Source organism: Buchnera aphidicola (Mollitrichosiphum nigrofasciatum) (assembly GCF_039388045.1).
Taxonomy (GTDB): domain Bacteria; phylum Pseudomonadota; class Gammaproteobacteria; order Enterobacterales; family Enterobacteriaceae; genus Buchnera_K; species Buchnera_K aphidicola_B.
The window spans coordinates 1-115343 of record NZ_CP135015.1 but is presented as its reverse complement, the minus strand read 5'-3'; the positions used below and the strand labels follow the sequence as shown (position 1 = coordinate 115343).

Annotated in this window: 99 protein-coding genes, 8 tRNA genes, 1 other RNA gene and 3 pseudogenes (1 of these 111 running past the window's edge); 46 read left to right on the top strand and 65 right to left on the bottom strand. The window is 22.1% G+C overall.

From position 1 onward, the window contains the following. The 9 genes from RJT30_RS00555 to ndhC all read right to left on the bottom strand — a co-directional run. Window positions 1-77 carry the 5' end (the start) of an NADH-quinone oxidoreductase subunit J family protein gene (locus RJT30_RS00555; protein WP_343190407.1) on the bottom strand. The gene continues 418 nt to the left of window position 1, outside the view, so 77 of the gene's 495 nt are visible here — the first part of the coding sequence; it begins with the start codon at window positions 75-77; its stop codon lies off the left edge, out of view. An 8-nt stretch (window positions 78-85) separates the two neighbouring features. Continuing rightward, window positions 86-634 carry an NADH-quinone oxidoreductase subunit NuoI gene (gene nuoI / locus RJT30_RS00550; protein ID WP_343190406.1) on the bottom strand — a complete coding sequence of 183 codons (549 nt, stop codon included), beginning with the start codon at window positions 632-634 and terminating at the stop codon, window positions 86-88. 7 nt (window positions 635-641) lie between these two features. Next, window positions 642-1625: an NADH-quinone oxidoreductase subunit NuoH gene (gene nuoH / locus RJT30_RS00545; protein ID WP_343190405.1), complete on the bottom strand. Its 984-nt coding sequence runs from the start codon at window positions 1623-1625 to the stop codon at window positions 642-644. After that, on the bottom strand, window positions 1622-4354 hold the full coding sequence (nuoG, locus tag RJT30_RS00540; RefSeq protein ID WP_343190404.1) for an NADH-quinone oxidoreductase subunit NuoG: 2733 nt from the start codon (window positions 4352-4354) through the stop codon (window positions 1622-1624). The genes nuoH and nuoG overlap by 4 nt, the downstream gene beginning before the upstream one ends. Before the next feature lie 141 nt (window positions 4355-4495). After that, on the bottom strand, window positions 4496-5782 hold the full coding sequence (gene nuoF / locus RJT30_RS00535; protein WP_343190403.1) for an NADH-quinone oxidoreductase subunit NuoF: 1287 nt from the start codon (window positions 5780-5782) through the stop codon (window positions 4496-4498). Then, window positions 5763-6290, bottom strand: coding sequence for an NADH-quinone oxidoreductase subunit NuoE (gene nuoE, locus RJT30_RS00530; RefSeq protein ID WP_428994213.1), 528 nt, complete (start codon window positions 6288-6290; stop codon window positions 5763-5765). Before nuoE ends, nuoF begins: the two co-directional genes overlap by 20 nt. 3 nt (window positions 6291-6293) lie before the next feature. After that, window positions 6294-8084, bottom strand: a complete 1791-nt coding sequence (gene nuoC / locus RJT30_RS00525; protein ID WP_343190484.1) for an NADH-quinone oxidoreductase subunit C/D — start codon at window positions 8082-8084, stop codon at window positions 6294-6296. Between the two features lie 59 nt (window positions 8085-8143). Then, window positions 8144-8794: an NADH-quinone oxidoreductase subunit B gene (locus tag RJT30_RS00520; RefSeq protein WP_343190402.1), complete on the bottom strand. Its 651-nt coding sequence runs from the start codon at window positions 8792-8794 to the stop codon at window positions 8144-8146. Window positions 8795-8834: 40 nt separating this feature from the next. Next, window positions 8835-9212 (bottom strand): NADH-quinone oxidoreductase subunit A, encoded by a 378-nt coding sequence (ndhC, locus tag RJT30_RS00515; RefSeq protein WP_343190401.1) that lies wholly within the window; start codon window positions 9210-9212, stop codon window positions 8835-8837. Window positions 9213-9458: 246 nt separating this feature from the next. Here ndhC and dnaK point away from each other — a divergent pair, with 246 nt between their 5' ends. Beyond that, window positions 9459-11384, top strand: a complete 1926-nt coding sequence (gene dnaK / locus RJT30_RS00510) for a molecular chaperone DnaK (RefSeq protein ID WP_343190400.1) — start codon at window positions 9459-9461, stop codon at window positions 11382-11384. Window positions 11385-11461: 77 nt separating this feature from the next. Continuing rightward, window positions 11462-12613, top strand: a complete 1152-nt coding sequence (dnaJ, locus tag RJT30_RS00505; protein ID WP_343190399.1) for a molecular chaperone DnaJ — start codon at window positions 11462-11464, stop codon at window positions 12611-12613. A 58-nt stretch (window positions 12614-12671) separates the two neighbouring features. Here dnaJ and rpsT read toward each other — a convergent pair whose 3' ends face one another. After that, entirely contained in the window at window positions 12672-12938 is a 267-nt protein-coding gene (rpsT, locus tag RJT30_RS00500; protein ID WP_343190398.1) for a 30S ribosomal protein S20, read from the bottom strand. Between the two features lie 301 nt (window positions 12939-13239). Here rpsT and RJT30_RS00495 point away from each other — a divergent pair, with 301 nt between their 5' ends. From RJT30_RS00495 to dapB, 3 genes and pseudogenes are all read left to right on the top strand, one after another. Further along, a complete protein-coding gene (locus RJT30_RS00495; protein ID WP_343190397.1) occupies window positions 13240-13659 on the top strand; it encodes a riboflavin kinase in 420 nt (139 codons plus the stop codon). Between the two features lie 9 nt (window positions 13660-13668). Next, window positions 13669-16477, top strand: a pseudogene (gene ileS, locus RJT30_RS00490) (isoleucine--tRNA ligase). A gap of 179 nt (window positions 16478-16656) precedes the next feature. Beyond that, window positions 16657-17466: a 4-hydroxy-tetrahydrodipicolinate reductase gene (dapB, locus tag RJT30_RS00485; RefSeq protein ID WP_343190396.1), complete on the top strand. Its 810-nt coding sequence runs from the start codon at window positions 16657-16659 to the stop codon at window positions 17464-17466. A 217-nt stretch (window positions 17467-17683) separates the two neighbouring features. On the opposite strand, the gene RJT30_RS00480 is transcribed toward dapB, so the two are convergent. Together RJT30_RS00480 and rsmA are read right to left on the bottom strand one after the other, a co-directional pair. Then, window positions 17684-18499: a symmetrical bis(5'-nucleosyl)-tetraphosphatase gene (locus RJT30_RS00480; RefSeq protein WP_343190395.1), complete on the bottom strand. Its 816-nt coding sequence runs from the start codon at window positions 18497-18499 to the stop codon at window positions 17684-17686. Between the two features lie 48 nt (window positions 18500-18547). After that, window positions 18548-19327: a 16S rRNA (adenine(1518)-N(6)/adenine(1519)-N(6))-dimethyltransferase RsmA gene (rsmA, locus tag RJT30_RS00475; protein ID WP_343190394.1), complete on the bottom strand. Its 780-nt coding sequence runs from the start codon at window positions 19325-19327 to the stop codon at window positions 18548-18550. A gap of 230 nt (window positions 19328-19557) precedes the next feature. Between rsmA and RJT30_RS00470 the strand changes: the two genes are divergently transcribed. Then, window positions 19558-20277: a DedA family protein gene (locus RJT30_RS00470; protein ID WP_343190393.1), complete on the top strand. Its 720-nt coding sequence runs from the start codon at window positions 19558-19560 to the stop codon at window positions 20275-20277. Window positions 20278-20389: 112 nt separating this feature from the next. On the opposite strand, the gene rplY is transcribed toward RJT30_RS00470, so the two are convergent. Continuing rightward, a complete protein-coding gene (gene rplY / locus RJT30_RS00465; RefSeq protein WP_343190392.1) occupies window positions 20390-20677 on the bottom strand; it encodes a 50S ribosomal protein L25 in 288 nt (95 codons plus the stop codon). 270 nt (window positions 20678-20947) lie between these two features. Between rplY and RJT30_RS00460 the strand changes: the two genes are divergently transcribed. Together RJT30_RS00460 and glyS are read left to right on the top strand one after the other, a co-directional pair. After that, window positions 20948-21820 (top strand): glycine--tRNA ligase subunit alpha, encoded by an 873-nt coding sequence (locus tag RJT30_RS00460; RefSeq protein WP_343190391.1) that lies wholly within the window; start codon window positions 20948-20950, stop codon window positions 21818-21820. Continuing rightward, a complete protein-coding gene (gene glyS / locus RJT30_RS00455; RefSeq protein WP_343190390.1) occupies window positions 21817-23877 on the top strand; it encodes a glycine--tRNA ligase subunit beta in 2061 nt (686 codons plus the stop codon). The genes RJT30_RS00460 and glyS overlap by 4 nt, the downstream gene beginning before the upstream one ends. A 93-nt stretch (window positions 23878-23970) precedes the next feature. Here glyS and pheT read toward each other — a convergent pair whose 3' ends face one another. The 7 genes from pheT to RJT30_RS00420 all read right to left on the bottom strand — a co-directional run bounded on the left by pheT (window position 23971) and on the right by RJT30_RS00420 (window position 31723). Further along, a complete protein-coding gene (gene pheT, locus RJT30_RS00450) occupies window positions 23971-26337 on the bottom strand; it encodes a phenylalanine--tRNA ligase subunit beta (protein WP_343190389.1) in 2367 nt (788 codons plus the stop codon). Window positions 26338-26351: 14 nt separating this feature from the next. Next, window positions 26352-27335, bottom strand: coding sequence for a phenylalanine--tRNA ligase subunit alpha (pheS, locus tag RJT30_RS00445; RefSeq protein ID WP_343190388.1), 984 nt, complete (start codon window positions 27333-27335; stop codon window positions 26352-26354). A gap of 119 nt (window positions 27336-27454) precedes the next feature. Continuing rightward, on the bottom strand, window positions 27455-27808 hold the full coding sequence (rplT, locus tag RJT30_RS00440; RefSeq protein WP_343190387.1) for a 50S ribosomal protein L20: 354 nt from the start codon (window positions 27806-27808) through the stop codon (window positions 27455-27457). A gap of 16 nt (window positions 27809-27824) precedes the next feature. Continuing rightward, on the bottom strand, window positions 27825-28022 hold the full coding sequence (gene rpmI, locus RJT30_RS00435) for a 50S ribosomal protein L35 (protein WP_343190386.1): 198 nt from the start codon (window positions 28020-28022) through the stop codon (window positions 27825-27827). A 44-nt stretch (window positions 28023-28066) separates the two neighbouring features. Next, the gene (infC, locus tag RJT30_RS00430; protein WP_343190483.1) at window positions 28067-28606 is read right to left on the bottom strand and encodes a translation initiation factor IF-3; all 540 of its coding nucleotides are present in this window, start codon (window positions 28604-28606) and stop codon (window positions 28067-28069) included. 3 nt (window positions 28607-28609) lie between these two features. Then, window positions 28610-30538, bottom strand: coding sequence for a threonine--tRNA ligase (gene thrS / locus RJT30_RS00425; RefSeq protein WP_343190385.1), 1929 nt, complete (start codon window positions 30536-30538; stop codon window positions 28610-28612). A gap of 138 nt (window positions 30539-30676) precedes the next feature. After that, the gene (locus RJT30_RS00420; protein ID WP_343190384.1) at window positions 30677-31723 is read right to left on the bottom strand and encodes a 3-deoxy-7-phosphoheptulonate synthase; all 1047 of its coding nucleotides are present in this window, start codon (window positions 31721-31723) and stop codon (window positions 30677-30679) included. 678 nt (window positions 31724-32401) lie between these two features. On the opposite strand from RJT30_RS00420, the gene RJT30_RS00415 reads away from it, so the two are divergent. Beyond that, a complete protein-coding gene (locus RJT30_RS00415) occupies window positions 32402-32749 on the top strand; it encodes an iron-sulfur cluster assembly accessory protein (RefSeq protein ID WP_343190383.1) in 348 nt (115 codons plus the stop codon). Window positions 32750-32757: 8 nt separating this feature from the next. Here RJT30_RS00415 and tyrS read toward each other — a convergent pair whose 3' ends face one another. Then, window positions 32758-34035 carry a tyrosine--tRNA ligase gene (tyrS, locus tag RJT30_RS00410; protein WP_343190382.1) on the bottom strand — a complete coding sequence of 426 codons (1278 nt, stop codon included), beginning with the start codon at window positions 34033-34035 and terminating at the stop codon, window positions 32758-32760. A 90-nt stretch (window positions 34036-34125) separates the two neighbouring features. Further along, window positions 34126-34737 carry a riboflavin synthase subunit alpha gene (locus RJT30_RS00405; protein ID WP_343190381.1) on the bottom strand — a complete coding sequence of 204 codons (612 nt, stop codon included), beginning with the start codon at window positions 34735-34737 and terminating at the stop codon, window positions 34126-34128. A 117-nt stretch (window positions 34738-34854) separates the two neighbouring features. Here RJT30_RS00405 and RJT30_RS00400 point away from each other — a divergent pair. Both RJT30_RS00400 and tilS read left to right on the top strand, forming a co-directional pair. Further along, window positions 34855-34927: transfer RNA gene (locus RJT30_RS00400), tRNA-Ser, on the top strand. A 26-nt stretch (window positions 34928-34953) separates the two neighbouring features. Next, window positions 34954-36225 (top strand): tRNA lysidine(34) synthetase TilS, encoded by a 1272-nt coding sequence (tilS, locus tag RJT30_RS00395; protein WP_343190380.1) that lies wholly within the window; start codon window positions 34954-34956, stop codon window positions 36223-36225. A gap of 1 nt (window position 36226) precedes the next feature. Here the strand turns inward: tilS and metG are convergent, their stop codons facing one another. The 11 genes from metG to smrB all read right to left on the bottom strand — a co-directional run bounded on the left by metG (window position 36227) and on the right by smrB (window position 47532). Next, on the bottom strand, window positions 36227-37858 hold the full coding sequence (gene metG, locus RJT30_RS00390; RefSeq protein ID WP_343190379.1) for a methionine--tRNA ligase: 1632 nt from the start codon (window positions 37856-37858) through the stop codon (window positions 36227-36229). 454 nt (window positions 37859-38312) lie between these two features. After that, on the bottom strand, window positions 38313-39719 hold the full coding sequence (gndA, locus tag RJT30_RS00385) for an NADP-dependent phosphogluconate dehydrogenase (RefSeq protein ID WP_343190378.1): 1407 nt from the start codon (window positions 39717-39719) through the stop codon (window positions 38313-38315). A 110-nt stretch (window positions 39720-39829) separates the two neighbouring features. Continuing rightward, entirely contained in the window at window positions 39830-40441 is a 612-nt protein-coding gene (gene hisIE, locus RJT30_RS00380) for a bifunctional phosphoribosyl-AMP cyclohydrolase/phosphoribosyl-ATP diphosphatase HisIE (RefSeq protein ID WP_343190377.1), read from the bottom strand. Beyond that, window positions 40435-41211 (bottom strand): imidazole glycerol phosphate synthase subunit HisF, encoded by a 777-nt coding sequence (hisF, locus tag RJT30_RS00375; protein ID WP_343190376.1) that lies wholly within the window; start codon window positions 41209-41211, stop codon window positions 40435-40437. The genes hisIE and hisF overlap by 7 nt, the downstream gene beginning before the upstream one ends. Beyond that, a complete protein-coding gene (gene hisA, locus RJT30_RS00370; RefSeq protein ID WP_343190375.1) occupies window positions 41205-41930 on the bottom strand; it encodes a 1-(5-phosphoribosyl)-5-[(5-phosphoribosylamino)methylideneamino]imidazole-4-carboxamide isomerase in 726 nt (241 codons plus the stop codon). Before hisA ends, hisF begins: the two co-directional genes overlap by 7 nt. 2 nt (window positions 41931-41932) lie before the next feature. Next, window positions 41933-42523 (bottom strand): imidazole glycerol phosphate synthase subunit HisH, encoded by a 591-nt coding sequence (gene hisH / locus RJT30_RS00365; protein ID WP_343190374.1) that lies wholly within the window; start codon window positions 42521-42523, stop codon window positions 41933-41935. After that, on the bottom strand, window positions 42523-43590 hold the full coding sequence (hisB, locus tag RJT30_RS00360) for a bifunctional histidinol-phosphatase/imidazoleglycerol-phosphate dehydratase HisB (protein ID WP_343190373.1): 1068 nt from the start codon (window positions 43588-43590) through the stop codon (window positions 42523-42525). Before hisB ends, hisH begins: the two co-directional genes overlap by 1 nt. A 12-nt stretch (window positions 43591-43602) precedes the next feature. After that, complete coding sequence (gene hisC / locus RJT30_RS00355; RefSeq protein WP_343190372.1) at window positions 43603-44667, bottom strand: histidinol-phosphate transaminase; 1065 nt, start codon at window positions 44665-44667, stop codon at window positions 43603-43605. Window positions 44668-44670: 3 nt separating this feature from the next. Beyond that, window positions 44671-45975 carry a histidinol dehydrogenase gene (gene hisD, locus RJT30_RS00350; RefSeq protein WP_343190371.1) on the bottom strand — a complete coding sequence of 435 codons (1305 nt, stop codon included), beginning with the start codon at window positions 45973-45975 and terminating at the stop codon, window positions 44671-44673. Between the two features lie 4 nt (window positions 45976-45979). Next, a complete protein-coding gene (hisG, locus tag RJT30_RS00345) occupies window positions 45980-46885 on the bottom strand; it encodes an ATP phosphoribosyltransferase (RefSeq protein ID WP_343190370.1) in 906 nt (301 codons plus the stop codon). A gap of 134 nt (window positions 46886-47019) precedes the next feature. Further along, on the bottom strand, window positions 47020-47532 hold the full coding sequence (gene smrB / locus RJT30_RS00340; RefSeq protein WP_343190369.1) for an endonuclease SmrB: 513 nt from the start codon (window positions 47530-47532) through the stop codon (window positions 47020-47022). A gap of 193 nt (window positions 47533-47725) precedes the next feature. On the opposite strand from smrB, the gene aroC reads away from it, so the two are divergent. Both aroC and dapA read left to right on the top strand, forming a co-directional pair. Continuing rightward, entirely contained in the window at window positions 47726-48784 is a 1059-nt protein-coding gene (gene aroC, locus RJT30_RS00335; RefSeq protein ID WP_343190368.1) for a chorismate synthase, read from the top strand. Between the two features lie 216 nt (window positions 48785-49000). Beyond that, complete coding sequence (dapA, locus tag RJT30_RS00330) at window positions 49001-49870, top strand: 4-hydroxy-tetrahydrodipicolinate synthase (protein WP_343190367.1); 870 nt, start codon at window positions 49001-49003, stop codon at window positions 49868-49870. A gap of 119 nt (window positions 49871-49989) precedes the next feature. Here the strand turns inward: dapA and dapE are convergent, their stop codons facing one another. From dapE to RJT30_RS00310, 4 genes are all read right to left on the bottom strand, one after another. Then, window positions 49990-51120 (bottom strand): succinyl-diaminopimelate desuccinylase, encoded by a 1131-nt coding sequence (dapE, locus tag RJT30_RS00325; protein WP_343190366.1) that lies wholly within the window; start codon window positions 51118-51120, stop codon window positions 49990-49992. Between the two features lie 85 nt (window positions 51121-51205). Then, window positions 51206-53209 (bottom strand): transketolase, encoded by a 2004-nt coding sequence (gene tkt / locus RJT30_RS00320; RefSeq protein WP_343190365.1) that lies wholly within the window; start codon window positions 53207-53209, stop codon window positions 51206-51208. Window positions 53210-53264: 55 nt separating this feature from the next. Next, window positions 53265-54221: a transaldolase gene (gene tal / locus RJT30_RS00315; protein WP_343190364.1), complete on the bottom strand. Its 957-nt coding sequence runs from the start codon at window positions 54219-54221 to the stop codon at window positions 53265-53267. Window positions 54222-54313: 92 nt separating this feature from the next. Continuing rightward, complete coding sequence (locus RJT30_RS00310; RefSeq protein WP_343190363.1) at window positions 54314-55531, bottom strand: beta-ketoacyl synthase N-terminal-like domain-containing protein; 1218 nt, start codon at window positions 55529-55531, stop codon at window positions 54314-54316. An 85-nt stretch (window positions 55532-55616) separates the two neighbouring features. Between RJT30_RS00310 and RJT30_RS00305 the strand changes: the two genes are divergently transcribed. The 6 genes from RJT30_RS00305 to rpmG all read left to right on the top strand — a co-directional run bounded on the left by RJT30_RS00305 (window position 55617) and on the right by rpmG (window position 58567). After that, the gene (locus tag RJT30_RS00305) at window positions 55617-55832 is read left to right on the top strand and encodes an SAM-dependent methyltransferase (protein WP_343190362.1); all 216 of its coding nucleotides are present in this window, start codon (window positions 55617-55619) and stop codon (window positions 55830-55832) included. A gap of 5 nt (window positions 55833-55837) precedes the next feature. Continuing rightward, the gene (gene rsmI / locus RJT30_RS00300) at window positions 55838-56461 is read left to right on the top strand and encodes a 16S rRNA (cytidine(1402)-2'-O)-methyltransferase (RefSeq protein WP_343190482.1); all 624 of its coding nucleotides are present in this window, start codon (window positions 55838-55840) and stop codon (window positions 56459-56461) included. 33 nt (window positions 56462-56494) lie between these two features. Further along, an RNA gene (gene rnpB, locus RJT30_RS00295) (RNase P RNA component class A) lies at window positions 56495-56829 on the top strand. A 789-nt stretch (window positions 56830-57618) separates the two neighbouring features. Next, window positions 57619-58149 carry an inorganic diphosphatase gene (ppa, locus tag RJT30_RS00290; protein ID WP_343190361.1) on the top strand — a complete coding sequence of 177 codons (531 nt, stop codon included), beginning with the start codon at window positions 57619-57621 and terminating at the stop codon, window positions 58147-58149. 22 nt (window positions 58150-58171) lie between these two features. Then, on the top strand, window positions 58172-58399 hold the full coding sequence (rpmB, locus tag RJT30_RS00285; RefSeq protein ID WP_343190360.1) for a 50S ribosomal protein L28: 228 nt from the start codon (window positions 58172-58174) through the stop codon (window positions 58397-58399). Next, a complete protein-coding gene (gene rpmG / locus RJT30_RS00280; protein WP_343190359.1) occupies window positions 58400-58567 on the top strand; it encodes a 50S ribosomal protein L33 in 168 nt (55 codons plus the stop codon). 28 nt (window positions 58568-58595) lie between these two features. Here the strand turns inward: rpmG and RJT30_RS00275 are convergent, their stop codons facing one another. From RJT30_RS00275 to fliP, 3 genes are read right to left on the bottom strand one after another with little or no spacing between them, the layout of a single operon-like run. Further along, entirely contained in the window at window positions 58596-59366 is a 771-nt protein-coding gene (locus RJT30_RS00275; protein WP_343190358.1) for a flagellar biosynthetic protein FliR, read from the bottom strand. Between the two features lie 8 nt (window positions 59367-59374). Continuing rightward, complete coding sequence (locus RJT30_RS00270; RefSeq protein ID WP_343190357.1) at window positions 59375-59647, bottom strand: flagellar biosynthetic protein FliQ; 273 nt, start codon at window positions 59645-59647, stop codon at window positions 59375-59377. A 39-nt stretch (window positions 59648-59686) separates the two neighbouring features. Beyond that, complete coding sequence (gene fliP / locus RJT30_RS00265; protein ID WP_343190356.1) at window positions 59687-60412, bottom strand: flagellar type III secretion system pore protein FliP; 726 nt, start codon at window positions 60410-60412, stop codon at window positions 59687-59689. Window positions 60413-60941: 529 nt separating this feature from the next. Between fliP and RJT30_RS00260 the strand changes: the two genes are divergently transcribed. Further along, entirely contained in the window at window positions 60942-61235 is a 294-nt protein-coding gene (locus RJT30_RS00260; protein WP_343190355.1) for a flagellar hook-basal body complex protein FliE, read from the top strand. A gap of 58 nt (window positions 61236-61293) precedes the next feature. Here the strand turns inward: RJT30_RS00260 and gltX are convergent, their stop codons facing one another. Further along, a complete protein-coding gene (gene gltX / locus RJT30_RS00255) occupies window positions 61294-62709 on the bottom strand; it encodes a glutamate--tRNA ligase (protein WP_343190354.1) in 1416 nt (471 codons plus the stop codon). 180 nt (window positions 62710-62889) lie between these two features. On the opposite strand from gltX, the gene RJT30_RS00250 reads away from it, so the two are divergent. Both RJT30_RS00250 and RJT30_RS00245 read left to right on the top strand, forming a co-directional pair. Continuing rightward, window positions 62890-62962: transfer RNA gene (locus RJT30_RS00250), tRNA-Val, on the top strand. Between the two features lie 8 nt (window positions 62963-62970). Further along, a tRNA-Lys gene (locus tag RJT30_RS00245) sits at window positions 62971-63043 on the top strand. An 86-nt stretch (window positions 63044-63129) separates the two neighbouring features. Here RJT30_RS00245 and ligA read toward each other — a convergent pair. Next, entirely contained in the window at window positions 63130-64863 is a 1734-nt protein-coding gene (gene ligA, locus RJT30_RS00240) for an NAD-dependent DNA ligase LigA (RefSeq protein WP_343190353.1), read from the bottom strand. A 177-nt stretch (window positions 64864-65040) separates the two neighbouring features. On the opposite strand from ligA, the pseudogene cysK reads away from it, so the two are divergent. After that, window positions 65041-65996 (top strand): annotated as a pseudogene (cysK, locus tag RJT30_RS00235) (cysteine synthase A). 351 nt (window positions 65997-66347) lie between these two features. Beyond that, the gene (gene ribB, locus RJT30_RS00230; protein WP_343190352.1) at window positions 66348-66989 is read left to right on the top strand and encodes a 3,4-dihydroxy-2-butanone-4-phosphate synthase; all 642 of its coding nucleotides are present in this window, start codon (window positions 66348-66350) and stop codon (window positions 66987-66989) included. A gap of 30 nt (window positions 66990-67019) precedes the next feature. On the opposite strand, the gene tsaD is transcribed toward ribB, so the two are convergent. Continuing rightward, window positions 67020-68036 (bottom strand): tRNA (adenosine(37)-N6)-threonylcarbamoyltransferase complex transferase subunit TsaD, encoded by a 1017-nt coding sequence (gene tsaD / locus RJT30_RS00225; protein WP_343190351.1) that lies wholly within the window; start codon window positions 68034-68036, stop codon window positions 67020-67022. A 109-nt stretch (window positions 68037-68145) separates the two neighbouring features. On the opposite strand from tsaD, the gene rpsU reads away from it, so the two are divergent. The 3 genes from rpsU to rpoD all read left to right on the top strand — a co-directional run bounded on the left by rpsU (window position 68146) and on the right by rpoD (window position 72095). After that, window positions 68146-68400 (top strand): 30S ribosomal protein S21, encoded by a 255-nt coding sequence (gene rpsU / locus RJT30_RS00220; protein WP_343190350.1) that lies wholly within the window; start codon window positions 68146-68148, stop codon window positions 68398-68400. Continuing rightward, window positions 68397-70121 carry a DNA primase gene (gene dnaG, locus RJT30_RS00215; RefSeq protein WP_343190349.1) on the top strand — a complete coding sequence of 575 codons (1725 nt, stop codon included), beginning with the start codon at window positions 68397-68399 and terminating at the stop codon, window positions 70119-70121. The genes rpsU and dnaG overlap by 4 nt, the downstream gene beginning before the upstream one ends. 126 nt (window positions 70122-70247) lie before the next feature. Then, window positions 70248-72095: an RNA polymerase sigma factor RpoD gene (gene rpoD / locus RJT30_RS00210; RefSeq protein ID WP_343190348.1), complete on the top strand. Its 1848-nt coding sequence runs from the start codon at window positions 70248-70250 to the stop codon at window positions 72093-72095. Between the two features lie 99 nt (window positions 72096-72194). Here the strand turns inward: rpoD and cysE are convergent, their stop codons facing one another. Both cysE and metF read right to left on the bottom strand, forming a co-directional pair. Then, entirely contained in the window at window positions 72195-72932 is a 738-nt protein-coding gene (cysE, locus tag RJT30_RS00205) for a serine O-acetyltransferase (protein ID WP_343190347.1), read from the bottom strand. A 323-nt stretch (window positions 72933-73255) separates the two neighbouring features. Further along, window positions 73256-74146 (bottom strand): methylenetetrahydrofolate reductase, encoded by an 891-nt coding sequence (metF, locus tag RJT30_RS00200; RefSeq protein WP_343190346.1) that lies wholly within the window; start codon window positions 74144-74146, stop codon window positions 73256-73258. Window positions 74147-74686: 540 nt separating this feature from the next. Here metF and RJT30_RS00195 point away from each other — a divergent pair. The 13 genes from RJT30_RS00195 to purH all read left to right on the top strand — a co-directional run bounded on the left by RJT30_RS00195 (window position 74687) and on the right by purH (window position 88739). After that, a tRNA-Thr gene (locus RJT30_RS00195) sits at window positions 74687-74759 on the top strand. 4 nt (window positions 74760-74763) lie between these two features. Further along, window positions 74764-74845, top strand: a tRNA-Tyr gene (locus RJT30_RS00190). A gap of 6 nt (window positions 74846-74851) precedes the next feature. Continuing rightward, window positions 74852-74923: transfer RNA gene (locus tag RJT30_RS00185), tRNA-Gly, on the top strand. Window positions 74924-74929: 6 nt separating this feature from the next. Further along, window positions 74930-75002: transfer RNA gene (locus RJT30_RS00180), tRNA-Thr, on the top strand. 142 nt (window positions 75003-75144) lie between these two features. After that, complete coding sequence (gene secE, locus RJT30_RS00175) at window positions 75145-75339, top strand: preprotein translocase subunit SecE (RefSeq protein ID WP_343190345.1); 195 nt, start codon at window positions 75145-75147, stop codon at window positions 75337-75339. Between the two features lie 6 nt (window positions 75340-75345). Then, on the top strand, window positions 75346-75885 hold the full coding sequence (nusG, locus tag RJT30_RS00170; RefSeq protein WP_343190344.1) for a transcription termination/antitermination protein NusG: 540 nt from the start codon (window positions 75346-75348) through the stop codon (window positions 75883-75885). Between the two features lie 36 nt (window positions 75886-75921). Then, complete coding sequence (rplK, locus tag RJT30_RS00165) at window positions 75922-76371, top strand: 50S ribosomal protein L11 (protein ID WP_343190343.1); 450 nt, start codon at window positions 75922-75924, stop codon at window positions 76369-76371. Continuing rightward, on the top strand, window positions 76355-77047 hold the full coding sequence (rplA, locus tag RJT30_RS00160; RefSeq protein WP_343190342.1) for a 50S ribosomal protein L1: 693 nt from the start codon (window positions 76355-76357) through the stop codon (window positions 77045-77047). Before rplK ends, rplA begins: the two co-directional genes overlap by 17 nt. Before the next feature lie 158 nt (window positions 77048-77205). Further along, window positions 77206-77709, top strand: a complete 504-nt coding sequence (gene rplJ, locus RJT30_RS00155; RefSeq protein ID WP_343190341.1) for a 50S ribosomal protein L10 — start codon at window positions 77206-77208, stop codon at window positions 77707-77709. A 55-nt stretch (window positions 77710-77764) separates the two neighbouring features. Then, entirely contained in the window at window positions 77765-78133 is a 369-nt protein-coding gene (gene rplL / locus RJT30_RS00150; protein ID WP_343190340.1) for a 50S ribosomal protein L7/L12, read from the top strand. A 202-nt stretch (window positions 78134-78335) separates the two neighbouring features. After that, on the top strand, window positions 78336-82370 hold the full coding sequence (rpoB, locus tag RJT30_RS00145) for a DNA-directed RNA polymerase subunit beta (protein WP_343190339.1): 4035 nt from the start codon (window positions 78336-78338) through the stop codon (window positions 82368-82370). Window positions 82371-82446: 76 nt separating this feature from the next. Continuing rightward, the gene (gene rpoC, locus RJT30_RS00140; RefSeq protein WP_343190501.1) at window positions 82447-86625 is read left to right on the top strand and encodes a DNA-directed RNA polymerase subunit beta'; all 4179 of its coding nucleotides are present in this window, start codon (window positions 82447-82449) and stop codon (window positions 86623-86625) included. 548 nt (window positions 86626-87173) lie between these two features. Further along, entirely contained in the window at window positions 87174-88739 is a 1566-nt protein-coding gene (gene purH, locus RJT30_RS00135) for a bifunctional phosphoribosylaminoimidazolecarboxamide formyltransferase/IMP cyclohydrolase (RefSeq protein ID WP_343190338.1), read from the top strand. Between the two features lie 213 nt (window positions 88740-88952). On the opposite strand, the pseudogene metE reads toward purH, so the two are convergent. Further along, window positions 88953-91222: pseudogene (gene metE / locus RJT30_RS00130) on the bottom strand (5-methyltetrahydropteroyltriglutamate--homocysteine S-methyltransferase). Between the two features lie 141 nt (window positions 91223-91363). On the opposite strand from metE, the gene RJT30_RS00125 reads away from it, so the two are divergent. Then, entirely contained in the window at window positions 91364-92290 is a 927-nt protein-coding gene (locus RJT30_RS00125) for a LysR substrate-binding domain-containing protein (RefSeq protein WP_343190337.1), read from the top strand. Here RJT30_RS00125 and rpoH read toward each other — a convergent pair. Then, a complete protein-coding gene (rpoH, locus tag RJT30_RS00120; protein ID WP_343190336.1) occupies window positions 92277-93143 on the bottom strand; it encodes an RNA polymerase sigma factor RpoH in 867 nt (288 codons plus the stop codon). The two genes, RJT30_RS00125 and rpoH, sit on opposite strands and share 14 nt — an antisense overlap. Window positions 93144-93272: 129 nt before the next feature. Beyond that, window positions 93273-94265 carry a signal recognition particle-docking protein FtsY gene (gene ftsY / locus RJT30_RS00115; RefSeq protein ID WP_343190335.1) on the bottom strand — a complete coding sequence of 331 codons (993 nt, stop codon included), beginning with the start codon at window positions 94263-94265 and terminating at the stop codon, window positions 93273-93275. A 188-nt stretch (window positions 94266-94453) separates the two neighbouring features. Between ftsY and rsmD the strand changes: the two genes are divergently transcribed. Together rsmD and dnaC are read left to right on the top strand one after the other, a co-directional pair. Continuing rightward, window positions 94454-94963, top strand: coding sequence for a 16S rRNA (guanine(966)-N(2))-methyltransferase RsmD (gene rsmD / locus RJT30_RS00110; RefSeq protein WP_343190334.1), 510 nt, complete (start codon window positions 94454-94456; stop codon window positions 94961-94963). Window positions 94964-95138: 175 nt separating this feature from the next. Then, complete coding sequence (gene dnaC, locus RJT30_RS00105; RefSeq protein ID WP_428994212.1) at window positions 95139-95867, top strand: DNA replication protein DnaC; 729 nt, start codon at window positions 95139-95141, stop codon at window positions 95865-95867. A 25-nt stretch (window positions 95868-95892) separates the two neighbouring features. On the opposite strand, the gene RJT30_RS00100 is transcribed toward dnaC, so the two are convergent. From RJT30_RS00100 to RJT30_RS00090, 3 genes are all read right to left on the bottom strand, one after another. Then, entirely contained in the window at window positions 95893-96459 is a 567-nt protein-coding gene (locus tag RJT30_RS00100; protein WP_343190333.1) for an elongation factor P, read from the bottom strand. A gap of 107 nt (window positions 96460-96566) precedes the next feature. Next, window positions 96567-98216, bottom strand: a complete 1650-nt coding sequence (gene groL, locus RJT30_RS00095) for a chaperonin GroEL (protein ID WP_343190332.1) — start codon at window positions 98214-98216, stop codon at window positions 96567-96569. A gap of 51 nt (window positions 98217-98267) precedes the next feature. Then, window positions 98268-98561, bottom strand: coding sequence for a co-chaperone GroES (locus RJT30_RS00090; RefSeq protein WP_343190331.1), 294 nt, complete (start codon window positions 98559-98561; stop codon window positions 98268-98270). A gap of 191 nt (window positions 98562-98752) precedes the next feature. Here RJT30_RS00090 and RJT30_RS00085 point away from each other — a divergent pair. After that, window positions 98753-98825, top strand: a tRNA-Phe gene (locus tag RJT30_RS00085). A 34-nt stretch (window positions 98826-98859) separates the two neighbouring features. On the opposite strand, the gene mnmE is transcribed toward RJT30_RS00085, so the two are convergent. The 4 genes from mnmE to rpmH all read right to left on the bottom strand — a co-directional run bounded on the left by mnmE (window position 98860) and on the right by rpmH (window position 102577). Then, complete coding sequence (gene mnmE, locus RJT30_RS00080; protein WP_343190330.1) at window positions 98860-100224, bottom strand: tRNA uridine-5-carboxymethylaminomethyl(34) synthesis GTPase MnmE; 1365 nt, start codon at window positions 100222-100224, stop codon at window positions 98860-98862. Between the two features lie 31 nt (window positions 100225-100255). Continuing rightward, the gene (gene yidC / locus RJT30_RS00075) at window positions 100256-101869 is read right to left on the bottom strand and encodes a membrane protein insertase YidC (RefSeq protein WP_343190329.1); all 1614 of its coding nucleotides are present in this window, start codon (window positions 101867-101869) and stop codon (window positions 100256-100258) included. Between the two features lie 184 nt (window positions 101870-102053). Beyond that, the gene (rnpA, locus tag RJT30_RS00070) at window positions 102054-102437 is read right to left on the bottom strand and encodes a ribonuclease P protein component (protein WP_343190328.1); all 384 of its coding nucleotides are present in this window, start codon (window positions 102435-102437) and stop codon (window positions 102054-102056) included. Then, window positions 102437-102577: a 50S ribosomal protein L34 gene (rpmH, locus tag RJT30_RS00065; RefSeq protein WP_343190327.1), complete on the bottom strand. Its 141-nt coding sequence runs from the start codon at window positions 102575-102577 to the stop codon at window positions 102437-102439. The genes rnpA and rpmH overlap by 1 nt, the downstream gene beginning before the upstream one ends. Before the next feature lie 319 nt (window positions 102578-102896). On the opposite strand from rpmH, the gene dnaN reads away from it, so the two are divergent. Further along, window positions 102897-103997 carry a DNA polymerase III subunit beta gene (gene dnaN / locus RJT30_RS00060; protein ID WP_343190326.1) on the top strand — a complete coding sequence of 367 codons (1101 nt, stop codon included), beginning with the start codon at window positions 102897-102899 and terminating at the stop codon, window positions 103995-103997. Between the two features lie 77 nt (window positions 103998-104074). Continuing rightward, window positions 104075-106489 carry a DNA topoisomerase (ATP-hydrolyzing) subunit B gene (gyrB, locus tag RJT30_RS00055; RefSeq protein ID WP_343190325.1) on the top strand — a complete coding sequence of 805 codons (2415 nt, stop codon included), beginning with the start codon at window positions 104075-104077 and terminating at the stop codon, window positions 106487-106489. Between the two features lie 69 nt (window positions 106490-106558). Here gyrB and atpC read toward each other — a convergent pair whose 3' ends face one another. The 10 genes from atpC to mnmG all read right to left on the bottom strand — a co-directional run bounded on the left by atpC (window position 106559) and on the right by mnmG (window position 115108). Next, complete coding sequence (gene atpC / locus RJT30_RS00050) at window positions 106559-106933, bottom strand: ATP synthase F1 subunit epsilon (protein ID WP_343190324.1); 375 nt, start codon at window positions 106931-106933, stop codon at window positions 106559-106561. A 31-nt stretch (window positions 106934-106964) separates the two neighbouring features. Continuing rightward, the gene (atpD, locus tag RJT30_RS00045; RefSeq protein ID WP_343190323.1) at window positions 106965-108374 is read right to left on the bottom strand and encodes a F0F1 ATP synthase subunit beta; all 1410 of its coding nucleotides are present in this window, start codon (window positions 108372-108374) and stop codon (window positions 106965-106967) included. Window positions 108375-108397: 23 nt separating this feature from the next. Continuing rightward, the gene (locus tag RJT30_RS00040; RefSeq protein ID WP_343190322.1) at window positions 108398-108988 is read right to left on the bottom strand and encodes a F0F1 ATP synthase subunit gamma; all 591 of its coding nucleotides are present in this window, start codon (window positions 108986-108988) and stop codon (window positions 108398-108400) included. Beyond that, window positions 108969-109262: a F0F1 ATP synthase subunit gamma gene (locus RJT30_RS00035; RefSeq protein WP_343190321.1), complete on the bottom strand. Its 294-nt coding sequence runs from the start codon at window positions 109260-109262 to the stop codon at window positions 108969-108971. The genes RJT30_RS00040 and RJT30_RS00035 overlap by 20 nt, the downstream gene beginning before the upstream one ends. 28 nt (window positions 109263-109290) lie before the next feature. Further along, the gene (gene atpA, locus RJT30_RS00030; RefSeq protein ID WP_343190320.1) at window positions 109291-110841 is read right to left on the bottom strand and encodes a F0F1 ATP synthase subunit alpha; all 1551 of its coding nucleotides are present in this window, start codon (window positions 110839-110841) and stop codon (window positions 109291-109293) included. Window positions 110842-110879: 38 nt separating this feature from the next. After that, window positions 110880-111395, bottom strand: coding sequence for a F0F1 ATP synthase subunit delta (locus tag RJT30_RS00025; RefSeq protein WP_343190319.1), 516 nt, complete (start codon window positions 111393-111395; stop codon window positions 110880-110882). Between the two features lie 4 nt (window positions 111396-111399). Beyond that, entirely contained in the window at window positions 111400-111876 is a 477-nt protein-coding gene (atpF, locus tag RJT30_RS00020) for a F0F1 ATP synthase subunit B (RefSeq protein ID WP_343190318.1), read from the bottom strand. 106 nt (window positions 111877-111982) lie between these two features. Next, entirely contained in the window at window positions 111983-112222 is a 240-nt protein-coding gene (atpE, locus tag RJT30_RS00015) for a F0F1 ATP synthase subunit C (RefSeq protein ID WP_343190317.1), read from the bottom strand. A 42-nt stretch (window positions 112223-112264) separates the two neighbouring features. Further along, window positions 112265-113083 (bottom strand): F0F1 ATP synthase subunit A, encoded by an 819-nt coding sequence (gene atpB, locus RJT30_RS00010; RefSeq protein ID WP_343190316.1) that lies wholly within the window; start codon window positions 113081-113083, stop codon window positions 112265-112267. Between the two features lie 138 nt (window positions 113084-113221). Next, the gene (mnmG, locus tag RJT30_RS00005) at window positions 113222-115108 is read right to left on the bottom strand and encodes a tRNA uridine-5-carboxymethylaminomethyl(34) synthesis enzyme MnmG (protein WP_343190499.1); all 1887 of its coding nucleotides are present in this window, start codon (window positions 115106-115108) and stop codon (window positions 113222-113224) included. Between the last annotated feature and the right edge of the window lie 235 nt (window positions 115109-115343).

The window sequence follows — 115343 nt, the reverse complement described above, 5'->3', positions numbered from 1 at the left end:
ATTGGATTACTATGTAAAATAGCAATTAAAGTCGAAAAAACCGAAAAAAAAGACAACAAATAAAACATGAACTCCATATTTTTCCTTACAATAATAAATCTGTAACATTAATAGGTTTTACTTTATTTTTTTTAAAATCATTATTAGTATCTTTGTAAATTATTTTTGCACCAGAAATTTTATAAAAATTATAATCGGGATACTTACCAACTCCAGAAATTAATAAATCATATTTTTCATATATTAAATCTTTTCTAGAATATTCAGATAATTCAACATCTTGTATTAATTGTATAGCTAAAGTAGGACAGGCTTCTTCACACAAACCACAAAAAATACAACGTGAAAAATTTATCCTAAAAAATATTGGATACCAACGTTTGTTCTTTTTTTCTCCTTTTTGTAAAGAAATACAACTTACTGGACAAACTACAGAACACAAATTACAAGCTACACATCGTTCTTCACCATTTGGATCACGAGTTAAAATAATTCTTCCTCGATAACGCGGAGCCAGTGACAAAGGCTTTTCTGGGTACATCCGTGTTTCACTTTTAGAAAAAAGTTTTAAAAAAATCATCCAAATGCTTCTTAATTGTGTAAAAAAATTTAAAAAGAAATTTTTAAAATTCATAAATTCATTACTTATAAGATAAATTTAATAAAAATAAAGCGGTTATTAAAATATTTAACAATGATAAAGGTAAACAAATTTTCCAACCAAATAATAACATTTGATCGTACCTTGGCCTAGGTAAAGCAGCACGTATTAATATAATTAAACACAAAATAAAAAAAGTTTTTATAAAAAACCAAAAAAAATGTAAAAAATATGGACCATTCCAACCACCAAGAAATAAAATTACTGTTAACATAGAAATGATAATTATCGAAACATATTCCCCAATAAAAAATAAACCAAATTTAATACCAGAATATTCAATATGATAACCATCAGCTAATTCTTGTTCAGATTCTGGTTGATCAAATGGATGCCTGTGACAAACTGCTAAACTAGCAATAAAAAAATTTAAAAAACCAAAAAATTGAGGAATAATATTCCAAATAGTATTTTGACTACATACTATATCTATTAAATTAAAAGATCCTGATCTAGCTACAACCCCTGCAATGGATAATCCTAAAAAAACCTCATAACTTAAAATTTGCGCACAAGATCTTACAGCACCTAATAAAGCATACTTATTATTACTTGACCATCCTGCAAATAATATTGAATAAACTGAAATCCCTGCCATCATTAAAAAAAATAAAACACCTATTTTAAAATTTATAATATAAAAATAAGGTGATATTGGAATTGAGCAAATAACTAATGGTAAAGCAACAAAAGCAATAATTGGAGCTATATTAAAAAAAAACTTATTAGAAAATTTTGGATTCCAATCTTCTTTAAAAAATATTTTAATCATATCAGCAAATAATTGCAAAGAACCATACCAACCAACACGATTTGGACCGTGTCTATTTTGAAAAAAACCTAATAATTTTCTTTCAAAAATTGTCATAAACGCACCAGAAAAAACTAATAATAAAATTATAAAAACAGATTTTAAAAAAAAATGCAAGAAACTAATATTCATTACATTATCATAAAATTTCATAAATTTTTTCCTCTCCTCACATTCGTTACTTCTTTTCCTAACAAAGAATGAGGTAAGCCAAACATACCTAAAGGTAATCCAATGCTACCTCTAGACAAATTTCTTGATATAAAAACCTTTAAACAATATTCCATATTTAAACATGTAAAATATAAAAAATCATGATTTTTTATATTAATATCTAATGCATCTAAAAAATTAATTTTAACAAACACAGTTTTTAATTTTTGTTTAATAAAATGCGATTTTTGACTCATTTCTTCACTACCAAATAATCTATAATATGAAACTACACGCCACTTAAATTTTTTAAATAAATTTTTATAAACATATGTCAAATTATTATAATTATTTTTTTTTTCTTTAAATAATAATAATCCAGAATTTTGATAAATTTTATCATAATTAATATATTTATTAAATTTATTCCAAGATTGAGCAGAATTCCATCCAGGAAACCAATAAAATGGTATATATGAAGAATACTTCCAAGAATGTTGTATTCCTTCCATTGAAAAAGAAAAAATAGTATCTTTATCTTGTGGTTGATGAATTTCATGTTCATTAATATGTGCTCTCATCACTGTTCTTCCGCTATAACGATTCGGAGAACGTGCTATTTTTTGACCAATAAAACGAACATCAGCATTAGGGGAAATATTTTTTAAATCCCTAAATAACGGAAAAAATAGAAAAAATGTTTTAAGTAAATCATCTAAAGATTCCCATTTTAAAAAATTAGGATATAATTTTTTGTGTATATAATACAACCAGCGCCAACTCTCTAATATACCTACATCTTTATTATAATAAGAAGGATCATACACTTGAAAAAATCTTTGAGCCCTTCCTTCATAATTTATTATGGTTCCTGAACTTTCAAAAAAACTAGCTGAAGGGAAAATCAAAGTTCCTTTTTTTACTGTATGAGTATTTTGATGATCTAAAACTATAACATTACGTATTTTATTAAAAACATTATCTAATTTTAATTTTTCAACTAAATAATATAAATCATTTTCTAAAATTATTAAAGAATCAACATTTTTATACTTTATATTATAAAAAACTTCTTCTAAAGATATACCTTGCATTAAAGAAACACCAATTCCATTAGCAAAAGAAGGTAATAATATTAATCCAACATCTTTATTTTTTTTTTTTAATATATTAGCTACATTAACTGCTAATTGCAGAAAAATAATTTCATCATTCTTCATGCCTGATATAATTAATGGTTTTTTAGATCTTAATAATGCTTTAACAATAAAATTAATTTTATGTATGATATGGGAATTGAAATTGTTAATTTTATATTTTTTATTACTAATAATATTTATTATTGATTGTATAAATAAAATTTGATTTGAAAAATTATCAAAATAAGTAATTTCTGCAATATCATCTAAACGAGTTACATCATTAGAAGTTAAAAACAAAAAATTACGCGCATTATTTCTAAAATTATTTATACCATAATTATTCCAAATATGAATATTATTAGCAACCGCCTGATTTATTTTTTTTTTTTTAACCGCTTGTCTTACTGCTAACGCTAATCTTGCAGCAGTTTGTGTTATATCTTCTCCTATAATTAAAATACAATCATAATCTTCTACTTCCGTAATAGTAGGCACATATAATCCACTGTTTTGTAATACATCGATAATAAAATTTATAGAATCGTTTTTAATTTTCGACATACCTGTCGAAAAATTCTTTTTTCCAACTAAATTATATAAAGCAAAATTATTTTCTATACTTGAACGCGCCGAACCAATGCCAATAAATTTAGAAGATTTTTTTAATAAATTGACAGCTAATTGAATTCCATCATTAAAATTTAAAATACGCATATCAATTTTATTAATTTTAGTTATATATTTTGGACGATCTAAAATATTATTGTAATCATAACCAAATCTTCCTAAATCACACAAAAAAAATTTATTAATACTTTCATGGTATCTATTTTCAATACGACGTAACTCACCATACCTTTCAGCTGCGCTAATATTACACCCAATACTACAAAAATGACATACACTAGGAGCATATTGCATATCCCATTTTCTATTAAAATTATGTAAATGTGTTTTATCACTAAAAACCCCAGTAGGACAGACTTCAACTAAATTACCGGAATATTCACTTTCTAAATCACCAGATTTTAATTTTCCAAAATATAATTTATTATTCGCACCATACACTCCAAAATCATCTCCATCCGCATAATCATTATAAAAACGTACACAACGATAACAACTAATACAACGATTCATTTCATGAGTTAAAAAAGGCCCTAAATATTGATTTTTATAAATTTTTTTTGAAAATTTATACCTTCTATTATTATGCCCAGTCATAACTGTCATATCTTGCAAATGACAATTTCCACCTTCTGCACATATTGGACAATCATGAGGATGATTTAACATTAACAATTCTATAATATTTTTCCTAAATTGTATTACTTCAGGATTATTAGTTGAAATAATCATTCGATCAGTAATCTGCGTCATGCAAGACATCACAATACTACTACTTTTTATATTTTTATCGACCATTGTATATTGCTTCACTGCACATTGTCTACAAGAGCCAACACTACCTAAAACAGGATGCCAACAAAAAAAAGGGACATCTAACCCTTTAGATAAACATACTTGTAATAAATTTTCCTTACGTGACACATTATATGATTTTTTATCTATATAAATTACAACCATAATAATAATTTTCCAAAACCATAATTTTAGTTAATAATTTTTATAATATTTTAAAAATTTAATGTTATGTAAATTTTATATAATATTTAATAAAAATTAAACTTAATAAAAAATTAAAAAAATTTAAAATAAATTATATATTTAAAATTTAATACCACATTCAAATTCAGAACGAAAAAATTTAATAGCACTTTGTAAAGGCTCAATCGCTCCAGGAGCTAAAGCACAAAAAGTTTTTCCAGGTCCTAAACTAACACATAATTCTTCTAAAATTTCAATATCACCTACACAACCTTTATTGTCTTTTAAAGAACGCAATATATGTACAATCCAAGGTAATCCTTCTCTACAAGGAGTACACCAACCACAAGACTCTCTAGAAAAAAATTTTTCTATATTATACACTAAAGATACTATATTTATTGTATTATCAACCACCATAGATATAGCTGTTCCTAAACGACTACCTATAGATCTAATACTATTAAAATCCATTGGTGTGTCAAGATGTTTTTCAAGCAAAAAATCTGTACCTGCTCCACCTGGTTGCCACGCTTTTAATTTCAAACCATCACGCATACCACCAGCATAAAACTCTAACAACTCTCTTGCAGTAATACCAAAAGGAACTTCCCATAAACCAGGTTTTTTCACACAACCAGAAAAACCCATTATTTTTGTACCTGAATCTAAACTATTAGATAAATTCTTGTACCAAGAAACACCATTTAATACTATAGCAGGTATATTAGATAAAGTTTCTACATTATTAACACAAGTAGGCTTTCCCCACAATCCCACCATTCCAGGAAACGGTGGTTTAGATCTAGGATTTGCTCTTTTACCTTCTAAAGAATTAATTAAAGCAGTTTCTTCCCCACAAATATAGCGACCTGCACCAGTATGTATAAAAATATTAAAACTAAAATCACTACCTAAAATATTTTTTCCTAAATATCCAGCATTAATTATTTCTTTAATTGATTTGTTTAAAATTTTTTCTGCTGTATGATATTCTCCACGTAAAAATATATAACCACAAGTAGCTTGTAAAGCCAATCCAGATAATAAAATACCTTCAAGTAATTGATGAGGAATTTTTTCCATTAAAAAACGATCTTTATAAGTACCAGGCTCCATTTCATCAGCATTACAAATGATATATCTATTTTTAATATTTAAATCATTAGAAATTAAATTCCATTTTAAACCAGTTAAAAAACCCGCCCCACCTCTACCTTTTAAACCAGAATTAAGAACTAATTGTTTAATATCTTGCGAAGACATAAAACGTAAAGCTTTTTTAAAAGCTAAATACCCATTTTTTTTACTATATTCTTTAAAATAAACAGTATAATCTTGATCTAATTTATCACCCAACCACCAAGTTAAGGGATGTGTTTCTGCATTAATTTTTCTTGATATCATTATACGACTCTATTATTAAAGGAATAATTGAATAATTTAATTTTTTATAAATTTTTTTATTAATTGAAATAACCGGTCCTTGATCACAATAACCTAAACAACATGTAGATAATAAAGTAAACTTTTTGTCTACAGTTGTCTGACCAGGTTTTATATTTAATTTTTTTTCTAAAGATTTTTTTACATTCTTATAACCTGTTGTAAAACATACAACACTATTGCAATATTGAATAATATATCGACCAACAGGTTGTCTAAAAATACCACTATAAAATGTAGCCACTCCTTCTAAATCTGTTGATGAAATATCTAAGAATTTTGCTATAGCAATTATAGCATTTTGAGAAATCCAATTTCTTTTTTTTTGAACAATTTTTAATGCTTCAATTGAAGCAGCTCTTGGATTTTTATAAAATTCTTTTACTTTATTGATATTCATCTGTTCTAATTTAGTTAATTTAAAATTAATAAATATTAAATTATCAAAACTTCTTAAATTTGTATTCATATTTTACCTATCGACATCTGACATAACAAAATCAATACTACCTAAATAGACAATTAAATCAGAAATTAAACCCCCACGAATTACCGAAGGAATTTGTTGCAAATGCGCAAAACTAGGAGTTCTTATACGTGTACGATAACTTGACGTGTTTCCATCACTAATTAAATAATAACTATTCGCACCTTTAGTGCCTTCTATCATTTGTAAACTTTCGTTAGCTGGTATTACGGTACCCCAAGAAACATTAAGAAAATGATTAATCATAGTTTCTATATCATTTAATGTTTTTTTTTTTTTCGGTGGTGTTGTTAATATATGATCTGATTTATATGGTCCTTCAGGCATATTATGTAAACACTGTTTTAAAATAGATAAACTTTGCCATATTTCTTCTAATTTTAACAAAACCCTAGAATAAGAATCACTAATTCCATTTCCAATAGGAATTTCAAAATCAAAGTTTTCATATCCAGAATAAGGTCTATTTTTTCGAACATCAAAATTAACACCAGCAGCCCTTAAACCAGATCCTGTTATACCCCAACGCAATGCTTCAATTTTACTATATGCTGCTACACCTTTAGAACGAGCAATTAAAATACTATTTTCTAAAGCTAATTTAATATAAAATTTTAATCTTTTAGGCATCCATACAAGAAATTTTTTCAAAAGTTTTTGCCAGCCAATAGGTAAATCATTCGCTAAACCACCAATTCTAAACCATGCTGGATGCATTCTCGCACCTGTTATAAATTCAATTATATCATATATCTTTTGTCTGTCAGTAAAAGCGTAAAAAACAGAAGACATAGAACCAACATCTTGTATAAAAGTAGAAATATATAACAAATGACTATTAATCCTAAATAATTCAGATAACATAATACGAATAAAATTCACTCTATCAGAAACAATTATACCTGCTAAATTTTCTACAGCTAAAATATAAGGCATCTCATTTACACAACCACCTAAATATTCTACACGATCAGTATATGGAATATAACTATGCCAAGACTGTCTTTCAGCCATTTTTTCAGCACCTCGATGGTGATAACCTATATCTGGAACGCAATCAAAAATTTTTTCACCATCTAATTGTAAAACAATGCGAAAAACTCCATGTGCAGAAGGATGATTAGGACCTAAATTTAAAAACATAAAATCAGAATTATTTGAATTTTTCTTCATACCCCATACTTTAGGTCTAAATTTTAAACTTTCCATCTCTAATTCTTGTTTTTGTTGTGTTAAAAAAAAATTTGTAAATTCTGTTGCACGAGCTGGATAATCTTTTCTTAAAGGATGTCCTATCCAATTTCTAGGCATTAAAATACGCTGCAAATGAGGATGATTAATAAATTTTATCCCAAACATATCCCACACTTCACGCTCATACCAATTTGCATTAGCATAAATTGAAACAATACTAGGTACGCATAACTCATCCTGTGATAACATTACTTTAAACATTATATCATTATTACTTTTTAAAGAAATAAAATGATAAAATACTGAAAAATCACCTTTAGGTATTAAATCACGATTTATTCTTGACCGTTCATCAACACCATGTAAATCAAATAAAATATAAAACAATTCAGTTAAACTAAAAATATATTTTACTAATTTTAAAATAATTTTTCTTTTAATCCAAATAACAGGACAATTAATTTTAGTATTTTGAATAAATAAATCTTTTTTTGAAAATTTTTTAAAAATTTTTTTAACTACTGGATGCTGCAAATGATTAATATGTACGTGTGTATTTATTTTTTTTTTCCTTAAAATGATTAAATTATAAGATAAATAAATTACAAAATTATCATAAAAAATTTAAAAATTGCATGATTTTAATTCATTGGTAAAGAAGTAGTAGAAATTCTTTTTTTTCTTTTTTTATATTTTTGTGAATAGATTTTACTTTTATTTATTTTATTTTTTCCCATATACCAAGATAAAGTTCTTCTCTCTTTTTGAATACTTTTTTGTAATAACATTAAACCTTCTATATAAGCTTCAGGTCTTGGAGGGCATCCGGGAATATAAACATCTACAGGAATAATTTTATCAACACCTTGCACAACAGAATAAATATCATACATACCACCTGAATTTGCACAAGAACCCATAGAAATAACCCATTTTGGTTCTAACATTTGATCATATAATTGCTTAATTATAGGAGCCATTTTAATAAATGGAGTTCCAGCTATAACCATTAAATCTGCTTGCCTAGGTGATGCCCTTAAAACTTCCGATCCAAATCTAGCTATATCATGAACAGAAGTAAATGCAGTAACCATTTCTACATAACAACAAGACAAACCAAAATTATAAGGCCAAATAGAATTTTTTCTACCCCAATTTACTAAATTATTTAGTATTTCACTTAATTTACCTAAAAAAATATTTTTATTTCTTTTTAAAAAATTAACACTAGTTGTGTATATATTTTCTTTATTTTTTTTAATTTTATCAACATATGTAAGTGAATAATTCATAATGAAATCTCTTTTATATATTAAAAATAATTGATTACTATTAAACACAAAATTTTAATATACCAACACGAATTAAATAAAACAAACTAATTAAAAGTGTAATAATAAAATTAAAAACAAAAAACATACCTAACCAACCATTTGAATTGATATTACAAATCCAAGAATATAAATAAGGAGTTTCAACATCAAATATAACAAAACATACAGCAATTAAATAAAAATTTATAGATAATCGTAAATTAGTATTACCAAAAGCTACAATTCCGGATTCGAAAGGTATGTGTTTGATACTCGACACACTACGATTTCCTAAAAAAAAACCTCCTATTAACATTATACAAACAATAAATAATAAACATATTAAACTACTTAAAAAACCAAAAAATTCTATTATCTCATTAAAATTTTTCAACATATATTTTAAAATATATTATATAATAAATTAATAAATAATTATATTATACTTTACATGTAATTTGAATAAAAAATATAAAATTAAATAAAAAAAAACAATAAAAAATGTTAAAATTTTACAATACAAAAAAAATAAAAAATATTTTACCTAAACCCTTGATGAATTATAAAACAACCCCATTTAATTTATATCTAAAAATAATTTTTTTATTTAGAAAATAAATAAAAATTTATAATGGAGTATAAAATGAGCAAAATTATTGGAATTGATTTGGGTACTACCAATTCATGTATTGCAATAATGGATGGAACTCAAGCAAGAGTGTTAGAAAATGCCGAAGGTGAAAGAACAACTCCATCTGTAATTGCATATACTGCAGAAGGCAGTATATTAGTTGGACAACCAGCTAAAAGACAAGCTATTACAAATCCTAAAAATACATTATTTGCAATTAAAAGATTAATTGGTCGAAAATTCACTGATCAAGAAGTGCAAAAAGATTTAAAAATAATGCCATATAAAATTACACCATCAAAAAATGGTGATGCGTGGTTACATGTACAAAAAAAAGACATAGCACCGCCACAAATCTCTGCAGAAGTACTAAAAAAAATGAAAAAAACAGCAGAAGATTTTTTGGGAGAAAAAATAACCCAAGCTGTTATAACAGTACCAGCATACTTTAATGACGCGCAAAGACAAGCAACCAAAGACGCAGGTACAATTGCTGGATTAGAAGTAAAACGTATCATTAACGAACCAACAGCCGCAGCTCTAGCATATGGTTTAGATAAAGGTAAAGGAAATAGAACTATAGCAGTATATGATTTAGGCGGTGGTACATTTGATATATCGATTATTGAAATAGATGAAGTAGATAAAGAAAAAACTTTTGAAGTATTATCAACAAACGGTGATACTCATTTAGGTGGTGAAGATTTTGATAGTAGGATTATTAATTATTTAGTAAACGAATTTAATAAAGAACAAGGTATAGATTTAAGAAAAGATGCTTTAGCAATGCAACGATTAAAAGAATCAGCAGAAAAAGCAAAAATAGAATTATCTTCAACAAAACAAACTGACATAAACTTACCATATATTACTGCAGATTCTACAGGTCCTAAACATTTTAATATAAAATTAACACGTACTAAATTAGAAACATTAGTAGAAGATTTAATTATACAATCTTTAAAACCATTAAAATTAGCTTTACAAGATGCAAAATTATCTGTAGAACAAATTCACGATGTTATACTAGTAGGTGGGCAAACTAGAATGCCCATGGTTCAAAAAAAAGTAGCTGAATTTTTCGGTAAAGAACCAAGAAAAGATGTTAATCCCGACGAAGCAGTAGCAGTAGGGGCAGCAGTGCAAGGTGGAGTATTATCTGGAACAGTAAAAGACGTATTACTATTAGATGTTACACCATTATCTTTAGGAATTGAAACTATGGGTGGTGTAATGACTTCATTAATTAATAAAAATACTACTATACCTACCAAACACAGCCAAGTGTTTTCAACTGCCGAAGATAATCAATCTGCAGTAACAATACATGTATTGCAAGGTGAAAGAAAGCAGGCATCTGCAAATAAATCACTTGGTCAATTCAACCTAGATGGAATACAACCAGCTCCCAGAGGTATGCCGCAAATTGAAGTTACTTTTGATATTGATGCAGATGGTATTTTACATGTTTCAGCAAAAGATAAAAATAGTGGAAAAGAACAAAAAATAACCATAAAATCTTCTTCAGGATTAAACGATGAAGAAATTAAAAAAATGGTTACTGACGCAGAAGAAAATGCTGAAGCAGATTTAAAATTTGAAGAATTAATAACAATACGTAACCAAGGTGATCAAATATCACATAATACTAAAAAACAACTTGTAGAATGTAAAGATAAAATAAATATAGAAGATGCAAATAAAATTCAAGAAGCAATAAATGAATTAGATCTAGCACTTAAAGGTGAAGATAAAAACACAATTGATCAAAAAATACAAAATCTTTTAAAAGTAGCATCAAAATTAACTGAATATCAAACTAATGAAAAATCAGTCGAACAAAATCAAAATAATGAAAATACAAATAATACAAATAAATCCAATGTAGTTGATGCAGAATTTGAAGAAGTAGATAAAAACGACAAAAATAAAAAATAAAAAACTAAAAAATTTAATAAATAATAACGGGTGTTGCAATTAAAAACACTCGTGTATAAAATTAAGGAAAATAATATATGGCAAAAAAAGATTATTACCAAATCTTAGGCCTAAAAAAAAATGCACAAGATCATGAGATTAAAAGGGCGTACAAAAGATTAGCAATAAAATTTCACCCTGACAGAAACCAAGGTAATAAAAATTCAGAAAATAAATTTAAAGAAATAAAAGAAGCTTACGAAATTTTATCAAATCATGATAAAAGAACTGCATACGACCAGTACGGACATGCAGCATTTGAACAAGGTTCAAATACAGGTAATCATGAATATGATTTTCATAGTAGTACATTTTCGAGTACAGCTGATTTTGGAGATATATTTGGAGATGTATTTGGTGATATATTCGGAAATAATAGAAACAATAAAAATACACGCGGATCAGATTTGTATTATAAAATGGAATTATCTTTAGAAGAAGCAGTAAAAGGAACAACTAAAAAAATAAATATTCCAAAATCACAACAATGCAATGTTTGTTATGGTAGTGGAAGAGATAAAGGAAGTAAAGCACAAATATGTTCTACTTGCAATGGTAAAGGGAAAATACACATAAGAAAAGGATTTTTTACTGTGCAACAATCTTGCGCTATTTGTAATGGTCAAGGTACTGTAATTCATAATCCTTGTTATACATGTAATGGATCTGGAAAAATAGAAAGAACAAAAACACTGTCAGTGAAAATACCAGCAGGTATTAATACTGGTGATAAAATAAGATTAAATCATGAAGGTGAAAAAAATATAAACAATGAATTACCAGGTGATTTATATGTTCAAATAAAAGTTAAAAAACATAATATTTTTAAAAGAAACGAAAATGATTTATATTGCAAAGTACCAATTAATTTTACAATGGCAGCTTTAGGCGGTAATATAGAAGTACCAACTTTAGAAGGATGTATAAAAATTAAAATACCTGCTGAAACACAATCTGGTAAATTATTTCGTATAAGAGGAAAAGGTGTTAAATCTATACAAAATAATCGAAAAGGTGATTTATTATGCAAAGTATTTGTAGAAACACCTGTAAATTTAAATAAAAAACAAAAAGATATATTATTAAAACTTGGAGATATATCTAATAAACATAAAATTTCAAATAACAACCCATTATCTAAAAGATTTTTTGATGGAGTTAAAAAATTTTTTGATGAATTGACTAAATAAATATTTAAAAAATGCTTCCTAAGGAAAATTAGGAAGCGATTTATAATATAATATAAATTTACGAAGCTAAATTAGAAATATGACGATATAAAATTGATTTATGTCTTGCTGCTTTATTTTTATGTATTAAACCCTTAGTTGCGTATCTATCTAAAATTTTTTGCATTTTTTTAAATTCATTCATGGCAATAATTTTATCACCTAAAATAATAGCTTGACGAACTTTTTTTATATATGTTTTTATGGTGGAAAGATTACTTGCATTACGTTTTTTACGTTTCATTGACTGTTTTGCATCTTTTATAGATGATTTAATATTTCCCACAATTTATTCCTTAAAAATATATTTAAAAAATATTTTTTATTTTTAAAAATATAATATCATACCAAGTATATAATACCAAAATTAAATAAATATCTTATATTTGTAAATCTTATAATAAATAATTATAATATATAATCCTTGTAATATATTTATTATATAAATATTAATTGTTTAAAAAAAATTAAACTATATAAGTATTTAATTTAAAATATATTAAATTTTAAAAAATAAATATTATTTAAAATATATATATTTTATTTAATTTAATTTTTTTAAACACTAAATTATATTAATATAAAATATGAAAAATAACAATTTCAATAAAAAAATTCTTTTAAATATCCAAGGAAAAATAATACACGGATGCAAAATAGGTACAAAAATAGGATTTCCAACTGCAAATATAAAAATATGTAAAAAAATACCAATATCTAATGGAGTATATATCGTCACTGTTAAAAAAATATTAAATAAAAAAAATTACGCAATAGCAAATATTGGTATAAAACCTACTTTTTTAAAAAAAAAAAAAATATTAGAATTACATATATTTAATATTAATTGCAATTTATACAATAAAAAAATAAAATTAATAATACATAAAAAAATAAGAAATGAAATAAAATTCTATTCAATATATGAATTAAAAAAACAAATTAACCAAGATATAATAAAAGTATCTAATTATTTTAACATTAAATATTTAAATAAAAAATTTTAAGAGATAAATATGAGTAATATTAGAAAAACTTTAAATTTACCACATACAAATTTTTCTATGAAAGGTAATTTAATTTATAAAGAACCAAATATATTAAAAGAATGGAAAATAAAAAAAATATACAAAATTATTAAAAAAAAAAACGAAAAAAAAAAAAAATTTATATTACATGATGGACCACCATATGCTAATGGTGATATTCATATTGGACATGCATTGAATAAAATATTAAAAGATATAATAATAAAATCAAAAAACATTTCTGGTTTATATACACTATATCAACCATCTTGGGATTGTCATGGTTTACCCATAGAACACCAAATAGAAAAAAAAAACCCAAAAAAAAAAATTAAAAAAAAAACATTTAGAAAAAATTGTAAAAAATACGTAATTAAAAATATTAAAAGTCAAAAAAAAGATTTTATAAGATTAGGAGTAATAGCAAATTGGAATAATTTAAATTTAACCATGGATTATATAAATCAAGCAAATATAATACGCACGTTATCAGAAATATTAAAAAAAGGATATTTATACCAAGAACATAAACCAGTATATTGGTGCACACAATGTAAATCATCTTTAGCTGAAGCAGAAATAGAATATAAAAATAAAACCTCTCCTGGAATGATAGTTATATTTGAAATTAAAAATGTTAAATTAATTAAAAAAAAATTTAAAATCATAGAACAAAATATAAAAAATATAAATATTCTTATATGGACTACAACACCTTGGACACTACCTTCAAATGCCGCTATTGCTGTCAATGCAAATATCACATACCAATTTATAAAAACTAAACTATATACAATAATTATAGCTAAAAAATTAGTTTTAAAAATAATGAATAAATTAAAAATAAAGAAATGGAGGATTTTAAAAACCATTAAAGGTTATAAATTAGAATACACAAAATGTAGACATCCTTTTTTAAAAAAAAATGTACCTATAATTTTATCTCCTTATGTTACAGAAGTAATGGGTACAGGAGCTGTACATATCGCACCAGATCACGGTCAAGAAGACTATATAGTATGTAAAAAATATAAAATAAAAACAAAAAATTTAATTGATAACAAAGGAAATTTTAAAAAAAATATACACCCAATTATAAATAATAAAAATGTTTCAATAGTAAATAAGAAAATTTTAGATATTCTAATCAAAAATAAAAAATTTATATATAACAAAAATATAAAGCATAATTATCCACATTGTTGGCGACATAAATATCCCATAATATTTCGCGCAACATTGCAATGGTTTATAGACATGAACAAAAATAATTTACGAAAAAAATGTATTCAATTGATTAAAAAAGTAAATTGGGTTCCAAATTGGGGTTTTAAAAGAATGAAAAAAATGCTAGAAAATAGACCTGATTGGTGTATTTCTAGACAAAGAACATGGGGTATACCATTAACAATTTTTATAAATAAAAAAACAGGACAAATACATCCACAAATGTATTCTTTAATGCAAAAAATATCAAAATTTGTTGAAATAAATGGGACGGAAGAATGGTGGAATAACAATATTACAAAAAAAATGCAAATCGATAAAAAAAAATATAAAAAAACAAAAGACGTTCTAGATGTTTGGTTTGAGTCTGGTGCTTTACATATATCAAAAATATTTTCAAATAAAAAAAAAGAAAATATTGCAGATATATATATAGAAGGATCCGATCAGTATAGAGGATGGTTTATGTCATCTTTAATTATTTCAACCATAATTCAAAAAAAAGCACCTTATAAAACAATATTAACTCATGGTTTTGCTGTTGATCACAATGGAAATAAAATGTCTAAATCTTTAAATAACACCATTAGTCCAAATTATATAATTAAAAATTTTGGAGCAGATATATTAAGATTATGGGCTTCATCAACTAATTATTGTAATGATATAGTAATTTCTAAAACGATAATTCAACAATCTATTGATAATTATAAAAAAATAAGAAATACAATAAGATTTCTCATAGCTAATTTAAAAAAATTTAAATTAAAAAATATAATAAAATTTAAAAATATGGTAGAAATAGATAAATGGATTATTTTAAAAACAAAAAAAATACAAAAAAAAATAATTTTTTTATATTCTATATATAAATTTCATGAAATTATTCAATGTATTATGAATTTTTGCATAAAAAATTTAAGTTCTTTTTATTTAGATATAATTAAAGATCGACAATATACATTAAATAAACAAAATAAATCTAGATTAAGTAGTCAAACAACAATATTTTATATATTAAAATCATTAATACAATGGATATGTCCAATATTATCTTTTACAGCAAACGAAATATGGAATTATTTACCAAAAGACCAACACGAATATATATTTACTACAACATGGTTTGAAATACAAAAAAAAAAAGAAAAATCAAAATTATTTAATGATAAATTTTGGAAAAAAATGATCATAATAAAAAATGAAGTAAATAAAGCATTAGAATTATCTAGAAATAAAAAAGAAATAAACAGTTCTTTAGAAGCAATAATAATATTGTATATTAATATAAAATTNAAAAAAAAAAATAAATTTATTTAAAAAAGAAAAAAAATTTCTTTTTATTACTTCTGGTATAAAATTAAAAGATTATAACAATGCACCAAGAAATGCGTTTAAATCAACAATAATTAAAAAATTTAAAATAGTTATTAAAAAACATAATGGACATAAATGTCCTAGATGTTGGAATTATGTTAAAAAAATAATAATTTTGAAAAATGAACAAAAAATTTGCAAAAGATGTTTATGTAATTTATTTAGTGCAGGTGAAAAAAGAAAATTTTTGTAAATTATTTTATAAAATATATTATTTTAAAATAAATATTCAAGATAACTAAAATTTAAAAAACACAAATATTAAAATTTTAAATTAATATTAAATAATATATTAAGAAAAAAAGAAANNTTTNTTATTAATAATTTAAAATTAAAAGTGCACAATTTATTATATTAATATTATAAGGTTATATGAAAAATAAAAAAATTAGAATTGGAATTTCAGGCGCTATCGGAAGAATGGGTAAAATATTAATTAAAAATATTCATAAACAAAAAAATTTAATCTTATCAGTTTTATTAGTTAAAAAAAAAAAAGAAAATATTATAAAAAAAATTAAAAATCTATTATCTGAAAAATTACATAAAAATATTTTAATAAGTGATTCTATCAATAATGTAAATCAATATTTTGATGTATTAATTGATTTTAGTACACCAAAGAATACAATAAAAAATTTAAAAAATTGTATTAAAAATAATAAAAAAATAGTTATTGGAACTACAGGTTTTAATAAAATAGAAGAAGAAAAAATAAAAAATAGCAAAAATAAAATAAATATCTTAAAATCTGCCAATTTTAGTATAGGAATAAATGTTATTTTAGATGCTTTAAAAAAAATAACTCAAAAAATAGGGAATTTATCAGATATAGATATTTTAGAAAAACACCATATTAAAAAAAAAGACTTACCTTCTGGAACAGCTTTAAGTATATCAAAAATAATTAAAAAAAATATAAATACAAAAAAAAATATATCAAAAAACAAAAACAAGAAAAAAGAAAAAAAAATATCTTTTGCAACAATAAGAGCAGGGAATATTATTGGAGAACATACAATATTTTATACTATGGAAAGCGAAATATTAAAATTATCACATATAGCAATGAATAGAAATACATTTGCAATTGGAGCATTAATTGCTTCAGAATGGTTATATTATAAAAAAACACCAGGTTTATATAATATGAATGACGTATTAAAAAAAAATCTAAAATAAAAAACCGAACAAAAATACACAATATATTTAATTATATAAAAATATTATATACAAAACTTGGAACCTAATAAATAAATTTATAAACGAAAAACCACTAAAATTTTAAATATTCATAAATATTAAACATAACAATATTAAAAAAATTTAATTTTATAATAGGAATTATAATTTCATTTAAATTAAATTTAAAAAAAATAATAAATTAAATTGCAAAAAATCAAAAAACACATTTTTGAATAAAATAAAGATTATCTTCAAAACGCATTATACTTAAAGCACGTCCCCAACAGCAACCCGTATCCATAGCATATATTTTCTTTGGTGTACCTTTACCGCATAAAGCCGACCAATGTCCAAAAAAAAAAGAGTAATTTACCATATTTAATTTATTTTTAAAATTAAACCAAGGTTTAATACATTTATTAGATAAAATAGGAAAATTAACATACTTAAAATCCATTGTTCTATTATACCAACAATAACGCATACGCGTAAAAGTATTGATTATAAAACGATATAAATCAGTGTTAGTATTACAATATTTATCTGATATAGGATAATTACCTAATATAATTTTCAAAAAATATGCACAATTTTCACTAGATAAATAATGTTCAATTTTTTTAGCATATAAATATGCTGTAGATAAACTCCAATAAGGAAATATACCTGCATGTGTCATAATAATTTTTTTTTTAAGATCTAAATACATAATTTTTTGTTTTCTTAACCAATCTACTAAAATGCATACATCTGGAGCATTTAATAATTCCGTTAAATTATTTTTTGTATTATTTTTTCGTATACCATAAAATATTGATAAAAAATGTAAATCATGATTGCCTAAAACTATTTTAACTTTATTTCCAAGAGATTTTAAATAACGTAAAACTGATAATGAATACAAACCTTTAGATACTAAATCCCCAGTTACTAACAAAAAATCTTTTTTTTTATCAAAATGAATTTTTTTTAATATTGCACGTAATTGATCATAACAACCATGAATATCACCTATAATATAAGTTGCCATATATTCTCTCCTTAATTAAAATGTTTAGTAATATTTTAAAATATTAATCTATTTAGATAAATAATTAGCTAAATCACAATATTGTTGAATACTAATATCTCCAGCACGTAAAAATGGTTGTATATTTAATTTCAATAAATCATCTTTACTTACAATGGCTGATAAAGAATTATATAAACATTTTCTTCTTTGTGTAAAAGCTAATTTAGTAATTAAACTTAAAATATCTACATTTTTTAAAAAATATGGTTTTTTATTAATATAAGGTTTTAAAAAAACAAATATTGATTGCACTTTAGGTTTAGGATAAAAAGAATTAGAAGATATAGTAAAAACATTCTTTATTTTATAATAATACTGCATTATAATACTTAATCTACCATAATTTTTATTACCAGGGCAAGCAGATAAACGATCTGCCACTTCTTTTTGCAACATAATATATATATCTTTTATAATATTATAAAATTTAATTAAATGCATTAATAAAGGAGTAGAAATATTATAAGGTATATTCCCAAAAACACGAATTAAATCACCATCTTTAGAAATTTTATCAAAATTAAAATTCAAAATATCATCTTTAAAAATTATTAATTTATTAAAAAATTTTTTTTTTTTTAAAATTTCAACTATTGTTTTATCAATTTCAACTACATATAATTTTTCAACTAATTTGCAAATTGGTTCAGTTAAAGCAGCTAAACCCGGTCCAATTTCAATACATTTATCTTTAAACTTAAAATTTATAAAATTTATAATATTTTGAATAATATTTCTATCATGTAAAAAATTTTGACTAAATTTTCTTTTAAAAAAAAACCGCATATATTATTTTACATCCTATATTTAAAAAAATTATAATATAATAAGCAAATATTTATTTAAAAACAAATTAACACTAAAAAATATTACAAAATTGTATTTATAAAAATACTTTTAAATATTATATAATATTAAATTCATAACATAATGAAATAAAAATATATTATAATATTTGCAATTACTAATATAATATATAAAATATTCAATTAATAACGTTAGGAAATTTAATATATATGAAATATATTTTTGAATATTTTATTACACAATCCTTAAATCACTTTATAATAATAATATTAATTGCATTTTTAGAATCTTTTGCAATTATTGGTTATTTTATACCTAGTTTTGTATTTATGAGTACTTTAGGTGTACTTATTGGAAGCGGGGAAATATCTATTTATTGTGTATTTTTATACAGTATATTAGGTTGTTTAATAGGTGATTGGTTTTCTTATTATATAGGTTGGAAAATACAATACTATTTATATAAGTTATATTTTATTAAAAAATACATACATATATTTAATAAAATAAAAAAAAAATCATATAATAATAGTTTTAAAATAATATTCATCGGAAAATTTTTTAAAATAACAAGACCATTAACATCTATAACTGCAGGTATATTACAAATACCTTTAAAATCCTTTTTTCTACCAAACACCCTAAGTTGTATATTTTGGCCTATTATATACCTAATTCCTGGAATATACACAGGATCAATGTTAAGAAACACAAAATATAATAATGAAAACCATATTTTTTTTTTATTAATATCCATAATTTTATTTATTTGGTGTAGAATATGGATGTTTTTAAAAATACAAAAAAATACAAATAACTTTTTTATTTTAAATTATAAAATTATAAAAAATTTATCTTATTTATTTTTTTTAATTAGTATAATTGAAACACTAATTATAATATTCCATTCAATTTTATTTTTTATTTAAAATATTATATAATATATTAAATAATTAATATAAATAACATTTAAACATTAGCACGAAAAAATAATTTTTAAATTATTATTTCGCGCAAATATATTACAGAAAATAAAAAAATTTAATCAATTAAAATAAAATCCATATGTAATATTTTTTTCTTAAAAACATGATATTGTATATTTTTCACTTTAACTAAAATTTTTTTTTTATTAAGCGACATTGTAATTGTATCTTGTTTAAAATTTAATTTATTACTTATATTTAAAATATTATTATGATTTAATTCAATAGAAATATTTTTAATATTTTTACCATATAAAATAGCAGGAATTTTATTTAAACGTCTCAAACGCCTACTCGAACCAGTGCCTGTATTTATTCTATTTAAAGCGTTAATTAGTAACATAATATAAACCAAAACTAAATATTTTATTAACAATTTTTAAAAAATAACATGTACAATTATTAATTACAATACTAATATGAATTATTTATAAAATAATACTATAATTTAACATTATTAATATAATATACTACTGCATAAATGAAAATTATTTATATTTAAATATACAAAAGATTTTTAAAAAAAATAAAAAATACAAATATTTATAACAAAGAATTATATTATAATTTTAAAATAAAATATAAAAATTTTAATTAACATGGATTATATATCTTGAAAAAAAAAAGTTTTTATGAAATTATACAAAAATTAAAAGAATTTTGGTTGAAACAACAATGTGTAATTTACAAACCTCTAGATTTACCTATTGGAGCAGGAACTTTTCATAACCAAACATTTTTTAAAGCTATTGATAATAAACCAGCATCTGCAGCTTATATACAAGGATCTAGAAGACCTTGTGATGGTAGATTTGGAAATAATACTAATAGATTACAACATTATTATCAATTTCAAGTAATTCTCAAACCATCACCAAAAAACATACAAAATACATACATCAATTCTCTAAAAAATTTAGGAATAGATACTAATATTAATGATATACGCTTTGTAGAAGATAATTGGTCTAACCCAACATTAGGAGCTTGGGGAGTTGGTTGGGAAGTATGGTTAAACGGAATGGAAATTACACAATTTACATATTTTCAACAAGTAGGAGGAATAAATTGTGATCCTATTATGATAGAAATAACTTACGGTTTAGAACGATTAGCTATGTTCATACAAAATATAAATTCTGTGTACGATATAATATGGCAAAAAAAAAACAAAATAACTTACAAAGATATATTTTTAAAAAACGAAATAGAACAATCATATTATAATTTTTTAAATTCAAATGAAAAATTTTTATTTAATTGTTTCGAATTATTTTTAACGGAATCAATAAGATTAATTAATATAGAACCGGCATTAATATTTCCAGCATATGAGCAAATATTACAAGCGATACATCAATTTAATTTGTTAGATGCGACAAATTTACTTTCCAACACCGAAAGAAATCGTTATATATTAAAAATTAGAAATGTAACAATATTGATAGCAAAAAAATATATACAAAAATATGGGAAATTAAAATGAAATATAATTTTTTATTAGAAATTGGGACTGAAGAATTACCATCTAAAATATTATGTGATATATCAGAAAAATTAACAAATAGAATTATTTTAAAATTTAAAGAAAAAAATATTATTTTTAAAAAAAAAAAAATATTTGCTTCTCCAAGAAGATTAGGTATACAATTAACAGAATTATATTATTTACACAAAAAAAAATTTAACACAGGTCCATCTACAGAATACGCACTTAATAAAAACGGAACCTTAAATTCAATTGCATACGCTTGGATAAAAAAATACAATTTAAAAAAAAAACAAATCATATATATTAAAAACAAAAAAAAAATATTTTTGTCATATAAATTAAAAAAAATAAAAATACAAATATTAATTAAAAAAATAATTAAAAAAATTTTATCAAAATTTTATTTAATTAAATTAATGAAATGGGGTCATTGTAAAGAACGTTTTATCCGTCCAGTTAAAAATATAATTTTATTATTAAATAAAAATATAATAAAATTAAATATATTTCAAATAAATACAAAAAGAGAAATTTATGGCAATCCATATATTTATAACAAAAAAATAACAATTAACAATCCAGCAGAATATACAGAAAAAATATTAAAATTAGGACAAGTGATCAACAATTTTAAAAAAAGAAGAAATAAAATAAAAAATGACATAATTAATATTGTAAATAAAATTGAAGGAAAAGTAAAAATTAAAAAAAATATTTTAAACGAGATAACTTCATTAGTAGAGTGGCCTAAGATATGTTTAGCAAAATTTAAAAAAAAATTCATTAGAATACCTAAGGAATTTGTTATTCATATATTAGAAAACTTTCAAAAATGTATTCCAATATATAATCAATTAAAAAAATTAACAAAATATTTTATATTTATTAGTAATATTCAACCCAAAAACATGCATTTTATTACTGCAGGGAATCAAAAAGTAATAAATGCACGTCTAAATGATGCAAATTTCTTTTACAAAAATGATTTAAAAAAAATTTTTGAAAAAAATTATTTTAAATTAAAAAATATTATTTTTCACAAAAAAATTGGAAATTTATTAGAAAAAACAAAACGTTTACAAATATTAATAATTACAATTTCTAAAAAAAACATGATTAATATAAAATATGCTATAAGATCCGCTTATTTATCTAAATGTGATTTACTAACACAAATAGTAACAGAATTTCCGGAAATGAAAGGAATTGCAGGTATGTATTATGCAAAAAAAAATAAAGAAAAAAAAGAAATATATACAGCTATTAAAGAACATTATAAACCTTGTTTTTCTAACGATAATTTACCAAAAAATAATTTATCTTCTATATTATCTATTGTAGATAAAATTGATAATTTAACAGGTATGTTTATTATAAATAAGCAACCTAAAGGTAAAAACGACTTATTTGGTTTACGACGTATTACTATAGGAATTATTAAAATAATTATACAAAATAAAATAAAAATAAATTTAAATAAAATAGTTAAAACTAACATAAATTTATACACACCTAAAAAAAAAAATAAAAAAAAAAAAATACATGAAAATATTTTAAAATTTATTGAAAATAAAGTATTAGAATATTATATAAAATTAGGATATAAAAAAAACATAGTTTATTTTATTCTATTACAAAATAGTATAAAAAATTTATTATTTATAAATAAAATAATTATTAATACACATGATTTTTTAAATTATAAACATAAAAATTCTATTATTAAAATATATAAAAGAATAAATAACTTTTTAAAAAAAAACGAAAATATTAAAAATAAAAATATTAATATTAAATTAATTCATCATAAAGAAGAAAAAAAAATATTATATTTAACCACTAAAATCAAAAAAAAAATAAAAATATTGTTAAAACAAAAAAAAATAAAAGCAATAAAACAATTATTAATTTTTAAAAAACCAATTAATATTTTTTTTAAGAAAATCACCATAAATAAAAAAAACACCTACAAAAAAAACAATAGAATTTTACTAATATATAACATTAAAAAAATTTTCTTAAAAATAATAAATTTTAATTTATTTATATAAAATAATAATATAAATATTCATTAACAAAATATTATGCTAATATATAATATTAATAATACTTTAAATAATAAGTTTTTTAAAAAATATTTTCTCTTAATCGCGCATTAAAATTTTTTGCAAAGCAAAAATACACTTTTCCACAAAAAAATTAATTTCATATTCTTGCAAAGTATATTTTTTATTTTGAAAAACTAAACCTATAGCTATACTTTTACATCCTTTTATAACATTTGAACCTTTATAAACATCAAAACAACAAACATCAATTATATTTTCTTTCGAAATATTTTTACAAATTTTAATAACATCTATAGATAAAATCTTTTCTGAAATTATCACTACAATATCACGCTTACTACTTGGAAACATAGAAAAAGATGAAAAAAATATTTTTTTTTTATGATTCATTTTCATATCTAGAGAAAATTCAAAAAAATTAACGGTATTATCTAAATTAAAGACATCTTGTAATTTAGGATGCAAAGTTCCCATAAATCCCTTATATGAATTTTGAATTATAATACTGGAACTTTTTACTGGATGTAAAAATAAAAATTTTTCATTTAAAGGTTGAAAATTCACAAAAAAATATTTATTTAAAACTGTAAATATATTTTCCAAATCTCCTTTTAAATCATAAAAGTCTAATTTTTTATTTACATACCCCCAATGTCTTGGATTTTGTGTACCATAAATAATACCTGAAAAGAAAAATTGTTGTTTCATTCCTAAATATTCATTTTTATCTGGAAAAAAGCACAAACCTGATTCAAATAAACGAATATTCTCTTGTTGACGATTTTTATTATATAATAATGTTTTTATTAAACCATTTAATAACGAAGTACGTAATATAGATAAATCCCGAGAAATAGGATTTTTTAAAACAATTGTTTTTTTCTTAGGAAATAATATATTTTGCATTTTAGGATCTACAAAAGAATAATTAACAATTTCATGATAACCTTTATTAACCAAAATAGATTTCATTTCTGCAATAACATTTTTAAAATTATTTTTTCGATATACTTGACAAATACTAGTAAAAGGTTTACTTAAAATATTATTACATCCATAAATACGAATAATATCATTTATAACGTCTTCTTTGATTTTAACATCTAAACGTGAACTAGGAGGTGATACATAAATATTCTTATTATAAATAAATATTTTATAATTCAAATATCTTAATATATTAAATATTTTTTGTTCAGAAATATAAAATCCAATTACAGAATATATATTTTTAATATTTAATTTAATTTTTTTAATAATATTTTTTTTTTTTAAAAAATCACTACATATTAAATTCGATACATTCCCACCGCATATTTTCAAAATTAATTTCGTAGCATAATTAACTATATATTCTTGTAAATTGCAATCAATTGTTTTTCCAAAATACATATTTGAGTATTTTAAGATATTATCAAAATTTTTTAGTTTATAATTAATAATTGTTTTTATATTTACTGAACCTATAAAAATTGCATTTACATCATTATTCACTCTTGCAAATTTAGATAAACCATTAGCACCTAATGAAAAAATTTTTTTATCATCTGCAATAACCCAATATGGTTTATCCAAAGTGTAGATTTTATTATTTAATGAAAAAAAATGTTCTTTGTATTTTGATAAACGTACATAAATATTATTATTTATAGCTTCATAATTAAATATATGTAATAGCTGACCAGTTTCTATAAAAATATAATTTATAATATCTGTTATAATATCTTTAGAAGAAATATCGCAATGAAATAATTTTTCTTGTATCCATAAAGGCGTGTGGGTATGTAAATTCACATTAGTAATAATTCTTCCTAAGTATTTTATATTTTTATTTGAACAAATTAATAATTTTAAAGTTTTAGAAATAGTTGGATTAATATTATTTATTTGTAAAGGTATTTTATAATTAACCTTATTAAAAGCATATAATTCTTGTGCAAGAGTTATAATACCAATGCTATTCATTCTGTTAGAAGGAATATTTACATTAAACAAATTATCTTTATTAATAATATATTTATTAATATTGTAACCAATTTTAGAATCTTTATATAAAGTAATTAAGTTATTATTATTAGATACAAATAAATCTTTATATAAACATATCATACTTTTATAAAAAAAATTTTTAAAAATATTTTTTTTATAATAAATTGAATTTATATATTTTATCTTTTTAACAATAACTTTTATATTTTTAAACAATTTAATACTAGATTTAATTAATAAATATTCATTATTACCAATATCAACAACATTAATAAAATTAACATTATTAGCATAACAAAACATTATTTTACCTACTATAATATTTCTTAAATCTATATAATGTTGTGTAACATTATCCACTTCTATCCCTATCAAAGTTAATTGTTTTTTAATATCTTTAGTTTTAATATTTAAATGTAAAAATTTACGTAACCATAATTCACTAAATTTCATTATTTCACCTTGTATTACTTAAATAAACTTAAAAAACGTAAATCATTTTCAAAAAATGTTCGTATATCTAATATATCATGTCTTAATAATATTATTCTTTCAACTCCAATGCCAAATGCACAACCTTTAAACATTTTAGTATTTACATTCATATTCTGTAAAACCTTTGGATGAACCATACCGCAACCTAATATTTCCAACCAATTACTATTTTTTTTTTTAATATCCACTTCTGCAGAAGGGACAGTAAAAGGAAAATATGAAGTCCTAAATCTTAAATGTACTTTTTTATCGAAAAAAAAATTCAAAAATTCTTCTAAAATCCATTTTAAATTAGAGAAATTAATATTTTTGTCAATAATAAGACCTTCTATTTGATGAAACATTGGTGTATGTGTTGAATCTAAATCTTTACGAAAAACTTTACCTGGAAATAATAAACGTACAGGAGGTTTTAATTGTTGCATAATACGTACTTGCATACTAGAAGTTTGCGTACGTAGTAACGCTTTTTTATCCAACCAAAAAGTATCATGCATATCTCTAGCAGGATGATCTGAAAAAATATTTAAAGAATCAAAATTATGATATACATCTTCTATCTCTGGACCATAAAAAACCTGAAAACCAATATTTTCAAAAAAATTTTCTATTTCACATATTGTTGAGCTTATTGGATGCAAAGATCCAAATTTTAAACAACGACCAGGTAAACTATAATCAAAAATTTCTGAAAGTATTTTTTTATTTTTAAAATATTCATTAATTTTTTTTTTTTTAAATAAAATTTTTTTTATTATATTAAATTTACAATTTTGTAAAAAAAAACCATATTTTTTTTTATAAAAAATATTATATGATAATAATTTATTTATTTTTTTTGTTAAAACACCATTTTTACTAATATATTTATTTCTCAAGTTATTCAATGTATCTATTTTTTTAGCATAATTAACTTGCAACTTAATATCGTTAATTAATTTTAATAAATTAAACATAATTATCTCATTAATAATTTTAAAATTAATATTTTAATATCTATGGAAAACCCCTTACTAAAAACATAAACCTAAAAAAAGAAGGGGAGATTGGCTACTCCCGCTAATATAATAATATATTACAAAAATTTTTTTGCTAATTGTACTAATTTAGTAAATGAAAAAACATCAAATATAGCTATATCAGATAATATTTTACGATCAAGATGAACATTTGCTTTTTTTAAACCATAAATAAAAGTACTATAAGATAAACAATGTTCTCTTACCGCTGCATTAATCCTAGTTATCCATAATTGTCTAAATTTTCTTTTTTTTTGTCTTCTATCTCTGTAAGCATATTGACCAGCTCTTATTACTGCTTGATATGCCACTCTATATACTCTTGAACGCGCTCCATAATAACCTTTAGCTTGTTTCAAAATTTTTTTATGTTTAGCGTGAGCTACTACACCTCGTTTTACACGAGTCATATAATCTCCTTAAAAATTATAAATATGGTAAAAAAGACATAACTTTAGATAAATCTGAACGTGATATAATAACCTTTTTGCGAATATTCCTTTTATAAGATGTTGTTTTTTTTGTTAAAAGATGACGTAAATTTGTTTTTTTTCTTTTAAACATACCCGAAGCATTTTTTCTAAAACGTTTTGATGCACTACGTAAAGTTTTAATTTTAGGCATAATAATTTCCTAAATAAATTCTGTAATTGAAATAATATAAAAAATTATTTTTTTTTAGATGATAAAATCATAATCATTTGGCGGCCTTCTATTTTAGAAGGAAAAAAATCGACAATAGCAATATCTAAAAGATCATTCTGAATCTTTTTTAAAACTTGTATGCCAATATTTTGATGCGCCATTTCTCTACCTCGAAAACGTAAAGTAATTTTCACTTTATTACCATCTATTAAAAATCTTTTTATATTACGTAATTTAATTTGATAATCACCTTTTTCTGTACTTGGTCGGAATTTAATTTCTTTAATTTGAATAATTTTTTGTTTTTTTTTTTGCTCTTTTAATAATTTATTCTTTTTATATAAAAATTTACCATAATCCATAATTTTACATACAGGTGGCTCAGCATTAGGACTAATTTCTACTAAATCTAAACCAGCATAAAAAGATTTATCTAAAGCATCTTGTAAAGTAACAATACCAAGTTTTTCACCTTGAACACCTGTTAAACGTACTGTTTGAGATTGAATTTCATTATTAATACGATTTTTTCTAATAACCTTATTTTTTTTTATACCTTTAATACTTTATTCCTCCAATAAATTAAAACTACAAATCGAAATTAATTTTTTTAAACGAGTTATAAAATTATTTATATCTGTTAAAATAAATTTTTTACCTAATCTATTACGTACACTAATAGAGTTATTTTGAACTTCTTGATCTCCACAAATCATAATATAAGGTATTTTTTGAAGAATAGCTTCTCTAACTTTTAAACTAACTGAATCACACTTTAAATTCATTTGTATTCTTAAACCAACAATATAAAATTTTTTAAAAATTTTTCTAACATAATGATCATGTTTATTATTTACACTTAATATAATTATTTGTATCGGAGCCAACCAAGTTGGTAAATTTCCTACATATTCTTCAATTAATATACCTATAAACCGTTCTATAGAACCTAAAATTGCCCTATGTATTATAATGGGACATTTTTTTTTATTATTTTTATCAATATAAAATATATCTAAACGTGAAGATAAGTAAAAATCTAATTGTATAGTTCCACACTGCCATTTACGATTCAATGAATCTTTCAATATAAATTCTATTTTAGGCCCGTAAAAAGCACCTTCTCCTTTTTTATAATTAAACATTAAGTTATTATCAGCAAGCACTGTTTCTAAATCTTTTTCTGCACAATCCCAAATACTATCGTCACCAATACGATTTTCCGGACGTGTAGAAAAATCAATTTGTATATTTGAAAAACCAAACACATTATAAATTTCATAAATCATTTTAATACAATTATTAATTTCTTTTTTTATATGCCTTTTGGTACAAAAAATATGTGCATCATCTTGTGTAAAACTACGTACACGCAATAAACCATGTAAAGAACCAGAAGATTCGTTTCTATGACAATAACCAAATTCAGCCATACGAATAGGTAAATCTCTATAAGATTTTAAACCTTTTTTAAATATTTCAATATGCCCTGGACAATTCATAGGCTTAATACAATAATTTTTGTTATCTAATTTTAAAGAAAATAAAGAATCCTTGTAATTATCCCAATGACCAGTACGTTCCCAAATGGATCGATTCATTAAAATAGGAGTTTTAACTTCAATATACAAATATTTTTTTAATTTACCGCGAATAAAATTTTCTAAAGATTTATAAATTATTAAACCATTTTCATGCCAAAATATCATACCTGGAGAATCATCTTGTATATGATATAAATTTAATTTTTTTCCTATTTCTCTATGATCTCTTTTTTTTAATTCAGCAACATTTTTTAAATGAGAATTAAAATCTTTTTTATTTAAATATCCTACACCATGAATCCTTTGTGCAATTTTACCAACTTCACCAACTTTACAATGTATACTTGACACCTTATCTAATATAAAATACTTACACATAGAAATATTTCTAACTTGAGGATTTAAAAAAAAATCAAAATGTTCTTCATGAAAATATAAATTATACTTTTTAATATTAGAAAACTTCTTAATAATAGACATTATTTTATATTTATTTTTACAATGAACTAAAATTTTTTTTAAAACTGAATATGATATTGTAATTTTAGAAATATTATATTTTTTTTTAATTAATGCATGCATGCAATTTTGCAAATTTTTAATATCATTTTTATTCACGGAGAAGAAATTATCTATATCATAATAAAATCCACTATTTGTTATTCCGCTATGAAGTAATTTTGCTTGCGGGAAACACAATGTAATTGCATAACCTAAAAGATGTATAAAAGTATTCTTAAAAATATTGAAAGCTTCAAAATCATGTATTGTTAAAATAGACACAATAGAATCATTTTCTACAATAGTATTTGAATCAACTAATAAACCATTGATATAAGCCCCAACACATATTTTTTTAAAACTATATTTAATATCTTGAGCTATATTCAGCACAGTTACATTTTCATGATAAAATTTTTTTTCACCATTTAAAAACGTTATAGTAGGCATAATAAACACCTTAATTACAATTTTAATTCATACTAGTTAAAATATAAATTTGATTTATATAATTTGCAATATAAAATAACAAAATAGTAATAAACAAAAAACATGAATGTCAATCATTGTAGACTGACACCATATAAATTAAAAACGAGATGCAACTGCTTTTGATAAATCATTAATTATTTGCACACTATCTTCCCAACTTAAACATGCATCAGTAATAGATTTTCCATAAATTAAACAATCTTTATTATTAATATCTTGTGAACCTTCCTCAAGAAAACTTTCTATCATAACACCAAAAATATTTTTAGAGCCTTGAATAATTTGTTCAATAATAGATTCAGCTACTTTAAATTGATTTTTATGTTGTTTTAATGAATTACCATGACTAAAATCAACCATTAAATATTCTGGTAATTTAAATGCACTTAATAATTTTATTGCAGAATTTATATCTTTAGCCTTATAATTAGGTTTTTTACCACCACGCATAATAACATGACCAAAAGGGTTGCCACTAGTATGATTTATAGTCATTTGACCATGTTTATCTGGAGCTAAAAATAAATGTCTTGCACGTGTTGCTCTAATAGCATCAATAGCAATATTTATATTACCATCAGTTCCATTTTTAAAACCAACAGGACAAGAAAGAGCAGAAGCCATCTCACGATGAATTTGACTTTCTGTAGTTCTTGCACCTATAGCACCCCAACTTATTAAATCAGCTATGAACTGTCCAATAACCATATCTAAAAATTCTGTAGCAGCAGGTAAACCTAACATATTAATATCTAATAATAATTTACGCGCTATAGATAAACCATGATTTACTCTAAAAGTTCCATCTAGATCTGGATCAGATATCAATCCTTTCCAACCAACTACAGTACGAGGTTTTTCGAAATACGTACGCATAACTATTTCTAATCTTGAATAATGTTTTGTTCTTAATTCAATTAATCTTTTAGCATATTCAATTGCAGCAACAGGATCATGTACTGAACAAGGACCAATTACTACTAATAAACGTTTATCTTGTCCATTCATTATATTAGCAATATTTTTTCTAGTTTGAATAACATTATCCATAATATCAGAAGTAAGTGTGTAACACTTAGCTAAATTTGCTGGTGTAATCAAAGGATCTATCCGTACAGTACGTAACTCATCAGTTTTTTTCATTATATTCTCTAAATAATTTTATAACTGTAAAATAATAAAATAATCGGTATAATATAAAAATTAACAAACTTAAAAATTAATTTCTTTAAAAAAAATATTTTAAGTATATAAATTATTCAATAAAAATTCTAAAAAATTATTAAACTAAAAAAGAAAAAATATTTAATTGAATTAAAAAATTATTAGATTAATTGAAAAATTTAATATATTGTGAATATAAAAATTTAAAAATTAATAAAAAAATAATATTAATTAAAATTAATATAAATATTAAAACAAAAAAAAAATTTCAAATAATAAAATTTAAAAATAACCTGAATATATATTATTTAATTAATAAATAATTGTAATCTAAAAAATAAGATTTAAAAATATTTTAAAATACATAAATTAATTTTTAAAGTAGTGAAATAAATTCAAATTTATATAAAATTATAATTTTATTAAAAATTTAAATCAAAATAATATAAAATATGTAAGTATTATAAATATATTTTATAATTTTAAAATATTAACATCACTAATAAAAATATTATTTCAAAGTAAAATTGTTACAAATAAATGATAATAAAAACTAAAAACATGTTAAATATAAAATATATTTTAAATTAAATTTATATTGATATATAATATAAAAAATAATATTATAATAATAAAATTGTATAAAATTTTTAAAATATGTGTATATTAAAAAAAAATAAAATAAAACTAACAAAAAATGCTTTTAAACAAATTAATAAACTTTTAATAAAAAATAAAAATATTATAGGGATAATAATTAACATTAAAAAAACAGGATGCGCTGGATATAAATATGATTTAAAATTTAAAAAAATAAAAGAAATTAAAAAAAAAGAATATTTAATAAAATCTAAAAATATAAAATTCTTTATTAAAAAGAAACAAAAAAAATATATAGAAGGTTTAAAAATAGATTTTATTAAAAAAGGACTAAATAAAACTTTTATTTTTACACATGAAAGTAAAAAAAATACATGTGGATGTGGTGAAAGTTTTCAAATATAATAATTTTATTAATAAAAATTCCATATTAATAATAAATGATTCTTTTTTCCTTTAGATAATAACGTATATTTTTTATATAATTTATCGGATTTTTTAAATATATACTTAACATCTATTTTTTTTTGATTAATAGAAATAGCATTTGAAGCAATCATTTTACGTGCTTGTGTTTTAGATGGTGCAAAAGAAGATAATACTAAAACAGTCTCTAAATCCAATATATCATATATATTTAAAAATGGTATACCATCTTTTTCTAATTGTTGAAAATCATATAATGTAATTATATCTATATTTCCTCCAAATAAAACAGAGGTAATACGTTTAACAGAATATAATTTATCCAAACCATGAATAAAATGCGTTAATGAACAAGCAATAATATACTTTAAATAAATAGGATGTATTTTTTTACAAAAAAATTTTTCTTCTATTTTCATAATATTAGATAAAGAAAACGTACTAAAAAATTTTAAGAATTGTATAACATCTCTATCGTCAATATTTAACCAAAATTGAAAAAATTTATACGGACTAGTGCGTTTAGAATCTAACCATATAGTATTTTTTTCCGATTTTCCAAATTTTAAACCATTAGATTGTATTAATAAAGGTAAAGTCATTCCACATACATTTGATTTATATAATTTACGTGTTAAATCAATACCAGAAGTTATATTACCCCATTGATCTGAACCACCAATTTGTAATAAAACATTATATTTTTTATATAAATATGCAAAATCATATGATTGTAATAAATTATAAGAAAATTCACTATATAATATTCCTTGCTTTTTACGATAAATTCTTTTTTTTATGGAATCCTTATTAATCATACTACTTATAGAAAAATATATTCCAATTTTTTTAAAAAAATCTATAACATTTATCTTTTTAAACCATTTATAATTATTTAATATAAAATATGAATTTTTAATATTAGAATGTAAGAAAAGATTAATTTGTTTAGTAATTTTTAATACTCTTAATTTAATATCAAATAAAGAGTAATGTTCTCTAAAACTATTTTTAAAACTTGGATCTCCAATTAAGCTAGTTGCTCCACCGACGATAATAAAAGGCGTATGTCCATAAAATTTAAATATTCTTAAACAAAATAATGGTAAAATATGCCCAACATGTAAACTATCAGCAGTAGGATCAAAACCGCAATATAAAGAATTAGATTTATTCGAAAAATATTTTAATATTAATTTTTGATCAGTCATTTGATATATATAACCGCGGAACCTCAATTCATTCATTAATTTACAAATATACATATAATTCCAAATTTATTTTAAAAATATATTAATTAAAAATATATAATAAATATTAAATTTTTAAAGTCATAAATAAATCTTAAAATAAAATTACAATAAGTTTTTAGTATTAATATTAATTTGATCTATTATCATCTTTGTATATATATCTATTTCAATATTTACATAACTACCTATTGTAATTAAACTTAAATTTGTATCAAATAATGTTTGTGGTATTAAATTTACAGAAAATTTATAATTATCAATTTTTGAAACAGTTAAACTTACACCATTTACACATATAAAACTTTTTAAAAATATATATTTCATAAATTTTTTGTTTATTATCTTAAACCATACTTGTGTGAAATTATTATTTTTTTTTATATTACATTTAATAGCAATCGTCATTACATGACCAGAAATTAAATGTCCTCCAACTTCATCACCTAATTTCAATGCACGTTCAAGATTAATAAACTCATTAATTTTAATAAATTTAAAATTAGTACAAAGAAAAGTATTGAAAACAACATCAAAATATACTAAATTATTATAAAAATTTACTACAGTTAAGCAACAACCATTAATTGAAACAGAAGCACCTACATATAATTTATATAAAAGATTTTCAGGAAACTTAATTATATAAGTACGAAAATTTAATTTTCGAACAATAGCTACAACTAAACCCAAACCACTAATAATACCAGTAAACATATTAAATTCTCACATTAAACATTAAAAACATTAAAATTGTATTAATTATTAGAAATTTAAGACATAATATAAATTATATTAAAATATTTTAAATATTTATTTTATAAAATAAATCAAACGTCTGTAGCTTAATGGTTAAAGCATCATTATGACATAATGAAGAACAGTGGTTCAAATCCACTCAGACGTATAATTATATAAATTAAAATATATCAGATGAATAATATTCTTTTAAAAATTAAAAAAAATACTAATATTAAAAAAAAAATACTTGCTTATAGTGGAGGTTTAGATTCCACATTTTTATTATATACTTTAATTAAAAACAAAATTCGTGCAATACATATTGACCATCATCAAAATGAAAAATCATATATATGGACTCAACATTGTAAAAAAATATGTAAAAAATTAAATATTTATTTAATAATAAAAAATATATACATCCAGAATATACAAAAAAAAGGATTTGAATCACAAGCAAGAAATTTACGCTATAAAAAAATAAAAAAACACATACAAAGAAAAGAAATATTATTAACAGGACATCATAAAAATGACCAAGTAGAAACACTAATTTTATCTTTAAAAAGAGGAAGTGGACCTTTAGGTTTATCAGGAATGAGGGAATTTAAAAAATTTCAAAAAATAAAAATATTACGTCCATTAATTTACACAAGTAAAAAAAAAATATATAAATGGGCTATTAAAAATAACGTTCCTTATATTAATGATTACAGTAATAAAAACATAACATATGATAGAAATTTTATAAGATTTAAAATATTACCAATACTTCAAAAAAGATGGAATTATTTTATTAAAAATTCTTTAAAAACTATGCATTTATGTAAAGAACAAAATCTATTAATCAAATATTTTATAAAAAAAAGCATTAAAAATATTTCTTACAAAAAAAACAAAATAAACTTGTTCAAAATAAAATATATTAATAAAATTTTACGCAATAATATTTTAAAATATTGGATAAAAAAAAACACAAAACATTTAATATCTAAAAATAATATAAATCAAATTAACAAAAACTTAATTTTTTTAAAAAAAAAAAACACAAAAATAAAAATAAAAAATTTTATTATAGAAAAATTTAAAAATACATTATTAATTAAAAAATTTCAAAAAAAAACAAATAATTTAATTTTATATTGGAGTCAAATTAAAAAACCATTAATTTTACCTCATAAATTAGGATTTTTAATTTTTGATAATAAAAAAAAAAAAAATATACCAAAACCCAAAAAAAATGAACAAATAAATATAAAATTTAACACCAAAGGAAAATTATTAACACTACACAATAAATATATTACATTAAAAAAAATATGGAAAAAATATAAAATATCTAAAAATAAAAGAATAAATACACCACTTTTATTCTATAATAATAAATTTGTTTCAGTTATTGGAATATATGATCATTCTATAAAGTATTTTAAAAAAAAAAAATCATTATCATGGATTAAATAAATTAAAAATTATATTTTATATTTTCATTAATTTTTTGATATAAATTTTTATAAATAGAAATTTTATGATTTAATAAAGGTTGATTTATATTTTCCCAAAGTAATGAAATTTTTAAAAAAATCTCAGAATTTTGAGCTAAAATAGGTGTAATAGGTTTCAAACAAGTCATAATAATTTTAAAAAAATTTATACCCATAGAAAAAATTCTATGTATTTTATTATCAAAATAAAATTTTTCTTTATATGTCCAAGGTTTTTTATCATTAATATATTTATTAGCTAAGTTCGCTAATTCTATAATCTCACTAATTACAATATTAAAATTAAGTTTATTAAAATTATATATTATATTATTAGAAATTTTTAAAAAATAGTTATATAAATCAATATCTTCTATTTTTGTAGATAAAAAACTATTAAACCGAACATTAATTATCTTAGCGCTACGCGAAGCTAAATTAACAATTTTATTTAAAAGATCAGAATTAATTTTATTTATAAATTGTTTTATATTTATATCTATATCTTCTATTCCATTAGACAATTTTGAAGCATAATAATAACGCAAACTATCAGAATCAAAATATTTTAACCAATTCTTAGCAGTAATATTTACACCTCGAGATTTAGACATTTTGCAACCATTAAATAATACATAACCATGAGCAAAAATTTTTGTAGGTTTTTTAAAATCACAACCATGTAAAACCGCCGGCCAAAATAAACTATGAAAATAAATAATATCTTTACCTATAAAATGATACAATTCATAATTTGAACTTTTTACCCAAAATTTTTTAAAATTTATGTTTTTATTTTTATCACACAAATTTTTAAAAGAACTAATGTAACCAATAGGAGCATCAAACCAAACATAAAAATATTTATTTGTATAAAACGGTATTTTAAAACCAAAATAAGGGGCATCTCGAGATATATCCCACTCTTTCAATCCTTTTAATAACCATTCCTTAATTTTGTTATATACTGTTTTTTGTAAAACATCAGATGCAGTCCAATTTTTTAACATATTAGTAAAATATGGTAAATTAAAAAATAAATGTACTGAATTCTTTAAAATAGGTTTAGTATTTGATAAAACAGAAATAGGTTTAATTAAATCTAAAGCAGAATATACAGAACCACAAGATTCACAATTATCACCATATTGTTTGTTACTTCTACATATAGGACAGGTTCCTAAAACTAAACGATCTGGTAAAAATATATTAAACTTAGAATCGAACCATTGATAAATAGTTTTTTTGTTAATTAACTTTTTTTTTTTTAAAATAAGAAATAATTTATTTACATAATATAAATGTTCTTTAGTATGTGTAGAATAATAATTATCATGTGAAATATTAAATTTTAAAAAAATATCTTTTTGCTCTTTAATAATTTTTTTAACATAAATTTTCGGTTTTATTTTTTCTTTTTTGCACTTTAACATTATTGCTGTACCATGAGTATCACCAGAACATATAAACCAAATTTTATTATTTAACATACGGTGAAAACGAACCCATATATCTGCTTGAATATGTTCCATTATATGTCCTAAATGAATTAAACCATTTGCATAAGGTAAAGCGCAAGTAACTAAAATTTTTCTTTTTTTTATTTTTTTCATAAAAATTATTAAAATTCCTAAAAATTTTAAAAACAAAAATATTTTTTTACATTATCATATTAAATATAAATACATATTAAAAAATTAGTTTAAAAGTTAAAATTTAAAATTTAACGAATATTTTAAAATACAATAAAATAAATTTTAAAAATACAAATATAATAAAAATTTAAAAATAAATAAATACACAACCAAATAATATAAAAATATTTCAAATAAAAAACACAAAATATTATATTAAAATTAAATTTGCAATGTACAGATAAACATTATACAAGAAAAATAATAAAAAAAATAAAGAGTAAAAATTAAAAAAATAAAATATATTTAATTTATAAAAAAGCAATAATACATATAATACAATAAATAGTTAATTTATATTACAATAAAACACTAAAATAATTTTCAATAAATTTATTTATAAATAAAATATAATATTTGAAAAATAAAAAAATTATTCCCAATGAGTATGAAAAACTCCTTTCTTATCAATACGTTTATATGTATGTGCTCCAAAATAATCACGTTGTGCTTGAATTAAATTTGATGATAAAAATGAAGAACGATACGAATCATAATATGATATCGCGGCAGATAAACAAGGAACTGCGTAACCATTAGAAATAGAATATGCTACAATTTCTCTAAGAGAATGTTGATATTTATTAGCTATACTTTTAAAATATGGAGTAATTAATAAATTATTTACTTGATTACCGTATTTAATATAAGTATCAGTAATTTTTTGTAAAAATTGCGCACGTATTATACAACCAGAGCGAAAAATTTTAGCAATCTTTCCGTAATTTAAATTCCATTTATACCTATCAGAAGCATTTTTAAGCTGAGAAAAACCTTGAGCATAAGCAATAATTTTACTTAAATACAAAGCTTTTCGAATATTTTTAATAAATAAATCCTTATTTTTAATAATTGAAATATTTAAAGGACCTTTTAATACTTTTGCAGCAAATAAACGTTGTGATTTGAAAGAAGATATATAACGAGCAAAAACAGATTCAGTAATTAATGAAAGAGGTTCACATAAATCTAAAGCACTTTTACTAACCCAAGAACCAGTTCCTTTTTGTTCTGCAGTATCTAAAATACAATCTAATAAATAATTTCCAGATTTTGTTTTTTTTATAAGAATTTTAGAAGTAATTTCAATTAAATAACTTTGCAATTCACCTTGATTCCAAAAATTGAAAATTTCAGATAATTCTTTATTACTCATTTTGATAATATTTTTTAATAAAAAATAAGACTCAGCAATTAATTGCATATCAGCATACTCAATTCCATTATGAACCATTTTAACATAATGTCCTGATCCATTTGGACCAATATAATTTACACAAGGTTCATTATCAACTTTAGCAGATATTTTTTTAAAAATAGGTTTAACAATATTATATGCTAATTGATCTCCACCAGGCATAATAGAAGGACCATGCAAAGCACCCTTTTCACCTCCAGAAATCCCTGTTCCAATAAAAAATATACCATATTTTGATAATTTTTCATTTCGTTTGATTGTATCTTTATAAAAGGTATTACCTCCATCAATCACAATATCATTTTTAGATAAATATGGTATAATAGAATTAATTGTAGAATCTGTTGCACATCCAGATTTAACCATTAACAAAACACAACGAGGAGATTGTAATGAATTTATAAAATTTTTAATTTCAAAATATGGAAATATATTTTTATTATTATGTGCTCTTAAAAAATCTTCTGTACGATTTTTAGATCTATTATAAATAGAAACAGTATAACCACAATTTGCAATATTTAATGCTAAATTTTGGCCCATAACGGCCATTCCAATAACTCCTATTTGTTGCTTTAACATAAGATATTCTCCTAATATTTAAAAATTATAAGTAAAAATAAAACATTGCATAAAATTTTTTAAAAAATTTAAATATAAAAACAATTGTAAATAGAGATATTTAAATCAAACTAACTGCGATTATAAAGATTATTACAAATAACACTTAAAGGAATTTCTTTAGCAGATAATACAACCATAAGATGATATATTAAATCTGAAACTTCATTTATAATATTTTTTTTATTATCCCTACATACAGATATAATAACCTCCACAGCTTCTTCACCAAATTTTTGTATAATTCTATTTACTCCGCTATTATATAATTTTTTAGTATAAGAATTTCGCTCCATATTATGTTTCCTATTTTCAATACAATTTTCTAATTTATTTAAAAAAATAAAACTAGAATTAGGATATTTAAAGCAACTATCTTGATCTAAATGACAAGTTTTACCAATAGATTTTACTAAAGCTAATAAAGTATCGTTATCACAATCATGTATAAGATGTACTAAAATTAGGAAATTCCCTGAAAATTCCCCTTTCATCCATAATTTTTTTTTTGTACGTGAATAAAAAACCATAAAACCAGTTTTTTGTGTTTTATATAATGCTTTAAAATTCATATATGCATGCATTAATACCATACCATTTAAAACATTTTGAACAATAACTGGAATCAATTTATTTACCTTAATCCAATCAATTTTAACATTATTTTGAAATTTTTCTAACACTCTCTTATTTCCACCCCTTTATTTTTTAAAAATAACTTTAATTCCTTAATATTAATTATTTTTTTATGAAAAACAGAAGCTGCCAAAGCACCATTAACATCAACAGAAGAAAACAAATCATAAAAATGCCTTAATGAACCAGCACCACCTGAAGCAATTAAGGGAACATGACAAATTTGACGAATTATAAATAATTGTTCTAAATCATAGCCTAATCCTACTCCATCTTGATTCATAACATTTAAAACAATTTCACCAGCACCACAATCTTGCACTTTTTTAACCCAATCTAATGTTTTCCAACGAGTTTTATGTATTTTAGATATATCTCCAGTATATTGGTATACTTCATAATGACCAGTGTTTTTATTAAACCAAGAATCAACTCCAACAACTACACATTGCGAACCAAAATATTTAGCTATACTAGTAATTAAATTAGGGTTTAATAATGCAGGGGAATTAATTGAAATTTTATCAGCACCATAAGATAAAATATTTTCTACATCTCGTAAAGATTTAATACCACCCGCAACACAAAATGGTATATCAACAATTTCAGCAATATCATTAATCCATCTACGATCAACAATTTTTGCTTCTGAAGAAGCAGTAATATCATAAAAAACAATTTCATCCGCTCCTTCAGATATGTAACGTTTTATTAAAGGTAAAACTTCACCAACAACTTTATGATTGCAAAATTGTACACCTTTAACTACTAAACCATTTTTAACATCTAAACATGGTATAATACGTTTTGCTAACATAAATTTGCCTCTAACAAAGTAAATTTTTTTTCTAAAATTGCTTTGCCAATAATAATATTATGAACACCAATTTTTTTTAAATTAATGACATCATTTAAAGAACCAATACCTCCAGAAGATTGAATTTTAATCGTAGGAAAGGTGTTAATAATCTCTTTATATAAATTCAAATTAGGACCTGATAAAGTACCATCTTTAGAAATATCAGTACATAATATATACTTTAATCCATATACAAGATAATATTTAATAATATCTTCTAATAAAATTTTTGTATTTAAACCCCAACCATTAATATACAACTCTTTTTTATTATCATATATATTTACATCTAAAGCTAATACAATACGTTCAGGACCATATATTTTAAAAAAATCTACTACAAGATTTTTATCTGTAACCGCTAAAGAACCTATAACAATTCTAGCTGCACCTAATTTAAATAAAACATCAACATCTTGAATATTTCTAATCCCTCCACCAATCTGAACAGTCAAATCTTTTACTGAATGAAATATTTCTTTTAAAAAATCATATTGTTTATTTTCAGAATACTGAGCACCATTTAAATCAACTAAATGTATAAAATGAGCACCCTGAGATTTATATTTTAATAATTGTTTAATGACATTATATTTATAATATTTTATATTATCATAATTACCTTGATACAAGCGTACTATTTTTTTATTAAAGAAATCTAAAGCTGGTATAATCATAATTATATCTCTAAAAAGTTTTTTAATAATTGTGAGCCAAGAGGGCCGGATTTTTCAGGATGAAATTGTATACCAAAAAAATTTTTTTTTTGAAAAGCAGCACTAAAAAAACATCCATAATCAGTTTTTAAAATAGAATATTTATTTATAGGTAACATATACTGATGTAAAAAATAAAATCTAGAACCATCCATTATATTTCTAAATAATACATTTTTTTTACAAGAATATACTTTATTCCAACCTATATGTGGTAATGGTAAATTATTTTTTGGTAAACTTAATATCGGGTATTTAATAATATTCAAATTTTTTATATTTTTCGATTCTTCACTATATGCACAAAATAATTGCATTCCTAAACAAATACCTAAAATTGGTTTCGTGTAATTTAAAATAATATCTATTAATTTATATTTTTTTAAATTACTCATTGCAGCAAATGGAGTTCCAACACCAGGTAAAATTATTTTTTCAGCATGTAAAACCGTTTTATATTCATTAGTAATAATTGGATTATATCCTAACCTTTTTATCGCAAATTTAACAGAAGATAAATTAGCGCAACCAGTATCTAATATTATAATATCCATTAAAGAACACCTTTTGAACTAGGTAATATATCTCCTTGCATCAACATAGCTTGCATTAAAGTTTTACCAAATGCTTTAAATATGGATTCAGCTAAATGATGATCATTAGAACCTTTTGCTTTTAAATATATATTAATTTTCATAGAATTTGAAATTGTTTTAAAAAAATGTTCGATCATTTCAGTACTTAAAGAAGCAATATATTGATGAGTAAATGTCACCTGAAATGATAAATATGAACGTCCTGAAATATCTATCACACATTGAGCTAAACTATCATCCATAGGTAAAATAAAACCAAACCTTTTCAAACCATTTTTTTTTTTTAAAATTTTTAATAATGCTTTACCTAAAACAATACTAACATCTTCTACAATATGATGATCATCAATATTTAAATTAGATATAACTATTAAATGCATGCACAATCCACTATGTATCGCTACTTGTTCTAACATATGATCAAAAAAATCTATTCCAGTGTTAATATTTATATCTTTTTTTTTATTTTTCCATAATTTTAAAAAAATATTTGTTTCAAAAGTATTACGTATAATTTTAATATATTGTTTCTTTTTAGTAATTAAAGAAACTATATTTGGCCAATTACAATTATTTTTATTATATAAAATACCTTTAATTCCCATATTTTTAGCAAATTTCATATCTGTATCGCGATCTCCAATAACATAACTGAGTTCTTTATTTATTAAATTATCATTAATAAAATTTTTTATCATTCCTAATTTAGGTTTTCTACATAAACAATCTTCATATACAAAATGAGGACAAATGAAAACTTCTTCAAAATTAATTCCCTGTGAAGAAAATAAATCTAACATATATTTATGTGGAACATTAAATTTTTCTTTAGAAAAATGCACACTACCTAATCCATCCTGATTTGTAACTATAATAAATTTATAACCAAAATTTTTAAGAGTAGTTAGAGATTGCACCACATAAGATTCAAAAGATAGTTTTTTTATACAATCAATTTGAAAATTATCTAAAGGCTCATGTATTAATGTACCATCTCTATCAATAAATAAATATTTTCCCTGCACAAAAATTCCTTGTTATTTAATAAAATTATATTCTTTCAATTTCATAATTATTTTTAAACATTCTAATTTGCTTCCTACTGTAATTCTAATACAATTTTTTAAATAATTACTTTTCTGATTACGTACAATAATGCCATTATCCCACAAATATCTAAAAATTTTTTCTGAAAATTCAAAATATACTAATAAATAATTTGCTACACTATCAAATATTTTTATTACATAATTTATAGATCGTAACATATAAATAAACCAAATACGATTTGAATTTATTTCTATCACTCTGGTGTACATTAAAACTACATTTTTTTTAATTAACGATTGAGAAACAATATCAATAACAGGTGTAGATAAAGGATATGGAGCTATAATTTTTGATAAAAACTGAATAATTAATTTATCAGCTATAATAAAACCACATCTTAATCCAGCTAAAGCAAAAGCTTTAGACATAGTACGTAATATAATTAAATTAATATATTTTTTAACATACAAAACAAAACTTTCATTTAAAATAAATTCTATATATGCTTCATCTATAATTAATAATGTATTATTTAAATTTTGCAAAATATATATAATACTCTCTTGAGAGATAATATCCCCAGTTGGATTATTTGGTCTACATATAAATATTAATTTCACATTTTTAAATTGTTTAAAAAAATTATCTACATAAAAATTATTATTTTTATAAATATTAATTATTTTATTTTTAATACCAGATATTAATGCACTAATATGATACATACCATATGTTGGAGGAAAATATATAATCATATCTTTATTAGGTATACAAAAAGTTCTTATTAATAAATCTATAGCTTCATCAGCACCTCGAGTAATTAATATTTTACTATTAATATTATGACCAAGATATTTTGAATAATTTAATAAAATTGTTTTAGATTGTGGTTCTGGATATCTGTTAAATTTTTTATTTGATAAATTAAATGTCAAATAATAAGGTGATTCATTAGCATTTAACCACACATCACCCATTCCTCCAATTTTACGAGCAGATTCATAAGGTATTAAATTTAATACTTCACTTCGAACTAATTTTTTAATATCCATTTTTTACTTATTTAAATATTTTAATCTAATAGAAATAGCATTATGATGCGCATCTAATTGTTCAAACTGTGATAAATTTTTTACTGTAGGATAAATATCAAATAAAGCTTTTTTAGTTAATTCTTGTACTGAAATTTTTTTTTGAAAATCTGCTAAACCAACTCCAGAAAAAGTTTTCACTTTTCCATAAGTAGGTAAAACATGATTAGTACCAGAAGCATAATCACCTACTGATTCAGGAGACCAAGGGCCAATAAAAATAGAACCAGCATTATAAATTTTATTTAACCAATGTCTCGCATTTTTAAATTGTAAAATTAAATGTTCTGGCGCGTAATAATTAGATATATCTATACATTCTTGTATATTTTTAGTAATAATAATTTTACTATGTTTTAAAGAATTTTTTATAATATTTATTCTAGATAACATACATATTTGTTTTTTTAAAGAAGTAATAACAGAATTAGCTAAAATTAAATTATCTGTTAATAAAATAACTTGCGAATCCATTCCATGTTCTGCTTGAGATAATAAATCTGCTGCTACAAAATCAGGATTAGAGTGTATATCTGCAATTACCAGTACTTCCGAAGGCCCTGCTAACATATCTATATCAGTATAATTAAACGAATGATTAACTTGTTTTTTTGCTTCTGTTACATAAGCATTCCCAGGTCCAAAAATTTTATCTACTTTACAAATACTATCTGTACCAAAAGCCATAGCTCCAATAGCTTGCGGGCCTCCAATTTGCAATATATTTTTAATACCACATACATAATATGCTGTATATAAAATTTCATTTGAAATAGGAGGTGGAGAACATAAAATTATTTTATTACATTGTGCAAGAATAGCAGGTATAGATAACATTAATACAGTAGAAAGTAGAGGAGCTGAACCCCCAGGAATATATAAACCAACAGAATTTATTGGTTTTGTAATTTGCTGACATCTAATTCCATCTTGAGTATGAATGTCTATTATTTTTGTTTTTTGATAAGAATGAAAAAGTTCAATATTTTTAGCTGCCGTTAATATAGATTTTTTAATATTTACATTAACTTTTAAAAAACTATCTAATNTTTTTTTTTTTTTAATAAATAAATTATTTATAATAGTATTATCAAATTTCTTTGTATAATAGTATAAAGCTTGGTCTCCATTTTTATACACATCATATAAAATTTTTTTAACATTACTTTTTATATTAATATTATTCAAAATAGGACGTGATAATATTTTTTTTTTATCCGAAATATTTAATTTATTCCAATAAAAAATGTTATTAATTATAAAATCCATAAAATCACTCCATCATTTTCTCAATAGGTAATACTAATATAGAACTTGCGCCTAAATTTTTTAACTGTTCCATAGTTTCCCAAAATACAGTTTCACTACTTACCATATGCATAGCAACTTTTTTTTTATCACCCGCTAATTTTAAAACTGTAGGTACTTCCGCCCCTCTTAATAAAGTTACTACATTAGATAATTTATTAACTGGAATATGTAACATAATATATTTTGATTCTCGTGCTTTAATAACTCCTTGAATACGTATTAATAATTTTTTAATTAATAATAATTTTATTTCAGAAATATATCCTATTCTAGATATTAAACACGCATTAGAAAAATACACAGTTTCAACTTCACGTAAATTATTTGCCTCCAAAGTGCCTCCAGTAGATACTAAATCACATATTGCATCTGAAAAACCTGCTCTAGGAGCGACTTCAACTGAACCATTTAAAACACATAATTTAAATCGTATATTATTTTTATAAAAATATTTTTTAAGAATATTTGGATAAGAAGTAGCTATCCTTGCATTTTCTAAACATTTCAAACCATTATATGGAGCATTATCTAAAATGGCTAAAGATAATCGACACATTCCGAAATCTAAATTACGTAAAACAGTGTAAAATAAAACATTTTTATATTTTGGAATAGATAACATTTGTTCTTCCAAAACATTTTTTCCAACAATTCCTAAATCTACCACTTTATCAAAAATCAATCTAGGAATGTCATCATCTCGGACATGCATAATATCAATAGGCATATTTTCTGCAAAAGAAACTAAACGCTGTTCTTCAAAATTAATTTTAATACCACAACGTTTCAAAAGGTCTTTAGAATCATCACTTAAACGACCAGATTTTTGCATAGCTATTCGCAAACGATTATTATTATTACTTAACATATGTTATAAAACCTCTTATAATTTTAAATAAAATTAAAACTATATTTTTAAATTGCTATTTAAGATAATAATTCATTAAAATTGTGCAACATTGAAAATAAAGTCATAAAATAAAATTTTAAAAGTATATAACATTATACATTTAGATTAATAAAAAATATTACAGCAACAGTATTACTTACATTCTTAGATTTATTTTTACATACAGTAATTTCTGGATGTTGTTTCAACCAAAAAGGTATTTGTTTCTTTAATATATTTCTACCATGACCATGTATAATACCCGCACAAGAAAAATTTTCTTTATAACATAAAGTAATTAAAATACCAATTTCTTTTTTAGAGTTATATTTACTTACACCATGTAAATCCAAATAAATTTCTGGATTATATTTACCTACAAATTTATTATTTTTTTTTAAAAAAATATTTTTACTAAAATTATGTTGTATATAATTCTTTTTATTATTAGAAATAGTATTAGAAAAATAAAAACTGTGCATTTCTTGTTGAATAATATTTTTTTTATACAACAAATCTTTTTTTTTAATATTTAATCCTCTGTTATGAAAAACTTTATCTTGTTTAAATTTTTGAGTTCCCTTAATACATGCTCGAAATAAATCATCTTTTTCAAAAATAGACATTTTAATAACCATAAATAATTTTAAAAATAATATAATAATTATTAATAATAAAATAATTAATAAAATAAAACAATAAAATTATTATATAATGTTTGATATTTATTTATTATATTTATATTGTATATTATATTATTTCTTAAAAAATTCAAACATAATTAAATAAAATTAAAAAAATTAATAAAGAGGAAGAAATATGCCGGGAAATAGTATTGGTAAAATGTTTCGCGTAAGTACTTTTGGAGAATCACATGGTATAGCATTAGGTTGTATAGTTGATGGAATGCCCCCAGGGTTTAATATTGAAATTCAAGATATCCAAAAAGAGTTAAATAAAAGAAAACCAGGTTCTTCAAAATACACAACACAACGTCGCGAATTAGATACTGTTGAAATATTATCCGGATTATTTAAAGGAAAAACAACAGGAACAAGTATAGGAATGTTAATTTATAATACAGATCAAAGATCTCAAGATTACGAAAAAATAAAAAATATTTTCCGACCTGGACATGCAGATTATTCATATCATAAAAAATATGGTTTTAGAGATTATAGAGGCGGAGGTAGATCTTCTGCAAGAGAAACAACAATGCGAGTAGCAGCTGGTGCAATAGCAAAAAAATATTTAAAAAAAATATATGGAATAAAAATAACTGGTTATTTATCTAAAATGGGAAAAATTAATTTAAAATTAAAATCTTTGGAAGAAATAAAAAAAAACCCATTTTTTTGCCCAGAAATAGAGAAATTAAAAATTTTAAAAAAAAAAATAAAAAAACTTAAAAAACAAGGTGATTCTATAGGAGCAGAAATAACTACTATAGCACATAATATACCAACAGGTTTAGGTGAACCTGTATTCGATAAATTAGATGCAGATATTGCTCATGCTATTATGGGTATTAATGCTGTTAAAGGGGTTGAAATAGGTGATGGATTTGCTGTAATTTCTAAAAAAGGTCACGAAAATAGAGACGAAATTAGAAAAAACGGTTTTATTAGTAATCATGCAGGAGGGATTTTAGGCGGTATAAGTAATGGTGAAGATATAATTGTAAAAGCAGCATTTAAACCCACTTCTAGTATTTCCATTCCAGGTAAAACAATTAATACAAACAACGAAGAAAAAAAAATAATAACAAAAGGTAGACATGATCCATGTGTTGGAATTAGAGCTGTACCAATAGTTGAAGCCATGCTTGCAATTGTAATTATGGATCATATACTAAGAAATAAGGCACAATGTAAATAATTTTTATTAATTAAAAAATATATCCAATTATAAAAAATTTATTTATTAAAATAAAAATATTGCAAATATAAATATATAAAATTTAAATAATTAATTATATTATTTTAAAATCATATTTAAAATTTTTTTTAAAACATCAGTTATAGAAATTTTTTAAAATACAAAATTATTAATTTAAATATATTCAAATAAAAATATTTTGTAGAGGATATATACATGTTCAAAGGCAGTATTGCGGCATTAATTACACCAATGGATATAAAAGGAAATATTTGTTTAAAAAGTTTAAAAAAAATAGTTCATTATCATATAAAAAATTGCACAAAAGCAATTGTCGCTGTTGGAACCACTGGTGAATCATCTACTTTAAATCAAAAAGAACATATAAACGTAGTAATGCACGCATTAGAAATATCAAATGGTAAAATTCCAATTATTGCAGGAACTGGTTCCAATTCCACTATAGAATCAATTTCATTAACACAAAAGTTTGAAAAATCAGGCGTAGCAGCATGTTTGACAGTTACACCATATTATAATCGCCCTACACAAAAAGGTTTATATCACCATTTTAAAACTATTGCTGAAAATACAAAACTACCACAAATTTTATATAATGTGCCAAGCCGAACCGGATGTGACTTACTTCCTGCTACTATAATTAAATTATCACATATTAAAAATATAATAGGAATAAAAGAAGCTACAGGAGATCTATCCAGAATTCAAAAAATAAAAAAACACACACCAAAAAATTTTTTATTAATTAGCGGTGATGACAATACTGCATTAAAATTTATGATTTTAGGTGGAAATGGAGTAATATCTGTCACTGCAAATATAGCTGCTAAAAAAATGTCTGAAATATGTTTATTAGCACATAAAAAAAATTTTTATTTAGCTAATATAATTAATAAAAAATTATTAAAATTACATAAAAATTTATTTAAAGAACCTAACCCTTCACCAATAAAATGGTTAGCAAGAAAATATAAAATAATCAATCATGATAAACTAAGATTACCTATGATCTCAATATCTAAAAAAAATAAAAAAAATTTATTAAAAATAATAAAAAATGGTTAAAAATTTAATTCTAAATTACCATTTTAATAAATATATTGTAAAAAAAATATAAATTACAGAGTATATTATATACTCTGTATAACACATTATAGAAAATTTTGAAATTAAAAATAATGATATTATAAAATTTTTTTCATAATTTCTTCATACATTAAACTCAAAATATGTAAATCACTTACTTTAGAATATTCATTATCTTTATGTATACTTTTATTTATTAATCCTAATTCTACAACTTGATCTGTTAAATTAAATAAATATCTACCATCTGAAGTACCACCAGAAGTAGATACTATAGGTTTAAATTTATTAAATTTATTAATAGATTTGATAACAATATCAATTAAATGAGATTTAACAGTTAAAAAAGGAACAGCATAAACTTTTGATTGGATATCACAATTAAAGATATCTGATGCGAAAAATTTCCTTACAATACGTTTTATTTTTTTAAAGTTCAATTGATTACTAAAACGAATATTAAATTCTAAAAATACCTCACCTGGCGTAGTATTGCTACTATTACTATTAGAAAAAATTTTAGTAATTTGTAAACTAGTAGGTGGAAAGTGTTTATTTCCTTTATCCCATATATAACGTGTTAATTTAAGTAAAATAGGTGATAAAATATGTATAGGGTTTATAACAAATTGTGGATAAGCTACATGTCCAGATATTCCTTTAATTAAAATGGTAAAAGTAATAGAACCACGACGCCCAATTTTAATAACATCGCCAATAAAATTATTACTTGTTGGCTCTCCTACAATACAATAATCTATCTTTTCTTTCCTAGAAGCTAATATTTCAACTACTTTTTTTATACCATTTGTACCTATAGATTCTTCATCTGAAGTAAATAAAAAAGATATTTTTCCGTTATATGTTAATTTTTTTTTAATGAAATTTTCTAAAGCAATAATCATAGCTGCAATAGCACCTTTCATATCACAAATACCTCTTCCATATAATAAACCATTTTTAATGGTTGCAGAAAAAGGAGGATAATGCCAATTTTTTTCACAAATTATTGGCACGACATCAGTATGACCTAAAAAATTTATATGTTTACCTTTTCCAAAAATGCGATATGCCCACATATTTTTAGTATCATTAATATTTAAATATTCTACTACAAAACCTAAATTTAATAAACGTTTAGCTATAATATTTTGACAACCTAAATCTAAAGGACTAATAGAAGGAATTCGAACTAATTTTTTAGCTAAATGAATAACAGATGAATACATTTTCAAACCCTTTAATAAAAAAAAATTTATTAAGGCTTTTATATTAAAAGCCCTAATAAAATTGAAAATATAGTAAAAAACTACATTAAGACGCTAAATACAATTTAGATTTTTTAACTATACTATTTACAGAAAAACCAAATTTTTTAAAAAGATCAACAGCTGGAGCAGATTCTGCAAAAGTATCAATTCCAATAATTAAACTTTTTAAACCAACATATTTATACCAAAAATCTTTTACACCTGCTTCAATAACTATGTATTTATCAACATACTTTGGAAAAATATAATTTTTATACTGTATACTTTGATTATCAAAAACATCACACGAAGGCATGGAAACAACCCTTACTGAAAAATTTAAAATATATAATTTTTTAGCTACATCAAGTGCTAATTGAATTTCTGAACCAGTAGATATGATAATAACATGTATTTTATTAGTATTTGTAAAATCTTTTAATATATAAGCACCTCTACATACATCTTGTTCTTGATATACTACATCACAATTAAATGATAAATTTTGACGAGATAAAATTAAAGCAGTGGGGCCGTTTGTACGTTCTAAAGCCATTTTCCAAGCTATAACAGTCTCTAATTTATTACAAGGTCTCCAAACACTTAAATTAGGTATTAATCGTAAAGTAGATAACTGTTCAATAGGTTGATGTGTAGGACCATCTTCTCCCAGTCCAATAGAATCATGTGTATATATTAAAATATTACGAGTTTTCATTAAAGCAGCCATTCTAATACCATTACGCGCATAATCTGAAAACATAAGAAAAGTCGCGATATATGGGATAAAACCTTTATAATGCGCCATACCATTTGCTATTGCTGTCATACCAAATTCCCGAACACCATAGTGTATATAATTACCATTATAATTATTACAAATATCTTTTGATCCAGACCATTTAGTTAAATTACTCGGTGTTAAATCTGCCGAACCTCCAATTAATTCTGGAATTTTAGATCCCATAAATTCTAAAATATTTTGCGAAATTTGCCTAGTAGATAATACTTCTGTATTATTTTTAAATTCATAAATCAATTCTTTAATAATTTTGTTCCAGTTTGAAGGAAGATTACCTTTAATTCTACGTTTATATTCAAAATATAACTTAGGGTATTTATTTTTATAACTATGAATTAATTTTAACCATTTATTTTCTAATATTTTTCCCTTATCAATAGCTTGCCATTTATCATAAATAAATTTTGGTATTTCAAAAGCAGGATATTCCCAATCTAAATTTTTACGTACTAAAGTTATTTCTTCTTTACCTAAAGGTGATCCATGCACAACAGCATTACCGCATTTATTTGGTGAACCAAAACCTATAATAGTATTAAAAATAATTATAGAAGGTTTATTTGTGCATAATTTAGCAGCTGTTATAGCTTTATAAATTGCATCTGGATCATGACCATTAACATGAGATATAACATTCCAATTATATGCTAAAAATCTTTTTTCAGTATCATCATTAAACCATTTTTTAACATTTCCATCTATAGAAATACCATTACTATCATATAAAACAATTAATTTTTCTAATTTTAATGAACCTGCTAAAGAACATACTTCATGTGATATACCTTCCATAAGACAACCATCGCCTACAAATACCCATGTATAATGATCTACAATATCATGATTTTTACGATTAAAACATTCAGATAGTATTCGTTCTGATATAGCCATACCTACTGCATTACCTAAACCTTGACCTAAAGGACCAGTGGTAATTTCAACACCAGGGGTACAACCCACTTCTGGATGACCAGGTGTTTGTGAATACAATTGTCTAAAATTTTTCAATTCTTTGATAGAAATATTGTATCCTGTTAAATGCAAGATACTATATAATAAAATTGAAGCATGCCCATTAGAGAGAATAAAACGATCTCTATTAGCCCATAAAGGATTAGCTGGATTATGCTTGATAAATTTTCTCCATAAAATCGTAGCAATATCCGCCATACCCATAGGAGCGCCCGGATGTCCAGAGTTAGCCTTTTGAACAGCATCTATACTCAACATACGTAAGGCATGTGCTAAAATATTATTTGAATACATATATATTCCTTATATTTAAAATTTTTAGAGAAAATTAAAATGTTTTTTAAAAAAATTAAAATTGTTTAAATAAAAAATTTTCTAATTGTATTTGATCTGCTCCAAACTGACGTATACCTTCAGATAATTTTTCAACAGCCATTGGATCATTATTATGAATCCATCGAAATTCACTTTCAGATAAATTTTTAATGATAGATTTATTATTATTTGTATAATTTTTAGATAATTTTCTTACTACAATATCAGATTTAGATTGTAATTCATCCATTAACATAGGAGAAATAGTTAATTTATCACATCCTGCTAAATTTAATATTTGTTGTATATTACGAAAACTCGCACCCATAATAATAGTTTTATAATTATTTTTTTTATAATATTTGTATATTTTTTGTACAGCTAATACACCTGGATCTAATTCTTTAGAAGATAAATTAAATAATTTATTTTTACAAAACCAATCATATATCCTACCAATAAAAGGTGAAATTAAAAAAACATTAGATTCAGCACATGCAACTGCTTGAGCAAATGAAAATAACAATGTTAAATTACATTTTATACCTTCTTTTTGTAAAATTTCAGAAGCTTTGATACATTCCCATGTTGCTGCTAATTTAATTAAAATACGAGAACAATTTACACCATTTTCTTTTAACATGGAAATTAATTTTAATGCTTTTATAACAGATAATTCAGTATTAAATGAACAACGCGCATCAATTTCAATAGAAACATATCCTGGAATTATCTTTAAAATCTCCATACAAACATTAATTAATAATTTATCACTTGCGTTAGATAATTTATTAACATCATTACCGCCTTTTTTTTTAGCATAACTTATTGCATTTAAAACTAAAGATTTATAATAAGGTGAATTTACCGCATTTAAAATTAAAGAAGGGTTAGTAGTAGCATCTTGTGCATTATATTTCTTAATAATATTTATATCACCTGTATCAATTGATATAGAAGTTATTTTCTGTAAAGATTTTAACATATTCATAATTTAATTTTTTCCTATATAATATACAAAATATTAATTATAAATTTTAAATAAAAATATAAAAAACATATTTAATATAGTAAACAATAAAATTATCCATGATATTTTTTTAAAATAATTACCACATTCACTCCACCAAAACCTAAACTATTAGACATACCTACATTAAACTTTTTATATAAAATAGAATTAATAATATTCATTTTAAAAGCATTTTTATCTAATTTGTTTATATTAATACTTGGAGCAATAAAATTATTATTTAGCATTAATATAACATAAATCAATTCATGTACACCAGAAACACCTAAAGAATGTCCAGTTATAGATTTTGTAGAAGAAATAAAAGGTTTGTAATTATTAAAAAACTTTTTAATAGCAAGTAATTCTGTTATATCACCTATTTTAGTAGAAGCGGCATGTGTATTAATATAATCTACTTTTTCATGAATATCTGTCAAAGCTTTTTTAATACATTTAAATAAACCCGAACCTGAAGGTTTAGTAAGGCTATAACCATCAGAATTAGTAGAAAATCCAATAATTTCCCCATATATTTTAGCATTTCTAGATAAAGCATGTTGCAACTCTTCTAACACAATAATACCGCCACCACCAGAAATAACAAAACCATCACGTTTACAATCATAAGCTCTAGAAGCACGTTTAGGAAAATTATTATACCTAGTAGATAAAACGCGCATAGCATCAAATTCACAAGCTAATTCCCAATTTAAAGCCTCCCCTCCTCCAGCAAAAATAATCTTTTGTTGACCAAATTTAATTAATTCATAAGCATGACCAATACAATTAGCAGAAGTGGCACAAGCTGAATTGATAGAATAATTAATACCTTTTAAATTAAAGAAAGTACCTAAACAAGCTGATATTCCAGAATTCATAGATTTTATTGCAGAAAAAGGAGGTATATTTTTAATACCTTTATTCATTAAATTTATTGATAAAATTTTTGATCTCGCAGAACAACCGGCTGAACCTACAACGATACCAACATTAGAATTATTAGCATATTGGTTGAAATGCAAACAAGAATCTTTTATAGCTTCTTGCATAGCTAAATATGCATAAATTGTACCATCATGCATAAATTTAACAATATTTTTATTTATAAAAGTTTCTGCAATGTTAATTTTAATATCACCCCAAACATTACTTCGCATACCCGCACATTTAAATTCTTCAGAAAAAGTTATGCCAGATAAACTATTTAATAAAGATTGTAACACTTCCTTTTGATTATTACCAATGCTAGATAATATACCTATTCCAGTAATAACAACTTTTTTCATGTAATATAACCTTGATAATATATTAAATATATTTATAATAAATATAAATTTTAAATAAAAATATTTTAATAAAATAACTTAAAAAATGATAAATAATAAATCAAAAAATGGAATATTATATATAATACCAACTCCAATAGGTAATTTAAATGATATAACCAAAAGAGCTTTAAAAACATTAAATAAAGTAGATCTAATCATAGCAGAGAATATACAACATACAAATATACTATTAAAAAAATTCAATATTAAAAAAAAGATATATCCTATTAATAAATTTAATGAAAAAAAAAAAGCTTAAAATTAATACAATTTTTAAAAAAAAAAAAAACAGCTATTGTTTCTAATGCAGGTACCCCATTAATCAATGATCCAGGTTATAATTTAGTAAAACTATGTTATATATATAATATTTTAATTATCCCATTACCAGGAGCTTGTGCAGCAATAACAGCATTATGCGCTTCAGGTATACCAGCAAATAAATTTTGTTATGAAGGATTTTTACCTAATACAAAAAAAAAAAGACAAAAAATTTTAAAAAATTTAAAAAAAGAGAAAAGAACAATTATTTTAAATGAATCCCCTCATAGAATATTAAAATGTATGGATGATATAAAAAACATTTTAGGAAAAAAGAGAATTATTACTATCGCAAAAGAATTAACAAAAAAAAAAGAAAAAATAAAAAGAGACACAGTATCAAATATAATATTATGGTTTAAAAAAAAAAAAAAAAATAAAAAAGGCGAAATAACAATTATAATTAAAGGTTATAAAAATAAAAAAAAAGAAAAAATAAATATAAAAATTTTAGAAACTTTTAAAATATTAACTAAATATTTTAAATTCAAAAAAGCAGTTAAAATAACAGCAAAAATACATAATTTAAAAAAAAATTTTTTATATAAAAAACTATTAAAAAAATAACACAAAAAAAAAAAATATGTTATTATTATAAATGAAGTTGATCGAACAGCCGCTTTTTAAAAGAGGAAAGTCCGGGCTCCAAAGAGCAAGGTGCTAGATAACATCTAGGAAGTGTGAACTTACGAACAGCGCAACAGAAAATAAACCTCCGAAATCATTTAAAAATTTAGGAAAGGGTGAAATAAAATATATTATAAATTGCAAACTCCACCTGGAGCAAAGTCAAATAAGGTTGTTATAAATTTAATATTTATATAACTAGTATGCTCATACTAAAACCTGGGTAGATGCTTGAGCTATATAAGTAATTATAAGCCTAGATAAATGGCTGTTTTAAACAAAACCCGGCTTACAGATCAACTTCAATTCACAAATATGTAAAAATACTTCACCGAATTAAATAAATGTAAATATTTTATAATTTAATAACATATTTAAAATTTTAAAAAATATTATAAAAATGTTAAATAATATATAAATATATTTTTAATAGATTTTAATAATAAATTATTATTAACAATGATTTTTAAAAAATACTTTTTTAAAAATAATAAATAAGATAATAATTTACACAAATCATAAAAACTAAATATATAAGAAAAATTATTAAGATAATTATAATAAATAAATTTAATAAAAAAAATCTAATATTTTATTTTATAAAAAAAATTTTTATAAATAAAAATATTATACTATAGAAAAATAAAAAAATTTTTATAATTAATTCAATATTCAACACTATTTATTTTTAAAATAAATATTTCAAAAATTTGAAATAATTTAAAAAAATATTTTTAAAAATTATAAAATTTAATATATATATTTATATAATTTAATTTTTTAAAAAATATATTTTTAGTGTTACTATATATAAAATAATTATATAATTTTAAAATAAAAATAATCTATTTAAGAAAAATGTAAAAATAATAACAATAAAATTTAAAAATTAATAAAATTTTTAAATGATATTTTAAAAAATAATAAAAAATCAACTAATAAAATATTGTTTTATACAATGCAGTAATATAAAATTAATTTTTATAATTCAAAAAATAAAATATAATGTAGATAATTAATAAAAATTAATTAACATAAATAATTTTAAATATTTACATAAATAAAATACAATAAGTACAATAGAAAGGTTCAAATACATGAATTTTAAAAATATTCCAACAGGATTAAATGTACCAAAAAATATTTACGTAATAATTGAAATACCAGCACTATCTAAACCAGTAAAATATGAAATTGATTATAATACAGGTATTACTTATGTTGATAGATTCATACCTTCAACATTATTTTACCCATGTAATTATGGATACATAAATAATACTTTGTCTTTAGATAATGATCCTTTAGATTCTTTAGTTTTAACACCTTACCCAATACAAACTCAATCCGTAATATTATGTAGACCTGTAGGAATTTTAAATATGGAAGACGAATCAGGTCATGATTCTAAAATAATTTCTGTTCCACATGAAAAAATTTCTAAAAAATATAAATCTATAAAAGATATACACGACTTTCCAAAAACACTGTTACAACAAATAAAATTTTTTTTCGAAAATTACAAAAAATTAGAAAAAAACAAATGGGTTAAAGTTATTAAATGGGAAGGAGTGAATGCAGCAAAAAAAGAAATTTTAGAATCTATTAAAAGAGCTAAAAAAAAATAACAAATATTTAAAAGAGGTATTTATGTCTAAAATTTGTTTTGTGACCGGTAAAAAAACAATATTTGGAAATAATCGTTCTCATGCAATGAATGCTACAAAAAGAAAATTTCACCCTAACATACATAAAAATCGTTTTTGGATTCCTAGTAAAAAAAAATTTATTAAATTAAATATATCTACACAAGGTATAAAAATAATAAACAAATACGGTATTGAAACTGTTCTTAAAAAAAAAAGAGAGAGTATATAAATGGCAAAAAAAACGCGCGTAAAAATAAAATTAGTTTCTTCTAAAAAAACAGGACATTATTATACAACCACAAAAAATAAACAAAATACCCCAGAAAAAATAAAAATCAAAAAATATGATCCTAAAATTAGAAAACATGTAATATATACAGAACAAAAAATAAAATAAAATATGTAAATAATAAATATTTACATATTTATATAATATCTAATAAAAAAAATAAAATTTTCTGCATAGCAATTTTAAAATTAATTATAAATAATGGAAAAAAGGAATATAAAAACAACATACCAAATAACAAAAATAAAGAAAAATTTAAAGAAAAAAAGAAAGCAGGAATTAAAATACGATTTAAAAATAAAAAAACTAAATTTAATATAATTAATAACAATATTACAGGAAAAAACATCTTTAAACCTTGAATAAATACATTACTGAAAAAAAATACTAAATTTAAAAATTTATTTTTTAATATAAATGAACCAATAGGAATAGTATAAAAACTTTTCACTAAAACAGATATAACCCATAAATGCATATTAAAAATAAAAAAAACCATATAAGTACAATAATTTATCAATCTTAGAACAATTGGGATAAAATAACGATTATTAACATCAAAAAATGTAGCAAATGATAAACCCATTTGCGTTCCTATAATATCACCACAAAAACTTGAAATAACAAATATTAACTTAAAAGTTAAACCAATGAAAAAACCAATTACAAATTCTTGAAAAATAACTAACACACCAATGAAAGAAAAATGTAAAATATAACCACGTGGTAAAAAGGAACATAAAAAAAAAGTTAATATAATAGAAAAAAACATTTTAATTTTATAACTGACAATTTTTTCACTAAATACAGGAGCGATATAGATAATTCCAATAATACGAGTAAAAATTGGCACAAAATAATTTATAAAACTATTAAAATTATTGTTATATAAAAAATTATTAATCATAAAATAACTTAACGAAATATAATTAATGGTATATTAGAAAACACTACATACATATATTTTAATATAACATGCAACATCCATGGACCTAAATAAAAAAAAGTTAAAAAAATAGCAAACATTTTTGGTATAAAAGATAAATTTTGTTCATGAATTTGTATAATTGTTTGCAAAAAACTGATAATTAAACCACTAAATAAAGCTGAAAACAATAAAGGACTAGATAATATAATAAAAACTTTGATAGATTCATAAAATAATTCATTCATACAATCTATATTCATTAAGCCTCTTATAAATAAAATTAAAATTATTTAAAAAAATTAAAAACTATGTATTAATGAATTAATTAATAATTGCCAGCCATCTGCTAAAACAAATAATATCAATTTAAATGGTAAGGATAATAAAGCAGGAGGAACCATCATCATACCTAAAGCCATTAAAACACTTGCCACAATCAAATCAATAATCAAGAATGGCATAAAAATTGAAAAACCAATTTGAAATGCAGTATTTAATTCACTAATTATAAAAGCAGGAATTAATATATTTATAGGAATATTATCTTTACCAAAAATTTTAGAATTACTAATATTTATAAAAAAATTTAAATCTTTTTCTCTTGTTTGTTTTAACATAAATGCGTGTATTGGTTTTGATCCTTTTTCAATAGCTCTATTTAAATTAATTTTATTTTCAATAAAAGGAACGTACGCTTCATTATATATTTTATTAAACACTGGGGACATAATAAAAAAAGTTAAAAAAAGCGCCATACCTAATAATATTTGATTTGGTGGAGAATAAGGTGTTCCAAAAGCATTTCGTAATAATCCAAATACAATTATTATTCTAGTAAAACTAGTCATCATTAAAAAAAATATAGGTATAAAAGTTAAAGAAGTAATAAAAATAATAGTTTGTACAGATGATACCCAATTATAATCTGTATTTAATAAAACATTCATAGAATCCATTATAGAAGTAGCATAAACAGAATTTAAAGAAAATGAAAAAAATAAAACAAAAAATATTAAATAAATCATCATTTTTTCCTATCAAATTATTCAAAATTCTCCATTATTTTATTCATTAAATTATTTAAATAAAAGTTTCAAAAATTTTAGTATTAGATAATAAATTTATATAAAAATTATTTTTTTAAATATTTAAAATAAATTTTAAATTTCTATATTTAAATATAAATTATTTTAAATACATTAATTTTAAAATGAAATTTTAATATTTAATAAATATTATTTACAATAATAATTTAAATATATAATATTTAATAATAATTTTTAAAATTAATAAATACATTAAAATAATATAATTATAAATAATAAAATTAAAGGACATATTATTATAAAAAAATTTTAAAACACTTATATAAATAAATCTAAAAAATAAAACAACTCATAAATTAAATATTACAATATAATTAAAATTCTTTATAATATTTAATAAATAAAATTATAAAATAATTTAACTTATATTTAAAATAATATTTTAAAAATAAAAAATAATTCAAAATTTCATAAAATAACTAAAAATAATTTCATTTGAGAAAAATATATGTTAATTGAAAAAATAAATAACACAAAAAATTTAAACCCATTAATAAATAATACTTATATAAATAAATTAAAAAAAAATTTTTTTAAAAATAATAAAATAGTAGATTTGACAACAACAAAAATAAATAACTTTAATACAAAAAAAGAATTCTCACAAATAAACGATAAAACAATTTTAAAAACACAATATATACCAAAAAAAAAAAAAAACATAACAAATATACAAACTATTATACAAATAAGAAATCAATTAATAAACGCTTATCAAGAAATAATGAATATGCAAATATAATTTTGGTTTATTTAATTTCTAATAAGAAATTAAATAAACAAAATTTTAAATAAAAAGTCTATAATAATTTATTTTTTTTATAATAATACATAGCTTCCATGATACGTTGTAACGTTTCTTCTTTTTTTAAAATACACATAATAATATAAATACTTGGTGAAGAAATTGAACCAGTTAAAATTATTCTTACAGGAACAATAATATCTTTTAAAGATAATTTAAAAAACAAACAAATATTTTTAAAAGTTTTAGATAAATTATAAATATCCCAAACTATAATATTTTTTAAAACAACATATAATTTATGTAAAATATAATATATTTTATTATTAATAAACTTTTTAAAATATACACAATGAAAATAATTTACTTTTTTATAAAAATAAAAAGATTTAATAACAATTTCATCTAAAGTAGAACATTGCATTTTCAACAAATCAAAAACACTTTCTAATTTTGGACCAATATCTACATTGATCATATACTTTTTAAATTTTTTTTGTAATTCTAAACGAATAAATTTAAACAATGTATTCTTAATATAATAATTATTGAACCATAATAATTTTTTTTCATTAAAAATACTAGGAGAATTTCCAATATTTTTTAAAGAAAAATTCTTAATCATATCTTTTAATGTAAAAATTTCTTGATTACCTGATGCCCATCCTAGACGAAATATGTAATTTAATATCGATGAACTTAAAAATCCATTTTTTAAATATTCTTCAATACTAAGTACATTATTTCTTTTAGATAATTTTTTACCTGAACGATCTAATACCATAGATAAATGTGCATAAACAGGTATTTTTGCGTTTAAAGCATTTAATATGTTAATTTGACGCGGAGTATTATTTATATGATCTTCACCACGAATTACGTGTGTTACACCTGAATCTAAATCATCAATTACTACACAAAAATTATAAGTTGGTATACCATTAGATCGTTGAATAATTAAATCGTCTAATTCACTGTTAGAAAATTGTATTAAACCACGTATTTTATCAACAAAACTAACAACACCTGATTTAGGATTTTTAAAACGTACAACATAAGAATTATTCGAATATTCTGAACTAAAATTTTTATTACGACATTTTCTATCATATTTAGGTTTAATATTATTTTTAATTTGATAATTACGTAATTTTGTTAATCTTTCTTTAGTGCAATAACATTTATAAGCTAATTTTTTCTTTAACATAAAAAAAATAAAATTTTTATATCTTGAAATACGTTTTGTTTGAAAATATGGACCTTTATCCCAATGTAAACCTAATAAATTTAAATTATTGAAAATTTCTAATACAGATTTATTTGTAGATCTATTTAAATCAGTATCTTCGATACGTAAAATAAATATACCATTATAACGTCTAGCAAACAACCAAGAATAAAAAGCTGTACGTACACTACCAATATGTAAACTACCAGTAGGACTAGGGGAAAATCTGGTTATAATTTTCACAATTATTTTCTCCATATAAAACTATATTAAGAATATACAATTTTATAAAATATTCTAGTAAATATTTTTTAAAAAATATCTTGAATTTTTATGTCAAATGTTTTACATTAATTAAATATTTAATTGTTTAAATTTAAATATTATATTTTCAAAAATTTAAATATTTTATAATATATAATAGGGTGATTAGCTCAGTTGGTAGAGCGCCTCCTTTACACGGAGGATGTCGGCGGTTCAATTCCGTCATTACCCAAATAAAACGGGTCGTTAGCTCAGTTGGTAGAGCAGTTGACTTTTAATCAATTGGTCGCAGGTTCAAATCCTGCACGACCCAATTTAAATAATAAATAAATTAAAAAAAATTAATTATTTAACAAATAAATTATAAAAATACTATTTTTATATTAAACATATTTTTATTTAATCAATATTAACAAATTTTAATAAATTTAAAATACATTTCCTATTTGAATTATTATTTATATATAAAATTATATTTTCAACATTTTCTTTTCCTAAGAAAAGAAAAGAATTTTTATTTTTTTTTGAAATAGATAAAAAATTATCTATAGAAATACAATAGTTAGCTAGTTTATTAGATTTAATAACACCTATATTAGTTATACATAACGCATATATAAAACGAGATAATGAAATTTTTTTAGAATATTCTAAAGAATTTAATATATTAATAGATTTTTTTTTACCAATACCAGGTAAGATAGATAAATTAGTAACATTTAAAGTAAATAAATCTGAAAAATTTTTAACAAATTTATATTTTATAAGTTTTTTTAAAATACTATTTCCTAAACCTTTTATATTAAAAGCTAAAGGCGAGCAAAAATGCACTAAACGCTCTTTTAATTGTGCTTTGCAATGAAAACCTCCGCTACAATATAATGCACTAAAATCTTTATATTTTTTAATTTTAGAATTACATATAGGACAATATTTAGGAAATATTACTGAACTACACTTTTTATTACGAAAAGCTTTAATTACGTAAACAATTTTAGGTATAACTTCACCAGCACGAACTAAAATAACAGTATCACCAATATAAATATCCAATTTTTTAATATTTTGTTTATTATATAATGAAGCTTTTTGTATAATTACACCTGCAATCCTAATAGGTTGCAAAATAGCAATAGGAGTAATTATACCAGTTTTTCCGACTTTAAATTGTACATTTAATACTTTTGTTTGTTTTTCTTCAGATTTGAATTTCCATGCTATTGCCCATTTAGGAGCAGTATTTGAACATCCTAAAATATTTTGATCTATAATATTATTTAATTTTAAAACTATTCCATCAATATTAAAACCTAAAGTATTTTTATTATTCTGCACAAAAAAATGATAATTCATTACATCTTTTATAGAATTAAATAATTTTATACTATCATGTACAAAAAAACCCCATTTTTTACATTGTAACATAAAATCATAATGATTTAAAAAACTAACTTCTCCTTCAAGAACACCATAACTATGACAAAAAAAAGTTAATTTATCTAAATAAAAATTATCAATATTTTTTTTTCTTAAAATACCATATACAGCATTACGAGGATTAGAAAAAATATTTTTATTTATCTTAAGTAATTGTTTATTTAATTTTAAAAAATCATCCGATAATATTAATATTTCACCTCGAATTTCTAAAACATTAGGTATATCAAAATTATTTAAATATATTGGAATATATTTAATAATAAAAACATTTTCCGTAATATCTTCGCCTATATAACCATTTCCTCTAGTAGCTGCATGAATTAATTTACCATGTTTATATAATAAACTTACAGCAATACCATCAAACTTTAACTCAGAAGTAATAGATATTTTTTTTTTACCCAATTTTGAACATAATCTTTTATAATAAGATTCCCAGCTTTGAACAGAAAAAATGTTATTTAATGATAACATTGGACTTAAATGTTTAATTTTAAAAAAATCTGGAGATAATTTTGAACCAATTTTATTTAATACATTATTTTCAGTATATAAATTATGTTTTTTTTTTTCTAATTTTTGTAAAATTCTTATTAAATAATCATATTCTACATCAGGTATTAAAGAATGACCAAGAGTATAATAAAAATAAGCATAACGTTTTAAAAAAAAACGCAGCTTTTTAATCTTCATATGTAGAGACATAATAAAATTAAATACCTAAATTAAATGTTAAATAAATAATAATAAATTTAAAAATATTTTTAATTATATTATATTATAAATCTACTAAATTGATTAATATAAAAGAAAATTATATAATAATTTTAATTTAAAATATTAAATAATAATTTTTATAAAGGATATAAAATGAATAATATATATAAAAATAATTCTTTAATAATCGGAAACACACCATTAATAAGATTAAATAAAATTGGTAAAGGAAATATTATAGCAAAAATAGAATCTAAAAACCCAGGATTTAGCGTAAAATGCAGAATTGCATTAAATATGATTTTAGAAGCAGAAAAAAAAGGTGAAATAAATAAAAAAACAGAAATAATTGAAGCAACTAGTGGAAATACTGGTATTTCATTAGCTTATATCTGTGCAGCTAAAAATTATAAAATAACTTTAACTATGCCAGAAACTATGTCCATGGAAAGAAAAAAATTACTAAAAGCACTAGGCGCTAATTTAATACTTACTAATGGAAAAAAAGGTATGAAAGGTGCTATATATAAAGCTAATATGTTATTTAAAAACAACCCTAGAAAATATATTTTACTAAAACAATTTGAAAATCCCGCAAATACTATAATACATGAACAAACAACAGGACCAGAAATTTGGAATGATACTAATGGAAAAATTGATGTTTTAATTTGCGGAGTAGGTACAGGTGGTACAATAACAGGAATTAGTCAATATTTTAAATATGTNNAAAAAAAAAAAAAAACTTTATAACTATAGCAGTAGAACCTGAAAATTCAGCTGTAATAACACAAAAATTTAAAAATATACCAATATCCATTCAGCCACATAAAATACAAGGTATTGGTGCTGGTTTTATACCAAAAAACCTAAATTTAAATATAATCGATAAAGTAATAAAAGTATCAGATATAGAAGCAATGCAAAATGCCAGAGATGTAATGAAAAAAGAAGGTATATTAGTAGGGATTTCTTCTGGAGCAGTTATAGCAGCAGCATTAAAATTACAAAAAAAAAAATTATTTAAAAATAAAAAAATACTGGTTATTTTTCCTTCATCTGGAGAACGTTATTTAACTACTGATTTATTTTCAAAATACAAATGCTAATAAAAATAAACATTACATATAATTTAGCATGGAAAAATATTAATTTATAACATTACAATATTTTAATATATATAATATAAATATTACATAAATTAAATATATAACTAAATAAAAAACATCTTAATTTAAAAAAAATAGTTAAATATATAAAGTAATTTTAAAAAAAATATTTTACTAATTTAACAATATTATTTTAAAAAATTTCTAATTTTACTATTATAAATAATCCATATAATATTATAACTTTAATATATATATTTAAATACAAGAAACATAATAAAAATATTATTAAATAATATTTTATAATTATTTAAATAAACTATATAAGAGTATCTTTCTAAACAATTACTTATGAAAAAAAAAATATCAAAATACTTTGGAAAATCCATAGAACGTATTAAAAATTCAATTTTAGCATTAAAATACAATAAAGGATTAATTTTATTAGATCATAAAAAACGTGAAAATGAAGGTGATTTAATTTTCTCTTCGCAAAACATAAATAAAAAACAAATAGCATTCAGTATTAGAAACGGAAGTGGGATAGTATGTTTATGTATTACTGAAAAACTAAGAAAAAAATTAAAATTACCTATGATGGTTAAAAAAAACACAAGTTCATATAATACAGCTTTTACAGTAACTATAGAAGCGGCAAAAGGAGTGTCAACAGGTGTATCTGCTCAAGATAGATTAAAAACAATAAAAACAGCAATTTCTAAACACACGAAACCCAATGAAATAAACAGACCAGGGCATATATTTCCCGTACGTGCTCATAAAGGAGGTATATTAAAAAGAGCAGGACATACAGAAGCAGGTATAGAAATAGTAAAGTTAGCAAGTTTACAACCAACTTGTGTTATTTGTGAAATAACAAATAAAAATGGTTCTATGGCTAAATCATATGAAATTAATAAATTTTCACAAAAAAATAATATGTATGTATTAAAAATAAAAGATATAATAAATTATATTATAATAAATAAATAATTTTTAAAAAAATTAATACATTTAATTAAATTAAAATTCTTGTAATTGTTCAAGTGACCATTTGGGTTTAACTATTATATTATATTGTTTATTATTTTTAAAACGTAAATAACCCATATACGCAATCATAGCTGCATTATCAGTACAATATTTTATTTCAGGAAAAAATACTTTGCAATTGTATTTATTCATAATTAATATCATTTTCTCTCTAAAAAAAATATTAGCACTTACTCCGCCTGAAACAACTATTTTTTTATAACCAGTATATTTAATTGCTTTAATACATTTCAAAATTACAGAATCAAAAATAGCATTTTCAAATTCTTTTGCAATATCACATAAAGATTGTAAATTATTATTATACTTTTTAATAAATTTAGAAACACAAGTTTTTAAACCTGAAAAACTAAAATTAAAACTAGAATTATGCATCATCGGTCTAGGAAAATGAAATTTACCTATATTCCCTTTTTTAGAAAATACAGAAATTTTAGAACCACCAGGATAATCTAAATTTAATAAATTTGCTATTTTATCAAGAACATCACCAATAGAATCATCAAGTGTGGTTCCTAAAATTTTATAATTTCCTAAATTTTTCGCTTGTATTAATTGTGTATGACCTCCAGATATCAATAATCCTAAAAAATTCATACGTGGAATATTTAAACTTTTTTCAATAAAAGGAGATAATAAATGCGCTTCCATATGATGTACTTTTATAATAGGTATATTTAATATAAAAGCTAATGATACTGCTACTGCAGCGCCAATAAATAATGAACTAACCATTCCAGGTCCTGCAGTATAAGATATAGCATTTATGCTATAAATACTTAAATTAGATTGTGATAAAATTATATTTATAATTTTATCAATTATCGATAAATGTTGACATGCTGCAAGTTCAGGCACAATACCTTTATAACGCATATGTAACGAATGTTGATTATACTTATAATTACATATTAATAAATCATTTTTAGAATCATAAATTGCAACACAAGTATCATCACAAGAAGTTTCTATTCCTAAAATTTTCATATTTTCCTTATAAATATTTTTAAATACTAAAATCATTAAAAAATTTTACAAAAATAATTAAAATTAGTATATAATATAAAAACAAAAAATAAAACAAACAGAGGAAACTATGCCAGTAATAAAAATTCGAGAAAACGAACCATTTGATATTGCTTTAAGAAGATTTAAACGTGCTTGTGAAAAAGCAGGTATATTATCAGAAATGAGAAGAAGAGAATTTTATGAAAAACCAACAACAGCAAGAAAACGCGCAAAATCTTCAGCAATTAAACGTTTGGCAAAAAAATTATCAAGAGAAAATGCAAAACGAGTAAGATTTTACTNAAAAAAAAAAATTTTAACAAAATATAACATAACCATATGAAAAAATATATTTCTAAAAATTACATTCATGAAATCATTTCTAAAACTAATATTATTGATTTAATTAAATCATATATTTTAATAAAAAAAAAAGGAAAACAATATCAAGCATGTTGCCCATTTCACGTAGAAAAAGTCCCTTCATTTACAATAAATGAAGAAAAACAATTTTATTATTGTTTTGGATGCCATGCTCATGGAAATGTTATTGATTTTTTAATGAATTACGAACAATTAAATTTTATAGAAACTATTGAATATTTGTCAACATTACATAATATACCAATATGTTATACAAATAATACAAAAAATTTCAACAATATTTATAAAAAACGCCAAAATTTATTTAAACATGCACATAAAATATCTATAATATATCAAAAAAATCTAATAAAAAACAAAAAAGCAAAAAAATACCTTCAAAACAGAAAAATAAATGAACAAACAATAAATTTATTTAAATTAGGTTTTGCCTCTACAAATTATGCAAAAATAGATATAAATAATAATAAGAAACATAAAATACAAAAAATACTTCAAAAAACAGGTATTTTAATTAAAAAAAAAAATGGAACTATATTCGATTTATTATACCAAAGAATAATATTTCCAATACGTGATAAATTTGGTAAAGTAAATGGATTTGGAGGTAGAGTAATAAATAACAATCAACCAAAATATTTAAATTCTGCTGAAACAGAAATATTTAATAAAAAACAACAATTATATGGTTTATATGAATTACTACAAATTACAAAAAATCCTAAAAAAATAATTGTAGTTGAAGGATATTTAGATGTATTAACATTATTTCAACATAACATAAATTACGCTACTGCTATATTAGGCACAAATATAAATAATCACCATATTGTAACATTATTCCGTTATACAAATGAAATCATTTATTGTTATGATAACGATGATGCAGGAAATAAAGCTGCTTGGAATACTTTAAAAAAAGTATTGCCATATATAGATAATGCACGTATAGTAAAATTTATTTTTCTACCAAAAGGCGAAGATCCTGATACCATAATCCAAAAGGAAGGAATTAAAAAATTTAAAAAAAGAATTAAAAAAGCAAAAACTTTATCTAGTTATTTATTTAAAAAAATATTAAAAAAAAAAAAAATACAATCAACAGAAGAAAAAACAAAATTTAGTTCTAAAATTATACCATTAATAAATACAATACCAAATAACATTATGAGATTTTATTTATATAAAAAATTAGGAAATAAAATAGGTGTTTTAGATATAAATAAATTTAATTATTTTCCAATTAAAAAAATTAAAAAAAAAAAAAAAACAAAAATAAAAAACATATTTATTTTAATTAGTTTATTAGTACAAAATCCAAGATTAGCGAATATAATCCCCTCAATATTTGAATTAAAATATTTAAAATTTAATGGTATCAAAACATTTAAAAAAATAGTACAATTATGTATAAAAAACAAAAAAATAACTACAGGACAAATTTTAGAATACTACAGAGGTAAAAAAACAGAGAAAATATTAAAAATATTATCTATATGGGATCATTTAGTACATCATAATTCTATTGAAATTTTTTTTTTAGATACATTAATCATGATTTTTAATAAAAAATTAAAAAATATACAAAAAAAACTAATTGAAAAAGATCGAAAATCCCAGTTAAATAAAGTAGAAAAATGCGAATTTTGGTTAATAAATAAAGAATTAAAAAAAAAATAAAAATTTCTCTTTACAATTTACTTTTTTTATTTTAAATAGATATAAATGATATTTAAAATAAATATTAATATTCAATATAATTAAATATTTAATAATTTTATATTACTGATAATTATAAATCAAAACATGAAAAAATTTATAAAATCCAGTTCACAGTCACAATTCAAGCTTTTAGTGAAAGAAGGTAAAAAAAAAGGTTATTTAACCTATAATGACGTGAATGATTATTTACCAAAAAAAATGGTAGATTCAGCACAAATTGAAGAAATTATAAATATGATAAATAATATAGGAATTCAAGTAGTAGAAGAAGCTCCAGATTCAGATGAAATAATATTAAATCCAATTCCTGTAAATGATGAAGATGTAGTAGAAGCTACAGCTCAGGCTTTATCTACTGTCGAATCAGAAATGGGTCGAACAACTGATCCAGTTAGAATGTATATGAGAGAAATGGGCACAGTTGGTTTACTAACAAGAGATGGTGAAATAAACATAGCAAAAAGAATTGAAGAAGGTATAAATTTAGTACAATGTTCTATTGCAGAATATCCAGAAGCAATACATTATTTATTAAAACAATATAAACGCGTAGAATTAGGTGAAATAAAATTATCTGAATTAATAACAGGATTTATTGATCCAAATATAGAAAAAATAATAAATCCAATTTTATACAATCAAAAATCTGAATTTTTAGAAAATCATACAATAGACATAGAACATATGAAACATACAGAAGAAAGCTCAGAACATGATAATATCATTGATCCTATAATCGCCAAAAAGAAATTTAATCTACTATTGAAACAATATAAAAAAACAATTGCTATTATAAAAAATAAAAAAAACCATAATTTATCACGCAATGAAGCTATATGTAATTTATCTGAAACATTTAAACAATTTAGATTTGTTCCTAAGCAATTTGAAAATTTAGTAAACAGTATGCGTAATATAATAAAAAAAATACGCAAACAAGAAAGACAAATTTTGAAATTATGCGTAGAAAAATGTCAAATGCCAAAAAAAAATTTTATAAAAATATATAATACAAAAAAAGATAATAAAAAATGGTTTGAAATTGCTCAAAAAATGAATAAACCATGGTCCAAAAAATTACTATCAGTTAAAAAAAAAGTAAATATCTGTTTAAAAGAATTATCCAAAATAGAAAAAAAGAATGGTTTAAGTATAAATAAAATAAAAGATATTAATAAAAGAATGACCATAGGCGAGGCAAAAGCAAAAAGAGCTAAAAAAGATATGGTTGAAGCTAATTTAAGATTAGTTATTTCTATTGCAAAAAAATATACAAATAGAGGTTTGCAATTTCTAGATCTCATACAAGAAGGTAATATTGGTTTAATGAAGGCTGTAGATAAATTTGAATATCGTAGAGGATATAAATTCTCCACTTACGCAACATGGTGGATTAGACAAGCAATTACTAGATCTATAGCTGATCAAGCAAGAACAATCAGAATTCCTGTCCATATGATCGAAACAATTAATAAATTAAATAGAATTACTAGACAAATGATACAAGAAATAGGACATGATCCAAATGCTGAAGAATTAGCTGAAAAAATGTTAATTCCTGAAGAAAAAATAAGAAAAGTATTAAAAATAGCAAAAGAACCAATATCCATGGAAACCCCCATTGGAGATGATGATGAATCACATTTAGGAGATTTTATAGAAGATACAACATTAGAATTACCTATAGAATCAGCAACTTCAAAAAGCTTAAAATCAGTAACAAATAATATATTATCGAGTTTAACTGCAAGAGAGGCACAAGTATTAAGAATGCGATTTGGGATTGATATGAATACCAACCATACTTTAGAAGAAGTAGGTAAACAATTTAATGTAACAAGAGAACGTATACGTCAAATAGAAGCTAAAGCCCTTAGAAAATTAAGACATCCTAGTAGATCAGAAATACTACGTAGTTTTCTAGATGAATAAAATAACTTAATTAAACTATTATCAAATAATATAAAAAAATAATTTGATAATAGAATAATTATATTTTAAAATATATTATAGAAAACTTTATTTAAAAAATTAATTTACGACTTTAGCAGGAATACCTACTGCAGTTTTGTAAGGTGGTATAGAATATAAAACAACAGCTCCAGCACCTATTTTCGCACCTATACCTATATTAATATCACCTAAGACAGTAGCTCCAGAACCAATTATAACACCTTTACAAATTTTAGGATGACGAATACCTAAGGTTTTTCCTGTACTACCTAAAGTAACTGATTGTAAAATAGAAACATCATCATCAATAACTGCAGTTTCACCAATAACAATTCCATTAGCATGATCAAAAAAAACACCTGAACCAATTCTTGCTGCAGGATGAATATCAATAGAGTAAAGCATTGATACTTGATTTTGCAAATATAATGCTAAAGAACGACGTTTATTGTTCCATAAATAATGCCCAATACGATGCATTTGTAAAGCATGAAAACCTTTAAAATATAGTAAAGGAGTAGAAAATAAATCTACAACAGGATCTATATTATATATAACTTTAATGTCTCTAATTATTGAAAATATTATTAATTTATTGTTTACAAATATTTTTTCAAATAAATTTCTTAAAGAAGAAAAAGAAAGTAAATTATTGCTTATTTTTTTTGAAAGAATATAACTTAAAGAACTAATAAAATTTTTGTGTTGCAAAATATTTTTAAAATAAAATTTTGATAAAATAGAATCTTGTATAATTAATGTAGATACTTCTTTTTTAATGTTAAACCAAAAATTTTTTATAATATTATCGTACATTTTTAATCCCAAAAAAAAATAAAATAACAATATAAAAATTTATTTAATAAAAAATATTGTTATAATTTTAAAAAATAATATAATTATATTATATAAAATATTAAAATTTTAAATAAATATATAAGAAATCTTATAATTTTGTAAATAAGAATACGCTCCTTATAAAAAAGTAATACTTAATTAATATAATTAAGAAAAATTTTTAAAAAATTTTATTTAAATAAAATGAAAAAAACATGAATTATTATAAATTATATAATATTTTAAAATTATATATTTCTAATAAATATCTATAAAAAATTTTTAAAAATATTAACTATAATTTACATTAATTTATAATAAGAACCTAAAAAATGAAAAATTGGATATATTATTTCTAATTTATTTAAAGTATAAAAATGAAAATCTCGCACACCTTCATTGTATAATTTTTTTAACATATCTATAGCTATACTAAAACCTAACATACTACGTGTAATAGGATCATTATCTAAACCTTCATACATATTTAATATATATTTAGGGATATAGACATTAGTTAAAGAAGAAAAACGTTTTAATTGATGTATGTCCAATATCGGTAATATACCAGGTATAATTTTTTTATTTATACCGTTTGCAACGCACAGATCTCTAAAGAACAAGAATTTATCCGCATCAAAAAAAAACTGTGTAATAGCTCCAATAGCCCCTGCATCTATTTTTTTTTTTAAATTAATTAAATCAAAATGAGCACTTTTTGCTTCCGGATGAACTTCTGGATAAGCAGCAACAAAAATTTTAAAATTAGCTATTTTTTTTAAAAAACATACTAAATCTAAAGCATAAATATCTTTTTTAATAGCATTAATAGGATAATCACCTCGTAAAGCTATAATACTTTTAATACCATTATTCCAATAATTTTCAGCAATTTTTTGTATTTGACCAAAAGTTAAATCCACACACGTTAAATGAGGAATAGTTTTTATTTTAGTATTTTTTTTAATTGAAAGAACAGTGTCTCTAGTAAGATTACGTTCTCCAGAATTAGCACCATAAGTCACAGAAAAAAAAAAAGGATTAAAAAATGATAACCTTTTAGTAATAGATAATAATTTATCAAAATTTTTTTTATTAGATGAAGGAAAAAATTCACAAGAAATATTAATATTTTTAAAATCTAAAAGTGAAGTATTTATTTTTTCTAAATGTATATCATTTAAATAATTCATAAAATTATCCTTATAATTACTCACATAATAAATATTAATTCAATAATTAAAATATATAAAAACTAACATGTAATTATAAAAATAATAAATAATATTTAAATATTGAAAATAATAATAAAAACTAGCTAAATATAAAATACTTAAAATTTAAATAAAATTTATAATACTTTTATGTAAAAAAAAAAGTAAAGAAATTAAATGCTTAAATTTATCAAGCATTGTAATTTTATTTAAAAAAAATTTACATATAACATTAAATTAAATAAAAATTTCAATCTATGTAAAAATATTTTAAAAAATTTCATGTAATTACAATACATAAAGTATAATAACTGAAAATGAAATATCAAAAATTTATAAAATATTTTAAAATTAATACTTTAAACCAAATAAAATTTCAAAGATATAATTAAAAAATTTATTATTATTAAAAATAAATTTATTGAAAATTATTAATAAAAATGTAAAATAGATAAATATTTTGTTGCATTAAAAATAATATATTGTAATATATATATTTCAATAATTTAAAATAATTTAGCCGGCTTAGCTCAGTTGGTAGAGCAACTGACTTGTAATCAGTAGGTCACCAGTTCAATTCCGGTAGCCGGCAAATAGGTGGGATTCCCGAGTGGCTAAAGGGAGCAGACTGTAAATCTGCCGTCATCGACTTCGAAGGTTCGAATCCTTCTCCCACCAAAATTCGCGAACATAATATAATGGTCATTATCTCAACCTTCCAAGTTGATAATGCGGGTTCGATTCCCGCTGTTCGCTTATAAGGCTGATATGGCTCAGTAGGAAGAGCACGTTCTTGGTAAGAACGAGGTCCCCAGTTCAAATCTGGGTATCAGCAACAATACACGCACTAAAATACACGCTGTAATTAATAAAAAAAATATATATTCAAATAAAAAGAAATTAAATATTAAAAAAAATATATTAATAATTATACATAATGAAATTTTAATAATTGGATATATATTATATATATTAAAATGAGTAAAAAAATATTCACATTAATAAACAAATTAAAAAATGAAATAAATAAAATTGTTTGGCCTAATGCAAAAGAAACTTTATATACAACTTTGATGATTTGTGTAATTACTATAACCGTTTCCTTATTATTATGGGGTATAGATAACATTTTATTTTATATTACATCCTTAATAATTAATTTCAGGTTTTAAATAAAAATGCACAAAAAAAAAAAATGGTATGTTGTTCAAGCTGTCTCAGGTTGCGAACAACGTATAGTAACATTACTCCAAGAAAATATTAAAAACAAAAAAATGGAAGATAAATTTGGAAAAATTTTAATTCCTGCAGAAAAAGTAACAGAAATGAAACATGGAAAAAAAAAAAATAGTGAATGTAAATTTTTTCCAGGATATATTTTAATTAATATGATTATGAATGATTTCAATTGGCATTTAGTAAAAAATATACCTAAAGTATTAGGATTTATTGGAGGCACGTCAGATAGACCTTGTGCAGTTAGTAAAAAAGAAATAAATCTAATAATTAAAAAACTGAAAAAAATAGGAAATAAAACACGTCCAAAAACCATATTTCAAAAAGGCGAAAAAGTCCGCGTAAATAATGGTCCTTTTATTGATTTTAACGGTACTGTAGAAGAAGTCGATTATGATAAAAATCGTTTAAAAGTGTCTATATCAATTTTTGGAAGATCGACTCCAGTAGAATTAAATTTTGCACAAGTAGAAAAAAACTAACAATCAAATCAAAATTTTAAAATATTAAGAAATATTATGATTAAAAAAATACAAAGTTATATAAAATTACAAGTTCCTGCCCAACAAGCTAATCCTAGCCCCCCTATAGGACCTGCATTAGGACAAAAAGGAATAAATATAATAGAATTTTGTAAATTATTTAATGAAAAAACAAAAAATATTGAAACAGGTTTACCAATACCAGTTATAATAACAGTATTTTTAGATAAATCTTTTACATTTATAACTAAAACACCTCCCGCTGCAATATTATTAAAAAAATTTGCTGGAATTAAAAAAGGTTCAAAAAAAACAAAACAAGAACAAATAGGTGATATTTCATATAAAGATATAAAAAAAATAGCAAAAATGAAAATGCAAGATCTAACTGGAAATAATATAAAAAAAATGATTAAATGCATAAAAGGAACAGCTATATCAATCGGTTTAAATATTATAGACAAAAAAAATGAAAACAAAATTTAAAAAAACAAACACAAATACTTTAAAAAAAATAAAAAAAAAAAAAAATAGTTTTCTTTCATCAATACAATTTTTAAAAAAAATAAATACAACAAATTTTAATACAAGTATTGACGTTTCAATACATTTAAATATTGATTCTAAAAAAACTGAACAAAACATTAAAAGTTATGCAGTATTACCATACGGAAATGGAAAAAAAACAACAATTGCAGCTTTTATTGAACAAGAAAAAAAACATATAGCAGAAAAATCCGGTGCAGATTATATAGGTACAGAAGATTTATTTGACAAAATACAAAAAAAAAAAATAAAATTTGACATAGTTATCGCCACCCCTAAAACAATGCATATAGTAGGAAAATTAGGGACTATATTAGGACCCAAGGGTTTAATGCCGAATATTAAATTTGGAACTATTACAAAAAATATAGCAGAAACTATAAATAACATAAAAAAAGGACAAATATTCTACAAAAATGACAAAAATGGCATAATACATGCTCAGATAGGAAAAATAAATTTCAAAAATGATGAATTGCAAAAAAATTTTGAAATATTTATATCAGAAATAAAGAAAAATAAACCTAGTAAAATAAAAGGGTTGTATATTAAAAAAATTTACTTATCTGCAACTATGTCCCCAGGAATTGAAATAGACTGTACTTTATATAATTAATTATAATAATTTTAAATTCTAAAAATACAAAAAATAAAGTAATTTAAATAATTAATTTTTCATAATTAATAATTTAAAGTAATATAATAATATTCATTAAATAAAAATACAAAAAAACATAAAACATTCACAAGAATAAATCCAGGAAAAAATGAAGTATGGCTTTAAACTTGCAAGAAAAAAAAAAAATTATTTCAGATATTAAAAAAAATACAAATATCGCCTTGTCAGTGATAATTGCTGACTATACAAATATAACTGTAAATAGATTATATAAGCTTAAAAAAATAGCAAAAGAAAAAAAAATAATTATTAATATAGTAAAAAATAATTTATTAAAAATTGCCATTCAAAATACACAATTCTCTTGTTTAAAAAATGCAATAAAAGGACCAACTTTAATAGCCTATGCTTTAAAAAATCCAGGTAGTGCAGCTAGAATTTTTCAAGAATTTGCTAAAGAAAATAAATCATTTAAGATCACAGGTGCTGTATTTGAAAATAAATTACTTAATGAAGAAGAAATAAATTTTCTAGCAAATATGCCTACATATAAAGAAGCAATTGTTAAATTAATAACATTATTAAAAGAAATAACAATAGGAAGATTTGCAAGATTGTTATTTTTATTAAAAAAAAATAAAGAACAAACAATAGAATAATTAAGTATTATACTATATATTCTATAATTAGAGCTACTCTTAGGAAATACTTATAATGTCTCTCACTAAAGAAGAAATTTTAGAATCTATTGAAAATATGTCAGTAAAAAACATGGTTGAACTTATTACAGACATAGAAAAAAAATTTAATATATCTGCTAATTCTCAAATAAACACCAGTAATGAACTAAACAATCAAAAAGAAGAAGAAAAAACAGAATTTAATGTAACTTTAAAAAATATTGGAAAAAATAAAATTCCAGTAATTAAAATAGTTCGCAGTTCTACAAATTTAGGTTTAAAACAAGCTAAAGATCTAGTTGAATCAGCACCAGCGATAATAAAAGAAAAAATAAGTAAAGAAGAAGCGCAAAATTTAAAGAAAAGTTTAGAAGAAGTTGGCGCTGAAATAGAAATTACATAAAATATTTTATTAGTATCCACACTGAATTAAAAATTATATTCGGCTGGTGAATATTCACCAGCCCTATAAAAATAATTAAGTATTTTACATATAAACCAATATAAAATTTAACAATATATTTGCAAAACCATATCCACCTTCTTCACTAATTAAATTTCATTAATATATACATAATCTTAAATTATATAAAACTAGGGAATCTATGGTTTACTCTTACACTGAGAAAAAAAGAATTCGAAAAAGTTTTGGAAAAATACCAAAGATTTTAGAAGTACCCTATTTATTATCTATTCAACTAAATTCTTTTCAAAAATTTATCCAAAAAGACTATAAAGGTAAATACGGATTAAACGCTGCATTAAAATCTATATTTCCAATTTATAGTTATAATAGAAATGTAAAAATAAAATATATTAATTATCGATTAGAAAAAAGTTTATTTAATGTAAAAGAATGTAAAATAAGAGGAACAACATATTCATCTGCTTTACGTGTAACATTAGAATTAATAATATATGAGAAAGATACATCTATAAAAAAAATCGTTAAAAAGAAACAACAACAAGAAGTATATATGGGAGAAATCCCTTTAATGACAAAAAATGGTACATTTGTAGTTAATGGAACTGAAAGAGTGGTTGTATCACAATTACATAGAAGTCCAGGTGTTTTTTTTGATAGTGATAAGGGTAAAACAAATGCTTCAGGAAAAATATTATATAATGCTAGAATTATACCATATAGAGGCTCTTGGTTAGATTTTGAATTTGACTCTAAAGACAATATTTTTGCACGTATAGATAGAAGACGAAAAATACCTGTAACAATAATTTTACGCGCATTAAAATATAATACTGAAGAAATTTTAAATATTTTTTTTGAAAAAAATATTTTTTATATACAAGATAATAATAATTTAAAATTAAAATTAATTCCAGAAAGATTAAATGGAGAAATTATTGCTTTTGATATAATAGTAAATAATAAAGTATATATCAAAAAAAATACTAGAGTTAATTCTAGACATATCAATAAACTCAAAAATAACAATATTACTGAAATAATCGTTCCAAATGAATTTATTATAGGTAGAACAATATGCAAGGATTATATAAACAAAAAAACTGGTGAATATATTATTTTATCTAATATGCCAATAACATTAAGTATATTTAATGAACTTAAAAAAAATAATTACACAGTTATAGAAACAATTTTCACAAATGAAATAGATCATGGAGCATATATATCTAATACTTTACGTATTGATCCCAGTCATGATTATTTCAGTGCTTTAGTGGAAATTTATCGTATTATGAGACCTGGTGAACCCCCAACAAAAGAATCAACAGAAAATTTATTTTCGAGTTTATTTTTTACAGAAGAGAGATATGATTTATCTTCTGTAGGTCGTATGAAATTTAATAATTCTTTATCGAAAAACAAAAAAAAAAAAAAAAACGTTTTAAGTAAAAAAGATATAATTCATGTTATCAAAAAATTAATTAGTATACGTAACGGGTATGGTGCAATTGACGATATTGATCATTTAGGAAATAGAAGAGTTAGATCTGTTGGTGAAATGTCTGAAAATCAATTTAGAGTTGGTTTAATAAGAGTTGAGAGAGCTGTAAAAGAAAGATTATCTTTAGGAGAAATAGACAATATAACACCACAAGATTTAATTAATGCAAAACCAATATCTGCAGCTATAAAAGAATTTTTTAGTTCTAGTCAATTATCACAATTTATGGATCAAAATAATCCACTATCAGCAATTACTCATAAACGAAGAATTTCAGCTTTAGGTATAGGAGGATTAACAAGAGAAAGAGCAGGGTTTGAAGTTAGAGACGTGCATCCAACACATTATGGTAGAGTGTGCCCAATAGAAAGCCCAGAAGGCCCAAATATAGGATTAATAAATTCGTTATCTGTATATGCTAAGACAAATAAATATGGATTTCTAGAAACTCCATACAGAAAAGTAATAAATAAGAAAGTAACAAATGAAGTAAAATATCTTTCTGCAATTGAAGAAGAAAATTATATTATTGCTCAAGCTGATACAAAAGTAGACCATGAAGGTAATATACTTGATAAATTAATTACTTGTAGAAATAAAGGGGAATCAGGATTATTTGCTAGAAAAAAGATACATTATATGGATATTTCAGCGCAACAAATAGTTTCTATTGGAGCTTCTTTAATACCTTTTTTAGAACACAATGACGCAAATAGAGCATTAATGGGCGCAAACATGCAAAGGCAGGCAGTTCCAACTTTAAAATCAGATAAACCATTAGTTGGAACTGGAATGGAAAGAATTGCTGCTATAGATTCTGGAGTTACAATAATTGCAAAAAGGGGAGGGATTATACAATATGCAGATTCATCTAAAATAATAGTTCAAGTAAATGAAGACGAAATGTACTCTGAAGAAGCAGGAATTGATATTTATCATTTAACAAAATACGCACGTTCTAATCAAAATACTTGTATTAATCAAAAACCATGTATTGAAATAGGTGATGAAATAAAATTTGGTGATGTAATTGCAGACGGACCATCAACAGATCTAGGAGAATTAGCATTAGGACAAAATATGCGAGTAGCTTTTATGCCTTGGAATGGATATAATTTTGAAGATTCTATTTTAATTTCTGAAAGAGTTATGCAAGAAGATAGATTTACTAGTATACATATTCAAGAATTATCATGCATTTGTAGAGATACAAAATTAGGAATAGAAGAAATAACAGCAGATATACCTAATATTCCAGAAGCTTCTTTATCTAAATTAGATGTATCAGGAATAGTTTACATTGGAGCAGAAGTAGTTAGTGGAGAGATATTAGTAGGAAAAGTAACCCCTAAAGGAGAAACACAATTAACTCCGGAAGAAAAATTATTACGTGCGATATTTGGGGAAAAAGCTTCAGATGTAAAAGACACGTCTTTACGTGTGCCAAGTGGAATATCTGGAACTGTAATAGATGTGCAAGTTTTTACAAGAGATGGATTAACTAAAGATACAAGAACAATAGAAATTGAAAATATGCAGTACAAAAAAACCCAAAAAGAACTTAAAGAAGAATTAAAAATTTTAGAATTTAGTATATTTCAACGAATTAAAAAAATACTTATATTATCTAACATTAATGAGAATTTTTTAGCAACCATGCTACCAGAAAAATGGTTGACAATTAAACTGTATAAAAAAACACAACAAGCAATATTTTCAAAATTAATTGTACAATATAAAAAATTAAAATATAATTTTGATAAACAATTAAAAGTACAAAAAAAAAAAATCATACATGGTGATGATTTAACTCCTGGTATTTTAAAAGTAGTAAAAATACATCTAGCTGTAAAGCGTTATATACAACCTGGCGATAAAATGGCTGGAAGACATGGAAATAAAGGTGTGATATCTAAAATAAATCCTGTAGAAGATATGCCATATGATATTAACGGAGTACCAGTTGATATTGTATTAAATCCATTAGGCGTGCCTTCAAGAATGAATATAGGACAAATTTTAGAAACACATTTAGGAATGGCTGCGAAAGGAATTGGCGAAAAAATTAATAATATTTTAAAATATAATAAAAAAATATCATTATTACGAAATTTTATACAAAGCGCTTATAATATAGGAAACAAAGTTTATCAAAAAGTTGATTTAAATAAATTTTCTGACAAAGAAATCTTATGTTTAGCTGAAAATTTAAAACAAGGGCTTCCTACTGCTACACCAGTATTTGATGGAGCACAAGAAAAAGAAATAAAAGAATTATTAAAACTTGCAGATATTCCTGAATCCGGACAAATCGCATTATTTGACGGAAGAACGGGAGAAAAATTTGAAAGACCAGTTACTGTAGGATACATGTACATGTTGAAATTAAATCATTTAGTAGACGATAAAATGCATTCTAGATCTACTGGTTCATATAGTTTAGTTACACAACAACCATTAGGCGGTAAAGCGCAATTCGGTGGACAAAGATTTGGAGAAATGGAAGTTTGGGCTTTAGAAGCATACGGAGCGTCATATACTTTACAAGAGATGTTAACTGTAAAATCTGATGATGTCGATGGAAGAACAAAAATGTATAAAAATATAGTTGATGGTAATCACCAAATGGAACCTGGAATGCCAGAATCTTTTAATGTATTATTAAAAGAAATTCGTTCTTTAGGTATTAATATAGAATTAGAAGACAATTAAAAATAAACTCACATCCATATTAATTATAATCATTGTAAAATTTTTTATAATGTTTCATTCTAACGGGAAGCAATCCGTGAAAGATCTATTAAAATTTTTAAAAAAACAAAAAAAAAACCATGACTTTGATGCTATAAAAATAACTTTAGCATCACCAAGAAAAATAAAATCTTGGTCTTTTGGTGAAGTAAAAAAACCAGAAACAATTAATTATAGAACATTTAAACCTGAAAGAGATGGATTATTTTGTGCGCGTATTTTTGGACCAGTAAAAGATTATGAATGTTTATGCGGAAAATATAAACGCTTAAAACATAGAGGTATCATTTGTGAAAAATGTGGAGTTGAAGTAACACAAAATAAAGTTCGACGTGATAGAATGGGGCATATTGAATTAGCTTCACCTGTTGCACATATATGGTTTCTTAAATCTCTTCCTTCGAGAATTGGTTTATTATTAGATATGTCTTTAAGAGATATAGAACGTGTATTATATTTTGAATCATATATTGTAATAGATCCAGGAATGACAAATTTAGAAAAACAACAAATTTTAACTGAGGAACAATATTTAGACTTTTTAGAAGAATTTGGTGATGAATTTAGTGCAAAAATGGGAGCAGAAGCAATTCAAGATTTATTAAAAAATATAAATCTAATTAAAGAAATAAAAATACTTAAAAAAAAAATAATAGATTTAAATTCAGAAACTAAAAGAAAAAAAATAAACAAAAGAATAAAACTATTAGATGATTTTATTCATTCAAAAAATAAACCTGAATGGATGATTTTAACAACTTTACCTGTATTACCGCCAGATTTAAGACCATTAGTTCCATTAGATGGTGGTAGATTTGCAACATCGGACTTAAATGATTTATACAGAAGAGTAATAAATCGTAATAATCGTTTAAAAAGATTATTAGAACTAACAGCACCAGATATCATAATACGTAATGAAAAACGAATGTTACAAGAATCTGTAGACGCTTTATTAGATAATGGTCGAAGAGGAAAAGCAATAATTGGATCTAATAAAAGACCATTAAAATCTTTAGCAGATATGATTAAAGGAAAACAAGGTCGATTTCGTCAAAATTTATTAGGAAAAAGAGTAGATTATTCAGGTCGATCAGTAATTACTGTCGGCCCACATTTGCATTTACATCAATGTGGTTTACCAAAAAAAATGGCATTAGAATTATTTAAACCATTTATCTATGGAAAATTAGAAGTTCGTAATTTAGCAACCACTATTAAATCTGCTAAAAAAATGGTTGAAAAAGAAGAATCAGTAGTTTGGGATATTTTAGATGAAGTAATTAAAGAACATCCTGTGCTTTTAAACCGCGCACCAACATTACATAGGTTAGGTATACAAGCTTTTGAACCAATTTTAATAGAAGGAAAAGCAATACAATTACATCCTTTAGTATGTGCTGCATATAATGCAGATTTTGATGGTGATCAAATGGCAGTACATGTGCCGTTAACATTAGAAGCACAATTAGAAGCTAGAGCATTAATGATGTCAACAAATAATATTTTATCTCCTGCTAATGGTGAACCAATTATAGTACCTTCGCAAGATGTTGTATTAGGTTTATATTATATGACTAGAAAAAAAAGACATAGTAAAGGCGAAGGAATGTTATTAAATAGCCCACAGGAAGCAGAAAAAGCATATTATTCCAATTTAGTAAAATTACATACTTTAGTAAAAGTACGAATAAAAGAGTATGAAAAAATAAAAAAAAACAAATTTTCATCAAACATAAAAATAATAAACACAACTATAGGTAGAGCAATATTATGGATGATAGTTCCTAAAGGCTTATCTTTTAATTTAATTAATAAAACATTAGGAAAAAAAACTATTTCAGATATGTTAAATATTTGTTATCGCTCATTAGGATTAAAAAAAACAGTACGTTTTGCAGATCAAATTATGTACACTGGGTTTTACTATGCTGCTAAATCTGGCGTATCAGTTGGAATTAATGATATAGTTATACCAAATCAAAAAAATGAAATTATAAACAAAACAAATATTGAAGTATCCGAAATACAAGAACAATTTAAATCTGGTTTAGTTACTTCTGGAGAAAAATATAATAAAATAATCGATCTATGGACAAATGCAAATGAAAAAATATCTAATGCTATGATGAAAAATTTATCTACAGAAATGGATAAATATCCTACAGAAATACAAAAACCACAAAAATCTTTTAATAGCATATTCATGATGGCAGATTCAGGAGCTAGAGGTTCAGAGGCTCAAATTAGACAATTAGCTGGTATGCGTGGTTTGATGGCTAAACCAGATGGATCAATAATTGAAACACCTATTATAGCAAATTTTAGAGAAGGATTAAATGTTTTACAATATTTTATTTCTACACATGGAGCTAGAAAAGGTTTAGCAGATACTGCATTAAAAACAGCTAATTCAGGTTATTTAACTAGAAGGTTAGTTGATGTTGCACAAGATTTAGTAATAACCGAAACAGATTGCGGAACAAATGATGGCATTATAATGCATCCTATTATAGAAGGCGGAAATATAAAAGAAACTCTAAAAGACAGAGTTTTAGGACGCGTAACTGTAGAAAATATATATAATAATTTTTCAAATCAAATTATTATTAAAAAAAACACATTATTAAATGAAAAATACTGTGATTTATTAGAACAGAATTCAATTGATACAGTTAAAGTTAGATCCGTTGTACATTGTGAAACAGATTTTGGAATATGTGCATATTGTTATGGAAGAGATTTAGCTAGAGGTAAACTTATTAATCAAGGTGAAGCAATTGGTGTAATTGCAGCGCAATCTATAGGAGAACCTGGTACACAACTTACTATGCGTACTTTTCATATTGGAGGAGCTGCATCAAGATCCGCAACAGAAACAAATATACAAATTAAAAATGATGGTATAATAAAATTAAATAATGTTAAATATGTTATTAATAATTCAAAAAAAATAGTAATTACTGCAAGAAATGTAGAATTAAATATAATAGATCAATATGGAAGAATTAAAGAAAGTTATAAAGTTCCATATGGTTCAATTATGAATAAAAAAGATGGTGAAAAAGTTTTTTCAGGTGAAATAGTGGCTGAATGGGATCCACATACTACTCCAATTATCACTGAAGTAAACGGATATTTAAAATTCATTGATATAATAAACAATCAAAGTGTAATAAAACAAACAGATGAATTAACAGGTTTAACTTCTATTATAGTATTACATACATCTGAACGAAATACTTTAGGGAAAGAACTTCGACCAGCATTAAAAATAATAAATAAAAATAACGAAAATATTTTAATTCCTGGAACAGATGTACCTGCACAATATTTCTTGCCAGGAAATGCTATAATTAATTTAGAAAATAATACTCGAATTCATTCTGGAGATGTATTAGCAAGAATACCTCAAGAATCTATTGGAACGAAAGATATTACTGGAGGTTTACCAAGAGTAGCAGATCTTTTTGAAGCTCGAAAACCCAAAGAAACTGCAATTTTAGCTGAAAAAAGTGGTATAATATCTTTTGGAAAAGAAACAAAAGGTAAAAAAAGATTAATAATTACAACTATAAAAAATAATGTATATGAAATTATGATTCCCAAATGGAAGCAATTAAATGTATTTGAAGGAGAAAAAGTAACAAAAGGAGATAATATAGCAGAAGGACCTGAATCACCACATGATATATTACGTTTAAGAGGAGTTCAAGCTGTTACAGAATACATTGTACATGAAGTACAAGAAGTATATCGTTTACAAGGTGTAAAAATAAACGACAAACACATAGAAGTAATTATTAGACAAATGTTAAGAAAAGGTACAATTATTCATGGAGGTGATTCTAAATTTTTAGAAGGTGAGCAAATAGAATATTCTAAAATACAAAAAACTAATAAAAAACTTGAAAAACAAGGAAAAAATAAAATTTTATTTTTAAGAAATCTACTTGGAATTACTAAAGCTTCACTTGCAACAAATTCTTTTATATCTGCAGCATCCTTTCAAGAAACCACTCGAGTATTAACTGAAGCAGCTGTAGCTGGAAAAATAGATGAATTAAGAGGTTTAAAAGAAAATGTGATAGTTGGTAGATTAATACCAGCTGGAACTGGATATGCTTATCATAAAGAAAGATTAACAAAAAGAAAAATAAGATTACGAAATCTCAAAAAAAATCTATTAAAAAAAACCCCGCTTAAAAAATTATGACATATTTTAATAAAGATTTAAAATTTCATAATTTAAATATATAAAATACATTTATTACAGTATATTAAATAAATTTTAATATACTGCATATAATTAAATTATTATATCTGCGAAATATTAATTATAATAATTTTTTTTAAAAATACGTAATTACATATTATAAAATAACAAAATAAATTAAAAATTAAACATATAAAATTTAAAAAATGTTCTAAAGAATTCAACTAAAATTATTATAAAAAATTTAATATTATTAAAGAATTATTAAAAAAATGATACTAAGTATTAAATTTAATTATTTAAAATAAATAAAATACTAACAAATTTAAAAAAAATAATAAAAAAATATTCTAAACATTAAATAAAAAAAATTTTACGTATTTTAAATATTTAACAATATAAAATATAGCAAAATTAAATATATAAATATACTAATTTAATGTAATGAAATATATTTATAAAAATAAAAAATATAATTTTAATTAAGACATATAGCATCAAAAAAATTTAAATTACTTTAATGATATTTATAAAATAATAAACACAAAATGAAAATAAAAAAAATAAAAACAGCATTAATAAGTGTATCTAATAAAAAAAAAATAACAATGATGGCACGCAAACTTATACAAAAAAAAATAAAATTATTTGCTACTCAAGGAACAGCTAATATATTAAAAAAAAAAAAAATAAAAGTTACTAATATCTCTGATTACATTCAATTTCCAGAAATATTAGAAGGTAAAATAAAAACATTACATCCTAAAATTTATGGAGGATTATTAGCAAAAAGCTCCGTAGAATTAAATTTAATAAAAAAATACAAAATAAAAAAATTTGATTTAATTATAGTAAATTTTTATAAATTACCAAAAAAAAATGAAAAAAAATATTTAAAAACTATTGCAAATTATATCGATATAGGAGGGCCTTCAATAATAAGAGCGGCAGTAAAAAATTACAAAAAAAAAATAATTATTACAAAGATAAAAGATTACATTAAGATAATTAATCATATACAACACGATATATATATAAATAACAATAAACATTTAAAACTAGCTATAAAAGCTTTCAAATATAATATTTCATATGACATGAAAATTTTAAATATTATTTGTAAAAATAAAAAAAATGTTGATAAAATATTTCCAAAAAAAATAAAAATACATTTAATTAAACAAAAAAATTTAAGATACGGTGAAAATAAACATCAAAAATCAGCTTTATATATTGATAAAAAAATAATTAAAAAAAAACCTATTTTATTTTATAAACAAATACAAGGTTTAAAATTATCTTATAATAATATATCTGATGCTGAAATTGCCTGTGATTGTGTACAAACAATTCAAAAATTTGGATGTGTAATAGTAAAACATGGTAATCCATGTGGAGTTGCAATAGGAAAGAATCTTTTGCAAGCATATAAAAATGCTTATAAAACAGATCCAATTTCATGTTTTGGAGGAATTATAGCACTTAATGAAAAAGTGAATTCTCAAACAATACAATACATCTTAAATAAGCAATTTTTAGAAATAATTATTGCTCCAAAAATTTCAAATAAAGCAAGAAATATTATTAAAAATAAAAAAAATATAAGAGTTCTCATTTACAAAAAAAAAAGAACGAATATTTTAAAAAACGAATTAGAAATACGATCTATAAATGGTAAATTTCTACTACAAACAAAAGATAATATAAATATAGATATTAACACATGTAAATTTGTTACTTACAAAAAACCAACAAAAAAAGAAATCAAAGATTTAATATTTGCTTGGAAAATAGTAAAATTTACAAAATCTAATTCTGTAATATATGTAAAAAATCTAATAACTACCGCTATAGGATCTGGTCAAACTAGTAGAATAGATGCTATAAAAGTTGCACATATGAAAGCAAAACAACTTAAAAAAAATTTAAAAAAAAATGTATTAGCTTCTGACGCTTTTTTTCCTTTTCGGGATAGTATTGATGAAATTGCTTCAAAAAAAATAAGTTGTATAATACAACCTGGTGGTTCTATACGTGATAATGAAGTTATTAAAGCTGCTAATGATAATAACATTGCAATGATTTTTACATATACACGTCATTTTAAACATTAATACAAGAATATTTAAAATTATTATAATTTTTATAAATAAATTTATAATATATAGTATTTTATATAAGCATTTATATTTTTAAATTTTAAATAAAATAATATATTATTTTAATAATTATATTTTTTATTTGTTATTTATTTAATATTATATCAAGTTATTTGAATAATAATGTCTTACAAGAATAAATCACATATTCTTGCAAGATTTAATTAATTACAATATATTTCTTATTTTTCTTGTTGCTTTCATCATATTTTGTAAACCTAATATAGTTTCATTAAAATTTCTAGTTTTTAAACCACAATCTGGATTAATCCATAATTTTTTAACTGAAATATAATTTATAGCTTTTTTAATCAATATTTGAATAGATTTAACAGTAGGAATGTTAGGTGAATGAATATCATAAACTCCAGGTCCAATATCATTTGGATATTGAAATTCTTGAAATGAATCTAATAAATCCATATTTGAACGAGATGTTTCAATAGTAATAACATCAGCATCTAAATCTGATATAGATCTCATAATATCAGTAAATTCACAGTAACACATATGTGTATGGATTTGTGTAGTATCTTTTACACCAGATGACATTAAACGAAAAGAATTTACTGCCCAAGATAAGTAATTACCCCAATCTTTTTTTCGAATAGGCAACCCTTCTCTTAAAGCTGGTTCATCAATTTGAATAATATTTATTCCTTTAGATTCTAAATCTTTCACTTCATCACGTAAAGTTAATGCAATTTGTTGAGCAATTAATTCTTAGAAATATCTTCTCTAGGAAATGACCAACACAATATTGTAACTGGACCAGTTAACATACCTTTAACAGGTTTGTTAGTTAATGATTGAGCAAATTTAGACCATTTAATTGTAATAGGTTTCTTTCTATTAATATCTCCAACTATAATTGGAGGTTTTACACAACGTGAACCATAACTTTGCACCCAACCATTAGTAGTAAAAACAAAACCATCCATATATGCACTAAAGTATTCAACCATATCATTTCTTTCTGGTTCGCCATGTACTAAAACATCTAAACCTAATTTTTCTTGTAATTTAATAATTTTAACAATATATTGTGATATTTCTTTATTATAATATTCTTTAGTAATGTTTTTAAGTTTATAATCTAATCTTAATTTACGTATTGCTTTAATTTGTGGAAAAGAACCAATAGTAGTAGTTGGTAATAACGGTAAATTAAATTTTTTTTTTTGTTTTTCTTTTCTTATTTTATATATATTTTTTCTTTTAAAATGTGAACTATTTAATTTACTTAAACGTTTTTGTATATCTTTATTATGAATTTTTTGAGTATTAGCATGACTATGAATGATCTTACTATATTTTTCAATTTCATATATATTATTTGTATTTAGAGCATCTTTTAATAAATTCAATTCAAAACATTTTTGCACAGCAAATGCAAACCATTTAGATATACTTTGATTTAAATTATTTTCATAAGAAATATCAATAGGCACATGTAAAAAAGAACAAGAAGGACCAATCCAAAAATTTTTTCTTATATTAATAATTGGATATAACATTTTAAACCAATATATTAAATCAGCTCGCCAAATATTTCTTCCATTTATTATACCAAATGATAATAAAATATTTTTAGGAATATATTCATGTAAAAGTGATAAATCATATTTACCATATACTAAATCCAAATGCAATCCTTGAATAGGTAATTTTTTAACTATATCTATGTTATGATTAATTTGTTCAAAATATGTTGTTAATAATATTTTAATTGAACCAGATAATTCATTATATGTATATAAAAATGCATTTTTCCAATTTTCAGGTAAATCTAAAGACAATATTGGTTCATCTATCTGTACCCAAGAAATATTTCTTTTTTTAAATTCATTTAATAAAAATTTATATATTGGTAGTATTTTTTTTAATAAATCTAATTTATTAAAATTTTCTCCTTTAATTTTACCTAACCATAAATAAGTTAAAGGACTTAAAAGAATAGGTTTTATATTATAACCTAAAGATAAAGCTTCATCTACTTCATTTAATAATTGGTTCCAAGAATATTTAAAAACTTGATTTTTATAAAATTCTGGTACAATATAATGATAATTAGTATTAAACCATTTGGTCATTTCTGAAGCAGGTATAGAATCACCATATGAAGTAAAACCACGCGCCACGCGAAATAAAGTATCTATATTAATTATATTTTCGTTTTTTTTTTGATGTCTTAAAGGTATATTACCTAATAACATACTCGTATTTAAAACATGATCATACCAAGAAAAATCTCCAACTGAGATAAAATCTAATCCACTATCATATTGTATTTTCCAATTTTTTTTACGAATTTCACTACCTACTGCAAATAATTTTTTTTTATTAATTAAACCCGCCCAATATTTTTCTTGAGCAAATTTTAATTCTCTATTTAATCCAATTCTTGGAAAACCAAGTATATGATTTTTAAAAGCCATATTATTTTCTCAAATAAAAATATAATTAATTCTAAACAAAAAAACAAGTTTTTATTTAACATCAGTAAATATAATTTATAATTATAAATTAATATATAATAAAAATATGTAAATTATTAATTAATAAAATTAAAAAAAATCATGATTGAAATAAAATATTTAAAAACATTAACTATACTTAAAAAAAACGGATCAATAGCTGCCACTGCAGTGCAATTACATAAAACACAATCTGCTTTATCACATCAATTTAAAAATATTGAATCAAAATTAGGTTTTAAAATATTTATTAGAAATAGCAAACCAATAAAATTTACTATACAAGGTAAAAGATTATTAAAATTAGCAAAAAAAATATTACCTATAATTAATAAAACAATAAAAAAATGTGTAAACAATATTTCTAAAAAAATAAAAATCGCTATAGAATATCATAGCTGTATTCATTGGATTATACCAGCTTTTAATTCATTCAAAAAAAAATGGCCAAATATAATGTTAGATTTTCAATCAAATAACATTTTTAATCCACAATCTGCTTTACAAAAAGGTGATATAGATATAGTATTAACTTCAGATATATTACCAAAAAGTAATTTATTTTATCTACCTATATTTGATTTTGAAATAAGATTAATTTTTTCAAATAATCACGTACTTCAAAAAAATAAGAATATATTAAAGGCAAAAGATTTAAAACATGAAATATTTATGATTTATCCAATCCAATTACACCGTTTAGATATATGGAAAAAATTTTTAAAACCTTCAGGTATTATTCCAATATTTAAAAATGTAAATAACACTTTGTTATTAATTCAAATGGTTTCTGCAAATATGGGGATATCTGCTTTGCCACATTGGGTTATTAGATATTTTGAAGAAAAAGGAGTTATATCTACAAAAAAAATAGGAAATGGTTTATGGAATAGATTATATGCTGCAATTCGTTATGATGAACATGAACAACCAATAATTAAAGAATTGATAAAATTTATAAAATTACATTCATATAACTATACAATAGATAAAAAAAAAAACAGTTTTAATACATTTAATTATTTATAAAAATACGTAATTTTTTTATTGCATTTTGTTCTAATTGCCTTACTCTTTCTGCTGAAATACCATAATAATTAGCTATCTTTTGTAAAGTAATTTTTCTATTATTACGATTTAACCAACGAGAATTAATAATATTTCGACTTCTTTCATCTAAATATGATAATGCTATAATTAATTTATTTTTAATGTGTTTATACCAATTTTCTTTTTCAAAACCATTCGCAAAATTTGATCTTCCATCTTTTAAATATCTAATTGTAACCATTGTATTTTTTTCTTTTATTAAATTATTAAGTGATATAGGTAAATTAACATCTTGTGTAAACATCCTTTGTTCCATTTCTTTTACATCTAATCTATTGACACCTAAACTCTTTGCTATTATTTTTAATTCTAAAATTCCAAGCCAACCAATTTTTTTTTTTTTTTTTCTTAAATTAAAAAACAATTTTCTTTGAGATTTAGTAGTAGCTACTTTAACAATTTTCCAATTGCGTAAAACATATTCATGAATTTCTGATTTAATCCAATGTACAGCAAAAGAAACTAAACGAACACCAATATAAGGATTAAATTTGCGTATTGCTTTCATTAAACCAATATTACCTTCTTGAATTAAATCACTATGTAATAAACCATAATTATAATAACTTTTTGTAATATGTACTACAAAACGTAAATGTGATAAAATTAAAATTCTTATTGAATATAAATCACCATATCTATAAAACTTTTTAGATAATAATTGCTCTTCATCAAATGATAATAAAGGCCAGATATTTGTAGCTCTTATATATGCATTTAAATTACCTAAAGTAGGTACTTCAATGCATTTTATTTCATGAAATACTGGCATTTTGCAAATCCTGTGAATAAAATTATTATTAAAACATTGAATTATATATATTTATTTTATAAATTTTTAATATATATAAAGTACAGATTTCCAATCTAAACTAAAAATTTTAAAAAATATTAAAAAATATTATTTTTTAAAAAAAAAATTATCTAAATAATTTTTATTTTTAAAAGAATAAAAATCATCTATATTTTCACCCACAGAAATATAATTAATTGGTATAGAAAATTTTTGTATTATATAAAATATCACTCCACCTTTAGCTGTTCCATCTAATTTAGTTAATATTATACCATTTATATTTAGATATTTATTAAAAGTTTTAGTTTGTAAAATAGAATTTTGACCATTAGTTGCATCTAAAACTAAAAGAATTTCATGTGGAGCGTTTTTATCAATTTTTTTAATAACAGAAACTATTTTTTTTAATTCTTGCATTAAACTTATTTTATTGTGTAATCGACCAGCAGTATCTGCTATAACAACATCAATTTTTTTTGCTTTTGCTGATTGAATAGTATCGTAAATAACAGAAGCTGAATCTGCACCTAATAATTGTGAAATTACTGGAACAGAATTAATTTTTCCCCATTTTTTTAATTGATCTACTGCTCCAGGTCTAAATGTATCCCCTGCAGCTAAGACAACAGAATGTCCAGAATTAATATATTTTTTAGTTAATTTACCAATTGCACTTGTTTTTCCAACACCATTACTACCTACAATTAATATTATATGTGGTTTATTATTAATATTATTTTCATAAGGAGGGGATTTTGACAAAATTTTTTTTAAAATATTCTGAAAAATTAAATAAGCATTATCAACTTCAGTTATACATTGTGAATTAACTTGTACACGTACTTTATTTATTATTTTTTTAGAAAATTTTACACCAAAATCTGATAAAATTAACTCTTCTTCTAATTTTTTAAAAAAATTTTTATCAAGATTATTATTTGAAAAAAAATGTTTGATTTTTTTAAAAATATTATTAGTAATATTATTTAATTTTGAATATAAATTTTTTTTTTTTTTAATACTTTGTTTTTTTATATCTAATGATTTCTTTTTTTTTTTTTTAAATAACCAATCAAAAAAAGATTTTTTTTTGTTCATAAGTGCAAAACCTATTAATAGAATAATATTTAATATAATAATTAATATAAATTAAATAAATTTTAAAATTTAATTATAATTATATAAATTATCAAATAAATAATTTAATTTTTAAATATTATTAAATACATTTATATAAATTATTATAATATTTAATTATTTTTATTAATAAACAAAAAATTTTAAAAATGAATTTATTTAAATATAAAAAAAAAGAATTAAGACCTACAACAAGTTTAACAAAAAAAATTTTATTTAGTTGGTTAAAACCAAAAATTATAAATGCTTCTTGTTTAGATTGTTTTGCAGGATCTGGTGCATTAGGAATCAATGCTGCTATAAATTACGCAAAATATGTAACATTATTAGAAAAAAACCAACATTTTTTTTTACAAATTAAAAAAAAAATAAAGTTATTAAAATTAAAAAATATTGAAATAATTAAAACAAATACATTAAATTGGTTAAATAAAAAAGGATTTGTTTATGATATAATTTTTTTAGACCCGCCATTTAAAAAAAATATATTACAAAAAGTAATTTTTTTAATAGAAAAAAATAATTGGATACGAAAAGATTCAATTATATATATTGAAAAATCTACATATAATAAAAATATCATTATTCCAAAAAAATGGTTTTTATATAAAAAAAAAACATATAAAAATTTATCGTTTTATATATATATATGTAAATAAATTTAATATTTAAAGTATTAAAAAATTTTATAAAATAATTTTTAAAATATTATATTAATATTATTTAAAATTAAAAATATAACACTTAATATAATATATTATATTAAAAATTTAAAATATTAGATATTATTAATATATAAATTATCAAAAATTGAGAAATAAAATGCATGAATATATGAAGTTTATTGAGAGATTTAAAAGGTTAATACCTAAAAATATTAAACCAAAATTTAAAAATGAAAAAGAATTACTTTTATGGCATAAAAAACAAGAAAAAATATCTTCAACATATGTAATGCAAAATAATAAGAAAACAAAAATTAAAAAATTATTACAAAAATCAGGAATTAAAAAATTATATACTAATTGTTCATTTGAAAATTATAAAATACAACATCAAGGTCAAAAAAAAGCAGTTTTAGCAGCTAAAAATTATGCACAAAAATTTAATAAAAACATTTCTAGTTTTATATTTTCAGGAAAACCTGGGACAGGAAAAAATCATTTAGCATCAGCAATAGGAAAATATTTAATTGAACAAGGAAAAAAAGTTTTAATAATAACAGTAGCAGATTTAATGTCTAATATAAAAAACACATTTCATAATAAAAGTAAAATAACAGAAGCGGAATTATTAAAAAAAATAAGTGAAATAGATCTTTTGATAATAGATGAAATTGGCATTCAAATTGAATCTAGATATGAAAAAGTAATTCTTAATCAAATTATAGATAGACGTTCATCTTCTAAAAAACCTACAGGTATGTTATCTAATTTAAATTATAAAAGAATGCAGTTACTTTTAGGAGATAGAGTAATTGATAGAATGCGATTAGGTAATAGTATATGGATTAATTTTACATGGGAAAGTTTTAGAAGAAATATTACAGGACATGAAAAATAAAACACTAAAATATACAAAATAAAAATTAACGGATTCTTGAAACATATGTTTCAGTACGTGTATCTACTTTTATAATATCACCAACTTGTATAAATAAAGGTACTTTAATTAAAGTATTAGTTATTAGTTTAACTATTTTATTATTAGATAATAATTCATCTTGTTGTATTTTTAAAGAATTCTTAATAACTTTTATTTGCACAAAATTATTTAAAATTACAGAAATAGGTTTATTATTCCACAATAAAATTTTACATGTATCTTCTGCTAATAACCATTTTTTACTATTTGCAACAATATTTTTTTCTATAGTGATTTGATTTAAATTTTTTGGATCCATAAAATGCCAAACTATATTATCATTAAATAAATATATATATTTACGCTTAACTATATTAGCAGAAGGTAAAAGCTTAGAAGATTTAACAGTTATATTAATTAATGTGCCAGTTAATAAACGTCTTAATTTTAAACGTACAAACGCTCTACCTTTTCCAGGTTTAATAAATTCACTATATTCAATTAAATAAGGTTCAGATTTATAAAGTATTTTTCTACCGCATTTAAAATTATTTGAAAAAGAGAGTTTCATTTTTAAAACCTTAATAAATAGTATAAAAGTATAAAGTCATCCCGATTGTATTCGGGATGACAAAATTTTTATATAATTAATTATATTATATATATAAAAATTATTACTTACATCATTCCACCCATACCACCCATACCACCATTAGCAGAAGGGTTATTTGTTATATCTGATTTATCTTCTTTAGATAAATCTGTTACCATACATTCTGTGGTAATCATTAAACCAGCAACTGAAGCGGCATATTGTAAAGCTGATCTAGTAACTTTTGTAGGATCTAAAATACCAAAATTAATCATATCACCATATTCATCAGTAGCGGCATTATAACCATAATTACCTTTCCCATCTTTAACATTATTAGTTACCACTGATGGTTCTTCACCGGAATTAGCTACTATTTGACGTAATGGAGCTTCCATTGCACGTAAAGCAACACGAATACCTACATTTTGATCTTCATTTTGCCCTGTAATGGTTGATATTTTTTCTGCTACTCTTACTAATGCAACTCCCCCTCCAGGTACAACACCTTCTTCTACAGCTGCTCTAGTAGCATGTAAAGCATCTTCTACTCTTGCTTTTTTTTCTTTCATTTCTACTTCTGTAGCTGCACCTACTTTTAAAACTGCTACACCACCAGAAAGTTTCGCTAATCTTTCATTTAATTTTTCTTTATCATAGTCAGAAGTAGCTTCTTGTATTTGTTGACGTATTTGATTAATACGACTATGTATAGAATGTTTTTCACCTATACCACCGATTATAGTCGTGTTTTCTTTAGTTATTACAACACGTTTTGCTTGACCTAAATCTTCTAAAGTAGATTTTTCTAATTCCATAGCTAATTCTTCAGAAATTAAAGAACCACCTGTTAAAATTGAAATATCTTGTAACATCGATTTTCTGCGATCACCAAAACCTGGAGCTTTTACCGCAGCAATTTTAACTATTCCACGCATAGAATTTACTACTAATGTAGCTAATGCTTCACCTTCTAAGTCTTCTGAAATAATTAATAAAGGTTTACCTGCTTTTGCAACTGCTTCTAATATAGGTAATAATTCCCTAACATTGGAAATTTTTTTATCAGCCATTAAAATATAAGGATTTTCTAATTCTACTAAACCTGAATCAGGTTTGTTAATAAAATAAGGAGATAAATACCCTCTATCAAATTGCATTCCTTTAACTACTTCTAATTCATTTTGTAAACCAGTTCCTTCTTCAACAGTAATAACTCCATCATTACCTACTTTTTCCATAGCTTCTGCAATTAAAACACCTACTTTTTCATCTGCATTTGCAGAAATTGTTCCAACTTGTGTAATAGCTTTAGAATCAGAGCAAGGAACAGATAAATTACGTAATTCTTCTACTGCATTAATTACTGCTTTATCTATACCTCTTTTTAAATCCATAGGATTCATGCCTGCAGCAACAGCTTTTAAACCTTCATTTACTATAGATTGTGCTAATAATGTAGCTGTTGTAGTACCATCACCTGCAGCATCGTTAGCTTTAGACGCTACTTCTTTAACCATTTGTGCGCCCATATTTTCAAATTTATCTTCTAATTCAATTTCACGAGCAACAGATACACCATCTTTAGTTATGCTTGGAGCTCCAAAAGATTTATCTAAAACTACATTTCTTCCTTTAGGACCTAAAGTAACTTTTACTGCATCTGCTAATACATTTACTCCACGAAGCATTTTAATGCGCGCTTCATTACCAAATTTCACATCTTTAGCTGCCATATATTCAATTTCCTTTAAATGCATCTAACTTGTTAATAAAAATTTATAATCTTATTCTTCTACAATGGCTAAAATATCACTTTCATTAAGAATCAAAAACTCTTTGTGATCAATTTTTTCAATTTTCGCATTATATCCTTCATTAAAAATCACTACATCGCCAATTTTAACATCTAAAGGTTTTAGAGAACCATTATCTAAAATACGACCCTTTCCTACTGATATAACAGTACCGCGAGTAGATTTGTTTGCAGCAGAACCAGTAAGTACAATTCCACCAGCAGATTTTTCTTCTACTTCTTTTCGTTCGACTATAACACGATCGTGTAATGGGCGAATTTTCATTATATAATTCCTCTTGTTATTTAATCATAATCTATAATTTATTAAATATATAAAATAAAAAAAATTAACTTCAATAATATGATATTGGGGTTAATTATAAAAATTTCAAGGTTTGTTAAAAATTTAATTTTTACATAAAAAAAAAAAAATATTGACTTTTTATATAATTTAATGTTTCAATAGTAATTCTTGCCCGAATAGCTCAGTTGGTAGAGCAGTGGACTGAAAATCCCCGTGTCGGCGGTTCAATTCCGCCTTCGGGCAAAATATATTATTTAAAATAAAAATTTTTAAATAATTATTTACCAATACAAAAATTAGAAAAAATATATGAAATCATTTTTTTTGAAATATTTGATCCATTCATTTCATTTAAAACTTTTTCCACTATATGTACATCTTCAGCTAATAATTCGATATTTTTATGTGACAACCAATTTTTTTTCATTTTTTTAAAATTTTTAATAGCATGTTGTAAACAAAAAATATGTCTATTACGAAATAAAAAATTATTTTCATTAAAAGTAAAAAAATTACTTTTTTTAAATAAAAATTTATAAATTTTTTTTAAACCAAAACCAGTTAGTGTTGAAATAAAAATATTTTTTTTATATTTTTTTTGCATTATGTTAATTAAATCAAGTGATAATAAATCACATTTATTACATAAAACTAAAAAATTTTTTTTATTTAATAAAAAAGGTAAAAATTTTTTAATTATATTTAATTGTTTAAAATAATTTTTAATACTATCTACGACAAAAAAAACAAAATCAGCATTTTTAATTTCCAATAAAGTACGTTGAATACCAATTTTTTCAACAAAATTTTTTGTAAAATGTATACCTGCAGTATCTATTAATTGAAATAAAATATTGTTTATATTTACATTTTCATTTAAAATATCTCTTGTTGTACCTTTAATATTCGTTACAATTGATCTATTTTGTTTCAATAAAATATTAAACAAACTAGATTTACCTGAATTTGGAGGGCCGGAAATTACTAATTTTATTCCATTACGAATTAATTGACTATTTTTTGAAAAATTTATTATTTTTTTTAAAGATATTATAAATTTATTAATAATATTTTCAATGTTTTTATAATTAAAATAATTATCTTCATCATGTAAAAAATCAATTCTGGCTTCAATATCAGCACGAAAAATAATAATTTTTTTAATAATTTTATTAATATAATAAGAAAAATTACCATTTAAAGATTTTAAAGCCAGTTTTAACGACATTTCAGATTGTGCATTAATTAAATCATCAATTGCTTCAGCTTGTAATAAATTTATTTTATTATTAATAAATGCACGTTTAGTAAATTCACCTTTTTTAGCAATACGAACACCTTTAATGCTTATAATAATATTAATTAATAAATTTAATAAAATGGGACTTCCATGTGCTTGTAATTCTAAAACATCTTCACCAGTAAAAGAATAAGGTTTAGGAAACCATATTGCAAGACCTTTATCAATTATATTTCCTGATAAATCAAAAAATGGTAAATAAGAAGCTATTTTAGGTTTTGGTATAATTTTTAAAATTTTTTTTGCTATTAAAGCACTAAATTTTCCTGATACTCGAACAATTCCAACTGCACTTTTACCAAATGGAGTAACTAAAGCTACAATAGTATCATCAAAAATCATATTATTTCCTTATAAATAATATTTTAAAAAATTATTTTTTTAATAAAATAAATTTAATCCAAGAATGTTGAACAATTGTTATTATATTACTAATAATATAATATAACACTAAACCAGAAGGTAACCATAAGAAAAAAAAAGTAAAAAAAACAGGTAAAATATTTATTATTTTTTTTTGCAATGGATCAGAAATGTTATTAGAAGAATTTTTTTGTACTAACCACATACTTATACCCATAAATATCGGTAATAAATACAAAGGATCACTTTCTGATAAATCCTGTATCCACCAAAAAAAAGGCGCATGCCTTAATTCAATGGTAGAATTTAACATATAATATAAAGATAAAAAAATAGGCATTTGAATTAATAATGGTAAAAAACCACTTAAAGGATGTATTTTTTTTTTCTTGTATAATAATAATAATTCTTCACTCATTTTTAGTTTATTTGTAGAAAATTTTTTTTTAATTAAATCAATATCTGGTTGTAAAGCTCGCATTTTTAACATAGAAACATATTGAGATTTTGTAAAAGGATATAACATTAAACGTATAATAACAGTTATACTTATTATAGCTAAACCCCAATTTCCTGTAAATTTATATAAAAAATTTAAAAAATTAAATAATGGTTTAGATATAAAAGAAAAAAAACTTGATTCTATAGTTAAATCTAAATTATTTGCTAATAAAGATAATTTATCTTGTATTTTAGGACCTATCCATAAAAAACTACTTACTGTATTTTGTGACTTTGAATTTACTAAAATATCTTTAGAAATATAACCAATAGAAATTAAATTATTATCATCTTTTTTAATATACATTTCCTTAATTCCATCAGAATTAGGAATCCAAGCTGATAAAAAGTATTTTTGTAAAATCGAAATCCAGCCAGATTTTGTTAAAATATTTGTATTATCTTTAAATGTAATTTTTTCAAAATTAATTTTTTTATATTTATCTATTTCATTCGAATACGCAATTCCTTTAAATGGTTTTAAAACAATTTTTTTTAGAAAAAAAGATTCATCTTTTTTTTTAAAATTTTTTTGCAATTCATTAAATATATTAAATTTATATTGTTTATTAACAATATTCTTTATATTATGTTTTATTTCAATTAAATATTCCCCTTTTTTAAAAATAAATGTTTTAGTATAGATAAAATCTTTATTAGAATATGAAACAATAGGAATACTTAATATTGAATTATTTTTATTTAAAATAAAATTTTCTTTTTGAGAAATAAAATTAATATGTTTATGATCTAAATTTTTATTTTTAATATCTGTTTTTTTAATAAAACTATTAGCTACATATATAGCATTATTTTGTTTTTTTAAAAAAAAAAATGGATCTGGAGAATTTAATTTATTTTTGTACTTTAATAAGTCTAATTTTTCAATTTGTCCATCATTTAAATTAATTATCGCTTTTAATACATCTGTTGTTACAAAAATTTTTGATAAATTAAATTGATTTGGTAAAATTATTTTTTTAAAAAAAAAATCTATATGATTATTTATATTATATGTAGGTAAATTAATAAATGTGTTTTTTTTATATGTTGTAGCAATTATTGAAAAAAATAATATCCAAACACACAAAAATCCAAAAAAAAATTTCTTTTTAACACCCATGTTATTGATCTCATATATTATTTAATTAGTAAATTATATTCAAAAAAATGTAATAAATTACATTTTAACAAATTTTGTAAAATTAAACATAACATTTTAAATTCAATATCTTAAATTCATTGAATAATATAATATATAAAGATTTATTTTAAAATAATACAAACTAATAAATTGATTAAAAAAATTAATCTAATAAAAAATTATAAGAAAAAAACCATAATTCTTCTAAATTTTTAATAAATTTTTTTTTTTTAAAAACAATAATTTTTTTAACTACAATAATAAAATCTAAAAATAATAATTGATGTTGATAAATTCGAAATTTTTCTTTAATTATACGTTTAATGTAATTTCTACAGTAAGCATATTTTATATTTTTTTTATTAACTAAAATACCTAAACGAGAGTAATTTAAAAAATTTTTCCGACTAAATAATGTAAAATATAAATTTTTCACAATTTTAGGTTGTTGGAAAACATAATCAAATTCTACAAGATTTATAATTTTTTTTTTTTTTTGTAATGAAAAAGTATTTTTTACTAAACTATTAGAATTTTCAAAAATCATTATGATGATACACTTAAACGAATTCTTGATTTTGCTCTTCTTCTAGATAAAATACGTCTTCCATTTTTTGTAGACATTCTACTACGATAACCATGTACGCGAAATTTTTTTAATAAAGAAGGTTGAAAAGTTCTTTTCATAATATCCCCTGTTAAAAATTAAAATTCAGTTATAATTTAAACATATTGTAATATATTAAGATAAATACAATAAAAAATAATAAAATTTTACAAATTATTTAAAAATTAAAATAAGAGTATTTATGTAATTTTTATGTATTATATCTTAAAATATTTTTATTTAAAAAGAATTTATAAACTTTTTGAAATATTAAATATTGTATATAAATATTTTTCTATATATGATAAAATTATTGATACAATACTAATTATGTAAAAAATTAAATATTTGTAAAATAAATTATAAATATTTATAGAATATTCTAATATTATAAAATTTATGAAATTCACTATAAATCAAATTACCTTACTTAAACATTTAAAAATAATTAATAATTTATTAATTAAAAATAGAAAATATCCTATTTTAGAAAATATATTAATAGAAATTAATAATGGTGAATTGTTTTTAACCAGTACAAATTTAGATACAGAAATAATTACTAAAACTAAAAAAATATATAACATTATAGATGGTAAAACAACATTATCAGGGCGTAAATTATTAAATATTTGCAGAAGTATTAATAAAAATACTAATATAAAATTTATTTTAATAAAATATAAAATGCATGTTTTTACTGAAAATAGTAAATGCATTATTTCAACTTTACCATATGAAAATTTTCCAAAAATTAATTCAAAAAAAAATAAAATTAATTTTTGTTTAATAGAAAATGAATTAAAATATATGATTTTTAAAACACAATTTTCTATGGGTTTAGCTGATGTACGATATTATATTAATGGAATGTTATTAGAAATTAAAAATAATACTCTTTTTATTGTAACAACTGATGGCTTTCGATTATCTCTATGTAGTAAAAAAATAAAAAATGTTTTTAAAAATCATCATATAATTATACCAAGAAAATCTATACTAGAATTATATAAAATATTAAATCAAAATAGTAAAAAAAAAATAAATTTATATATAGGAAAAAAAAATATTAGTATTTATATTGGTAAAATAATATTTATTAGTAAATTACTAGAAGGAAAATTTCCTGATTATATAAGTGTTTTATTAAAAAAAATAAAATATAAAACCACTATTAATGCAAATATATTAAAAAAATCTTTATTACGAGCATCTATTTTTTGTCATGAAAAATTTAATGGAGTAAAAATTAAAATTAAAAATAATGTTTGCAATATTACTGCAAATAATCAAGAAGAAAAAATAAAAGAGAAAATCCAGACAATTGAAAATAAAAAAAATTTTGAAATTACAGTAAATGTATATTATTTGTTAGATATTTTATCTGTATTTAAAGAAGAAAATATTTCTTTTTCTTTATTTAAGAAAAATTCAAAAATGCAAATTTTGGAAAAGAATCATTTTTTATCTATTTATATTATTATGCCAATAAATTTATAAATTTAAAATTTTATTTTTACAATATATTTTAAATGAATATTTAAATTATTTAAAATATATTTAGGAAGGAATATTTTATGTCAAATTCTTATAATTCATCAAATATAAAAATACTCAAAGGACTTGATGCAGTAAAAAAAAGACCTGGTATGTATATAGGTAATACTGAAGATGGTACTGGATTACATCATATGGTATTTGAAATCATTGATAATTCTATTGATGAAGCATTATCTGGTTTTTGTAAAAAAATATATATTACTATAGAATTAGATAACTCTATTTCTGTATATGATAATGGTAGAGGAATGCCTGTAGATATTCATCCAGAAGCAGGAATATCTGCAGCAGAAGTAATTATGACAGTATTACACGCTGGAGGTAAATTTGATAATGATTCATATAAAATATCTGGAGGTTTACATGGAGTAGGAGTTTCTGTAGTTAATGCATTATCTAAAAAGTTAATATTAAATATTTTTAGAGAGGAAAAAGAATATAAACAAATATATAAAAACGGAAAGCCGCAAACATCTTTAAAAATAGTTGGTAAAACAAAAATTCGAGGAACAAAAATACAATTTTGGCCTAATAAAAAAATTTTTAAAAAAAATAATATATTTGATTATAAAATTTTATTTAATCGTTTACAAGAATTATCATTTTTAAATTCAGGTATTAAAATTTATTTAAATAATTTAAATAATAAAAAAAATAATTATTTTTATAATAAAGGTGGTATAAAAGCATTTATTAAACTTTTAAATAAAAAAAAAAACATAATTCATCAAAATATATTTTATTTTTTAAAAAAAAAAAAAAATGTTATTTTAGAGTTATCAATGCAGTGGAATGATTCTTATAAAAAAAACGTTATTTGTTTTACTAATAACATCCCTCAAATAGAAGGAGGGACGCATTTAATTGGATTTAAAGCAGCAGTTACAAGAACTATTAATAATTATATAGAAAAAGAAGGTTTGAACAATAAAAAAAAAAAAATATATATAAATGGAGATGATACAAGAGAAGGTTTAACAGCAATTCTTTCTATAAAGATGATGAATCCTAAATTTTCTTCCCAAACTAAAGAAAAATTAGTTTCAGCAGAAGCTAAATCTATTGTTGAATCTTTAGTAAATGAAAATTTTTTAATATTTCTTATGGAGCATCCTGTTGATGCAAAAATTATAATAAATAAAATTATTAATGCTGCTAAAGCACGTGCAACAGCAAAACGAAATAGAGAAATCATACGTAAAAAATATAATTCTGAATTATCAGGTTTACCAGGAAAATTATCCGATTGCCAAGAAAAAAATCCAGAATTTTCAGAAATATATATAGTAGAAGGTGACTCAGCTGGTGGTTCGGCAAAACAAGGTAGAAATAGGAAAAATCAAGCTATTTTACCCTTAAAAGGCAAAATATTGAATGTTGAAAAAGCAAAATTTGAAAAAATGATGGATTCTAAAGAAGTATATACTTTAATGACAGCTTTAGGTTGTGGAATAATTGATAAAAATACTTTTAATTTAAAAAAGTTAAGATATCATAGGATAATTATTATGACAGATGCAGATATCGATGGAGCTCATATTCGAACATTATTATTAACTTTTTTTTATAGAAAAATGCCAGAAATTATTCAAAAAGGATATGTATTTATTGCTCAACCGCCTTTATATAAAGTTACATACAAAAGAAAAGAAAAATACATAAAAGATTTAGAAACTTTAGAAAAATATATAATAAAAAAAGCATTTAAAAATATATCTATTTGTTGCGTAAATTCAAATAAGATACTTTTAAATCATAAACAAACAATTAATATTATAAAAAAATTTAATATAATTAAAAATATTATTTATAAAAAAAAAAAAATAAATAAAGATATAATATTTGGATTAATTTATTATAAACCAATATATAATTTTTATGATACTAATATAACAAAAATTTGGTTTAAAAATTTTATTGTATATTTAAATAAAACAACAAAAAATAATATATTTTTTTCAGGTAAAAATTATTATCAAAATATCAACAAAAAAATAAAATTAAAAATATATATTAACAAATATAATCAAAAAAAAAAATACATATTAAATGAAAGATTTTTTAAAAGTATTTTATATAATAAAATATATTTTTTATCTAAATTCACGAACAAACTGTTTACTAAAAAAATATACTTATTAAAAAGTAAGAAAAAACACATTATAAAAAATTTTTCAAAAACTATTAACAATTTAATTGATAATTCAAAAAAAAAGATATTTATACAAAGATATAAAGGTTTAGGAGAAATGAACCCGAAACAACTTTGGACTACAACTATGAATCCAGATACCAGAAGAATGTTAAAAATTACTATACAAGATTGTGTATATGCAAATAAATTATTTTCAACTTTAATGGGTGACATGGTTGAACCTAGACGTTTATTCATTGAAAAAAATGCATTAAAAGTTGAAAACATAGATATATAAATTTATATACGGCAGGTATTATACAAAGTTCCTGCCGAATTTATTGTTTGTATAATAAAATATAATGATTTATTCTATATTATATATTTCTTTTAATACTTTATCAAATTTTAAAAAATTATTACTTAATTTATTATTTTTTTTGTTCATTTTTTGAATAATATTATTAAAATATTTTATTTTTTTTTTATTGTTATTTTGAATTGCAATATCAGATAAAATAATTATTTTATTTTTTCGTATTTCTAAAATACTTCCTATTAAATATATATACTTAATTTTATTTTTATAAAATATTTTAAGTGTACTTGGTTTTAAAATTGTTAAGAATGGTATATGTTTTGGATAAATTCCTAATTCTCCTTCAACTCCAGTAACAATTATTTTTTTAACTAAATTAGAAAATATTTTTTTTTTAAAACTAATAACTTTTAAATGAATCATATTTTTAAAAACCAGTTTTTATTAATTTATTTTAAATTGTTTTTTTTATTATAATAGATTTTTCTATTGCATCTTTGATAGAGCCAACCATGTAAAAAGATTGTTCTGGAAGATCATCATAATCACCATCTAAAAGTCCTTTAAAACCTGATAGAGTATCCTTTAAAGTTACATATTTTCCTGGAAAACCAGTAAATATTTCAGCTACAAAAAAAGGTTGTGACAAAAATTTTTGTATTTTTCTAGCTCTTGAAACTAGTAATTTATCTTTTTCAGATAATTCATCCATTCCTAAGATATTTATAATATCTTTTAATTCTTCATATCTTTGTAAAACTGATTGAACTTTTCTTGCTATAACATAATGTTCATTACCTACTACTTTAGGATCTAATTGACGACTAGAAGAATTTAAAGGATCAATAGATGGATAAATTCCTAAAGATGCTATATTTCTACTAAGTGTTATAATAGAGTCTAAATGCGCAAAAGTTGTTGCTGGTGAAGGATCTGTTAAATCATCTGCAGGAACATATACAGCTTGTATAGAAGTTATAGAACCTTTTTTTGTAGATGTAATTCGTTCTTGTAATTTTCCCATTTCTTCAGATAAAGTAGGTTGATAACCGACTGCAGAAGGTATTCTACCTAATAAAGCAGATACTTCTGTACCAGCTAAAGTATATCTATATATATTATCAATAAATAATAAAACATTTTTACCTTCATCTCGAAATTTTTCTGCTATTGTTAAACCGGTAAAAGCTACACGTAATCTATTTCCAGGAGGTTCGTTCATTTGTCCATAAACTAAAGCAACTTTATTAATTACTTTTGATTCTTGCATTTCATGAAAAAAATCATTCCCTTCTCGAGTTCTTTCACCTACTCCAGTAAATACCGAATAACCAGAATGTGCAACTGCTATATTTCGAATCAATTCCATCATATTAACTGTTTTTCCTACTCCAGCTCCTCCAAATAACCCTATCTTACCACCTTTAGCAAATGGACAAATCAAATCAATAACTTTAATACCTGTTTCTAAAATTTTTTGAGAATTTGATTGTTCGATATATTTAGGAGGATTGTTATGTATAGATCTGTATTCTATTATCTCATTTTTAGATTTTGAAAATTTACCTTTTGCATCTATTGGTTCACCTAATACATTCATTATACGACCTAATGTTACAGTACCTACTGGAATACGAATCTCATGACCTAAGTTAATAACTTTTAAACCTCTTTTTAAACCATCTGATATACCCATTGCAATAGTTCTTACAATATTTGAACCTAATTGTTGTTGTACTTCTAAAATTAAATCACAATTTCTATTAACCACTTTTAAAGCATGATATATTTTTGGAACATGATTTTGAGAAAATTCAACATCTACTACAGCCCCAATAATTTGTATGATTTTTCCATTAATCATCTATTACCCTCTATTTATGAAAATTATAAAATTGCAGAAGCTCCTGAAACAATTTCATTCAATTCCTGTGTAACATTAAATTGACGAGCTTTATTAAATATTATACGTAAATTTTCTACCATATTATTACTATTATCTGTTGCATTTTTCATAGCTAACATTCTTGCTGCTTGTTCACAAGATAAATTTTCTAAAAAAGATTGATATATTTCTGTAAAAATAAATTTTTTAAATATAAAATTAAATAAACTTATACTTTTTGGTTCATATATGTAATTTATTTTTCTCTTTATTTTAGTAGTTGATTGTAATAATGGTAATATTTTTTTAATTCTTGGAATTTGTGATAATTTATTTTTAAAATAATTATTTGCAACATATATATGATCTATTTTTGATTTTTTGTACATTTGTATTAAATTTTTAATAATTTTTAAAATATTATTAAATTTAAGTTTATCCCCTTTATTTTTAATATACTTTATGATTTTATAGTTAAAATTTTTAAAAAATAAAAACGATTTAGTTCCAAATAAAACTAATTTAAATTTTATTTTTTTTTTTTCAAAAGAATTTATTTTATTTATAACTTTTTTAAAAAGATTGGTATTCAAACTTCCACATAATCCACGTTCGGTAGAAATAATAATAATAATAATANTTTTTTTTTTTTTTTGTATTTAAAAAAATATGTTTTTTACATTTATTAGATTGTTGTATATTATATAATATTTTTTTTAGATGAGATAAATATGGTCTACTATTGTTCATTAATATTTCTATTTTTCTCATTTTAGCTATGGATATCATTTCCATAGCTTTAGTTATTTTTTTAGTATTTAAAATTCCATCAATTTTATTATGTATTGTTTTTGTACTAACACTCATTTTTTAATCTCTTAATAAATATTTTATTTTAATAATTTATTTTTTTATATTTTTTTAAAATTTTATATAATTTTTCATGTATTTCTTTATTATATTCACCAGTTTTATTAATGTATGTAAATAATTTATAATATTTTTTTTTAAAAAAACTTAATAATTTTTTTTCAAAAGAATGTATTTTTTTTAATGGAATATCATCTAAAAAATTTTTTTCTGCAGCGAATAATATAATAGCTTGTTCTGAAATACTTAATGGTGAATATTGTTCTTGTTTTAAAATTTCCATTAATTTTTCGCCATATAATAATTGTTTTTTAGTCACTGCATCTAAATCTGAAGAAAATTGTGAAAATGCTGATAATTCTCTATATTGTGCTAAAGCAGTTCTTATTCCTGCTGATAATTCTTTAATTATTTTAGTTTGCGCAGCGCTTCCAACTCTAGAAACAGATAAACCAGGATTAACTGCAGGACGAATACCTGAATTAAATAAATTTGATTCTAAAAATATCTGTCCGTCAGTAATAGAAATAACATTGGTAGGAACAAAAGCAGAAACATCTCCTGCTTGTGTTTCAATAATAGGTAATGCAGTTAAAGAACCACTTCTTGTATTTATTTTACCTTTACTTTGTTTTTTAATATATTCTCTATTTACATTTGCAGATCTTTCCAATAATCTTGAATGTAAATAAAATATATCTCCTGGAAATCCTTCTCTTCCTGGAGGTCTTCTTAATAATAATGAAATTTGACGATATGCTATTGCATGTTTTGTTAAATCATCGTAAACAATTAAAGCATCTTTTCCTTGATTTCGAAAATATTCACCCATAGATGATCCAACATAAGGTGCTAAATATTGCACAGCTGCGGTTTCAGCTGCAGAAGCAGTAATTATTATAGTATTAGATAATGCATTATAATCTTCTAATTTTTTTACTATATTAATAATAGTAGAAATTTTTTGTCCAATAGCTACATAAATACACAATACACCAGAATTTTTTTGATTAATAATAGTATCAATTGCTAAAGCTGTTTTACCTGTTTGACGATCACCAATAATTAATTCTCTTTGCCCTTTTCCAATTGGAATCATAGAATCAATTGATTTATATCCTGTTTGAATTGGTTGATTAATTCTCTTTCTATCAATTACTCCTGGTGAAATATTTTCTACAGGAAAAAATTCTTTTGTATTTATTTTTCCTTTATTATCAATAGGTTGGCCTAAAATATTAATTACACGTCCTAAAAAATTATAACCTACTGGTACTTCTAAAATTTTTCCAGTACATCGCACTTTTGTACCTTCAATAATATTTTCAAAATTATCTAAAACAATAGCTCCAACTACATCTTGTTCTAAATTTAAAGCAATAGCAATTTGTCTTTTATAAGAAGAATTTTCAATATATAACATTTCTCCTTGCATAACATTTGATAATCCATTAATTCTTATAATTCCATCACTAACAGAAATTATATTTCCTTCATCATACAAAGAAGCATCAACATTAAATTTTTTGATTTTTTTTTTAATTAGTTCACTAATTTCATTAGCATTTAACTTCATAAATATTTTCTCTTTAAAATAAAATAAATATATAATATTTAAAATTTTTTTAGGAATTCAAAAATAGAAAAATTATATACTGTATTATTTATTGTAATTATCATTCCACCAATAATTAATGGATTTTTAAAAAACCTAAATGCACAAAATCTTTTATATTTTTTATTTAAAAAATTTTTTATTTTTTTTTTTTGTATATTATTTATTTCATAAGCTAATGTTATTGTAATTTCTTTTTTTTTTTTTTCTTTATTTTGCATTATAATTAATTGTTTTAATATTTTAGGAAAAATTAATAAACGTTTATTCATAGCAGTAATTTTTATTAAATTAATACAATTTTGATTAATTTTAAATTTACATATTGTAATTAATAATTTTGATAAAAATTTTGCAGAATATTGATTTTTTATTAATATATTTAAATATTTATTTTTAATTACATGCATACAAAATATTAACATTTTTTTCCATAATTTAATATTTTTTTTTTTTTTTGCTATTTCGAAAATTGCTTTTGCATATGGTCTAGCTAAAACATTTAATGAAACCATATTATCAATCCTTGAAATTTATTAATAATTTGTTAATTAATTGGTTATGTTTATTAATATTAAAAGATTTTTTAATAATTTTTTCAGTCATTAAAATTATTAATTTTTTCATTTCTAATAAAAGTTTTTGACGAATATTTTTTTTTATAATTTTGATTTCTATATTAGTTTTTTTTATATTTTCTTTTTTTAAGGTATTAATTTCATGCATTGTTTGTTCGAGTATTAATATTCTTTCTTTATAAGTTTGTTTGATTATATTTTTAATATATTTTTTAGCTTTTCTTTTTTTTTTAAATATTTTTTGTTGTGTATTATACATTTTTTTTTTAATTTGCTTAATATTTTTCAAAGATTTTTTTATTTTCTTTTTTCTATTTTCAATATTTAGTAATATAGGAGGCCAAATATATTGCATACAAAACCAAACAAAGAAAATAAATGAAATAATTTGTCCTAAAATAGTTGCATTTAAGTTCACATTTAATCCTTTTTATAAAACTAATAATCTTTACGTTAATTATATAACGTAAAGATATATAAAATTTTAATTATTTATTTAATTATTAAAGAAATATACAATAATTTTAAAAAACAGCAAACATAACATATAAAGATAAACCTACTGCAATCATAGGTATAGCATCTACTAATCCCATAACTACAAAAAATTGAGTTCGTAACATAGGTACTAATTCTGGTTGTCTAGCTGCAGATTCTAAAAATTTACCACCTAAAATTCCAATTCCTATTGCTGCACCTATTGCTGCTAAACCTATCATAATTGCAGCAGAAATATATAACATATTAATGTCTATATTTTCCATAAATTTTCCTTTTAAATATTATTTTAAATATTTTAATTATTGTTAATGTTTTTTAGAAGCCATGGATAAATAAACAATAGTTAAAATCATAAAAATAAAAGCCTGTAAAGTAATAACTAATATGTGAAAAATAGCCCAAGGTATATTTAATAACCATTGCATCCACCAAGGTATTAAACCACTAATCAAAATAAAAATCATTTCCCCTGCATACATATTTCCAAATAATCTTAATCCTAAGGAAATTGGTTTAGAAAGTAAATTTATTATTTCTAATATGAAATTTATAATATATAAAGTAGGATGATTAAATGGTGTAGTTATTATTTCCTTTAGAAATCCTTTAAATGTTTTAATTTTTATACTATAAAAAATAATTAAAAATAAAACAGCAAAAGACATAGATAATGTTATATTAATATCTGCTGAAGGAACAATTCTCATTGATGGTAAATTTAAAAAATGTTTACTAATTTCAGGTAAAAAATCTATTGGTATTAAATCCATACAATTCATTAAAAAAACCCAAATAAAAATAGTTAATGATAATGGACCAATTAAATTGTTGGATTTTGAATATATTTCTTTTATATTTTTATTTACAAATTTAATTATTATTTCTATTATTATTTGAAATGTATTAGGTATTTTATTAATATTAACATGTGTTGCTTTTTTAAAAAAAAACAAAAAGAAACAACCTAATATAAAAGAAAAAAATAGCGAATCTAAATTAATAATATAAAATGGATTAATATGTGAATTTTCATTAATTAAATGAAAAGTGGATAAATTAAATTGTAAATGATGTAAGTGATGACTAATATAATCTTTAGGATTTAATATTTTTTCAAAAATCATAATTTAAACTACCTTTTTATATTATCATTTATACTAAATTTAATTTTTACTGTTTTATTTTATATATTTTAAAATATCTTTTTTATTTTGTAAATTTAATTATTTAATTTATAAAATAATAAATTATATTTTTTACAATTATATTATTTTAAATTGATTATTTTTTTTAAAATAATTTAATATTATACTAATAGCTACAGGTGTAATACCAGAAATAGAATATGCTTCAATTATAGATGAAGGTTTATATAAATTTAGTTTTTCAATAACTTCTTTAGATAAATTTTTTATTTTGGCATAATTAAAATTTCTATTTAATAATGTATTTTTATTAAAATTGTTGTACTTTATTTCTTTTTTTTGTTTTTTAATATATCCTTTATATTTAATATCTATTTCAACATGTTCTATAAAATTAAGATTTATTTTTTCAATATTTTGATAAATTTTATATTTTTCTAAAATTTTAAAATTTATTTGTGGAATTTTTAAAAGATTTTTAATACTTATTTCTTTTTTAATATCATATTTCAATATTTCTTTTATTTTTTTTTTTTTTAAAGTTTTTGGTTTGATGTATAATTCATTAAATTTTTTTTTAATATAATTTATTTTTTTTTTTTTTAATATAAAATATTTCCATCTTAAATCATTAATTAAGTTTAATTTTTTTCCTATAGTGGTTAAACGTATATCTGCATTATCTTCTCTTAATAATAATCTATTTTCTGCTCTTGAACTAAACATTCTATATGGTTCTTTTGTTCCTTTTTTACATAAATCATTTATTAAAACACCTAAATATGCTTGATGTCTTTTTGGATACCATTGATTTTTGTTAAAATTTTTTAAACTTGCATTGATTCCTGCTAGTAATCCTTGTGCAGCTGCTTCTTCATAACCTGTTGTTCCATTAATTTGACCTGCTAAAAATAAATTTTTTATTATTTTGCTTTCTAAAGTATATTTTAGATCTTTTGGATCAAAAAAATCATATTCTACTGCATAACCTGGAGTTAATATTTTTGCTTTTTCTAAACCTTTGATTGTATGAATAAATTTTTTTTGTATTTTTAAAGGTAAACTAGTAGAAATTCCGTTTGGATATATTTTAATGCTATTTAAACCTTCAGGTTCTAAAAATATTTGGTGAGCTGAGCGATTTTCAAAACGTATGATTTTATCTTCAATAGATGGACAATATCTAGGTCCTTTGCTTTTAATTAGTCCATTAAATATTGAACTTTTATTTATATTTTCATATATTATTTCATGTGTTCTGTAGTTTGTATGAGTTATATAACAGTTTACTTGTTTCAGGTGTTCAATTTTATTATCTAAAAAGGAAAATCTTGGTATCGGCCAATCACCTTTTTGACATAATAATTTTTTAAAGTTTATTGTTTTAATATCTAATCTAGGTGGTGTACCAGTTTTTAAACGAGAAATATTAAATTGCATTTCTTTTAATTGTTTAGATAATAATTTTGAGGAAAAATCTTTTATACGTCCACCTTTTAAAATTTTTTTTCCTATGTATATTTTTCCAGATAAAAATGTTCCTGTTGTTAAAATTGTTTTTCTTGAAAATATTTTTTCTTTATTTTTTGTTAAAATTCCTATTATTTTATTTCTTTTTATTAATATATTTATAACTTCGTTTTCTAAAATAAATAAATTTTTTTGTTTTTTTAAATAATATTGTATTGAATTTTTGTAAATTTCTCTATCTACTTGAACTCTAGTTGCTCTAACAGCATATCCTTTACTTACATTAAGTTTTTTAAAATGTATTCCGGAATTATCTGTTACATGTGCCATTACACCACCTAATGCATCAATTTCTTTTACTAAATGACTCTTTCCTATACCACCTATAGCAGGATTGCAAGATAATGTACCTATATTGGATATTTTTTGTGTTATTAATAAAGTTTTACATCCCATACGTGCTGAAGCCATTGAAGCTTCAATTCCTGCATGTCCTCCACCAATTACTATTATATCGTATTTTTTATTAAAAATCACAAATCCTCACTTTCTTTATTTAATTTTTTTCATCAATACAAATTTTATAATTTATAAATATTTAAAATTTTCATTTATTTTAATAAATATAAATAAATTAATAATATTAATTAATAATATATAATATATAATATATAATATATAATATATAATATATAATATATAATATATAATATATAATATATAATATATAATATATAATATATAATATATAATATATAATATATAATAT

What these genes read in the sequence shown, in the direction of transcription:
- RJT30_RS00260 (WP_343190355.1), top strand. Translation starts at nt 60,942, where the DNA reads ATGTTAATTGAAAAAATAAATAACACAAAAAATTTAAACCCATTAATA.
- RJT30_RS00305 (WP_343190362.1), top strand. Translation starts at nt 55,617, where the DNA reads ATGATAAATAATAAATCAAAAAATGGAATATTATATATAATACCAACT.
- nusG (WP_343190344.1), top strand. Translation starts at nt 75,346, where the DNA reads ATGCACAAAAAAAAAAAATGGTATGTTGTTCAAGCTGTCTCAGGTTGC.
- hisH (WP_343190374.1), bottom strand. Translation starts at nt 42,523, where the DNA reads ATGGATATTATAATATTAGATACTGGTTGCGCTAATTTATCTTCTGTT.
- rpmH (WP_343190327.1), bottom strand. Translation starts at nt 102,577, where the DNA reads ATGAAAAGAACTTTTCAACCTTCTTTATTAAAAAAATTTCGCGTACAT.
- gyrB (WP_343190325.1), top strand. Translation starts at nt 104,075, where the DNA reads ATGTCAAATTCTTATAATTCATCAAATATAAAAATACTCAAAGGACTT.
- rplL (WP_343190340.1), top strand. Translation starts at nt 77,765, where the DNA reads ATGTCTCTCACTAAAGAAGAAATTTTAGAATCTATTGAAAATATGTCA.
- RJT30_RS00495 (WP_343190397.1), top strand. Translation starts at nt 13,240, where the DNA reads ATGAAAAATAACAATTTCAATAAAAAAATTCTTTTAAATATCCAAGGA.
- mnmE (WP_343190330.1), bottom strand. Translation starts at nt 100,224, where the DNA reads ATGATTTTTGATGATACTATTGTAGCTTTAGTTACTCCATTTGGTAAA.
- hisF (WP_343190376.1), bottom strand. Translation starts at nt 41,211, where the DNA reads ATGTTAGCAAAACGTATTATACCATGTTTAGATGTTAAAAATGGTTTA.
- rsmA (WP_343190394.1), bottom strand. Translation starts at nt 19,327, where the DNA reads ATGCGGTTTTTTTTTAAAAGAAAATTTAGTCAAAATTTTTTACATGAT.
- hisA (WP_343190375.1), bottom strand. Translation starts at nt 41,930, where the DNA reads ATGATTATACCAGCTTTAGATTTCTTTAATAAAAAAATAGTACGCTTG.
- rpmB (WP_343190360.1), top strand. Translation starts at nt 58,172, where the DNA reads ATGTCTAAAATTTGTTTTGTGACCGGTAAAAAAACAATATTTGGAAAT.
- metG (WP_343190379.1), bottom strand. Translation starts at nt 37,858, where the DNA reads ATGAAAAAAATAAAAAAAAGAAAAATTTTAGTTACTTGCGCTTTACCT.
- rpmG (WP_343190359.1), top strand. Translation starts at nt 58,400, where the DNA reads ATGGCAAAAAAAACGCGCGTAAAAATAAAATTAGTTTCTTCTAAAAAA.
- ndhC (WP_343190401.1), bottom strand. Translation starts at nt 9,212, where the DNA reads ATGTTGAAAAATTTTAATGAGATAATAGAATTTTTTGGTTTTTTAAGT.
- nuoI (WP_343190406.1), bottom strand. Translation starts at nt 634, where the DNA reads ATGAATTTTAAAAATTTCTTTTTAAATTTTTTTACACAATTAAGAAGC.
- aroC (WP_343190368.1), top strand. Translation starts at nt 47,726, where the DNA reads ATGCCGGGAAATAGTATTGGTAAAATGTTTCGCGTAAGTACTTTTGGA.
- RJT30_RS00025 (WP_343190319.1), bottom strand. Translation starts at nt 111,395, where the DNA reads ATGGTTTCATTAAATGTTTTAGCTAGACCATATGCAAAAGCAATTTTC.
- nuoG (WP_343190404.1), bottom strand. Translation starts at nt 4,354, where the DNA reads ATGGTTGTAATTTATATAGATAAAAAATCATATAATGTGTCACGTAAG.
- rnpA (WP_343190328.1), bottom strand. Translation starts at nt 102,437, where the DNA reads ATGATTTTTGAAAATTCTAATAGTTTAGTAAAAAATACTTTTTCATTA.
- atpB (WP_343190316.1), bottom strand. Translation starts at nt 113,083, where the DNA reads ATGATTTTTGAAAAAATATTAAATCCTAAAGATTATATTAGTCATCAC.
- dnaN (WP_343190326.1), top strand. Translation starts at nt 102,897, where the DNA reads ATGAAATTCACTATAAATCAAATTACCTTACTTAAACATTTAAAAATA.
- pheS (WP_343190388.1), bottom strand. Translation starts at nt 27,335, where the DNA reads ATGTTTAATTTATTAAAATTAATTAACGATATTAAGTTGCAAGTTAAT.
- RJT30_RS00125 (WP_343190337.1), top strand. Translation starts at nt 91,364, where the DNA reads ATGATTGAAATAAAATATTTAAAAACATTAACTATACTTAAAAAAAAC.
- pheT (WP_343190389.1), bottom strand. Translation starts at nt 26,337, where the DNA reads ATGAAATTTAGTGAATTATGGTTACGTAAATTTTTACATTTAAATATT.
- tal (WP_343190364.1), bottom strand. Translation starts at nt 54,221, where the DNA reads ATGAATATGTTAAAATCTTTACAGAAAATAACTTCTATATCAATTGAT.
- nuoH (WP_343190405.1), bottom strand. Translation starts at nt 1,625, where the DNA reads ATGAAATTTTATGATAATGTAATGAATATTAGTTTCTTGCATTTTTTT.
- hisC (WP_343190372.1), bottom strand. Translation starts at nt 44,667, where the DNA reads ATGGATATTAAAAAATTAGTTCGAAGTGAAGTATTAAATTTAATACCT.
- dapA (WP_343190367.1), top strand. Translation starts at nt 49,001, where the DNA reads ATGTTCAAAGGCAGTATTGCGGCATTAATTACACCAATGGATATAAAA.
- ribB (WP_343190352.1), top strand. Translation starts at nt 66,348, where the DNA reads ATGAAAAAAAAAATATCAAAATACTTTGGAAAATCCATAGAACGTATT.
- RJT30_RS00310 (WP_343190363.1), bottom strand. Translation starts at nt 55,531, where the DNA reads ATGAAAAAAGTTGTTATTACTGGAATAGGTATATTATCTAGCATTGGT.
- cysE (WP_343190347.1), bottom strand. Translation starts at nt 72,932, where the DNA reads ATGTACGATAATATTATAAAAAATTTTTGGTTTAACATTAAAAAAGAA.
- atpA (WP_343190320.1), bottom strand. Translation starts at nt 110,841, where the DNA reads ATGAAGTTAAATGCTAATGAAATTAGTGAACTAATTAAAAAAAAAATC.
- rpmI (WP_343190386.1), bottom strand. Translation starts at nt 28,022, where the DNA reads ATGCCTAAAATTAAAACTTTACGTAGTGCATCAAAACGTTTTAGAAAA.
- rplT (WP_343190387.1), bottom strand. Translation starts at nt 27,808, where the DNA reads ATGACTCGTGTAAAACGAGGTGTAGTAGCTCACGCTAAACATAAAAAA.
- dnaK (WP_343190400.1), top strand. Translation starts at nt 9,459, where the DNA reads ATGAGCAAAATTATTGGAATTGATTTGGGTACTACCAATTCATGTATT.
- rplY (WP_343190392.1), bottom strand. Translation starts at nt 20,677, where the DNA reads ATGTTACTAATTAACGCTTTAAATAGAATAAATACAGGCACTGGTTCG.
- hisG (WP_343190370.1), bottom strand. Translation starts at nt 46,885, where the DNA reads ATGTTAAGTAATAATAATAATCGTTTGCGAATAGCTATGCAAAAATCT.
- dnaG (WP_343190349.1), top strand. Translation starts at nt 68,397, where the DNA reads ATGAAAAAATATATTTCTAAAAATTACATTCATGAAATCATTTCTAAA.
- RJT30_RS00270 (WP_343190357.1), bottom strand. Translation starts at nt 59,647, where the DNA reads ATGAATATAGATTGTATGAATGAATTATTTTATGAATCTATCAAAGTT.
- RJT30_RS00275 (WP_343190358.1), bottom strand. Translation starts at nt 59,366, where the DNA reads ATGATTAATAATTTTTTATATAACAATAATTTTAATAGTTTTATAAAT.
- dapE (WP_343190366.1), bottom strand. Translation starts at nt 51,120, where the DNA reads ATGTATTCATCTGTTATTCATTTAGCTAAAAAATTAGTTCGAATTCCT.
- nuoE (WP_428994213.1), bottom strand. Translation starts at nt 6,290, where the DNA reads ATGAATACAAATTTAAGAAGTTTTGATAATTTAATATTTATTAATTTT.
- RJT30_RS00100 (WP_343190333.1), bottom strand. Translation starts at nt 96,459, where the DNA reads ATGAAACTCTCTTTTTCAAATAATTTTAAATGCGGTAGAAAAATACTT.
- atpD (WP_343190323.1), bottom strand. Translation starts at nt 108,374, where the DNA reads ATGATTAATGGAAAAATCATACAAATTATTGGGGCTGTAGTAGATGTT.
- dapB (WP_343190396.1), top strand. Translation starts at nt 16,657, where the DNA reads ATGAAAAATAAAAAAATTAGAATTGGAATTTCAGGCGCTATCGGAAGA.
- secE (WP_343190345.1), top strand. Translation starts at nt 75,145, where the DNA reads ATGAGTAAAAAAATATTCACATTAATAAACAAATTAAAAAATGAAATA.
- thrS (WP_343190385.1), bottom strand. Translation starts at nt 30,538, where the DNA reads ATGCCTACTATAACGTTTTTAAATGGTGAAAAAAAATTTTATCATGAA.
- rplA (WP_343190342.1), top strand. Translation starts at nt 76,355, where the DNA reads ATGAAAACAAAATTTAAAAAAACAAACACAAATACTTTAAAAAAAATA.
- rpoB (WP_343190339.1), top strand. Translation starts at nt 78,336, where the DNA reads ATGGTTTACTCTTACACTGAGAAAAAAAGAATTCGAAAAAGTTTTGGA.
- rsmD (WP_343190334.1), top strand. Translation starts at nt 94,454, where the DNA reads ATGAATTTATTTAAATATAAAAAAAAAGAATTAAGACCTACAACAAGT.
- gndA (WP_343190378.1), bottom strand. Translation starts at nt 39,719, where the DNA reads ATGTTAAAGCAACAAATAGGAGTTATTGGAATGGCCGTTATGGGCCAA.
- tyrS (WP_343190382.1), bottom strand. Translation starts at nt 34,035, where the DNA reads ATGTATATTTGTAAATTAATGAATGAATTGAGGTTCCGCGGTTATATA.
- smrB (WP_343190369.1), bottom strand. Translation starts at nt 47,532, where the DNA reads ATGTCTATTTTTGAAAAAGATGATTTATTTCGAGCATGTATTAAGGGA.
- RJT30_RS00480 (WP_343190395.1), bottom strand. Translation starts at nt 18,499, where the DNA reads ATGGCAACTTATATTATAGGTGATATTCATGGTTGTTATGATCAATTA.
- RJT30_RS00420 (WP_343190384.1), bottom strand. Translation starts at nt 31,723, where the DNA reads ATGAAAAAAACTGATGAGTTACGTACTGTACGGATAGATCCTTTGATT.
- ftsY (WP_343190335.1), bottom strand. Translation starts at nt 94,265, where the DNA reads ATGAACAAAAAAAAATCTTTTTTTGATTGGTTATTTAAAAAAAAAAAA.
- groL (WP_343190332.1), bottom strand. Translation starts at nt 98,216, where the DNA reads ATGGCAGCTAAAGATGTGAAATTTGGTAATGAAGCGCGCATTAAAATG.
- ligA (WP_343190353.1), bottom strand. Translation starts at nt 64,863, where the DNA reads ATGAAGATTAAAAAGCTGCGTTTTTTTTTAAAACGTTATGCTTATTTT.
- fliP (WP_343190356.1), bottom strand. Translation starts at nt 60,412, where the DNA reads ATGATTTATTTAATATTTTTTGTTTTATTTTTTTCATTTTCTTTAAAT.
- rplK (WP_343190343.1), top strand. Translation starts at nt 75,922, where the DNA reads ATGATTAAAAAAATACAAAGTTATATAAAATTACAAGTTCCTGCCCAA.
- RJT30_RS00470 (WP_343190393.1), top strand. Translation starts at nt 19,558, where the DNA reads ATGAAATATATTTTTGAATATTTTATTACACAATCCTTAAATCACTTT.
- rpoH (WP_343190336.1), bottom strand. Translation starts at nt 93,143, where the DNA reads ATGCCAGTATTTCATGAAATAAAATGCATTGAAGTACCTACTTTAGGT.
- atpC (WP_343190324.1), bottom strand. Translation starts at nt 106,933, where the DNA reads ATGATTCATTTAAAAGTTATTAGTTTTAAAAAAAAAATATTTTCTAAT.
- RJT30_RS00405 (WP_343190381.1), bottom strand. Translation starts at nt 34,737, where the DNA reads ATGTTTACTGGTATTATTAGTGGTTTGGGTTTAGTTGTAGCTATTGTT.
- RJT30_RS00520 (WP_343190402.1), bottom strand. Translation starts at nt 8,794, where the DNA reads ATGAATTATTCACTTACATATGTTGATAAAATTAAAAAAAATAAAGAA.
- atpE (WP_343190317.1), bottom strand. Translation starts at nt 112,222, where the DNA reads ATGGAAAATATAGACATTAATATGTTATATATTTCTGCTGCAATTATG.
- RJT30_RS00415 (WP_343190383.1), top strand. Translation starts at nt 32,402, where the DNA reads ATGTGTATATTAAAAAAAAATAAAATAAAACTAACAAAAAATGCTTTT.
- rpoD (WP_343190348.1), top strand. Translation starts at nt 70,248, where the DNA reads ATGAAAAAATTTATAAAATCCAGTTCACAGTCACAATTCAAGCTTTTA.
- dnaJ (WP_343190399.1), top strand. Translation starts at nt 11,462, where the DNA reads ATGGCAAAAAAAGATTATTACCAAATCTTAGGCCTAAAAAAAAATGCA.
- nuoF (WP_343190403.1), bottom strand. Translation starts at nt 5,782, where the DNA reads ATGATATCAAGAAAAATTAATGCAGAAACACATCCCTTAACTTGGTGG.
- tkt (WP_343190365.1), bottom strand. Translation starts at nt 53,209, where the DNA reads ATGTATTCAAATAATATTTTAGCACATGCCTTACGTATGTTGAGTATA.
- tsaD (WP_343190351.1), bottom strand. Translation starts at nt 68,036, where the DNA reads ATGAAAATTTTAGGAATAGAAACTTCTTGTGATGATACTTGTGTTGCA.
- tilS (WP_343190380.1), top strand. Translation starts at nt 34,954, where the DNA reads ATGAATAATATTCTTTTAAAAATTAAAAAAAATACTAATATTAAAAAA.
- RJT30_RS00090 (WP_343190331.1), bottom strand. Translation starts at nt 98,561, where the DNA reads ATGAAAATTCGCCCATTACACGATCGTGTTATAGTCGAACGAAAAGAA.
- glyS (WP_343190390.1), top strand. Translation starts at nt 21,817, where the DNA reads ATGAAATATAATTTTTTATTAGAAATTGGGACTGAAGAATTACCATCT.
- dnaC (WP_428994212.1), top strand. Translation starts at nt 95,139, where the DNA reads ATGAAGTTTATTGAGAGATTTAAAAGGTTAATACCTAAAAATATTAAA.
- purH (WP_343190338.1), top strand. Translation starts at nt 87,174, where the DNA reads ATGAAAATAAAAAAAATAAAAACAGCATTAATAAGTGTATCTAATAAA.
- yidC (WP_343190329.1), bottom strand. Translation starts at nt 101,869, where the DNA reads ATGGGTGTTAAAAAGAAATTTTTTTTTGGATTTTTGTGTGTTTGGATA.
- metF (WP_343190346.1), bottom strand. Translation starts at nt 74,146, where the DNA reads ATGAATTATTTAAATGATATACATTTAGAAAAAATAAATACTTCACTT.
- rplJ (WP_343190341.1), top strand. Translation starts at nt 77,206, where the DNA reads ATGGCTTTAAACTTGCAAGAAAAAAAAAAAATTATTTCAGATATTAAA.
- ppa (WP_343190361.1), top strand. Translation starts at nt 57,619, where the DNA reads ATGAATTTTAAAAATATTCCAACAGGATTAAATGTACCAAAAAATATT.